The organism is Nonomuraea sp. NPDC059023, from assembly GCF_042740095.1.
Classification (GTDB): domain Bacteria; phylum Actinomycetota; class Actinomycetes; order Streptosporangiales; family Streptosporangiaceae; genus Nonomuraea.
The window spans coordinates 1-82,151 of sequence record NZ_JBHYIO010000046.1 but is presented as its reverse complement, the minus strand read 5'-3'; the positions used below and the strand labels follow the sequence as shown (position 1 = coordinate 82,151).

Sequence of the window (82,151 nt, the reverse complement as noted above, 5' to 3'; positions counted from 1 at the left end):
GCGTGCTGCCGGGCCGTACCCCCGAGGAACGGCCCGGCCAGGCGGCCGGGCCGTACCCCAGAAGAGCGGCCCGGCACCAGGGCGGGCCGCGTCTGTGAGGAGGGCGGCCCGGCGTCAGGCCGGGTCGCCCTCCACGATCAGGCCTCGTCGGTGCGACGGCGGACGAACAGGGCCGAGCCCGCGCCGCCCGCGATCAGCATGCCGCCGAGCGCCACCCCGCCGAAGTTGGCGTTGCCCTCGGGCAGGCCACCGCCGGTGTCCGCGCCGCCCTTGGGGGTCAGCGTGAAGCCGCTGGCCCGGTAGCGGGGCTTGACGGTGAGCTTGGCCCAGTCGGTGGCGCCGTTGGCCAGCTTGGCCTTGAACCAGTAGGTGCCCGCGCGGGTGCTGGAGGGCACGTGGAACTTCTTCGCGCCCACGCCCGACTTGCCGACCTTCACGGTGAACCGCTTGCCGGACGGGTCGGTGATCGTCGCCTTCGTCGTCTTGCCGAACGACGAGGTGGCCACGATGGCGGTGAACTTGCCGCCCGCGTACACCTTGTCCGGGTCGAGGATCAGCGCGAGCTGGGTGTGCGGGTGCCGCTTGACCACGGTGAGGCGCGCCGAGGTGCTCTGGCCGCCGTCCAGCGAGGCCCGGACGGTGTACGCGCCGGGACGCGTGCCCTTGGGCGAGGTCAGCTTGACGTGGGCCTCACCCCAGGAGTCGACGCGCACGACGTGCTTGCGGCCGGCCGGGTCGGTGATGGTGACCGGGGTGCCGGCCTTGACGTTCGTGGTGGTGACGCCGGCGTAGTAGCTCTGGCCCGCCACGATCTTGCTCGGCGACAGGTCCAGCTCCAGCCCCGTCACCGGCACCGGCTTGACCGGGCCCTTCACGGTGATCGTGGTGGAGGCGGTCCCCACGGTACGGCCGGCGGCGTCCTTGAACACCACGTCGACCGGGTAGACGCCGGGCTTGGCGTCCGGGCGGATCGGCACGGTGCCGGTCCTGGTGGTGCCGGGCGTCATGTTCTCGGTGATCTTCGCCCAGAACGCCGGCGACTCGATGTACGCGTCGGCGGCCTTGCCGGTGACGGTGTAGGAGACCTTGTCACCGGGCTCGGCGGCGCTCGGGGTGACGGCGATGCCGTACTTGACGTCGACCGACTTCTCGACGGTCAGGGTCGTCCGGGCGGAGGAGCCGTCGGCGAAGTGCGCGTCGACCGGGTGCTCGCCCAGCTCGCCGGAGACGCGGACCTGGAAGCGGTACTCCTTGTAGCCCGCCGGAACGTTCCAGGAACCGGGGGAGAAGGCGCGCGAGGTGATGGCCTTCACGTCCGGGCCGTCCGACTTGACGCTCACGTTGACGATGTCGCCGGGCTTGGCGCTGGCGCGGTCGACGGTGATGCTCGTCTTGACGGCGGCCTGCTTCTCGACGGTCAGCACCGCGCGGGCGGAGGAGCCGTCGGCGAAGTGGGCGTCGACCGGGTACTCGCCGGGGGTCTCCGACACGCGTACCTGGAAGCGGTACTCCGTGCGCTTGCCCGGCACGTTCCAGGACGGCGGGTTGAAGCCGCGCGAGGTGATGGCCGTGATGGCCTCGCGCGTGGAGGTGACCGAGACCGTGATGATCTCGCCGGGCTTGGCCGTGGTGGAGCTGAGGGTGATGGAGCCCTTCTGCTCCACCTCCTTCTTCTCGGGGGCCTTGGTGGAAGCCGAAGCGGACGGCTTCTGGGACGGCTTGGCCGAAGGCTTCTCTGAGGGCTTCTCGGAAGGCTTCGGGGTTGGCTTGTCAGAGGGCTTGGGCGTCTCGACCGGCGCCTCGGGAGAGCTGGTCTCGACCGGGGCGACGGGGAGGTCCGTGGGGGTGTCCGCGAGAGCCGGGCTCGCGGTGAGTACGGCGAGACCGAGGGCACCGGCAGCCGCCAGGGACTTGTTGAAGCGCATGTTCTCCCAATCGATGAGGCGGCGCGGGGTTCAGGAGACCCCCGTGCTCGGGAACACGCCGCCTCGCGACGAACATCATCTCGCAACAAAAGTGACAGAAGTGACCAAAGTGGACAAAAGCCAAGTTTCTTGACTATTTCATTACGTATAGGCAGGTAAGCGCCCAAATCGGTAACTCTAGCGGAGTCGTGGGACGTGGCGGGACTCGTGTGAAATCAAGCGCTTGCTCGGGGCTTTGTCAGCGCGTTACGCTCGCCTGAAGCTCTACCCCCCGACACGAGGGAGCGCGATGGGCACGCTCGGATTCTGGCGGCTGGCGCAGGCGGATCCCGGCTGGATCGCCGCCGTGGACCCCGACGGCACCGAGCATCGGGCCGGTGACCTCTTAGCCCGTTCCAACCAGCTCGTCCACGGCCTGCGCGAACTCGGGCTCCAGCCCGGCGACGGCATCTGCGGACTGGTGCCCAACGGCGCCGACGGACTCGTCCTCTATCTGGCCGCGCTCCAGGCGGGCTGGTACTACACCCCGGTCAACTGGCATCTCACCGGACCCGAGATCGCCTACATCGTCGAGGACAGCGAGGCCAAGGCCTTCATCGTCGACCCGCGCTACGCGGCGGAGGGCACCAGGGGCGCCCAGGTCATCGAGCCGCACCGCCGCTTCGCCGTACGGCCGATCGAGGGTTTCCGCCCGATCGAGGAGCTGACCGAGGGCCGGCCGGCGACGGCGCCGCAGGACCGCACGGCGGGCGCCACGATGCACTACACCTCCGGCACCACCGGCAAGCCCAAGGGCGTCCGGCGGAAGCTGAGCGGCCTGGACCCCGACGACGGCGCGGAGCTGATGACGTTCCTGCTGACGCTATTCGGGATCACGCCCGGCCGGCCCAACGCGCACCTCGTGACCGCGCCGAACTACCACACCGCCGTCACGCAGTTCGGCGGTACGGCGCTGCACATGGGTCACACGCTCGTCTACATGGACCGATGGGAGGCCGAGGAGACCCTGCGGCTGTGCGAACGCCATGGCGTGACCAACTCCCACATGGTCCCCACCCACTTCAAGCGGCTGCTCGCGCTGCCCGCCGAGACGCGGGAGAAGTACGACCTGTCCTCGCTCAAGTGGATGATCCACGCGGCGGCCCCCTGCCCGGTCCCGGTCAAGCACCAGATGCTCGACTGGTGGGGCGAGGTGGTCTACGAGTACTACGCGGCCACCGAGGGCGGCGGCACGCTGGCCACGCCCCAGGAGTGGAAGGCGCATCCGGGCACGGTCGGCAAGGCCTGGCCGATCAGCGAACTGCTCATCGTGGACGACTCCGGCGAGCCGGTGCCCACGGGCACCCCCGGGACGATCTACATGAAGATGATGGGCGTCTCCTTCGAGTACAAGGGCGATCCCGACAAGACCGCCGCGAACCGCCTCAAGGACCACTTCACCGTCGGCGACATCGGTTACCTGGACGAGGACGGCTTCCTGTTCCTCTGCGACCGCAAGGCCGACATGATCATCTCGGGCGGCGCGAACATCTACCCGGCCGAGATCGAGAACGAGCTCATGATCCACCCCAAGGTCGCCGACGTCGCGGTGTTCGGCATCCCCGACGAGGAGTGGGGCGAGCAGATCAAGGCGGTCATCGAGCCCGCCGAAGGCTGCGAGCCCGGCCCCGAGCTGGCCGAGGAGATCCTCGCCTCGCTGGAGGGACGGCTGGCGCGGATGAAGTGGCCCAAGTCCGTCGACTTCATCGCCGAGATGCCACGCGAACCCAACGGCAAGCTACTCAAACGCAAGCTGCGCGCACCCTACTGGGAGGGACACGGCCGTGCCATCTGAGCCCCTGGTCGCCGACCATGTCCTGGAGTTCCCCGGCGGATACACGCGTACGACGGGGCCGGTCATCGGCAGGTTTCTGACCGAACTGCGTGACGGGCGGATCGTCGGCGTCCGCACGGTGGAAGGGCGGGTGCTGGTGCCGCCGCTGGAGTACGACCCGGACAGCGGCGACCCGGTCACCGGCGAGTACGTGGAGGTCGGCCCGGCCGGCACCGTCACCGCCTGGACCTGGGTGGAGACGCCGCTGGAGCGGCATCCGCTGGACCGGCCCTTCGCCTGGGCGCTGATCCGGCTGGACGGCGCCGACACGGCGCTGGTGCACGCCGTGGACGCGGGCAACGCGAAGGCGCTGGAGGCGGGCACGCGGGTGCGGCCCGTCTGGAGCACCACCCGCAAGGGCCACATCACCGACATCTCCCACTTCGCTCCCGAGGTGACGAAGATCGTCTCGCCGGTGAAGGCCGCCTACAAGATCACCGCGAGCAGGTCGCTGACCCACTTCCTCGAAGGGATCAAGCGCGGCGTCTTCGTCGGCTGCCGGTGCACGAGCTGCCACAAGGTGTACGTCCCCTACCGCCTGTCGTGCCCGGAATGCGGGATCGCGATCACCGACGAGGTGGAACTGCCCGACACCGGCACCATCACCACCTTCGCCATCAACAACCTGCCCGACCCGCGCGCCCCCGAGGTGCCGTTCGTCTCCGCCTACATCCTGCTCGACGGCGCGGACGTCCCCATGATCGCCCTCGTCGGCGGCGTCCCCGCCCACGAGGTCCGCCAGGGCATGCGGGTACGCGCCGCATGGGTGCCCGAGGCCGAACGCACCCTGTCGATGTCCAACATCCGGTGGTTCACCCCCACCGGAGAACCAGACGCGGAGCTCTAATGCGCGATGTGGCCGTCGTCGCCTTCGCCCAGACCCACCACACCGACCACGACACCGGCGTCTCGGAGCCGGAACTGATCCTTCCGGTCATCGACGAGATCCGCGAGAAGACCGGGCTGCGCGCCTTCGGCTTCACCTGCTCGGGGAGCTGCGACTACCTGGCCGGAGCGCCGTTCTCGTTCGTCTCCGCGCTCGACGCGCTCGGCGCCTGGCCGCCGATCTCCGAGAGCCACGTCGAGATGGACGGCGCCTGGGCGCTCTACGAGGCGTGGGTGCGCCTGCAGCACGGCGACGTCGACACCGCGCTCGTCTACGGCTTCGGCAAGTCGTCGCTCGGAGACCTGCGCACGATCATGACGCTCCAGCTCGACCCGTACTACCTCGAACCGCTCGGGCTCGATCAACTGTCCATGGCGGGCCTGCAGGCCTCGGCGCTGGGCGCGCCTCAGGAAGAGCTCGACGAGATCGTACGGCGCAGCCGTACCGACGGACGGGCCAATCCCTACGCGCTGGACCTTCCGCCGGAGGGCGGCGAGCCACCCATCACGGACGGCGCGGCGGCGGTGGTCCTGGCGGCCGGCGACAGGGCCGGGGAGCTGTGCGCGAACCCCGCCTACATCAGGGGCATCGCCCACCGGATCGAACCCCACTACCCGGGCATGCGGGACCTGTCCCGCTCGGTCTCCGCCGCCGACGCCGCCCGCGCGGCCGGGGTCGGCAAGGGCCGGGTCGAGGTCGCCGAGCTGCACGCCCAGTTCGCCCACGAGGAGATCATCCTCAGGCGGGCGCTGGAACTGCCCGCCGAGACCGTGATCAACCCCAGCGGCGGCCCGCTGGCCGCCAACCCGGTCATGGCCACGGGCCTGATCCGCATCGGCGAGGCGGCGAGCCACATCCTCGACGGCCGGGCCGCGCGCACCGTCGGCCACGCCGCAGGCGGCCCCTGCCTGCAGCACAACCTCGTCACCGTTCTGGAGGCATGATGGGTAACTCCTGCGCGGTGATCGGCGTCGGGCAGACGTACTACACGACGAAGCGGCGCGACGTCTCCATCGCCGGGCTGGTGCGCGAGGCCGCGTTGCGCGCGCTGGAGGACGCCGGGCTGACGTTCAAGGACATCGACGCGGTCGTCATCGGCAAGGCGCCCGACCTGTTCGAGGGCGTGATGATGCCGGAGGCCTACCTGGCCGACGCGCTCGGCGCCGCGGGCAAGCCGATGATGCGGGTGCACACGGCCGGATCGGTCGGCGGCTCCACCGCGCTGGTCGGCGCCTCGCTGATCCAGGGCGGCGTGCACGACCGGGTCCTCGTCGTCGCCTTCGAGAAACAGTCGGAGTCGAACGCCACCTGGGCCCTGTCGACGCACCTGCCGTTCAACGCCTCGCTGGTCGTGGGCGCGGGCGGGTACTTCGCGCCGCACATCCGCGAGTACATGCGGCGCTCCGGCGCGCCCGAGCACATCGGCACGCTCGTCGCCGTCAAGGACCGCCAGAACGCGCTGAAGAACCCCTACGCGCACCTGAAGATCCCCGGCATCAACCGCCAGATGGTCGAGTCCACGCCCATGCTCTGGGAGCCCATCCGCTATCTGGAGACCTGCCCGTCCAGCGACGGCGCCTGCGCGATGGTGCTCGCGTCGGAGTCGGCCGTGACCGGCACGCCCGCATGGGTCCACGGTACGGCGATGCGCTCCGAGCCGATCTTCCGGGCCGGTCGCGACACGGTGAACCCGCAGGGCGGCAAGGACTGCGCCGCCGACGTCTACCGGCAGGCCGGGATCGCCGACCCGCGCAGGGACATCGACGTCGCCGAGACCTACGTGCCGTTCTCCTGGTACGAGCCCATGTGGCTGGAGAACCTCGGCTTCGCCGCCGAGGGCGAGGGATGGAAGCTCACCGAGTCGGGGGCGACCGCGCTCGACGGCGACATCCCGTGGAACGCCTCGGGCGGCGTCCTGTCGTCCAACCCGATCGGCGCCTCCGGGCTGATCAGGTTCGCCGAGGCGGCACAACAGGTCCGGGGGATGGCGGGGGAGCACCAGGTGGACGGCGCCCGGCGGGCGCTCGGCCACGCCTATGGCGGGGGAGCCCAGTTCTTCGCGATGTGGGTCGTCGGACGGGAGAAGCCCTGATGGAGTTCAACCACGCGGACCTGTTCGAAGCGCTCGTGGACCGGATCGGCGAGCGCGTCGCGGTCGTCTGCGGCGACCAGCGCCGCACCTACGCCGAGCTGGACGCCGAGGCGAACCGGCTGGCGCACTACCTGGAGAGCCTGGGCGTCGGCCCCGGCCAGCATGTCGGCCTGCACCTGTACAACGGCGTCGAGTACGTGGCCGGGCTGCTGGCCGCGCTCAAGCTGCGCGCGGTGCCGATCAACGTCAACTACCGCTACGTCGAGGCCGAACTGCTCTACCTCTACAACGACTCCGACATCGTGGCGCTGGTCTACGACGTGGAGTTCGCGGGCCGGGTGGCGGCGGTGGCGCCCGAGGCGGCCAAGCTGCGCCACCTGATCTCGGTGGGCGGGGAGGTCGATGGGGCGGTGCCGTACGAGAAGGCGCTGGAAGGTCAGCCGGAGACGCGCGGCTTCCCCGAGCGCAGCGGCGAGGACGTCTACATCATCTACACCGGCGGCACCACAGGCATGCCCAAGGGCGCGATGTGGCACGTCGAGGACCTGTTCATGGCGTTCGGGGGCGGCAATCCGTACGGCGAGCCGCGCGCGACCCCGCAGGAGGTCGTCGACGGGGCCGCCAAGGCGAACCCTATGGTGATGATGGCGGCGCCGCCGCTGATGCACGGGGCGGCGCAGATGGGCACGTTCATCGCCTGGTGGATGGGGGCGACGATCGCGTACGTACGCCGGTTCGAGGCCGAGGACGTGTGGCGGACGGCCGAGCGCGAGCGGGTGTTCACGATGAACATCACCGGCGACGCGATGGCCAGGCCGCTGGCCGAGGCGCTGGCGGGCGGCTCCTACGACCTGTCGTCGTTGTTCGTGATCAGCTCGACCGGCGCGATCCTCAGCGGGACGGTGCGCGACAAGTTACAGGAACTGCTCCCGAACGTGATGATCCTCGACAACTTCGGCTCCACCGAGTCCGGCTACACCGCCTCGGGCGTGGCGGGCTCCACGCCCGAGAAGGGGCTGCGCTACCAGCCGAACGCCACCGCCAACCTGGTCGTGCTGGACGAGAATCTCAAGCCGGTTCCCGAAGGGCAGCTCGGCACCGTGGCCAAGTCGGGCCGGGTCGCCTTCGGCTACTACAACGACCCGGAGAAGACGGCCCGCACGTTCGTCACCGACGCCGACGGCACCCGCTGGCTGCTGACCGGCGACCTGGCCACCGTGGACGCCGACGGCACCGTCAACATGTTCGGCCGCGGCTCCCAGTGCATCAACACCGGCGGCGAGAAGGTCTTCCCCGAAGAGGTGGAGGCGGTGCTCAAGGGGCATCCGGCGGTCTTCGACGCGGTCGTGACCGGCATCCCGGACGAGCGCTGGGGCAGCAGGGTGGCCGCGGTGGTCGAGCCCAGGCCGGGGGCCGAGGTGGCCGCCACCGACCTCGACGCGCACTGCAGGGAGCGGCTGTCGAGCTACAAGGTGCCCCGGACCTACGCTTTCGTGGAGGAGATCATGCGCTCACCCGCCGGAAAGGCCGACTACCGCTGGGCGCGCGAGACGGCCGAACAGGCGTGGCGGTGAGCGCCATCGCGGCAAAGCCTCTATAGAGTTCCATGACCCCCCGAAACAGTCATCTATGTCGGGGGAAGAGTGGACGCGCTGCTGTTCGACTTGTTCGGGGTCATCGCGCCGGGCCAGACCGCGCAGGACCGTGCCGGGATCGAGGCGGCGGCGGGGATCAAGGGATCGGTGTTCTGGAACGCCTACTGGGACGCGCGCGACGGCTACGACCGGGGCGAGCTGACCGGGCGGCAGTACTGGCGGGCGGTGGGCGAGCGGCTGGGAAGATCGTTCGACGACGCGGACGCGCTGATCGCGCTGGACGTGGCAAGCTGGAGCCGGGTGGACACCGAGTTGATCGCCTACATCCGGACCCTGGCCAACCGCGGCATTCGCGTAGGTTTGCTATCCAACATCCCCAGCGACTTGTCCCAATATTTCGCGACTTATCATGCCGAAGTCTTCAAGATCTTCGATGTCCTGGGACTGTCGAGCCGGATCGGCCACGCCAAGCCCTCACCCGAGGCGTACCTCTGGTGCGTCGAGCGGTTCGGCCTGCCCGCCGACCGGATCATGTTCGTGGACGCGCGCCCGGCCAACGTGGCGGGCGCGCTGGCCGAGGGCATGCAGGCGCACCACTACACCTCGCTGCCCACCCTGCGGGCGCACCTGCTGGCGCGCACGTACGGGATGCCTATGCCTTCTCGCCGGTGAGCAGCGCGGCGAGGCCGATGTAGATCACGCCGCTGCCCACGTCGAGGCGCCGCCTGGCCTTGATCGAACGGCGCATCCGCCCGGCCAGCGCCGAGGAGGCCAGCGCGACCACGCCGTCGGAGGCCAGGCCCAGGACCACCCAGATGGCGCCGAGCAGCAGGATCTGCGGCCCGATCGGGCCTGACTCCGGGCTGGTGAAGTTCGGCAGGAAGGCCAGGAAGAAGATGGCCGTCTTCGGGTTGAGCACGTTGACCACGAACCCCTCCCAGAACATCCGCCGGCGCGACTGGACGGGAAACTCGACCGCCTCTTCGTCGGCCGGCTTGGACAGCAGCTTCCTGACACCGAGGAAGAGCAGATACGCGACACCGGCGAACTTCACGATCGTGAACGCCGTGGCGGAGGCGGCCAGCAGCGCGCTGATCCCAAGCGCGGCGGCTGCCACGTGGACCAGCGAGCCCGCGTGCACCCCGAGCACCGACACCATCCCCGCCGCCCGCCCCTGCGCGACGCTCCGGGTCACGATGAACAGCACCGCGGGTCCCGGCACGACCAGGATGGCCAGCGTGGCCACCGCGAACAGGGCAAGAGTCGAGATGTCCGGCATACCCCGAGCGTAGGGTCCCCACCACCACACCCGCCACAGATTTGCCCCACCCCCAACCACCACCCCCCGACCCCCGCCCCCGGCACCACCACCCAGCACCACCCCCGGCTTCGCCTCCAGCCTGGGCCCCCGACCTGACCGCCCGGCGTCACCGCCCGGCTTCGCCCCGGGCGTCACTCCGCCCGGCCTCGCCTCCGGTGTCACCCCGGGCGTCACGGCCCGGCCTTGCCCCCCGGCGTCGCTCCGGGCATCACCGCTTCGGGCGCCAGCCCGGTGTCGCTCCGCCCGCTTCGCCTCCGGCGTCACGGCCCGGCCCTGCCTCCGGCGTCAGCCCGGGCGTCGCCGCCCGGCCTCGCCTCCGGCGTCGCTCCGCCTGGCTTCGCCTCCGGCCTGGGCTCCAGGCCTGGGCCCCGGCCTGACCGCCCGGCGTCACCGCCCGGCTTCGCCCCGGGCGTCACGGCCCGGCCTTGCCTCCGGCGTCACGGCCTGGCCTCGCCTCCGCCCGGAACCTTCGCCCGGCGTCACCGCTTCGGGCGCCAGCCCCGGTGTCGCTCCGCCTGGCTTCGCCTCCGGCGTAATGGCCCGGCCTTGCCTCCGGCGGCGTCCCCCGGGCGTCACCGCTTCGGGCGCCAGCCCCGGTGTCGCTCCGCCTGGCGTCACCGCCCGGCGTGGCCTCCGGCCTCGCCGCCCGGCTTCGCCTTCGGCGTCACCCCCGGCTTCGCCGCCCGCCATCGCCGCCTGGCCTTGCCTCCGGCCTCACCCTGGGGGTCACCGCCTGGCCTCGCCTCCGGCGTCACCGCTTCCGGCGCCACCCCCGGCGTCGCTCCACCCGGCCTTGCCCCCGGCGTCACCCCGGGCCGGACCGCCTGGCGTCACCCGGGGTGTCACCCCCGGCTTTGCCTTTGGGTTCAGCCTGGCCAGGGGTCGGTGAGGGCGGTGAGTAGGGCCTGGGTGGCGGGTGGGTAGGGCGGGTCGCCGTAGGTGGCGGCGAAGACGTGGCGGGTTGAGCCGGGTATCTCGGCCACCTCCACCGCCGCGCTGCGGTGGGCGCTCAGGGCCAGGCCGGGTAGCACCGTCAGGCCCATTCCGGCCGCCACCAGCGCCTGCACGGCCACGATGTCGTCGCTGGTGAAGGAGATGCGCGGCTCGAAGCCCGCCTTGGCGCAGATGTCGAGCAGGTGGCTGCGGCAGCGGTCGCAGCCCGCGATCCACATGGAGTCGGCGTGCTCGGCCAGCGGGCCCGGGGGTTCGGGGGAGGGGGAGACCAAATAGCTCGGGTCGTCCAGCAGGTGCAGCATCCGGAGGCCGGTGTCCTCGGGGGCGGTGTCGTCGTAGCGGAACATGACCGCCACGTCCACCCGTCCGGCGCGGAGCAGGCGCAGGGCCTCGGGCGGCTCGGTTTCGATCAGGCTCAGCTGGAGCCCGGGGTATTCGGCCGACAGGCGGCGGACCGCTCTGGGCACGAAGGTGCCGAGGGCGGAGGGGAAGGCGGCCAGCCGTACGCGGCCGGAGCGCAGGCCCACGTGGGCGGCGAGTTCCTCCGCGGTGGCGTCCAGCCGGGTGATGATCTCGGCGGCGCGTTCGGCGAGCAGGTGCCCGGCCTCGGTGAGGCGGATGCCGCGCCCGACGCGCTGGATGAGCTGGGCACCGGTCTCGGCTTCCAGGCGGGCCAGGTGGTGGCTGACCGAGGGCTGCGAGTAGTGCAGTTCCTTGGCGGCGGCGGTGACGGAGCCCTTGCGGGCCACGGCGACCAGGACCCGTAGCCGGGTGACATCAAGCATGTCTATGAATATCCCCAAATACTTCTGTTGGACCTATGAATCTCATTAGAGCACTGTAGAAGGGGAAGGCGGAATAACACCATTCCCTAGGGGGAAACCATGGAAATCATGCTGGCCAGGCCCGGACTCGATCAGCTCGTGTCCGGAGTCAGGGACATCGTGGCCAAGGACCTTTCGCCGAGAGACACCGCCTTCGCCGTAGCGGACTTCCTGCGGCTGAACCTTCCGGGGCTCGACGTGCTCACCGACGAGGAGCGCGCGGGGGACCGTGAGACCTACCGCTCCTTCCCGCTGCACACGCAGGAGGAGTTCTCCGTCGTGGCCGTCGTGTGGCGGCCCGGCCAGCAGACGCGCGTCCACGACCATGTGTCCTGGTGTACGTTCGGCATCCTCAGTGGCGTGGAGTACGAGACGCTTTATCGGGATATGGGCGACCATCTGGTGGAGATCGGCCGGGCCGCCAACCAGCCGGGCGAGGTCAGCGGCTTCGCGCCGCCCGGCGACATCCACAAGGTCGAGAACACCAGCGACGAGATCGGCGTCTCCCTCCACGTCTACGGGGCCGACGTGGGCAGGCTCGGCTCCAGCGTCCGCCGCTACTACGACCTGCCGATCCGCTAGCGGAAAGACCCGAAGGGCCGCCCAGCACACCCGGGCGGCCCTTCGCCGTTTCAGTAAGCGGCTATTGACATCCTCCGACGTGTGGGACTACTAAATGCATTTAGTTCCCTACGTCCAACCCAGGGGTGCCATGGCCAGCGAGACACCTCCGACGATTGCCGACGTTGCGCGCCTGGCCGGCGTGTCGAAGGGCGCCGTGTCCCTGGCGCTCAACGACAAGCCGGGCGTCAGCGACGAGACCCGCCGCCGCATCAAGCAGGCCGCCCAGGACCTCAACTGGCGTCCCAGCATCCACGCGCGGGCGATGCTGAGCTCACGGGCGTTCGCGGTCGGGCTCGTGCTCGCCCGCGACACCCGGCACCTGGCCGTCGATCCGTTCTTCGCCGGCTTCCTCGGCGGGGTCGAGACCGTGTTGCAGGGCAGCGGGTCGGTGCTGGTGCTGCAGGTCGTGGGCGAGGACGAGGAGGTCGAGGCCGCCGCCTACCGGCGGCTGGTCACCGAGCGCCGCATCGACGGCGCGTTCCTGCTCGACATCCGCGACGGCGACCAGCGCCCCGCGCTCCTCGGCGAGCTCGGGCTGCCCACCGTCGCGGTCGGTCCCGCCGGCGCCGACTACGGGGACATGCCCGCGGTGGGCGTGCGCGACGGCGACGGCATCGCCGCCGCGGTCGGCCATCTCGTACGGCTAGGCCACCGCGACATCGCCTTCGTCGAGGGCGCCCCCGCCTACCGGCACTCCACCTCCCGCCTGCACGCCTGGCGCCGGGCCATGGAGGGTCACGGGCTGCCCGCCGTACTGCGGGATGCCGGGCATTTCACCGGCGACGGCGGGGCGGCGGCGACCAGGCGGCTGCTCGAACACGGACCCACCGCGATCGTCTACGCCAGCGACCTGATGGCCATCGCCGGCATGTCCGTGGTCAGGGAGAAGGGCCTGGACGTGCCCGGCGACATCTCCATCACCGGCTTCGACGACAACCCCGAGGCGGCGCACCTGCACCCGCCGCTGACCACCGTCCGCCAGGACCCGATCGGCATCGGCGCGATCGCCGCCGAACTACTCCTGGCCAGGATCGACGGCCGGCCGGCCGATCCCGACCCCCCTTCGCCCGAGCTGATCGTGCGGGCCTCCACCGCGCCACCGCGGGTCACCCCCTAACACCGAAGGAACCCCATGTCAGAACCCCGTCACCTGTCCCGGCGCGGCTTCCTCGCCGGCGCCCTCGCCACCTCGGCCCTGGCCGCCTGCGGGACCTCCAAGAAGAGCGGCAAAGGTGCCGCCGAGCTGACCCACTGGGACCAGATGGTCAGCCAGGAGCCCTGGATCAAGAAGGAGATCGAGCTCTTCCAGGCCGCCCGCCCCGACATCGTGGTCAAGCGCGCCCAGCAGGCCAGCGGCGACCTGGAGAAGCTGCTCGACCTGGCCTGGCGCGGCGGCAACGCGCCGGACGTCTTCAAGGTGCCCACCGACAGGCTCGACGACTACGTGGAGGAGGGCCGCGTGCTGGCCCTCGACAAGTACGCGACGCTGGAGTGGCAGAAGACCTTCCCCGCCTACTCGTTCGTGGAGGGCGTCAACGCCATCAACGGCAAGGTGTACGGCGCGCCGTTCGACGGCGAGGCCCCCTGGGTGCAGCTCTACGTCAACAACAAGGTGTTCAATGACGCCGGTCTGGTCGAGGCGGACGGCACCGTCAAGATCCCGAAGACGTGGGACGAGGTGACGCTGTTCGCCGAGCAGATCGTCAAGAAGGGCAACGGGAGCGTCCACGGGATCGGGTTCGGCAACAGCGCGTTCGCGATGATCCCGTGGTGGACGGAGCTGTTCACGGCGGGTGCCGGGTACCCGGGTTCGATGCCGCCCGGTTTCCCCGGCGGGCTCGACCCGCGTACCGGGAAGTTCACCCGGAGCACCGACCGGGTGGTCAGCGACTTCCTCACGTTGTTCCTGGAGTGGAAGTCCAAGGGCTTCGTCGTGCCGAACGCGCTCAGCGTGGACGACGAGATCTCCCGCCAGCACTTCGCCCGCGGCAAGTTCGGCATGATCGTCGGCGGCGTCTGGAACCAGCCCGGCTGGACGGAGCTCGGCTTCACCGACTACTCGGTGACCACCCTGATCACGCCGGAGGCACAGCAGAAAAGCTTCTTCTATCACGGACCCGGCAAGTACAGCCTGGCCATCTCCGCCTCCACCAAGAACCCGGACCAGGCGTGGGAGTGGTTCAAGTGGTACCACGGCCTCGACGCCGGCAGCAGGTGGGTTCAGGAGCTCAAGGGCGGGCTGTCCTCGCACCCCGAGGCCAACGACCCCAGCAAGATCGACTTCGCGCCCTTCGCCGCCTACGTCGGCATGGCCAAGCTCATCCTGCCCGGCCCCAGCCCAGCCCTGCGCAACCCGGCCACCGCCAACGTCGTGCCCAAGAAGATCACCCCGGACTTCGACGCCATCACCACGGGCCTCTACACCGGGCAGATCAAGGACCTGGCCGGAGCGCTCGCCAAGCTCGCCGAAGAGCAGGAGCGCGTCTTCACCGAGGCGCTGGACAAGGCCAGGAAGAAGGGCCACAAGGTGAGCCTGGACGACTACGTGTTCGCCGACTGGGATCTCACCAAGCCCTACAAGTGGGACATCCCCGAGTACATCGGCGCCAAGTAGGAATGGCGACGGCACAGCTCACCCGGGTGAGCGCCCCCTCTCCCACCACCCAGCGCCCCGGCCCCGTCCGCCGCCACGGCTGGACCTACGTCTACCTCGCCCCGTTCGCGATCCTGACCGCGGTCTTCGTGATCTACCCGATCTTCGCCTCGCTCGGCTACACCCTGTACGAGTGGGACGGGCTCGGCGATCCCACCGACTTCATCGGGCTGCGGAACTTCGCCGACGTGGCGGCCGACGAGTTCTTCTGGAGCTCCTTCCGGCACGCCGCCCTGTACACGCTGGTGCTCGTACCGGTGCAACTCGTGCTCGCGCTGGCCCTGGCCCTCGTGCTCAACAACCCCAAGCTGCGCGGCTCCACCTTCTACCGGGCCGTCTACTTCCTGCCCGCGGTCACGTCGGTGGCCATCGTCGGCATCGTGCTCAAGCTCATGCTGTCGAACTTCAGCGACGTGCTCAGCCGGCCGCTGATGGCGGTGGGCCTGACCGACCAGCCGCTCGACTTCCTCGGCGACCCCGGCACCGCGCTCTGGGCGGTGATCGTCATCGGCATCTGGAACACGCTCGGCTACAACATGGTCTACTTCCTGGCCGGGCTCCAGACCATCCCCAAGGAGCAGTACGAGGCGGCGCAGATCGACGGGGCGGGGAAGATCGCCCAGTTCGTGCACGTGACCGTGCCCGGCCTGCGCGGCGTCGGCGTGGTCATCGTCTTCCTCGCCATCATCGGCAGCCTCCAGGTGTTCGACCTGGTGATGGTGCTGACCGGCGGCGGGCCGTACTTCGCGACCGAGGTCGTGAACACCTACATCTACCACCAGGCCTTCGGCGGCAGCATCGGCAGCGGCGGCTCGGCGGAACCCAACGTCGGCTACGCCTCGGCGGCCTCGTTCTTCTTCGGGATCATCCTGCTCGTGCTCACGCTGGGACAGATGTGGGCCATCAAGGTCATGCGGGCACGGAAGGCGGCGCGCGCATGAAGGTGACACGGCACATCCTGCTGCTGGGCTTCGGCCTCGCCTACGTCTATCCGTTCCTGTGGGCGCTCGGCAGCTCGCTGAAGACGCCCATGGACTTTCTCGACGGCGGCCTCAGCCTGATCCCGGCGGAGATGCGGTGGGAGAACTACGCCAAGGCCTGGGACCAGGCCAGCTTCGGCACGTACTTCGTCAACACGCTCGTGATCTCGCTCGTCACGGTGGCCTTCACGCTGCTGCTGACCGCGATGGCCGGTTACGCGCTGGCCCGGCACACCTTCCCCGGCCGCAAGACCCTGCTGTTCGTCATCGGCGCGACGTTCCTGCTGCCGCACGGCTACACGATCATCCCGGTCTTCGACATCGTGAAGGCCCTGGGGTTGCTGGACACCATCTGGTCGGTGATCCTCGTGCAGGTCGGCGGCGGGCTGGTGTTCGGCACGTTCATGTTCATGGCGTACTTCCAGGCGATGCCCAAGGAGCTGGAGGAGGCGGCCCGGGTGGACGGCGCCGGCTACAACACGCTGTTCTTCCGGGTGATCCTGCCGCTGTCGCGGCCGATGGCGGCGACGCTGGGGTTGTTCACGTTCATCGGCTCGTGGAACAACTTCTTCCTGCCGCTGGTGTTCACCCTGGGCAAGCCGGAGCTCCGCACGCTCGGGGTGGGCCTGTACGCCTTCACCAGCCAGACCTCCACCAACTGGACCCTGCTCTGCGCCGCCGCCATCATCTCCCTCGCGCCCATCGTCGTGGTGTTCGTCGTCGCCCAGCGCTACGTGGTCGACGCCATCGCGGGCGCGGTGAAGGCGTGACCTCTCCTTCCATCCCGTACGGCAAGCCGCCCCCACGCCACCCGCCGTCGCGGGCGGGCGCCGATCGTGGGGGTCGCTTCTCACGTCGGACGAACGCACCACCGCGACGGCCCACGAAAGGGCGTCAGAAGTTGCTCACCACCGCGGTGAACACCTGGTCGATGCTCCCCGGTTTGCGGGAGTCGTAGGCGGCCGCGTTCGTGGCCTCGGAGATCTGCCTGAGCACCCCGAGGTCGGCGTCCTTGCCGTAGGCGATGGTGAACAGACGGACCGTCTCCGCGCCCTGCTCCGTCTTCAGCTTGGGCAGCAGGTTCTTCAGGGAGATGCTCTTCCTGTCCTCGTTCTGGCCGTCGGTGAGGAAGACGACGGCGTTGATGGTGTCCTGGCTCTGGGTCTCGGACACCTGCCGGTGGGCGGCGAGCGCGGTGTCGTACAGGCCGGTGCCGCCCTCGGGGACCAGGCCCTCGATGCGCCGCTCGATCTCGTCGCGGTGCTCGGGGGTCATGGGCGCGATCTCGGCCAGGCGCAGGTGGTCCTTTTTACCGTCGCGTTTCAGGGAGAACATCCAGAGCCCCACCCGGTCGGCGGGGCCGAACTGGGGAAGCGTCTTCACGGCCGCCTGCTGGGCCAGTTCGAGCTTGCTCTTGCCGGTCTTGGGCGCCGGCGCGCCCATCGAGCCGGAGGTGTCGATGACGAGCAGCACGTTGGCGGGCTTGCGGAGCTCGGCCCAGCTCCGGAGCACCTTGTCGAGCACGTCCGGCGCGGGCGGCTTGAGCTCGGTGGCAGGCTGGCCGGGCAGCAGGCCGTTGGCCTCGGTGATCAGCTTGCCCGGGGCCCCGTCGTGGCCGCGGAAGGCGTACTCGGCGAAGCGGGCCTGTTGTTCGGGCGCCTGTAGATATTTCACGAAGTCGGCGGCGGCCTGGGCTTTCGCCGGGTTGAGCAGGGCGAAGGGGTTGTCGGAGAAGAGCGTGCCCTCCTTCGGGTAAATGGCCACCAGCGGGACCTTCGGCTTGGCGTGCTTGCCCAGCGTCTTCGGGTCGCCGGTCGGGTTGCCCTGGTTGTAGTCCCACACCGACTTCTCCTCGACGGTCAGCGCCGAGATGTAGGTCAGGCCGGCGCCGGCGTCGTCGGCGCGCCGCAGGTTCGACAGGAACGTGAGCGTGGTGTCGCCGTAGTGCACGATCGAACGTTCCATCGCCTGGACGAACCTGCGCGTCCCGGCGTCGGCCACGTTCTTCTCGGTGAGGTCGCCGGACCGGCCGGTCGCGGCGAAGTAGGCGCCCACGGTCGCGTTGAGGCCGGAGGTGGAGAAGTTCGGGTTGGTCTTGCCGAGGCGGAAGCTGCCCCACTCCGGACGGCCGTACTTGGCCCAGCCCTGCCCGGACAGTTCGAGGATGTCGGACCAGCCGAGCGCCTTGGCCGGCCAGCCCAGGACCTCGGCCATGGGCCGCGGCATCGCGATGACCAGCGGTGTCCTGGCGATCGACGGGTTGTCGGCGGCGACCGGCGAGGGCTTGCCGGCGGCGGCCGCGCGCTGGCGCAGCAGCGTCAGCCAGCTGCTGCTCGCCGGTGACCACACGTCGGGGCGGGGGCCGTCGAGGCGCTTGTCCCAGGTGGTGGCCAGCGCGGTGAGCGCGCTGCCGCTGGTCTTGGTGACGACGACCACGTCGGTGCACGAACCGCCGGAGCCGCGCCGGTTGTAGGCGGCGGCCATCCTTTCGAGCAGCTCGGCCTTCTCCGGCGAGGCGAGGACCCTGAGCTTGGCGCCGCCGCCGTCGTCGCAGGCGTACTGCCGGTCCGGTCGCTGGGCGGCGTCCGTCCCGACCCCGACGAAGATCACCCGCAGTGCCACGACGAGCCCACCGGCCAGGACGGCCACGACGACGAAGCGCGCCAACCGGCGCCTGCGCCGCTGAGTCGGTGTGTACACCCCAGCCTCCCCGTGTCGCTACCTGTCCGACGAATGAGAACCCCGCGGAGTTGCAGCGCGCTTTCGTGGGTGTACGCTGAAATTTGTACTGACTGGTCAGTTCAAGAGGTGAGTGTCGTGATTGTCGCCAGCGGGTTGGCGGTGGACGGGGTGTTTCCCGAGGTCACGTTCGAGTCCGGGAAAGGGACTCTGACGGTGGTCGCGGGACCGGCGGGCAGCGGGCGGACGAGCCTGCTGCTCACGCTGGCCGGGCGCATGAAGCCGACGGGGGGCACGCTCAGCGTCGCCGGGCACACCCGGCCGCGCGCCATCCGCAAGGCCGCCGCCCTGGCGCTGGTCGACGGGGTGACCGACCTCGACCGTTCGCTCACCGTCCGGGAGCACCTGCGTGAGCGGCGGCGCAAGCCGTACACCCAAGCCTTGAAGAGGGCGGGCGTGGTCGCGGACGAGCGCGCGCTCACCCGCGAGCTCGACCGCGAGCAGCGTGTACGGCTCGGCCTGGCTCTTGCCCTTCTCGACGAGCCCCACGTGATCGTCGCCGACAACGTGGACCTCGGGCTGCCCGACGACCGGCGGCTCGCGGTCTGGCAGGCCCTGCGGGACCTGGCCGCGGCCGGGCACACCGTGGTGGCCTCGGCGGTCGAAGCCCCCGCCCGCGTCGACACCCTGGTGGAGCTGTCATGAAGGCGATGTTGCGCTCCCGGCTGACCAGGGCGGCGCTGGCGGCCGTGGTGGTGCTGCCGCTGCTGTACGCGGGCCTGTACCTGTGGTCGTTCTGGGACCCGCAGGGCAACCTCGACCGGGTGCCGGTGGCGCTGGTCATGGAGGACCGGCCGGCCACCGTGGACGGCAAGACCGTCGACGCCGGCAAGGAACTGGCCGACGAGCTGGCCGATCGCGAGGTCTTCGACTGGCGCCGCACGACCGCTCAGGAGGCGGCCGACGGCGTCAACGACGGCAGCTTCTACCTGTCGCTGACGATCCCGCGCGACTTCAGCGCCAACCTCGCCTCGCCCTCCGACGACAAGGGCACGCCGTCTCCCGCCCAGCTCGGGCTGCGGGTGGACACCGGGCGCAGCTACATCGTCGGCACCATCTCCGACGCGGTCTTCAACGAGGTGCGCTCGGCCGCCGCGCGCACCGCCGTACGCGACTACTTCGACAAGGTCTTCGTCTCTATCGGCGACATCCACGACAAGACCACCGAGGCCGCCGACGGCGCGGGCGAGCTGCGCGACGGCACGGTCAAGGCCGGTGACGGCGTCTCCCGGCTCAACACCGGCCTCGGCAGCGCCGAGGACGGTGCCAAGCGGCTCTCGGTGGGACTCAACAGCGCCAACACCGCCACCGGCAAGCTCCAGAACGGCTCCGCCAAGGTCACCCAGGGCATCGGCAAGGCCACGGACGCGATGGGCAAGCTCAAGAAGGGCCTGGACGAGCTGGGCGACGGCGCGGGGAAACTGGCCGGCGGCAACCGGCAGGCGTACGAGCGGGTGCACGCGCAACGTGGCACGGTCAACCAGCTCGCCGACAAGTACGTGCCGGTGCTCAACGAGTACGGGCCCAGGGTGGCCGAGTCGGCCAACGCGGTCGCCGACGCCGCCGACCAGCTCGCCGACGGTCTGGAAGGGCTGGCCGGGCGCGCCGGTGGCAACGCCCAGGAGGCCGCTTCCCAGGCGCGGGCCGCCCTCGACCTGCTGGACGGCGAGTCCGACCCGCAGTTGCGCGGCCTGCTCAGGAGCACGGCGAACGCGGCGGAGCGCGCCGCCGAACAGGCGGGCCAGCTCCAGGAACGCCTCGGCGGCACCTCGACCCTGCCCGAACGCGCCCGCGAGCTGGCCGGGAACGCGCGCAAGATCGCCGCCCTGGCTCCCGAACTCGGCCCCAAGCTCGACCAGGTCAGGGAGCAGGTCAACGCGCTCGACGCGGGCCTGGCCAAGCTGGCCGACGGCGCGGCGAAGCTGGACACGGGCGCCGCCAAGGCCGGGCAGGGCGTCACCAAACTGCACGCCGCCGCCACCAAGCTCCAGGACGGATCCCAGCAGGTCACCGACGGGATCGGCAAGCTCGGCGGCGGGCTGGTCAAGCTCGGCGACGGCGCCACCCAGCTGCACTCGGGCGTCGGCAAGCTGCACGACGGCGCGGGCAAGGTCGACGACGGCATGACCAAGCTGACCAAGGGCTCGCAGGACCTCGCCGACGGTCTCGGCGACGGCGCCGAGAAGATCCCCGACTACTCGGAGCAGCAGCGCGAGTCCCGCACCGACGTCATGAGCGACCCGGTACGGCTGGCCAAGACGGTCGACAACGAGGTGCCGAACTACGGCACCGGATTCGCCCCGTTCTTCCTGCCCCTGGCGCTGTGGGTGGGCGCGATGATCGCGTTCATGGTGCTGAAGCCGCTCAACCAGCGGCTGCTGGCCGGCGCCTCGGGGCCGGCGCGGATCGTCCTGGCCGGCTGGCTGCCCGCCCTCGCGCTGGGCGCGGCCCAGGTGGGCGTGCTGCTGGCCGTGCTGAGGTTCGCCCTCGGCCTGGAGGCGGCGCACTGGGCGGGCGTGGCCGGGCTGTTGCTGCTGACCGCGGCGGCGTTCATGGCGATCGTCCAGGCGGTCAACGCGCTGCTCGGCGCGCCCGGCCGGGTGGCGGCGCTGGCGCTGCTCATGCTGCAGCTGACCTCGGCGGCGGGCACGTACCCGATCGAGACCTCGCCCGGGTTCTTCCAGACGATCTCGCCGTGGCTGCCGATGAGCTGGGTGGTCTCGGCGCTGCGCCGGCTCATCAGCGGCGGTGACTTGACCGTGGTGTGGCAGGCTTGCGGGGTGTTGTCAGCCTTCCTCCTGCTCGCGCTCGCGCTGACCGCGCTCGCCGTGGAGCGCAGCCGCGTCTGGTCCGTGAAGCGCCTGCACCCGGAGCTGTCGCTGTGAGTCGCGCCGACACCCGCATGAAGGTGTTCGGCGCGGCCGTCGCGCTGATCGCCGAGCAGGGCTACTCGGCCACGACGGTCGACGCGATCGCCGAGCGCGCCGGGGTGGCCAAGGGCACCGTGTTCTACAACTTCGGCAGCAAGGAAGGGCTGTTCGGCGCCCTGCTGGAGCACTCGATCGGCAAGCTGGCCGAGGCGCTGTCGGAGGCGGCGGTGGGCGCGAGCGCGCTGGAGCGCCTGGACGCGGTGGTGCTCGGGCAACTGCGCTTCTTCGAGCAGTACGGCCCGTTCGCCCGGGTCCTGCTGGCCGAGATGTGGCGTACCGCCTGGCAGGAGGCCGTGGCCCAGCTACGCGCGCGGGCGCTCGGCGTCTACGCCGAGGTGCTGCGCCAGGCGGCCGACGGCGGCGAGGTCCGCGCCGACCTCGACGTGGAGACGGCGGCCACGGCCATCTTCGGCATGGTGCTGACGGTCTCGATCGAACGCCGGGTCATGCACCCGGAACGCCCCCTGGAGGAGACGCACGCGACGCTCGTCGAGCTCCTGCACGGCAGGGTCCGCTAACCGGGACGTGTAATATCCCGGTTATGCGGATCGGTGAAGGGGTGGAGTGGGGGCTGCACTGCTGCCTCACGCTCGCGTGGCTCGGTGAGCAGCCGGTGTCGACGGCCAAGTTCGCGACGTTGTTCGAGCTGCCGCCGGCGTACCTGAAGAAGAGGCTGCAGGCGCTGGTCAGGGCGGGCGTCCTCACCTCCGCGCCGGGAGCCAGGGGCGGCTTCCTGCTGGCCAGGGCGCCCGAGCGGATCACGCTGATGGACGTCGTGACCGCGCTGGAAGGGCCGGACGAGGCGTTCCGCTGCACCGAGATCCGGCAGCGCGGAGTGGAGCCGTCCCCGGAGTTCGCCCGGCCGTGCGGGGTGGCCACCGCCATGCGCAGGGCGGAGCTGGCCTGGCGGCGGGAGCTGGCCGGGCAGACCGTGGCCGACCTCGTGGCCACGGCGCCGCGGGGCGCGGCGGCCCGGATGCGTCAGCGGTTCGCACGTCTGTAGTTCTTTTGTGAGGAGAATGGGGATGTCTACTATCCCGATTAGAAGCTGGGTGCTGGCACTCGGGACGTTCGCGGTCGGGACCGACGCGTTCGTGGTGGCCGGGTTCCTGCCGGAGATGGCCGCCGACCTCGGGGTGTCCGAGGCGGCGGCGGGGCAGTCGGTGACGGTGTTCGCCGTCGCCTACGCGCTGGGCTCGCCGGTGCTGGCCACGCTGACGGCCCGGGTGCCGCGGCGCAGGCTGCTGGTCGCCGCGCTCGTCGTGCTCGGGCTGGCGAACCTGGGGTCGGCGCTGGCGTCCGATCTGGGCGTGCTGATGGTGACGCGGGTGGTGGCCGCGCTGGGCGCCGCCGCGTACACGCCGAACGCGGGCGCCGCGGCGGCCGCCCTGTCCGCGCCGCGACACCGGGCGCGGGCGTTGAGCGTGGTGGTGGGCGGGCTGACGATCGCCACGGCGCTCGGCGTGCCGCTGGGCAGCCTGGCCGCGCAGCAGCTCAGCTGGCGCGGCGCGCTCGCGCTGGTGGCCGTGCTCGCGCTGGCCGCCGCGCCCGCGGTCCGCGCCGTGCTGCCCGAGTTGCCCGGCAACCCGCGCGTGCCGCTGGGCGAACGGCTGGCGGTGCTGCGCCACCCCGCCGTCGTGCGCGTGCTGCCGCTGACCGTGCTGGGGATGGGGGCGGCGTACACGGCCTACGCCTACAGCGTCCCCGCGCTGGCGGGCGTCGGGGTGGGGGCGATCGGGCCGATGCTCTTCCTGTACGGCGCGGGCGCCGTGGCGGGCAACCTGCTGTCCGGCTACGCCACCGACCGGTGGGGTGCCCGCCATGTCCTGGCCGCCGGTTACACGGTCATGGCGCTCACCATGGCCGCCCTGGCCTGGCTGGCCGCCTCGGGCGTGCGGCTGCCGGTGCTGGTGGGCGTCCTGATGGCGGCGTGGGGCGCGAGCAGCTGGTGCCAGACCCCGCCGCAGCAGCACCGCCTCATCACGGCCGCGCCCGCGGAGGCCGCGCTCCTGGTCTCCCTGAACTCCTCCGCGATCTACTCCGGCATCGGGCTCGGCACCGTACTCGGCGGCCTGGCCCTCAGCGCCGGAACCCTCTGGATGTACGGCGCCGCCGCCCTGCTCGCCACCCTCTCCCTGGCCTACACGGCCCGGCACGCCGACAGGGGGACGCCGTGAATCAGCGCGAAGGTCGTCATGTCAGCGCTCCCAACAGCATCTGGACGAAGACCAGGTTCGTCACCACGTGGATGAACACCGGCACCCACAGGTTGCGGTAGCGCGACCACAGGTAGCCGGTCAGCAGCCCGAACACCCCCTGGAAGGCGATGATCGTGGCGATGCCGAGCAGCGGGTTGTCGGGCTTGATCCGGGAGGTGTGCATGAACGCGAACAACAACGAGGAGGCCATGATCGCCGGCCACCTGCCGTACAGCACCTCCAGGCGGGTCTGCAGCCACGCCCGGTAGAAGAACTCCTCCAGCACGCTCGCCGTCAGCAGCGTGAGCAGGGACAGCACCACGAGCGTGACCATGTCCGGCAGCTCGCCGTGCGGCGGCGGCGCCAGCGGCCCGATCTGCGACAGCACGAACCAGGCCACCACGGCGGGCAGCGGCGCCAGCCACGTCACCGGCCTCGGGATCGCCCTGGCCTTGGGCTCGCCGCCCCGGATCAGCCGGAAGGCCACGAGCGGGATGGCCAGCAGGAAGACGACCTTCGCGGCGTGGTAGAGCAGCCCCTGGGCGAACGGCGCGGCGATCGCCATGAGAACGGCGGCGCCCACCAGAACCTGCGTCTCCCTGACCAGCCGGGCACGGGGCAACTCCCGCAGGGGCAGCGGCGGCTCGCTCTTGGGTGACACCAGCATCGCCAGCACGATCGCGGCCAGCGCGGGCACGAAGGCGGACCACAGGGAGATGCCGGGCGCGCCGGAGCCGGACGACGGAACGATCTCGGTGTGGCCGGTCAGCACCAGCCAGCCGTACGCCAGGACGAAAAGGGCACCGCCCGCCACCGCGAAGGCGAGGCGAGAACGTGACGTCTGGGACACCGTGGAGCGCATGGGGACCATCATCGCGGGATTCGGTCAGCCTGACAGTCCCCCAAAAGCAGGATGCCCTAGCCTGCTGGTGATGATCTCCGACTGAAAGGTGTCACGTGAAGAGAGCCCTGCCCGTCGCCGTCGCCGCAGTGAGCCTCGTCGCGCTCCTCGCCCCGCCCGCCGCCGCGGCGGACACCTACAAGAACTACGCCGACCTGGCCGCGCACGAGCGCGAGGGCACGGACTACCGGCGGATCCAGCGTTTCCCGAGCGGGGCCAAGGTGGCGCACATCGCCATCCACGGCGGCGCGATCGAGTCGCCCACCACCCAGCTGGCCGACCACGCCGCCGGTTCCAGGTACGCCTTCTACTCCTTCGTCGGCCTCAAGCCCGACGGCAACAGCAAGCTCCACATCACCTCGACCCGCTTCGACGAGCCGCGCGCGCTCAAGCTGGTCGGCGCGGTCGGCACCACCGTCTCCTGGCACGCCGCGGCGGGCGACAAGGTCACCACGTACGTGGGCGGCCGGGACAAGGCGCTGATCAAGAAGGTCAGCCGGGCGCTGCGGGCGGCCGGGTTCCGCGTGGCGGCCGAGGTGCCCCAGGAGATCGGCGGCGACGACCCCCGCAACATCGCCAACCGCAACCGCCGCGGGATGGGTGTGCAACTGGAGATCAGCAGGGGACAGCGGAAGCTGTTCTTCGAGGACGGGAAGCTGGCCAGGGCCTGGGTCGAGGACCCCGCGCACCGGACCAAGGCCTTCTACTCCTACGTCGCGGCGGTCAACCGCGCGCTGCGCTGAGCCGAAGGGCCCGCCCCCGGCCGGGAGCGGGCCCCTGACGGCTAGACGCCGAGAGCGGAGGGCAGGCTCAGCTCGTGGAGGAACAGGGCCTCCGTCGTGGCGATGCGGCGCAGCTCCTCCAGGTCCACCCGCTCGTTCGGGGCGTGGATGGCCGCGTCCTCGTCCTCCGCGCCGAACAGCAGGATCTCCGCCGCCGGGAACTGCTTGAGCAGCGTGTTGACCAGCGGGATCGAGCCGCCGGCGCCCACGTCGCGGGGCGGGCGGCCGAAGGCGCGGTCCATGGCCCGGTTGAGCGCGGAGCGGGCCTTGCCGCCCGAGTCGGCCTGGAAGCCGGAGCCCACCGTGAAGTCGGTGAAGCCGACCTGCGCGCCCCACGGAGTCGCCTGGCGCAGGAAGTCGACGACCGCGTCCACGGTCGTCTTGGGGTCGGCGGCCGGCGGGATCCGGACCGTGACGCGCGCCCTGGCCGCCGGCTGGACGGCGTTGACCGCGCCCGACACCGACGGGACGTCCAGGCCGGTGACGGTGATCGCGTACGACGACCAGAGGCGGTCGGCCAGGCTGCCGGAGCCGACCAGGCTCACGTGGTCCAGGACGCCGGCGGTCTGGCGGAACTCGTCCTCCGACGGGCCCTGGCCCAGGAACGTGCCACGCGGCAGGCCCGGGACGCGGATGTCGCCGTTGTCGTCGTGCAGGGTGGTCAGCATGCGCATCAGCGCCGACAACGCGTCGGGTGCCGCGCCGCCGAACGAGCCGCTGTGGACGGCCTCCTTCAGCGTGCGCACCTCGATGGTGAAGGCGGCCATGCCGCGCAGCGAGGTGGTCACCGACGGGTCGCCGATCTTCGGGTTGCCGGTGTCGGCCACCACGATGGCATCGGCGCGCAGCAGGTCGGGGTTGCGCTCGACGAAGGCCTCCAGGCGCTCGCCGGCGTACTCCTCCTGGCCCTCGATGATGACCTTGATGCCCACGGGGAACTGGCCCTGGAAGGCACGCAGTGCCAGGACATGGCTGATGATGCCGGACTTGTCGTCCGCGGTGCCCCGGCCGAACAACTGGCCGTTGATGAGCGTCGGCTCGAACGGCGGGGTCCGCCACGCCGCCGGGTCACCAGCGGGCTGCACGTCGTAGTGCGCGTACAGCAGGACGGTGGGGGCGCCGGGAGGCGCGGGGGCCTCGCCGTACACCGCGGGGAAGCTTCCCTCGACCGCGATCTGCTGGACGTGCGGGAGGCCGGCGGAGCGCAGCAGTTCCTCGGTTACGGCAGCCGCGGCGTGAACCGGCTCTGCGGGGTGCCCGGGAAAGGCCACGGAGGGGATGGCAGCGAGGCGCTTGAGTTCCTCGACGGCCTGCGGCATCGCGGCGGCGACGGCGCTCTCGATCTGGTCAGGAGTCACGGGACGGTCCCCCGGGTCGGTCTAACAGTACAACTCATTGGATCACAGAAGGTTCCACAGGGTGGAAACCGACCAAGCTAATCTACCTGCGGATTTCGTTGCCGTTACATATAGGTTCTACGGATCTCGGTTTTCTTGCATATTGGTGCGACGCTTTCACTTGGCAATACCCCAGGTGAAAGGGCAGACTGTTGGGAGCTCAGACACGAGGGAAGATAACCATGACGCAGCCGGAATCCGACATCCTCAAGGCCGCGCAAGACAACCTGTGGCTGCACTTCACCAGGCACAGCGCCTACGAGAAGAACGAGATCCCCACCATCGTGCGCGGTGAGGGCTCGTACATCTACGACATCCACGGCAAGCGCTACCTCGACGGTCTCGCGGGGCTCTTCGTCGTCCAGGCCGGGCACGGGCGCAGCGAACTGGCGGAGGCGGCCGCCAAGCAGGCCCAGGAGCTGGCCTTCTTCCCGCTGTGGTCCTACGCGCACCCCAAGGCGATCGAGCTGGCCGCGCGCCTGGCCGAGCACACGCCGGGCGAGCTCAACCGCGTCTTCTTCACCACCGGCGGCGGCGAGGCGGTCGAGACCGCGTGGAAGCTGGCCAAGCAGTACTACAAGCTCGTCGGCAAGCCGCTCAAGCACAAGGTCATCAGCCGCCAGATCGCCTACCACGGCACCCCGCAGGGCGCACTGTCGATCACCGGCATCCCCGCGTTCAAGCAGATGTTCGAGCCGCTGGTACCCGGCTCCGTCCGGGTGCCCAACACGAACCACTACCGCGCCGAGGAGATCTCCGGCGTCGCCGGGATGACGGCGGAGGAGTACGGCCGCTGGGCCGCCGACCGCGTCGCCCAGGCCATCGAGATGGAGGGCCCGGACACCGTGGCCGCCGTCTTCGCCGAACCGGTGCAGAACGCGGGCGGCTGTTTCCCGCCCCCTCCCGGCTACTTCCAGCGCCTGCGCGAGATCTGCGACGAGTACGACGTGCTCCTCGTCTCCGACGAGGTCATCTGCGCCTTCGGCCGGCTCGGCACGATGTTCGGCGGCCAGAAGTTCGACTACGTGCCCGACATCATCACCTGCGCCAAGGGCATGACCAGCGGCTACTCACCGATCGGCGCCATGATCGCGCACGAGCGGCTGTTCGAGCCGTTCAAGAGCGGCGACACGATGTTCGCCCACGGCTACACCTTCGGCGGCCACCCGGTCAGCGCCGCCGTTGCCCTCGCCAACCTCGACATCTTCGAGCGCGAGGACCTGCTCGGCCACGTGACCCGCAACGAGCCCGTCTTCCGCGGCAAGCTCGAAAGCCTGAAGGACCTGCCGATCGTCGGCGACGTCCGCGGCGCCGGGTACTTCTGGGGCATCGAGCTGGTCAAGGACAAGGACACCAAGGAGACCTTCGACGCGGACGAGTCCGAGCGGCTGATCCGCGGCTACCTGTCCCACGCGCTCTACGACGCCGGCCTCTACTGCCGCGCCGACGACCGCGGCGACCCCGTGATCCAGCTCGCGCCGCCGCTGATCGCGGGTGAGAAGGAGTTCGACGAGATCGAGTCGATCCTGCGCTCCGTCCTCACCGAGGCGTGGAAACGCCTCTGACACCCTCCGTCCGGCACAGCGTGGTGCCGGAGAACGAAAGGAACGACCCATGAAGATCGGCGTGCCTGCCGAGGTCAAGAACCACGAGTATCGCGTCGCCGCCACCCCCGCAGGAGTTCACGAACTCACCCGCGGTGGCCACGAGGTCTTCGTCCAGCGTGGTGCCGGACTCGGCTCGTCCATCACCGACGAGGAGTTCCTCGGCGCGGGCGCGAAGATCCTCGACACGGCCGACGCCGTGTGGGGCGAGGCGGACATGGTGCTCAAGGTCAAGGAGCCCATCGCCCAGGAGTACCACCGCATGCGCGAGGGCCAGGTGCTGTTCACCTACCTCCACCTCGCCGCGGGCAGGGAGTGCGCCCAGGCCCTCCTGGACAACAAGGTCACCGGCATCGCGTACGAGACCGTCCAGGTGGGCAACGCCCTTCCGCTGCTCGCCCCGATGTCGGAGGTGGCCGGTCGGCTGGCTCCGCAGGTCGGCGCGTACAACCTGATGCGGTTCAACGGCGGGCGCGGCGTGCTGCCGGGCGGCGTGCCCGGCGTCTCGCCCGCCAAGATCGTCGTGATCGGCGGCGGCGTGTCCGGCCTCAACGCGGCGCAGATCGCCGTCGGCATGGGCGCCGACGTCACCGTTCTCGACACCAACGTCGACCGCCTGCGCTTCATCGACGCCATCTACCAGGGCCGCCTCAAGACCCTGGTCTCCACGTCCTACGCCATCGAGCGCGAGGTCCTGCAGGCCGACCTGGTGATCGGCGCGGTCCTCATCCCCGGCGCCAAGGCCCCGACGCTCATCTCCAACGAGCTCGTGTCGCGCATGAAGCCGGGCTCGGTGCTCGTCGACATCGCCATCGACCAGGGCGGCTGCTTCGAGGACTCCCGCCCGACCACGCACGCCGAGCCGACGTACATGGTGCACAACTCGGTGTTCTACTGCGTGGCGAACATGCCGGGCTCGGTGGCCAACACCTCCACGTACGCGCTGACCAACGCGACGCTGCCGTATGCGGTCAAACTGGCCAACCGGGGGTGGAAGGCAGCCCTCCAGAGCGACCCGGCCCTCGCCCTCGGCCTCAACACCCACAACGGCGCCCTCACCAACGCTCCCGTGGGGGTCGCGCTCGCCATCCCGTCGGTCCCTCTCTCCGAGGTTCTCGCCGCGTAGTTCTTTCTCCCGCTTTTCTGTTACGGCCGGCCCGGTTGCCCCCACCCCCGCACGGGGCTGGGGGCATTCCAGGGGAACGGCAGGCAGGCCGCGCGTGGCGGGCCACCGTAACGTGCGCCCCGCCGGCCGGGCCCTTCGGCATCCACCCCCGGGGCTCATCCGCCACCAGCCGTCCGCGTGTTCCCGTTGGGGATTGCCGGTAACCGGCGGCGGCGTTTGGTCTGTTGTCAGCCGGGGTCGTCTGTTGGGTGGGTGGGTTCTTCGGGGGTTTGCCGGAGGATGTCGTCCGGGGTGAGTTGTTCCCGGGCCGTGGTCACCGCCCACCGGTGGCCGAACGGGTCCCGGATGACCCCGTACTTCTCCCCCCAGAACGCCTCCTGCACCGGCATCTCCGAGACGGCGCCCGCGTCGAGGGCCCGCCGTTCGACCTCGTCGGGGTCGTCGATCTCCAGCAGGATCAGCACCGGACTGCCGCCCACCGTCGGCGGCGCCAGCGCGCCCAGTTCGGGCGTCTCCTCGCTCACCAGCAGCCGCCCGTCGCCGACCTGCAACTCGACGAAGAGGATCGCCCCGTTCGGCAGCGTGTTCCTGAACACCTCGACCGCCCCGAACGCGGCCTTGTAGAACGTGATCGCGCTCTCGGCGCCGAGCACGAACAGATGCGGGCTCAGCCCCTGCGGCCTCATCGTCGTCACGTGACCAGTCCAGCCTCTCGTGCGGCCGTCACCATGCGGGCCATGAGCTCGGCCTCGGCGCGCGCGGCCGCCTCGCCCGCCCGGGTCAGCCGGTAGTAGCGGCGCCGGGCGTCGTGGGGGGCTGCCGGATCGCCTTCTTCCGTCTCTTCCACCAGTCCGTCGGCCAGCAGTCTGCTGATGGTCCGGTAGAGCGTGCCCGGACCCAGTTTGACCGCTCCGCCACTGACGTGCTCGACGAACCGCATGATCGCGTAGCCGTGGGCGGGTTCGCCGGCCAATGCCAGGAGCACGTGGAACCCGGCGGTGGTGAGCATGCTTGACACCATAACACCACAATGGTTATATCCGATCTGGATATAACCAAGGAGAACATAATGACGATCAACGTCAACAAGGTCACGCTCTACGTCCAGGACCAGGCCGCCGCCCTCGACTTCTGGACCCGGAAAGTCGGCTTCGAGGTCACCACCGACCAGCCCTACGGCCCCGACGCCCGCTGGATCGAGGTCTCCCCGCCCGGCGGCGGCGTCGGCCTCGTCCTGTTCAAGGCCGGCCCCGACTGGCCGGCGCTCAGCCAGGACCAGCCGAACTACGTCCTGTTCGACACCGAGGACATCGTCAAGACCCACGAGAACCTGGCCGCCCGAGGCGTGACGTTCGACGCCCCGCCCAAGCAGGAGCCCTGGGGCTGGTCCGCCGTCTTCCTCGACAACGAAGGCCACCGCTTTCACCTCAGCCAGCGATGACGCCTTGTGTCCATCCGGTTTCGGGCTGACTTTCCGTTACGGCTCCGCCCCACCCACCCGCCCCGCCGACGTGGGCGCGCGGCTGTCGAGCGATGGTCGTGAGGGCTCACGGGGTCCCCGCCGTAACAACTCCGCCCTGGGCCGGCTACGCCGCGAAAGGTGCGCAAGGGTTGGCTACAAGGGGCCGTAGAACAGGCGGAGGCCGGTTCTGGCGTCGAGGACGGGGCGGTCGCCCAGCGGGGTGCGTAGTTTGACCGGGCGCTTCTCGATCGACGCCCATCCGGAGCACGCCGCCCCGTACGGCTGGACGCGCGGCTCGACCACGACCGCGTCCGGTTCCTCGCGGACGTTCATCCCCAGCAGGCGGCCGCACTTCAGGTGGATGAGGTGGATCGTCAGCGTGCCGTCCGGCGCCTCCTCGAAGCTGCCGTCGAACGGGGTCGTCGGCCCGAGACCGGGCGGCATCGGGTCGACCGCCGCGTCGGTCACCGCCACCTGCCGGATCGGTCCCGGCAGCCCGTCCACGTCGAAACGCCAGGCCGGCGCCTCGGCCGGACCCCGGTGCGTGCGCACGGTGACTGTCTCCATGGTCACTCTTGTCACCTTCGCCTGCCGGCAGTTCGCCGGGTCCTTGCCCGTCTCCTCGCTGCGCCGTTCCCGCTCCTCCTCGGTGATCCCGCCCTGGCACACCGGGTTCACCGACGGCCTGCCGGGGATCTCACGGGGGTTGGCCACCTGGTAGGCGGCGAGGTCGGCCGGGATGAGCGGCACCTCCAGCGTGCGGCCGTCGGGCCAGCGGACCGTCCCCGTGGGCGGGCTCGTCACGGTGGGCTTGTCGTAGACCAGACCGAGGTCCGGGTTGCCGAACCTGGCCGCCGCGACCTCGGGTGACATGATCGTCAGGTTCTGCCGGGGGTTGAAGCCGGACTGCCATATCCCTCCCGGGCCCGCTCGCCAGGTCATCAGTGCCCGTTCGGCCCGTCCCTCGAAGGACGCCGACGGCCCCGCCTCGTTCCGTGCGCCCGGCACCACCGCGGCCACGAGCACCAGGATCACGAGATATCTGATCATCAATCCCACCTAAGATCACACGCTCACCCTCCCTAAGACGCGCCACACCCGTCTCCGGGCTCACGGCTGGGGGTGATCGCCTGATGATCTGTGCGCCCGCCCAATGGAGCTGTGCGCGCGCCCAGGCGGCGGGGTCAGCGCAGGCCGAGGCGGGTGCGGAGGTCGCGGGCCGTGGCCAGGACATGCGTGACCTCGCCGGGGCTCGGCCACGGGGCGGAGCCGGGGCGGATCAGGGTGGTGCGGATCGAGGCCAGGTGATCGATGGCGCCCGCGTGCAGGCCGCTGCGTTCGACCAGCCACACCACCACGTCGGCGTGGTCACGCAGCGGACGGGTGACGAGGTCCCAGGTGCCGAGGATCTCCGTCAGCTCGGGCACGCTCAGCGGGACGCCGCCGCGCCGGCCGGTGGCGGCGGCGGCGAGTTCGGCGCGGGCGTGGAGTTCGGGTTCGGCCAGGCGGTCCCAGGTGGGCTGGGGCGGGTCGGCGAGCCACTGCTCGGCCTCGTGGTTGTGGCCCGCCGCCGACAGCAGGCCGCCTAGCTCCATCGCCGCCCTGTGGTGGCCGGACAGCGCGGCCTGGCGGAACCAGTGCTGGCCCCCGGCCAGGTCGCCGAACTCGGCGATCAGCAGCAGGCCGAAGTTGAAGGCCGACTCGGCGTCGCCGCTGGCCGCCGCGCGGCCGAACCAGTGGCTGGCGGCCGGCGAGTCGCTGAGCTCGACGCAGACGAACCCGGCCATCCGCTGGTCCTCCAGCCGCCCGGCGTTGGCGGCGCGCTCGAACCAGGCGCGGGCCGTGCGCAGGTCGCGCCGGGACAGGGCGATGCCGCCGAGCTGGGAGGCGGCGCCGGGGTGCTCGCTCTTGGCGGCCAGCCGGTAGTAGGCCTCGGCGCCCTCGGGGTCGCGGCTGGCCTGCAGGAACAGGCCGAGGTGGTAGGCGGCCTCGGCGTGGCCGCCGCGCGCGGAGAACTCCCACCACTGGACGGTCTCCTCGTCCTCGCCCGCCGAGTACGCGAGGAAGCCGAGGTCGTGGCCGGAGGCGACGTCGCCGTCCACGGCGGCTCTGCGGTGCCAGTCGCGGGCCGCGGCCTGCTCGCCGGCGTCCTCGCAGAGCAGCGCGAGCCGGCGGGCGGCGGTGCGGGAGCCGGCGCGGGCGGCCTTGTCGAACCAGGCCTTGGCGCCGGCCAGGTCACCGCGCTGCTCCAGCAGGAGCGTGGCGAGGTTGAGCGCGGCCTCGGCATCGCCGGTGCCGGCGGCCAGCTCGTACCAGGACACGGCCTCCTCCAGGCTGCCGTGCTTCTCGTGCCAGACGCCCAGGTTGTAGGCGCTGTCGATGTTGCCGGCCGCCGCGGCGCGCTCCCACCAGTGCCGCGCCGCGGAGCGGTCGCCGCGCTGGGCGTAGAGCTTGCCCAGGCGATGGGCCGCCTGCGGGTCGCCTGACTGGGCTTCCGCGATCAGCTCGGGTTCGTCTCCGGTACGGGGCGCCGGAACGGCCGCCTCCGCCACCTCTCCTTGCCACCACGCCATCCACTCAGCGTGACATGTAATCAAGCGACTGCGGAATGTAATCGCGGAGCTGGTGCACTAGGAGAAGCGAATGAAACCGGTGTACATGCCCATGGAGCAGACGTATCGCAGGGTGCCGGGGGGCTGGGGCGGGAGCCGTACCGTGGCGGGGAGGGTGTGGTCGCGGCCGGCGAGCGTCACCGTGCGGGTGCATCCTTGGTCGGCCAGGTGGAAGGTGACCTCCACGGGTACACCCGCGCGGGCCTCGACCATCGCGGGACGGTAGCCGTCGCGCATGGCCCAGATGTCCACCTTCTGCTCGCCGCGCGCGGTCATGGCCAGAGCGGGTGCGGGGGAGGTAGGCAGCCAGCCGCCCAGGCTGACGCCGGAGCCGATCGTCCAGAGGCCGACGGCGATCGCGGCGAACCCGGCGAAGGCGGCCAGGCGGGTCCGGGACAGCCGTCGCAGGATGTAGCCGAGCAGGGCGAACGCCGGTGAGGTGCCCACGACGAACCCGGCCATCACCGCCGCCCCCGACAGCGCCGAGCCGGTGGAGACGGCAACCATCTCGGTGCCGAGCGTGACGCCGCACGGCAGCAGGATCGTCGCGGCGCCCATCACCGGCGCGGCGGCCCGGCGCGGGGTGCGGTGCGCCGCGCAGGCCGCGCGCCGCCGGATCAGCCGGACGGCGAAGGCGATCACGACGATCCCGGCCGCGACGAGCAGTCCCGCGCGTGCCTGCGGCGGCAGTTGAACGGCGGAGCCGAGCCAGCCGAGCAGCGCCCCGGCCAGCACGTACGCCGCCAGCCGTCCGGTCAGGAACTGGGCCACCAGCCAGGGCCGTGCCCTGCCGTGGCCGCACTTCTCGCAGCATCCGCCGCCGGTGAGGCCGACGAGCAGGCCGCCTTGCACCGCCGTACAGGAAGCGGTCCCCGCCACCAGTCCGGCGGCGAGGCCACTGACGAACAGTGCGCCCGGCCCCATGCTCAGGGTGAGGGGGCCGGGGTGTCGGGCCGCATAGACGCAGCGTAACCCGCGCCTGTCAAATGCAGCCAGTGACACTTCTTTCACTCTGTGGAGCGCTTAGGAGCGGAGCACCGACATGCGCTCCATGTACTCGTCGTCGCTCATCTCGCCGCGCGCGTACCGCTCGGCGAGGATCTGCTCGGCCGACGCCGTGGGACTGGCCGCCGCGGTACGGCGCGGCCCCCACCGGCCGGTGCGCTTGGCCCAGATGACCAGCCCGACCACGGCCACCCAGAACAGTCCCCAGAAAACCGGGAAGATCGGAAAAAAGTGTCCATACATGCCGTTCTCCTCCTTCGGTGTCGTACCTCCAGAGTCGATGGGAAACCGGGCGGGCGAATCAGACACCGGTCGCGCTCCCCTGTACATCGCTGGCCGTATCCCTATACTCCCGCCTTGAGGGGAGTGATAGGGAGTGGATTTCACCGTGAGCCAGGTCGCCGACCTGCTGGATCTGCACGTCAAGACCGTGCGCGGTTACGTCCGCGACGGCCGGCTGAAGGCCGTGAAGGTGGGCAAGCAGTACCGGATCTCCAGGGCGGACCTGGAGTCCTTCACCGGCGCGCCCCTCGCCTCCCGCCCCAGCCAGGACCGCTACGTCGAGGTCTCCACGATCGTCCAGGTGGACGCGGTCGCCCGGCACGACCTGGACCGCCTGAACACCGCCGTCATGGCGACCGCCACCGGGCTGCGAGTGGAGATGATCTACAACGAGGAGCGCGCCACGCTCAAGGTGATCATCCTGGGCGATCCCGGCCGCACCGCCGACGTCCTGCGGCTGATCGAGGCGCTGACCTGAGCGTTCTCCTCAGAGCCAGCCCGGCTTGACCAGCCCCGACTCGTAGGCGATCACCACGAGCTGCGCCCGGTCCCTGGCGTGCAGCTTCATCATCGCCCGGCTCACGTGCGTCTTCGCCGTGGCCGGAGACATGAACAGCTTGCTCGCGATCTCGTCGTTGGTCATCCCGGTGCCCACCAGCGCCAGCACCTCGCGTTCCCGGTCGGTGAGCTGGTCCAGGCCCTCGGTCGAGACCGGCGCCTTGGCCCGCGTGGCGTACTCGGCGATCAGCCGCCTGGTCACGCTCGGCGACAGCAGCGCCTCGCCGTCGGCCACCACCCGGACCGCCTGGATCAGCTCGGCCGGCTCCGTGTCCTTCACCAGGAAGCCGCTGGCGCCGCCGCGCAGCGCCTCGAAGACGTACTCGTCCAACTCGAACGTGGTCAAGATGATGATCTTCGGTCCCGGCGGCATCTGGCGGGTGGCGGTCAGGCCGTCGGTGCCGGGCATCCGGATGTCCATCAGCACCACGTCGGGGGTGTGCTGGGCGGCCAGCCGTACCGCCTCGGCGCCGTCGGCGGCCTCGGCCACCACGCTCATGTCGGGCTGGGCGTCCAGCAACGCCTTGAACCCCGCGCGCACCAGCGCCTGGTCGTCGGCGAGCAGCAGCTTGATCATGCGTTCTCCTCAGGTAGGGGCAGCCGGGCCTCGACCTGGAAGCCGTTGCCGACCGGGCCGGCGACCAGCGAACCGCCCAGGGCCGCGGCCCGCTCGCGCATGCCGGGGATGCCGTTGCCGCTGCCGTCCTCCGACAGCGGGGCGGGCGAGGTGGCGCCCGTGTCGGTGACCAGGACGGTCAGCTCGGCCGTGCCGTACTCCAGCCTGACCGTGACCTTCGCGCCGGGGGCGTGGCGCGTGACGTTGGTGAGCGACTCCTGCACGATCCGGTACGCCGCCCGCTCGACCTGCGCGGGAAGGGGCCGCGAGCCCACGCGCTTCAGCGTGACGTCGAGGCCGGAACGCTCGATGAGGTTGTCCAGATGGTCCAGGCCCGAGGTGGGGGAGCGCGGGGCGCCCTCGCGCAGCACGTTCAGGACCGAGCGCATCTCGCCGAGCACCTCCTTGGACGCGGTCTTGATCGTGGCCAGCGCCGTCCTGGCCTGGTCGGGCTGGTCGTCGATGAGGTGGAGCGCGGTCGAGGCCTGGACGTGGATGAGCGAGATGTTGTGCGCGAGCACGTCGTGCAACTCCTGCGCCATGGTCAGGCGTTCCTCGCTGGCCTGCCGCCTGGCCTCCTCCTCTTCCGCCCTGGCCCGCTCGGCCCGCCGTTCGCGCAGGATCCTGACCAGCTCGGCCACGACCATGAGCAGCATCATCGCCGTGGAGATCCACACGGCGTGGAAGAGGCTGCGGTTGCCGATCACCCAGGCATAGGCCTCGAAGAAGCTGAACGTGCCCGCCGCCAGCAGCCACGCGACCAGCCGCCGGCCGTCGATCACCAGCCAGAACAGCATCACGCCCGGCGTGAAGAAGATCGGCCCGTAGGGATAGCCGCCGGCCAGGTACGCGGCGGTCACGAGCAGCGTGATCACGGTCGTGGCGACGGGGTAGCGGCGGCGCACCAGGATCAGCGCCGGACCGATCAGGAGCAAGGAGTAGGCGTACCAGTCGAGCGCCGCCCGATCGAAGCGCTGCCCCCACTCGGCGCCCTGGCCGATCACCACCTGGGCGACGGCCAGTATGAGCGCCAGATAAGGGTCGAGTCGGGACTTCACGGTCCTACGCTATTTCAGCTCCCTGACCAGCGCATCACCTGGATGTGGCAGGGGGCCCTACCACCGGAGGCGTACCTGGGCCATCGTGGAGACCATGCGCCGAGTGATCGTTCCCGCAGCAGCAGTCCTCGTCACGCTCACCACCGCGCCGCCCGCCACGGCTGAGCCCCAGCAGAAGGTCCCGGTCGCCGAGGGGTACGGCGGCGCCGTGTCCACCGTCGACCTCGACGCCAGCAAGGCCGCGGTGGCCGTGCTGAAGAAGGGCGGCAACGCCATGGACGCGGCCGTCGCCGCGGGCGCGGTCCTGGGCGTCACCGAGCCCTACTCCTCCGGGCTGGCCGGAGGCGGCTTCATGGTCTACTACGACGCCTCCCGCCGTAAGGTCTACACGATCGACGGCCGCGAGACCGCGCCGCGCGCCATGACCTCGACCTCGCTCGAAGGCATCCCCTTCGACGAGGGCGTCACCAGCGGCCTGTCGGCGGGCGTGCCGGGCACGGTCGCCCAGTGGGAGACGGCGCTGCGCCGCTTCGGCACCATCAGCCTGAGACAGGCGCTCAAACCCGCCATCGACGTGGCCTCCAAGGGCTTCGTCGTGGACCAGACCTTCCACGACCAGACCGCCGCGAACGCCGCCCGTTTCAAGGACATCGCCTCCACCGCCAAGCTCTACCTCCCGAACGGCGCCCCACCGCCCGTGGGCTCGGTCTTCCGCAACCCCGAACTCGCCGACACCTACCGCGAACTGGGCAGACGCGGCACCGGCTGGCTCTACAACGGCCGCCTCGGCCAGGAGATCGTGGCCACGGTCAAGAAGCCGCCGCTCACCCCCGGCACCACGCGCAACGTGCGGCCCGGCCTCATGGAGATGTCCGACCTGCGCGCCTACCGCGCGCTGATGCGCGAACCCACCCACATCGAGTACAAGGGCCTTCAGGTGTACGGCATGGCGCCCCCGTCCTCCGGCGGCTCCACGGTCAGCGAGGCGCTCAACATCCTGGAGGCGCTGCCCAGCGTCGGCCTGCACGAGTACCTGGAGGCCTCCAGGCTGGCCTTCGCCGACCGGGGCAAGTACGTCGGCGACATCCCCGGTGTCCCCATGCGCGAACTCCTGTCCGACGGCTTCGCCAAGGAACGTTCGTGCCTGATCGGCGAACGCGCCATGGCCCACCCGGCGGCCCCCGGCTCGCCCGACGGCTCCTACTCCGACTGCGAGCGGCCCACCGGCACCGCCCCCGACGTCGCCGACGAGGGCCCGGAGACCACGCACCTCACCGTCGCCGACAGGTGGGGCAACGTCGTCGCCTACAACCTCACGATCGAGTCCACCGGCGGCAACGGCATCGTCGTACCCGGCCGCGGCGTGCTGCTCAACAACGAGCTGACCGACTTCACCTTCGGCCCCGCGCCCGGCGACCCGAACCTGCCCGCCCCCGGCAAGCGCCCCCGCTCCTCGATGGCGCCCACTCTGGTGTTCAAGCACGGCAAGCCGGTGCTGGCCGTCGGCTCGCCCGGCGGGTCCACGATCATCACGACCGTGCTGCAGATCCTCGTCAACCGCTACGACCTGGGCATGAACCTGCCCGACGCGCTGGCCGCACCCCGGGCCACCCAGCGCAACACCGCCGCCACCCAGGCAGAGCCCGCCTTCCTCGCCCAGCACGGGGCCGCCCTTGAATCGCGTGGGCACGTGTTCGCGCCGAACCCGGAGATCGGGGCGGCGACCGGGCTGGAGTTCCTCGGCCGGGGACGGATACAGGCGGTCGCCGAGCCCGCGCGGCGCGGCGGCGGCAGCGCGCTGGTGGTGCATCCGTCACGATGACCGAAGCCGGGAGGGATGCGCCTGGGCCTGAGGCTGGGTCACAGGGTCGGGCGTCGGTGCGGCATGTCGTTGTGCTGATGCTGGAGAACCGGTCGTTCGACCACATGCTCGGCTACCTCGTCCATCCCGATCCCGGGTATGACGGGTTGCGGGGCGGCGGGCCGTACACCAGCCCAGGCTGGGACGGCGGCCCGCCCGTGGCGGCCTCAGCGGACGCGGGGCCGCTCGCCACGATGGACTTCGACCACTCGCACGACGCGGCGATGGAGCAGTTGGGCGGCGGCTGGGTCAGCGCGCACGAACGCAAGGCGCGCGGGCTGGCCGAGCCGCGGTTCGGCGGGTTGCTGGGGCCGCTGATCGGGTGGCTGTATCCGAAGTTCGCGAAGAAGGAGCCGATCTTCGGAGTCGGGCCGGAGGTGATGCGCTGCCAGGACCCCGCCGGGGTGCCGGTGCTGGCGACGCTGGCGCTGGAGTTCGCGGTGTGCACGCGGTGGTACTGCTCGGTGCCGGGGGAGACCTGGCCCAACCGCAACTACCTGCACGCGGCCACCTCCGACGGCATGACCAACATCCAGCCGCGCTTCTACACCGACCCGACCATCTTCGAGACGCTCGAGGCGGCGGGACACGGCTGGCACGTCTACCACGACGACGTGCCGCAGGTGTGGGCGTTCTCCAACCTGTGGAACGGCGCCGACCGGATCGCCCGCTGGTTCGACATCTCGGAGTTCACCGCCCACGCGGCGGCCGGAGAGCTGCCCGCGTACTCCTTCATCGAGCCCAACCACCGGCCCCCGGTCCGCCTGAACGACCGTCCGTCCAACAGCCAGCATCCCGGCAACAACCAGATCAAGGACCAGGTCGGCGCCTCGACCGACTTCGCCCGCGCCGAGTCGCTGATCGCGGCCGTGTACGAGGCGCTGAAGTCCAACCCCGAGGCGTTCGGCCAGACCGTGCTCGTCATCACCTACGACGAGCACGGCGGCCTCTACGACCACGCCCCGCCGCTGACCGGCCTGCCCGACCCCGGATCTTCCCCCGGGCTGCTGGCCCGCATCCTGCGCCTGCTGGCACACAAGAAGAGCGCCGCCTTCGACTTCTCCTCCTCGGGCGTACGGGTCCCCGCCGTGATCGTCTCCCCCCTGATCCCGAGGGGCACGGTGAGCACCACCCCCATGGAACACGCCAGCGTCCCCGCCACGCTACGCGCGCTGTTCGCCCCCGAAAACCCGCCCCTGACCACCAGGGACGCCGCGGCCGGCCGCTTCGACCCGCTCCTGACGCTGCCCACTCCCCGCACCGATCTCCCCGACCTGACCCGCTACGTCCTTCCCCTGGGCGGCGCGTCGCCCGCCGGCAGCGACCCCGCCCACGACACGACCGCCGCCGCCCAGCCCCCTCGGGATCACCTGCCCGACCACTGCCGCGACCTGGCCGTACTGGCCCGCCGCGTCCGCGCCCGCCTCCGCGGGCGTCCTACGGTGTTCGCGGGGCTGAGCTGGCGCGCCCGCGACCACCGAGCCCTGGCCCAGGCCCTCCCCGCCTTCCGCACCGCCGCCACCAAAGCCCGCCAACCCTGACCCCAACCCCCCACACCCCAACCCCCACACCCCAACCCCCACACCCCAACCCCCACACCCCAACCCCCACACCCACGCCCACACCCACACCCACCCACACGCCCGCCCGCACGGCACCGCAGCGTGTCCCGGGCACGCCGTACCCCCAGGACACACCTCGCCCACGGCACGCCAAGCCCTCGCTCCTTAGACGCGCCCAGGTACCGGGTGCTGCGTCCGGGGACCCGCCGCATCCCAGGGCGCGCTGTTGTCCCAAGAGCGCGCCCCACAGACAGTGCTCCGAGCGCCGCCTCCCACGAGGCCGCGCTGTCTGCCGCACCGGGTTCCGGGCCGGGTGCAGGGCCGCGGCCCCGGGGCACGCCCCAGGGCCGGGTCGCAGGGCGGGTCCCGGGTGGGGGGTCGGGGCGCAGGGCGAGCCCGGGGTCGGGTCCGGTTGCAGGGCGGGGGGCCGGGGCGGGGTGTGGGGGTGGGGTGTGGGGGTGGGGTTCCTTTAGGGGTTGGGGGCTGGGGCGGTCAGGTAGGTGTGGAGGCGGCGGGCCTGGCGGACCAGGTCGCTGGTTCGGGTTCGGGTGGCCAGGTCGGTGATGGCCGGGAGTTCGCCGCGTGCTCCCGCCCAGGCGGCCGCGTCGGCGGCGAAGGAGACCAGGCGGGTGTGGGTGGTGGTGGCGCGTTCGGCTCGGAGGTAGGCGGGGAGTAGACCGGTCATCACCTGCCACACCTCCTGATGGGCCCCGAGCTCCGCCAGCTCCCGCAGGGTGCGCAGCGCGTCCGGGAGGTCGCGTCTCAGGTGGGGGAGCAGGGCTGCGAGTTGCCTGCCGACCTCCTCGCCCGGCAGGTCGCCAGAGGCCGCCAGCCACAGGAACGGCCTCTTGGCCACCGCGCCACCGTCCCCGCGCAACAGCGACCAGGCCAGCAGCAGCGCCATGCCCGGTCCGGCCGGCCCGTCGGCGAGTGCCAACCGGCGCAGGTCGTCCGTGTCCGGACGGGCGATCGGCCAGGCGGACAGCAGCCCGTACACCGACCGCGCCGCCGCCACCTCCCGGTATCCGGCCAGCACGGCCAGCATCCGTCCGCACGACTCACCGTGTGTCCGCAACGTCAGCAGGTCGCGGAAAAGGTCGCGATCCTCCGGTGCCGGGATGATGTCGGCGACGACGCGCGGGTCGTCGCCGTGCACCGTCCACCGCAGCGTCACCTGCGGGTCCGCGGGCCGGGCGGTCAGCCGCGCGGCCACCATCCGCCCCGCCTCGCCGGGCAGTCGCCGGGCCCGTGCCACCACCTCCTCGCTCGCCGTCCTTCGCAGCCGCAGTAGTGCCTGCCGCAGGTCGGTGGGGAGTGGGAGCATGCCGTCCGGATATGTCGCCAAGCGCTCCACCAGCACCGCCGCGTCCAGCCCGCCGTCCTCGCGGCTCGGGGTGGCCAGCAGGTACGGCGGAAGCCGTTCGTCCAGCAGAGCTTGATAGACCTCCGCATACCGGGCCAGCGGCAGGTACTTCGAGGCGTCGCACTCCGTGGGGCCGGGGACGCGCTCGGCGATCGTCCGGATGGGAACGCCGGCCAGGTTGGACAGGATCTGCTCGTCCACCGGGCTCCCCGCGGTCGCGGCCAGGCCGGCCCGGGAGGGTGCGGTGCGTTCCGCGCCCGGCTCGGTCAGCTCCCTGGCCATGGCGGCGGCCCAGTCGGCGGTTTCCCACCACGGCGACGACCAGTACTCCAGGTCCTTGCAGCGGGCGGCCAGTCCCGCCAGCCCGGCGGCCGGCGCGGCGCGGTCGCCCGCGGCCAGCCGGACGAACGCGTCGAGCCACGTCTCCTGGCTCGGCCAGTCGAACTCCGTGGGCAGGAACGCCGCCAACTCCTCCGGTGTGGACGGCGAGGCGGCGAACGGTCCCGGCTCCGGGGCCAGAGGCAGCGGCCGGGGCGGCAGCGGCGCGGGAGCCTGGTCCGGGGTGTTGGCCTCGCCGCCGAAGGCGCTCGCGAGAGCGGCGCCCTGGTCGGCGGGCAGGAGTTCGACGACCTGCCTGATCGTCTCGGCGCCGAGCGGGCTGAACCGGGCCGCGTGTTTGACCGCCAGCTTCACCGCGCGATCGCGCACGGCGGCGGACTCACCGGCCAACGCCGTGGCCAGCGCGGAGGCGTAGTCGTCAAGGTCGTGGGCGGGGTCGCGCAGCAGCCGCTCCAGCCAGCTCAGCCCGGCGGCGACCAGCTTGCTCTCCTGCCGGAACAGCAGCCCGAGCACCGCCTCGCTCGCCTCGTGGGCGGGCAGCTCGCCCAGCCTGCGCACCCGCTTGAGCGCCGGCTCCGCCACGTTGCCCGGCGCGGTGGGCAGCAGCCGCAGGTAGTCGCGCCCGTGCTCGGCCACCTCGCCGTCGGTGGGGTCGAGCAGGTCGTGCAACCGTACGAAGAAGCGCAGGTCGGCCGCCTGCCCACCGCGCAGGAACCGGCGCACGCAGCCCGACAGCAGCGCCTTCCTGGACACCCGCGCCGCGCCGGTCAACGATCTCGCGGTCAGCTTGTGCAGCGCCTTCGGCCAGTCCGTCGAGTCGCGCAGCGCCCTGCCCACGCCCTCCGCCTCGAACAACCGCGGCACCATCGCGTCGAGCAGCCCGTCCTTGGCCAGCGTCGCGGACGACGACGGGGTGGCGGCGGCCAGCCACGCCAGCGTCAGCGGGTCGTGCTCGGGTGGTTCCGCTCCGGTACGGCGCAGCATCTCCAGCACGAGGCGCACCTGGTTGTCGGCCTCGGGCCGGGCGCCGCGCAGCCGGAGCGCGAGCCGTACCGCGAGATCGGACTGCCAGGCGGCGGGGCGGGCCGACAGGACCGCGACCAGCTGCGGGACGTCGTCGATCGACCCCCGCCAGCCGCCAAGCGGGCGGCGCAGCTCGCGGCGGTTGAGCCAGGCGGCCACCGCGGCCGCGCCCGGGAGGGTGGCGGCGCCGGCGACGCGCATCGGCTCGATCCAGCGCTCGGAGATCCAGGGCAGCATGAGGTGCTGGGCTTCGGGGAGGCTGTGGGCAGGCACGTTCAGCTCGTCGGCGCGGGCGTGGAGCGCCTCCCACTTCTCGTGGCGGCGGTCGAGGCGGCGCTCGTCGTCCTCCTCGCCGTTCCTGCGCGCCACCGGCAGGTACGCCGTCAGCTCCGCTGCCACCTCGCGGCGCTCGTCGTCGCCGAAACCGGCGGCCAGCAGGGCCACCGCGTGCATGTCATAGGCGTCGACGGCCTTGCGGACCGCCTCCCATGCCCCAGTCGTCATGCGGAAGACTGTAAAGATCGTCACCGACAGTTTTCGGAGATGCGTTCGTATGCCTGGAGTCAGTAGATGAGGTCGTAGGCGGCGGGGTCGACGCGGAGGGTGCGGGCCCAGTACTCGAAGGTGAAGCCGGGCCAGACCGTGCGGTTGACGCCGTGCTCGTCGAGGTACCAGGACTTGCAGCCGCCGGAGTTCCAGACCAGGGGGTCGAGGCGCCGGTGCAGGCGGTCCTGGAAGGTGCGCTGGTGGCCGGGTTTGACGTCGATGGCTCTGGCCTGGGTTCTGGAGAGCAGGCGCAGGCAGTTCATGACATAGCGGACCTGCGACTCGATCATGAAGACGACCGAGTTGTGCCCGAGGCCGGTGTTGGGGCCGAGCAGGAAGAACAGGTTCGGGAAGCCGGCGGTGGTGATGCCGTAGTAGGTCTCGATGCCGTCCTGCCAGGCGTCCTGGATCTTGCGACCGCCTCTGCCGACGATGCGTTGTTCCTGCAGCGAGTCGGTGACCTTGAAGCCGGTGCCGTAGACGATGACGTCGACCTCGTGCTCGGCGCCGGTCGCGTCGACGATTGAACGCTCCCGGATCTCGGTGATGCCGTCCGTGATCAGGGAGACGTTCGGCCTGGTCAGGGTGGGATAGTAGTCGCTGGACAGCAGGATGCGCTTGCAGCCGATGGTGTAGTCGGGGGTGAGCTTGGCGCGCAGTTCCGGGTCGGGGACCTGGCGTTCGAGGTGCCTGCGGGCCATGGTCTCGTGGATCTTCATCAGCCGCGGGTCCACGGCGAAGCCCAGGGCGCGGGTCTCCAGGCCCCAGTAGACGGTGTTGCGCAGCAGGCGGGCGGCGCCGGGCAGGGCGAGGGCTCTGCGCATGGCGCCGGGGATGGCGAAGTCGGGCTTGGCCTGGATCCAGGGCGGGGTGCGCTGGAAGAGGAGGAGTTCCCTGGCCACGGGGGCGATCTGGGGGACGAACTGGATGGCAGAGGCGCCCGTGCCGATGACCGCGACGCGCTTGCCGGCCAGGTCGGCGGAGTGGTCCCAGGCGCTGGAGTGGAAGGACGGCCCGGCGAAGGCCTCACGTCCCTTGATTTCAGGAAATTTCGGGATATGGAGGGCGCCGATGCCCGAAATGACGGCGTTGGCCCGCATCGTGGCGCCGTCCTCGGTGGTGATCTGCCATTCCCTGGCCTCGTCGTCGTATTCGAGGCCGGCGACCTGCTTGCCGTACCGGATATGCGGCCCGATGCGGTACTTGTCGACGCACGCCCGCATGTACTCCCAGATCTCATCCTGCGGGGAGAACATCCGCGACCAGCCGGGATTCAGCTCGAACGAGTAGGAGTACATGTGCGACGGCACGTCGCACGCGCAACCGGGGTAGACGTTGTCGCGCCAGGTACCGCCCAGGTCGGCGGCCTTTTCGAGGATGACGAAGTCGTCGAAGCCGGCCTCCTTGAGCTTGATCGCCATCCCGATGCCGGCGAACCCCGAGCCGATGATCACGATTCCCGGCTTACTCATTGGACCTCCTGTAGGTCTCGGACGTCAGGGAAAGGAACTCGGCATGCGCCGGGGAGATCGCGATGTAGTCGAGCGCCTGCCGTAGATCACCCTCCTGGCTGGGGTGGAAGCCAGGCCGCAGATAGCGCGGTACGGCCAGCGCCAGGCTGCGCAACGTCGGCACGCGCCCCTGGTGCGCCCGGTAGAAGTAATGCGTCCATTTCGCCCGCAGCCGCCCACGCAGGATCGGGTCGTTGGCCATGAGGAACCCGGCGCCCCGCTTCAGCAGCAGGACGATCATCGGCCCGGTGACCATCATCGTCCGCGTGCGCCGCGCGTACGAGCCGTCGAGGTGCATGAACAGGTCGAACGCCACGCTCCTGTGCTCGACCTCCTCGGCGCCGTGCCAGCGCAGCAGGTCCATCATGACCGCGTCGGCTCCGGCGTCGTCCAGGGGCCGGGCGTCCAGGATCCACTGCCCGAGCACCGCGGTGTAGTGCTCGATGGCCGCGATCAGCGCCACGCGCTCCTTCAGCCAGTACGTCCGCGCGATCGGCGGCATCGTGTCGTCGCCGAGCATCCGCTCGAAGATCCACTCGATGTTCTCGACGTACGGCCCGGGGTCGAGCCCCTGCTCCCTCATGTGCTCCAGCACCCGCTGGTGCGCGACCGCGTGCGTGCCCTCCTGCCCCATGAACCCCTTGACCTCGGCTTTCAGCCGCGGATCCTGGATGTACGGCAGAGCCTGCTTGAACACGTGCACGAACCAGCGCTCACCGGCGGGCAGCAGCATGTGCAGCACGTTGATCAGGTGCGTGGTGAACGGGTCGCCGGGCACCCAGTGCAGCGGCGTCTCCTCCCACGAGAACCTGACCCGGCGCGGCTTGATCGAGGTGTCGGTCATCGGGACTCCCAGCGGCGGACGTGGGGAAGGTCGTCATCCAGCCAGTAGGCGTCGTCCTCGGTGACGACCAGCAGTTCCTCGAACTTGGCGCCGACCGTGTCACCCGCGGTGCCCAGATGCGGCTCGACGGCCCACAGCCCGGGGGTCGGCGGATGCTCACTGGCCTTGCCGCCCGCCCAGAGCGGGGAGCGGCCTTCGAGGCGTTCCTTGACGAGTTCGCGCCCGATCGTACGCAGGGTCCTGAACCCAAAGGACTGGAAAACCACGAAACGCGGCCCGCCCAGGCGAATACGGGCGACCTGATGCCCGATCACCCGCCCGGGATAAACCTTGTGCCGGTTTCGATGCCCTTGTTCGGCGATGAGCCGGTCGACTTCCGCGTAGATATCGCGAAAGGTACGGCGGGCCCGTACCAGTTCCAGGATCTTCCCCCGGAACCCGGCCAGATCCCGGTCCAGCCCGTCCCAGTCGGCATTGTCCCCCAGGCGCCCCGAATACCCGATGTCGGCGACGAACCCATCCCTGACCGGCGCACAGTCCAGGACGAAGGGCATGCCCTCTTCGAGCCGTCGCGAAGTAGGCAGGAACTGGGTCGGAACCCGAAATTTCCGGAATGCCGTTCGCTCGCCGAACCACGCGAACGGCACGTGGAACCAGTCGTCCGCGCCGTGCCGTTCCAGCCACTTTCGCAGGGCGGTGGCGGCCATGCGCTCGGTCACCCCGGGTTCGAGCCGCGCGGCGACATGCTCGGCGCCCCGGTAGGCGAGCTGCTGCAACTCGCGGAACCGGTCGAGGTCCGCAGTCTTATTGGACACATTGTCCAATGTAGTCAGCCGAAGTTGCCCGGTCCAGAGTGAGCCGGGTCACATCGCATGCTTGTGGCCACCTGTGCGGGTGGTGGGGCGACGGCGTCGAGGCGCGCTCGTTCGCGGGGACGGCCGGCCGGGCCGGGCGCGGGCCGCTGCGGGCCGCGCTGGGAGGGTGCGCGTCGGGGCCGCCGGGCTTACCTGCGGGCGGGAATGTCCGGGCACACGAAAAGCGCCGAGAGCGTGGCCGTCGGCGCTTGGCTTTGTCGGAGTCGGGTTACTTCAGGATGAGATAGACCGCCACCGCGATGATCGCGAGGACGACCACACCGGCGATGATGGGAAGGGCCGCCGAGCGCTTGCGCGCGCCGTCCTGCTCGCTCTGCTGTGCGAACGCGCGGAACTGCTGCGTGTTGCCGGCCGGGTCGGGATGCTGGTCAGACATGCGCAGCACTCTAGCCGGAACAGGTGAGCCGTTTGCACCTTTTGCCAGGACTGGTGTGGGTGCCCCTGATGACGGACCACGCCGTCCGGCGGATAGTTTTGAAGCATGCTCAGGACCCTGTTCTCCCCACGACTGATCGGGCTGCATCTGCTCACGATCGGGGTCCTGACCGCGTTCATCCTGCTCGGCCGCTGGCAGCTCGGGGTCTTCCAGGACTCCGGCAAGCCGCACGCGGCCACCGACCCCGCCCCGGTCGCCGTGGACGGCCTGGCCAAGGTGGGCGCCGGGTTCGAGAACGCGGCCGTGGGGCGGAAGGTCACCGCGCAGGGCGTCTACGACGGGGAACGGCAGCTTCTCGTCGCCGACCGCAGGCCCAGCGTGGACACGCCGGGCGGCAACGTCGCGCGGGACAAGGGCTTCTGGGTGCTCACGCCGCTCCGGCTCGCCGACGGGACGCTCATGCCCGTGGTGCGCGGGTGGGTGGCCTCGGCCGGTGACGCGGGCGCCGCCGTACCGGCTGGGAACGTGAACGTGTCGGGGCGGCTACGGCCCCCGCAGGGGACCGACAGCGTGCAGCGGCGCGCGGAGGGACTGCCCGCTGGGCAGGTGCAGACCGTTTCCACGGGCGAGCTGATCAACCTGTGGAAGGGCGAGAAGGTGCGCAACGGGTTCGTCGTCGCGCAGCCCGCCTCCGGCGCGCTCGCCCCGGTCTCGGTGGCGCCGCCGGTCGTCGGCGGTACGTTCACGTGGCGCAACGCGGCCTATGCGGCCAACTGGTGGATCTTCGCGGGGTTCGCCGTCTTCATGTGGTTCCACTTCGTACGCGACGCCGTACGGGGTGATCGGGGCCGTGCTCGACAGTCCCCTGAGATGGTTCTGGAAGGTTAGGAAAACTAGTGGAGTCCGCCCTCAAGCCCTTCCGGGTGCTCGCCTACATGGTCGGCGTGATGCTGCTCGTGCTCTGCGTGGGCATGTTCCTCAACTACGTCGTCCGGGTCACGTGGTGGCCTGGGCTGATCATCGCGCAGGTGCACGGGTTCCTGTACATGGTCTACCTGGTCACGGTCATGAACCTGGGCATGAAGGCGCGGTGGAGCTGGCCGTACATGCTGGGCATCATGCTCGGCGGGACGGTGCCGTTCCTGTCGTTCTACGTCGAGCGCCGGGTGACCCAGCGCGTGCAGACCGCCCTGGCGCAGGCCTGAGTACGGCGAGGGCCGCTCTCCGGGCCCTCGCCGTTTTTAGCTGGCTCAGTTGCCGATGCCGCGCCTGCGCACGCGCTTGAGGCGCTCGCGCTGGGACGGGTCGAGCATGAAATAGCCGACCACCGGAGCGGCGACCACGCCGAGGACGACCAGCAGGGTGAGCCAACCCGGCAGGAAGATCAGCGAGAGCAGTACGGCGGCGCCGGCGCCTACCGCGTACTTCTGGATTGGCGACATCCTCAACTTCCTCCGAACGCGGAGCGCGCGCCCCGCCTCTCTCACATTGTGCGTCTTCGGTCCAACGAGTGGGGGACCGGTGGGGTTCCATTCACGATATGTCGCGTGGGTCGAGGCTTTGGGAGATGGTCAGGAACTCCTGGCGTAGGGGTGCCGGGGCCGGTCTGGCCGCCGGATCGCCGGCCAGCAACGCGTACAGTACCGCCGCCAGCGCGCCCGCCCTCGTCAGCGGCGCGCCCGGAGCCGGCGGCAGCCCCTCGACCGCGGCGAACAGCGTCGCACCCAGCGACCACATGTCCGCGGCCGGTCCCGTCGCGCCCTCGGGGGCGGTGTAGGCGGAGATCCCGTTCGGCATCAGCGGCGGGCTGAGAATGGCCTGGCCCGACGGGGACAGCAGGATGTTGCCGGGGCGGATGTCGCCGTGGTGCTCGCCGCGAGCGTGCAGACCCACCAGCTGATCCAGTACGGCCAGCCCGATCGCGGCCACCTGGACCGGAGGAAGCGGGCCGGTGGTGCCGATCACCTGATCCAGCGCCCGATCCACCGGGGTGGCGCCGGGGGCGGCATGGCGTGGTCTGTGCGGGGGCGCGGGGTCGTAGGCGACCGGCCAGGAGGGCGACGGGTACAGCACGTCACTGAGCGGCGCGGGCTCTACAGGTGGCGTCGGGAAGTTCTGGGCGGGTGGCGTGGGGAAGCCGTCGGCCGGCCCCGGGAAGCTGCCGGCGGGCGGTGTGGGGAACGCGGCTACCGGTGGCGTCGGGTAGGAGTCGTCGGCCGGAGGCGCCGGTCCGGGCTCGGGAGGCGGGAAGGGGGCGTCCGGCGGTGGGAAGGGGGCGTCCGGCGGTGTGGGGAAGGCGTCCGGGGACTGCGGCGCGAAGGGACTGTCCACGGGGTGCCCGAAAGGGGCGTCCACGGGGTGGGGGGTGGGCGGGTTCTGCGGTGGCGCGTTCGGGGGCTGCGGGAAGGGGGCGTCCTGGGGTGGGGCGTCGTACGGGAAGGGGGCGTGCGGGTGCTGCGGGAAGGGGGTGTCGTCCTGGGGTGGGGCGTCGTGCGGGAAGGGGGCGTGCGGGTGCTGGATGGGTGTTTCGGGGGTGATGACGGGCGGTGCGGTGAGCGGTGGCTCGGTGGGTGGCGGGTTCTCGGGGGCGGGCGGGGACTGGCGGCGCCGGCCGAACACCTTGCGCAGGCCCAGCAGGCGGGACTTGGCGGGCGGGTTGGGCGCCTCGTCCTGCGGGGCGGGTGCCAGGGCGCTCTGGTCGCCGGGGTGTGCCGGGGCCTCGCCACCGAGGTGCGGGGCGACGGGGGTGCCCAAGGGCGGGGTCTCAGCCAGATGACCAAGCACGGGCGGCGCAGGGTCACCGGGATGGCCGAGTTCCGGGCCCGTGGGTTGGCCGAAGTCCAGGCCCGCCGTGTGGCTGAAGGCCGGATCTGCCGTGTGGCCGAAGTCCGGGCCCGCTGCGTGGCCGAGGGCTGGGTCCGCTGGTTGGTCGAAGGGGGGCGGCGACGGGTGGCCGGGAGGTGTGGCCGGGGTCGGGGGGAAGCTGCCTGTGGTGGGGACCGACAGGGGGTGGGTGGTGGTGATGGGGTGGTTGAGTGCCAGGCGGGTCAAGGTGGAGGTGATGTCGTCCAGGGACGGCGGTCCGGCGGGGTCGAGCATGGCGCGGATCAGGGCGCGCAACGGCTCGGGGTCGGTGGCCGGTGCGGTGCCCGGCGGGCGGCCCTCCACCGCGAAGTGCAGGGTGGCGGCGAGCGACCACAGGTCAGCGGGCGGGCGCAGGCCGGGGTGCGGCAGGCCGAAGCCGGTCAGTACGGCGCGGCCGGTCGCCGTGAGCATGACCTTGCCGGGATTGAGGTTGCCGTGCACGATCCCGGCCCCGTGCGCGGTCGTCAGGGCCTCCAGGAGGCAGAGCCCGGCGCGGGCGGCCTGGAGCTCCGGCAGGGGCCGCTTGGCGTCGACGGTACGCGCCAGCGAGGCCCCGGACACGAACTCCGTGACCAGCCACGGCCCGCCCTCCTCCTCCACGAGGTCGAGGAGTGGGACGATCGATGGATGCCGCAGTCCGAGCGCCCGCCGGGCCTCCCCGGCCGGCTGCGCCCGCATGTCCCTGACGGCGACGTCACGGTGCGCCACCTCGTCGAAGGCCAGCCGTACCGTGCCTTCGCCCAAGGGGTTCAGCAGCCGATAGCGCCCGCCCAGCTTCATGCTTTCTCCCATTTCGAAACGCACGATAGCGGGATATCTCCGGGCATAGCCATGCGCGGGGGGTACACCGATGTGTTTACCCGGAATCGTGCCTGGTGAGGTGGGCTGGTGCCCAGCCTTCCCGGCACCCTCGACAGCATGCGGAAACTCCTTCCCATCGCCCTCATCCTCGCCGCCGGTTGCCAGGCCGCGCCGCCGGCCGTACCTCGGACTCCTGAAACCAGGACGGACACCAGCATCGCGTGGACGGCGTGCGGTCCGCGTGAGTGCGGCAAGCTGGACGTCCCACTCGACCATGCCAGGCCCCGAGGCGAACGCGTCACGCTGGCCCTCACCCGTGTCCCGGCCCGCGACCCCGCCAGGCGGCTCGGCAGCCTCGTGTTCAACCCGGGCGGGCCCGGCGCGACCGGCCTCGACTTCCCGCGGGTCCTGACAAAGGCGCACGACACCCTCGGCGAGCGCTACGACCTGATCGGGTACGACCCGCGCGGCGTCGGCGAGAGCAGCCCCGTCCAGTGCCTCACCAAGGAGGACCTGGCCACCGCGTTCACCGCCGACCCCACCCCGGACACCGACCGGGAGAAGGGCGCCGCCTTCGCCGCCGCCAGGAAGGTGACGGCCGCCTGTGAGAAGGCCGCCGGGCCGCTTCTGCCGTACCTCGGCACCAGGAACCACGCGCGCGACCTCGACCGGATCAGACAGGCGCTCGGCGAGGACAAGCTCACCGCTTTCGGGCTGTCGTGGGGCGGATCGCTCATGGCCACGTACGCGGACCTGTTTCCCGGGAACGTCGGGCGGCTCGTGCTCGACTCGCCGGGCAATCCGACGCTCGGCCAGTTCGAGGTGATCAGGCTCCAGATGGCCGGCACCGAGAAGGGCCTGCGCCGCTTCGCCGACGCCTGCGGGGCACGGGCGGACTGCCCGATCGGCGCGACCGGCGAGGAGGTGCTTGACCGCTTCGACCGCTTCCTGGCCGGGGGCCTGCCGGTCGGCGAACTCACCGAGCCCGCCGCGCGGCTGGCCGTCCTCTACGGGCTCTACCGCCCCGACGGCTGGCCCAAGCTGGAGAACGCGCTGGCCAAGGCCTACAAGGGCGACGGAAGGCCGATGCTGGAGATGTCCGCGTGGCTGGCGGGCGGCAGCCAGGAGAGCGGGTTCAGCAACTTCCAGGACGCCAACATGGCCATCAACTGCGCGGACTACACCGAGAGGTACGGCAGGCGCGACCTCGACCGCCTGGCCGCGAAGATCGCCGCGGACGCGCCCAGGTTCGGCCCGTCCGCGGTCTGGCAGACGCTGCTCAACTGCGCCTATTGGCCCAAGTCCGCCGACCCGCACGCCGGCCGCCTGAGCGGCGCGGGCGCCCCGCCCATCCTGATCGTCGGCAACACCGGCGACCCCGACGGCGTCTACGAGTACGCCGCCGACGTCGCCGGGCAACTCTCCTCCGCCCGGCTCCTCACCTGGGACGGCGACCGCCACGGCGCCTACGGCGGCAAGAACGCCTGCGTCGACGCCGCGGTGGACGCCTACCTGCTCAAGGGCTCTCTGCCTGAACCCGGGAGCCGTTGCCGCTGACCCAGCGCTCCTGGGCCTCCTGGAGCCTGCGCCACAACTTCTCCCGCTCCCGCGCGCTCACGTCGGCCATGGGGAGCCCGAACACGTCGGCCAGCGCGGCGAAATAGTCCGCCTGGGTGGTGATCGTCGTGCGCAGCGAGCGGTCGCCGATCCTGGTCAGCATGAGGCCGCGCATGGTGTCCACGCCGCCGGCGTCGCGGCGCTGCACGACGGCGACCCGGACGAAGCCCGAATCCGGCGAGGTGGTCAGCTCGCGGTGCTTGTCGGCGAAGTCGGACATCTGCGCGGGGGCCGGGCCGAAGTCCATGCCGACGAACGATCCGCGCGGGTCGTGGTCGAAGCGCCAGCCGCCGGGCGCGATCTCCGAGGGGCGCAGGCCGTACTCGAAGGGTCCTTGGCGGTAGGTGCCCGCGACCAGGGGGAGCGGCTCGCGGATGGCGTCGCCGAGCCCGAGGTCGACCAGCCATTCGCCGTCGGGCAGCCGGACCGTGAGCACGAGGTGGTTGCCGGCGAGGTGCGGTCCGGTGGCGGACTCCTGCTGGGCGCCGGCGAGGTGCTTGGTGACCTCGTAGCCGAGCGCCGTGGCCAGGAGGGAGAAGGCGCCGTTGAGGTGGTAGCAGTAGCCGCCCCGGCCGCCGATGATGCGGGCAGCGGACTCCTGCGGGTCGACCGTGGTGGGCCGGCCGAGCCAGATCTGCAACGCCTCGTAGGAGACCCGTTCGATATGGGCGATGTGGAGTTCACGCAGGTTGTCCGCACTGGGCGGGGCGTTGAGGAGGTCGGGGCGGCCGATGCGGGAGAGGTACGCGGCGACGTTCACGAGCACAAGTCTGCACGGGATGTCCACAAATTGCCGAGTGTCGTCTGCACAGTCCCCTTCTAGGCTTCGAGTCGTGAAAAGGGTCCTGGTCGTCGAAGACGACGAGACGATCGCACGCGCGGTACGCGACCGGCTGGCCGCCGAAGGCTTCGACGTCCAGGTGGCCGGCGACGGCGAGAGCGCGATGGCCGCCTACGGCAGAGCCGAGCCCGACCTGGTGATCCTCGATCGCCTGCTGCCCGGTCTCGACGGTCTCGAGGTGTGCCGCCGGATGCAGGCGGCCCGCCCGGTGCCGGTCCTGATGCTGACGGCGCTCGGGGATGAGACCGACGTGCTGGTCGGGCTGGGGGTGGGCGCGGACGACTACATCGCCAAGCCGTTCAGCATGCGCGAACTGGTCGCCAGGATCCACGCGCTGCTGCGCCGGGTCGAACGGGCCGCCCAACTGGCCGCCGAGGACACGGTGATCCGCGTGGGCGAGGTGGAGATCGACACCGCCGCCCGCCGCGTGTTCGTCGGGGGACAGGAGGCCCAGCTCACCCGGACCGAGTTCGACCTGCTGCGCCGCCTGGCCGAGCGGCCCGGCCAGGTCTTCGAGCGCGACCGGCTGCTGTCGGACGTGTGGGGCTTCTCCGAGGCCGCCGCCACCAGGACCGTCGACAGCCACGTACGGGCGCTGCGCCGCAAGCTCGGCCCGGACGTCGTGCGCACCGTGCACGGCGTGGGCTACGCCCTGGTGCGGCGATGAGGCCACTCGACTTCCTCGGCCGCATCAAGGTCAAGCTGGGCCTCGTCATCGTCCTGGCCGTGGGCGTGGCGTTCGTGGTCAACGAGGTCGGCATCAACTCCGGCTACTCGCGCGAGGTACGCATCGCCGTCGCCGCCCTCCTCGCGCTGATCATGGTCCAGTGGCTGGCCAGGGGCATGACCAAGCCGCTGCGCGAGATGGCCTCGGCCGCGCAGACCATCGCCAAGGGCAGCCACGCGCTCCGGGTCCGCGCCACCTCGCGTGACGAGGTGGGGGAGCTGGCCAGGGCGTTCAACGCGATGGCCGCCGACCTGGCCGAGGTCGACAGGCAGCGCCGCGAGCTGATCGCCAACGTCAGTCACGAGCTGCGCACGCCGATCACGGGACTGCGGGCCGTACTCGAGAACGTCGTCGACGGCGTCTCCACGCCCGACCCCGTCACGATGAGCACCGCGCTCGCCCAGACCGAACGGCTCGGCCGCCTCGTCACCCAGCTGCTCGACCTGTCGCGGCTCGACTCCGGCGCCCGCCTGATCGAGCCCGAGGCGATCGAACTCGGCCCGCTGCTCGAACAGGCACTGCGCGAGGCGGGGCTGGCGCGCGAGGACGTGCGGCTGGAAGGGCGGATCCCGCCCGGCCTCGTGGTGCGCGCCGACCCCGACCTGCTGGCCCAGGTCCTGGCCAACCTCCTCGACAACGCGGTACGGCACAGCCCGCCCGGCGCCCTGGTCACCATCACGGGGGCGGGCCAGGGCGCGGGGATCCGCATCACCGTCGCCGACGAGGGGCCGGGCATTCCCGCCGAGGCCAGGGCGCGCGTGTTCGAACGCTTCTCCCGGCTGGACTCCGGCCGGGCGGCCGACTCGGGCGGCTCGGGGCTCGGGCTGGCCATCGTCAAGGAGATCGTCGAGCTGCACGGTGGCTCCATTCACATCGGCGACGGCACCGGATGCCGGATGGTCGTCGACTTACCGGGGAGGACCACGATGGCGGAAACATCGGTCGGGACCGGGGAGGAACGCCCGGCGGAACGGGCGCTCCCCGAGGCGGGCAACCCACGGCAGGAGGCGGTCGCGGCCAAACCGGCCGTCGTGGCGGCAGAGGCGACGGCGGATGCTACGGCGGGAGTGACTGCGGGAGTGACCGCGGGAGTGACGGCAGGTGTCACGGCGGGAGTGACGGCCAAGATGCCGGTAGAGGCAACAGCAGAGGCAGCAGCCGGGGCGACGCAGGAAGACGCGCCCGCAGTACAGGACCAGCGGGCCGTCGCCGCCGGAGGCGCGGAGGCGGTCTCACAGGGCGGCGCGGCAGCGGTCTCACCGGACGGTGTGGCGGCGGTCCTACAGGATGGCGTGGCGGCGGCGCAGGATGGCACGGCGGCGGTCCCACAGGACGGCGTGGCGGCCCAGGCGACGGCCGGGGCTTCGGATGTGACGGCCGAGACGCAGCCCGAAGGCGTGCCCGCGACGGTGAAGGACGGCGTGGCGGTGGCCGCGAGGGCCGAGGGGGCGGTGGCGGCCGAGGCGGCGGCTACCCGCACCGGCCCGATCACCGTGCCGGTCGAGACCGCGGCCACACGACCGACGCCGGTCGGGCCGGGCTCGCCTCCCCGGACGGTGCCGGTCGGGGCGGGCGCGGCGGCACTGCCCGCACCGGACGCGGCGGTGCGGCCCCCTGCGGGAGCGGCGGCGCGGCCCGCACCGGGTGCGGCGGTGCGGACCGCTCCGGGTGCGGGTGGTGGGCAGCGGCAGTCGGGGAGCTGGTTCGGGCGGTTGTTCTGGGGGATCTTCCTGGGGTTGCTGGCCGGGTTCCTTGTCGGGCTGTTCGCCGCCGTCGTCATGGGTGTCGCGTTCGGGGGCGTGGCCGCGCTGGTCACGCTGATCCTGGCCACGGCCGCGGGTGGCGCCGTCGGCTCGGTCGTGGCCGCCGATACGGCGGCGCGGCAGCCGTACAGGCAGCAGAGACCTCCGCAGCCCCTCGCGCCGGGCGCCTACGGACCTCCGCCGCCCCCCTACCAGCCGCCCCCGCTGCTGCCGAAGCCGGAGCTGCCCGAGACGCCGCGCTGGCTGCTTCCGGCGGCGGCGGGTGCGGGGGTGTTCGCCGCCGTGGCGCTGCCGGACGCGCAGAGCGGGCTCGGCCTGGTGCTGGTCGCGCTGGTGCTCGGGGCCGGCGCGCTCCCGGCGGTGCTGCGCAGGGCGACGCCGTGGACGGTGGCGTTCGGGCTGACCGGCTACTGGCTGATCTCGACGGCCGTGATCAGGGACGCCGACTGGCTGGTCCTGATCATGGTGACGGCCGGGGCCGGGCTGATCGCGCTGGCGGTCTCCGGCGCGGGCACCGGCTGGCTGGGCGTGATCAGGGGCGGCATGTCGGTGGTGCTGGCGCTCGGCCCGGTGCCCTGGCTGCTGTCGGGGCCGGTCAAGCGCCTGGTCGCCCGGCGGCGGATCATGCCGACGCTGGCGGGTGTGGGCATCGCGGTGGTGCTGGTCGGGGTGTTCGGGCTGTTGTTCGCCTCGGCCGACCGCGTGTTCGCCAGGTATCTGGAGCGGCTGACGGCCACGCCCGACTGGATGGAGTCGCTCCCGTCGCGCGTCGTGCTGTTCGCGGTGTTCGGGGCGCTCCTGTCGGCGCTGGTCCTGGTCGCGCTCCGGCCGGTCAAGGACCCCATCGGACCCGGCGTCAAGGTCACGATCGCGCGGACGGTCTGGCTGGTGCCGCTGACCGCGCTGAACCTGCTGTTCGGTGCGTTCGTGGCGGTGCAGATCAGGTTCCTGTTCGGCGGCGCGGCGACGGTGCGTAACACCGAGGGCCTGACCTATGCCGAGTACGCCAGGGAGGGCTTCTTCCAGCTCGTCCTGGTCAGCATGATCGTGCTCGGCATCGTGGCCGTGGCCGGGGGCGTGCTGCGCACCGGCCGCCGCGAGCGCTGGGTGCTGGCCGGTCAGCTGGGCGTGCTGTGCGCGCTGACGCTGGTCATCCTGGCCTCCGCGCTGCACCGCATGGACCTCTACACCGAGGTGTACGGGCTGTCGCGGCTGCGGATCTCGGTCCAGGCCACGGTCTGGTGGCTCGGCGTGGTGTTCGCGCTGGTCCTGCTGGCCGGGGCGGCCCGGCTGGCGGGCCGCGGCTCGGGCTGGCTGCCGCGCACGATCGTCCTGGTGACGGCGCTCGGCCTGGGTACCTTCGCCATGGTCAACCCGGACCTGCGCGTGGCCGAGACCCAGGTGGCGGTGCGTGGCGTGGCGCAGATGGACTCCGACTACCTGGGCGACCTGGGCGCGGAGGCCGTGCCCGCGCTCGTCCGGCTGCCGGAGCCCCAGCGCAGCTGCGTGCTGTTCAACGTGGTCAAGGCCAACGGCCTGGACGCGCCGGACCCGTGGAACGGCTGGAACCTGGCCCGTTCACAGGCCAGGGAGCTGCTCGCCAGGCAACCGGTCAACGTCCGGGCCAACTGCGTGTCCGGCACCAGGGGCAGCTAGGGCACCCAGTGGTTGCCGGAGGCGACGATCATCGACTGGAGCTGCACGGTGGCCGCGAAGTAGTCCTTCTTCCCGATCTCCCGCGAGGTCAGGTACGCCCACAGCTTGTCCAGCCAGGCCTGCCCGTCCGGCTGGACGAGCGCGGCCACCGCGAACGGCGCCACGAACGCCGGCTCGGGCCCCTCCTCCAGCGGCTTGCCGTCCAGGGTGTAGCCGCCGGCGATCTTCTCGGGGTCGCCGACCTTGGAGATCCAGGTGCTCATCTTGCGGGCGGCGACAGTGGAGGCGGCGTCGCCGCTGGTCACCGCGTCGGCGCCGATGCGCCACGGGTCGCGCAGGGCGTTCCAGTTGTAGTCGCCGTCGTGCGCGTCCTCCAGCACCTGGCCCTTGACCGGCCTGCCGTTCTTCACGAAGTCGGGCAGCAGGCCGGTCTCGTTCGGGATCTCGGCGATGAGCTTCTGGTGCGCCTGCCGGATCTCCGCCCAGGCCGGGTCGATCTTCTCGAAGGCCCGGAAGTGGTCGATCATCCAGTCGGAGGTGCGCGAGACCTTCGCCAGCGGATCGTCCTGGGTGGCCCAGTCGCCCAGCTTGACCAGCTTGGTGTCCGGGTTCACCTCCGACTCCTTGATCGCGGCGATCCGCTTGACCGCCTTGTCCCGGTAGCCGCCACCCCACTGCCGCTGGGCCATGAGCAGCCCGTAGGCCACGTCGAGGTCGCCGTCGGTTGCCGAGTCGGAGCCGTTGACGCTCTTGCAGTTCTTGTCCTGCTCGGCGGCGAGCAGGTCGGGGTTGTTGACCGACGGGTGCGCCTCGACGTAGCCGAGGATGCCGTCGAAGAGGTCCCTGTCGCCCATCGTGGCCGCGATGACCAGGCCGTAGCCCTGCGCCTCCGCGACGTACGGGTGGTCGGCGTCCGGCGAGAGCACCTGCAGCGAGCCGCACTTCGCGGTGACGAAGGCCGCCTTCCACTTGCCGTAGTAGTCGCGCACCTGCCCGTCCGCGTCGCCCTTCGGGCGCAGCACACCCTGCGCGTACGGCACGCGGTGACTGCCGAACGGCACCGGCTGCTCCAGGGAGGCGGGGCCGGTGGCGGCGGGCTTCGCGTCGGGCCGCGCACCCGCGCATCCGGTGGCGCCGGCTATCAGGACTGCTAGGGAAAGGATGGTCAGGCGGCGCACGGGTGTCCCTTCTGATGAGTCGCCAGACGGTATGAGAACGGCAGCCCGGGTGCCAAATCAGGTTTAATCCTTGAGTGGCTTTCGATGTGATCATCAGCGGTGCCCGGGTGCTCGACGGGACGGGCGCGCCGCCGTACCGGGCCGACGTGGCGCTCAGCGGCGATCGCGTGGCGGCGGTCGGCCGGCTGGACGGCGCGCGGGCGGCGCGGGTCGTGGAGGCGGGCGGGCGGTTCGTCGCGCCCGGGTTCGTCGACTGCCACGCGCACGGCGAGGCCGCCGTCTTCGACCCGGCGGTGCAGCTCGCGGCGCTGCGGCAGGGGGTGACCACGTTCGTGCTGGGGCAGGACGGGCTGTCGTTCGCGCCGGGCTCGGCCGCGACCGTGGCCTATGCCACCAGGTACTTCACCGCCGTCAACGGGCGGCTGCCGCACGAGGGGCCGCTGTCGGTCGGCGAACTGCTGGACGGCTACGACCGGACGGTCGCGCTGAACACCGCCTACCTGCTGCCGCACGGCACGATCCGCTACGACGTGATGGGCCCCTCGCCGAGCGCGGCCGGGCCCGCCGAGATCGCGGCGATGCTGGCCAGGGTGGAGCGCGGGCTGGGCGAGGGGGCCGTCGGGCTGTCGAGCGGGCTGGAGTATCTGCCGGGCCGTTACGCCTCGGCCGAGGAACTGGCCGCGCTCTGTGCTCCGCTGGGCGGCCTGCCGTACGTCACCCATATGCGCGCCTATGGCGCGAAGGCCGCGATCGGCATGGACGAGGTCGGCGAGATCGCGCGGTTGTCGGGGGCGGCGGTGCACGTCTCGCACCTGCACGGGCCGGCGGGTGTGCTGCTGCCGCTGGTGGAACGGGCGCTCGCGCAGGACGTCGACCTAACCTTCGACACCTACCCCTACCTGCGGGGGAGCACGATCCTGGCGATGGTCGTGCTGCCGCCGTCGGTGCCGGGGGCCGAGGTGGACCGGGCGGTCGAGATGCTCGGCTCTCCCGACCTGGACTCCTGGTGGGACTCGCTGAAGGACACCTGGCCGAGGCTGACGATCTCGCACGCGCCGGGCTCCGCATGGGCCGAGGGGCTGACGATGGTGGAGGCGGCGGCCCGCGCCGAGCTGCCGCCCGCGGAGTTCTGCAAGAAGCTGCTCGTCGACACGCGGCTCGAAGCCGGGTGCGTGACGGCGCGGCCCGACGAGGGACCGGAGGGGGAGGAGTCGGTCCGCCGGATCCTGCGCCACCCCGTGCACACCGGCGGCTCCGACGGCATCTACGTCGGCGGCCACCCGCATCCGCGCGGCTGGGGCGCCTTCGCCCGCTTCCTGGGACGGCACGTGCGCGAGCTCGGTGACTGGACCTGGCAGGAGGCGGCCGTGCATCTGGCCTCCCATCCGGCCCGCCGTTTCGGGCTGGACGGGCGCGGGCTGGTGCGCGCCGGGTCGGCCGCCGACCTGATCGTCCTGGACCCGGCCAGGGTCGGTGACGAGGCCACCTACGCCGCGCCGCGCACGCCGGCCACGGGGGTGGACGACGTGTTCGTCTCCGGTGTCCAGGTGCTGGCCGGAGGCGAGCTGACCGGGGCCACCCCAGGCCGGGCGCTGCGCTCGCGTTGATAGGGTCAACGCGGATGAATGGGGGCATCGTGCAGGGAATTCTCGCGGAGTCCGAGCTGCCGCTGATGGTCGTGCACCGCGCCGCGCTGGAGCACAACGTGGCCACGATGGCCGCCTTCGCGCGAGGCCACGGGCTGGAGCTCGCGCCGCACGCCAAGACCCACCTGTCGCCCGAGATCTCCGCGATGCAGCTCGACGCCGGGGCCTGGGGCCTGACCGTGGCCAACACGAGGCAGGCGAGGATCGTTCGCGGCTTCGGCGCGAGCCGGATCATGGTGGCCAACCAGGTCGTGGACCCGGTCGGGCTCGACTGGCTGGCGGCCGAGCTGGAGCGCGACCCCGGGTTCGACTTCCTGTGCTTCGCCGACTCGCCTGAGGGCGTGGACATCCTGCGCGCGCACGCGCCGGCGCGGGGGTTCCGCGTGCTGGTCGAGCTGGGGCACGCGGGCGGCCGCGCGGGCTGCCGGTCGGTGGAGGAGGTCGTGGATCTGGCCGGATATATCCAGACCGCGGATGGTGTGTCGCTGGCCGGCGTGGCCGGGTACGAGGGCGCGCTCACCTCGGCCGGAGAAGTCCGGAAATATCTGGGCCTGCTCCAGGACGCCGTCGAGTACCTGCGGGTCAAGAACCCCATCCTGACCGTCGGCGGCAGCCAGTGGTTCGACGTCATCGGGCGCGAACTGGTCGCCGCCCAGGCCACGGTGGTGCTGCGCAGCGGCGCGTACGTCACCCACGACGACGGCTACTACCGCGAGCGCACCCCCTTCAACCGGATCGACGGCGAGCTGCGCCCGGCCTTCGAGATCTTCGCGCACGTGCTGTCCACCCCCGAGCCCGGCCTGGCGATCGTCGGCATGGGCAAGCGCGACGCGCCCTACGACGAGGGGCTGCCGGTGCCCAGGCGCGAAGGGCTGACCGTCGTCAAGATGCAGGACCAGCACACGGTCGTGCACGGCGACGGCCTGCGCCCCGGCGACGTGCTCTCCTTCGGCATCTCGCACCCGTGCACCGCCTTCGACAAGTGGCGCGCGCTGCCCCTCGTCGACCCTGACTACCGCCAGGTCGGCACCATAACCACGCATTTCTAGGAGATCTCGTGAAGAAGGAAATCAGGACCAACGACGGCGCCGCTCCCGTCGGGGCCTACTCCCAGGGCCTCGTGGTCGGCGACTTCGTCTACACCTCGGGCGCCGGGCCGCTCGACCCGGTGACCGGCGAGGTCGTCGGCGACGACGTGGCCGCCCAGACGCACCAGACGATGAAGAACCTCGGCGCCGTCCTGGCCGCCCACGGGCTCGGCTTCGACGACGTGGTCAAGGCGACCGTGCACCTGCAGCACCTCAAGCGCGACTTCGCGGCCTACAACGAGGTGTACAAGTCGTACTTCAACCAGCCTTTCCCGGTCCGCACCACGGTGGGATCCGACCTGATGGACATCCTGGTGGAGATCGACTTCGTCGCGCACAAGAGCGCGTAAGGTCAACCCGTGGACAGTTCGGTATACGTCTTCGTCGAGGACCTCCGGGGTGAGGGCGTCGACAAGGTGCTCGACCGTGTCGCCGGATACGGCACGGCCGGCATCACCGTGGGCGCCGTGCACCACGGCTCCCGCGACGTCACCCCGCACGGGCTGTCCAGGCTGACCCTGCGCCACGACGGCGCCCACTTCGTCCCGCCGCACGAGCTGTTCTCCGGGCTGCGCCTCACGCCGGTCCCCGGCTACACCGACGCCCTCGACGGCGTCCGCGAGGCCTGCTCGAAGCGGGGCCTGAAGCTCCACGGCTGGACGGTGTTCCTGCGCAACCTCACGCTCGGCACCCGCCATCCCGACGTGACCGTGCGCGACTGCTTCGGCGACCGCGGCTCGCTCACCGACCTGTGTCCAGCCCACCCCGACGTGCGCGAGTACGCCGTGGCGCTGGCCAGGTCGGTGGCGAGGCTCGGCGTCGACAGCGTGGTGGCCGAATCGCTGCACTTCCGGCCGCTGCGCCCCGAGCGCTCGTTCGTCCCGCTCGGCCCCATGGACAACTACCTGTTCGGCCTGTGCTTCTGCGACTACTGCATGCGCCGCGCCACCGACCTGGGCGTCAACGCCGAGGTGGCGCGGGACGAGTGCGCCAGGATCGTCGGCGGCGTCTTCGACGGCGACCCCGCCGCCCAGGGCGAGGTGACCAGGGCCGCGCTGACCGCCTACGCCGGTCCCGACGTCGTGGCCTACGCCCGCGCCCGCTCGGAGACCGTGACCACACTGGTGTCCGAGGTGGCGTCCGCGGTGGCGGAGGAGGGCTCCAAGCTGGTGTTCATCGACTACACCGGCTCGGTCAAGGGTTACCGCGACGGCCTGCCGTCGCCCGGCCTGGCCGCCCACGACGCCTGGCAGCTCGGCGTCGACCTGGTCGCCCTGGGTGACCTGGTGCCCGCCTTCGGCGTGCTCGCCTACGCCCGCGACGCCGCCCGGGTGGCCGACGACGTCGGCGCCTACCTGCGCTCGGTCGGCAAGGACCGGGAGGTACGGGCGGTGCTGCGCCCCGGCTACCCCGACAGCGACTCCACCGACCGGCTCGTGGCCAAGGCGCTCGGGGCCAAGGCGGCGGGCGCGGCGGCGGTCGACTTCTACGCCTATGGGCTGGTGCCGTATCCGGTGCTCGAACGCGTTCCGGCGGCGCTGAACGAGGCTAGCTGACCCCGTCGAGCACGGCCGCGACCGCCTCGGTGGCGAAATCCGGGCCCAGCGGCAGGCCCCTGAACACCGCCCTGGTCCACATCGCGCCTGCCAGCAGGTCCATGACGAGCATCGGGTCGGCCGACTGGGGGAGTTCGCCGCGCCGTACCGCGCGCTCGAAGATCACGCGCTCGCGGGCGAGGCGGTCGGCGAAGAAGCGCCGCGCGTCGATCTCGGGATGGTGTACGGCGGCGCCGAGCGCGGCCACCGCCACGTCCCGCCCCGGCGGTTCGGTGAGCAGCACCCCCAGCGCCTCCACCAGCGCCACCAGGTCGCCGCGCAGCGATCCGGTGTCGGGTACCTCGAACTCCAGCATGTCCGCCTCGACCAGCGCCGCCGCCAGCAGGGCGGCCTTCGAGGGCCACCAGCGGTAGATCGTCGTCTTGTTGACGCCCGACGTCTCGGCCACGCCCTCGACGGTCAGCCCGTCGTAGCCCTTGCCGGCCAGTAGCCGCAGCGTCGCCGCGAAGATCTCCCGCTGCTTCCTCGGTGCCATGCGGCCTATTTTCTCCCGGTGAGCGCGGTGACCACGCCGAGTCCCAGGTAGACCACGCCGGAGAAGTAGCGCAGCGCCCGCGCCTTGGCGGCCAGCCGGTGGCCCAGGGCGCCGGCGGTGAACGCGTAGATCATGTCAGAGAGCAGGCCGAGCACCAGCAGGATGGCGCCGAACACCACGATCTGGAGCGCGGGGGAGCCCGCGGCCGGGTCCACGAACTGCGGCAGGAGCGCCAGGAAGAACAGCGTGACCTTGGGGTTGAGGATGTTGATGACCACGCCTTCGAGGAACACCTTGCGCAACGGCTGCGGCTCGGGCGCCTGGGCGTGCTGCTCGTCCTTGCCGGTGAGCGCGCGGATGCCCAGGTAGACGAGGTACGCGACGCCGGCCCACTTGACGATCGAGAACAACGCGGCCGACTGGGTGATCACGTAGGAGAGACCCGCGGCGGCGGCGAGTATGTGCACGAGCGTGCCGGCCTCCACCCCGAACGCGCTGGCCAGCGCGGCCGAGCGTCCCTGGGCCAGGCCGCGGGCGGCGATGTAGAGGTGATTCGGCCCCGGGATGACGACCAGGGCCAGCGCGGTGGCGGCGAACAGGGCCAGGGTGGGAAGGGCGATCATGTCTCCGACAGTAGAGGAGCCTTGGTCCATGAATGGAGTCCAATGTGGTGGTGCTTCAGTGGACCAATACCTCGCCGCGTACCGCCCAGGCGCGGGTCCGCAGGGTGATCGAGCCGTCCGCCGCCACCGGCATCCGCTCCCTGATCCGCTCCCGCAGCGCCGCCCGGCGCGCCTGCGGCAGCGCGGCCGCGTACGCCGGGGCCGGACCCTGACCGGCGAGGAAGGGCCGCCAGTAGTCGTCGAAGTCCCGGAACACCGCGTCCATGTCGATCGGCGCGACCTCCACCCGGGCCAGCCCGGCGCCGTCCCACAGCGCCCGCAACGGATCAGGACGGCACAGCGGGAACCTGGCGCCCTCGTCCAGCGCCCCGGCGTCGGGATCGAGTTCCACGGCCGCCGACCAGAAGGCCCTGATCACGTCCATCCGGCGGGCGTAGTCCCAGACGTAGGCCGCGACCGTGCCGCCCGGGGCGGTCACCCTGGCCAGCTCCGCGACGGCCGCCGCCGGATCGGGCACGAAGTTCAGCACCAGCCCGCTCACCGCCGCGCCGAACCGCCCGTCCCCGAACGGCAGAGCCCGCGCGTCCGCGACGGCGAACCCGGCCCGCGCGTCGGCGACCAGGTCCCGGGCGTGCCGGACGAACCCGGCCGACGGATCGGCCCCGGCGACCCGGTCCGGCGCGGCGGCGGCCAGTACCGCGGCGGTCAGCGCGCCCGTCCCGCAGCCGGCGTCCAGCCAGCTACGCCCGGCCGGGACGCCCAGCCAGGTCACGAACGCCGCCGCGACCGGCCTGCTCCACCGGCCCATGTAGCCCTCGTAGGCATCCCCGGCCGCCCAGATGTCCGCACCCATGCCCGAACGGTATCCACGCGCTCAGCCCGGATGCACGATCCTGCCGCCGAAGACCGTGAGATCGACCGGCGCGTCGACGAGTTCGTCCGGCGCCGTCGCCGCGCTCACGCAGAGGTCGGCGACCTTGCCGGCGCTGACCGTGCCCTTCCAGCCCTCCGCGTGGTCCTGCCAGGCGGCGCCGCGCGTGTAGGTGCCCAGCGCCTCCTCCAGCGTCAGCCCCTGGCCCCGCCTGGCGACCAGCGCGGCCACTCCGGCCCGCCAGTCGGGGCCGGTCACCGGCGCGTCGGAACTGCACGCGGTGTTCACCCCGGCCGCGAGTGCCGAGCGCGCCGGCCACTCCCGCTCCGCCCAGTCCGCGCCGAACAGGGCATGGGTGGTGTCCGACTCCATGGCCTGGAGCACCGGCTGCAGGTTGATGCCGTAGCCGAGCCCGGCGAGCGTGGCCAGCGCCGCCTCGCTCGCGAACTGCCCATGGATCAGATAGTGCCGCGCCCCGCCCGGCAGCGCCGCCAGCGCCGCCGTCACCGCGTCGACGCCCCGGCTGCCCACCACGTGCACGCCCAGCTGGTGACCGGCGGCGTGCACCAGCCGCATGATCTCCTCCAGTTCGGCCACCCGCTCGGCGTTGCTGTCGCCGCGCGTGCACAGCGAGCCGTGCCCGCCCGACGGGTACGGCTCCCGCATCCACGCCGTCTCAGAAGGCGGGATTCCGTCGGCGAACACCTTGACCCCCAGCAGCCGCAGCACCCGGGGATCGACCCCGTCCAACCGGGGCGGATCGGCCAGCCAAGCCCGGGTGTCGGCCACCGACGCGCCCGACATCGGGCTCGGCAGCCCCAGCACGCTCACCCGAGCGGTCAGCTCGCCCGAGCGCGCCAGCGCGGTGTAGGCGTCCAGCGCGGCGGCGCTCATGCCGCCCGCGAACGCCTCCTCGCCGCCGGGCCCGAGACCGGGTTCGGTGAAGCTGGTGATGCCGAGCCGGTTGAGCTCGGCGACCACGTCGCGCACCACCGTGGCCAGCCCGCCCTCAGGATGCGGTACCGCCCGCATGACCAGGCTCTGCTCGCCGTGGTGCAGGACGCCCCCGGACGACTCGACTCCGGCCAGGCGTAACGCCGCGCTGTTGGCCCAGACCGCGTGGCCGGAGAAGTCCTGCAAGACCACGGGATTGCCGGGGGCCGCGGCGTCCAGGTCGGCCGCGGTCATCGTCCGGCCCGCCGCCACCTCCGCCAGCCGCCCGGGGTGCCAGCCGATGCCCCTGATCCAGGCGCCCGGCTTGGCGTGCCGTACCGCGTGGGCGACCTCGGCCTGGACGGCGGCGACGGAGCCGAGCGCGACGTCCAGGCAGAACGGCGGCCGGTGCAGCCCGTACCCGACGGCATGCAGGTGGGAGTCGTTGACGCCGGGCAGCAGCAGCCGCCCGCGCAGGTCGATCACCTCGGTGCGGGGTCCCGCCCACCGCGCGGCCCGCTCGCCGACGTGGACGATCTCGCCGCCGCGCACCGCCACCGAGCTCGCGTACGGCAGCGCCGGATCCATGGTCAGGACCCGCCCGTTGACCAGCACCAGATCCGCGGTCGTCATGCCCGGTCCTCTCCCAGGTAGGCGCGCCGCAGCGCGGAGTCGTCGGCGCGCAGCGGCCCGGGGTCGCCGCTGTAGGTCAGGGCGCCGCGCGACAGCACGTACGCGGCGTCGGCCAGCGCCAGCGCGGCGTGCGCGAACTGCTCCACCAGCAGCACCGCGCACCCGGCGTCGGCCAGCGCGCGGATGACCGGCAGCAGCCTGCGCACCACCGCCGGGGCCAGGCCCATGGACATCTCATCCAGCAGCAGCGCGGCCGGTTCGCGCAGGATCGCGCGGGCCAGCACCAGCATCTGCTGCTCGCCGCCGGACAGCAGCCCGGCCCGCACCTCCAGGCGGGGCGCGAGCTCTGGGAAGAGCGTCAGCGCCCGGTCCGGGTCGCCTGCCAGCAGGAGGTTCTCGCGGGCGGTGAGCGTGGCGAAGACGGCCCGGCTCTGCTCGACGTGGGCCAGGCCGAGCCGGGCCCTGCGGGTGCGCGGCCGTCCGGTCAGGTCGTGTCCGTCGAGCGTGATCCGGCCGGAACGGCTGGGCAGGATGCCGGAGACCGCCTCAAGCAAGGTGGTCTTGCCCGCGCCGTTCGGCCCGAGCAGCACGCTCACCTGCCCGCGCCCGGCGTGCAGCGTGACCTCGCGCACGACCGGCTGCCCGCCGCGCGCCACGGTCAGCGCGTCCAGGGAGAGCGTCACGCCGTCACCTCCTCGCCCAGGTACGCGCGGAGCACCCGAGGGTCGGCGAAGACCTCGGCCGGCGGGCCCTCGGCGATGACGCGGCCGAAGTCCATCACGCTGACCCGCGCGCAGACCGCCCGCACGAGGTCGAGGTCGTGCTCGATGAGCAGGACGGCGCAGCCGAACCGCTCCGGCGCGGCGCGCAGCCACCGGCCGAGCCGCTCGGTCTCGGCCTGACCGAGCCCGGCGGCCGGCTCGTCCAGCACGGCCAGCTCGGGCCGGGCCAGCAGCGCTCCGGCCACCTCCAGCAGGCGCCGGGTGCCCACGTCCAGGTCGGCGATCGTCCGCCCGGGATCCACGGCGACCAGGTCGCCGAGCGCCTCGGCCAGGTCGCGGGCGGTCAGGGGACGGCGGGCGGCGAAACGCAGGTACTCCCCGGCGGTCAGGCCGGTGGGCACCCGGTCCTGCTGGAACGTCCTGCGCAGGCCCGCCCGCGCCCGCAGGTGGGCGGGCCGGCCGTTCAGGTCGTGCCCGGCCAGCTCCACCGAGCCCGTGCACGGGGTGAAGCCGGTGATGGCGTCGACCAGCGAGGACTTGCCCGCGCCGTTCGGCCCGACCAGGCCGTGCACGCTGTCCGCGAGCACCTCCAGGGAGACGTCCTGGACGGCGGACACCTGCCCGTAGCGCACGTTCAGCCCGGTGATCCGCGACGCCGTCCCGGTGGCGGCCTGGGAAACGGCCTTCTCCACGAGCGGAACGGGCGCCACCGGCCGGTGCCCGTCGCGCCGCCGCAAGGCCGCGCGCAGCGCGTCGCTGATGCCCGCGCCCTGGGTGAAGGCCTGGATGGCGCCGACCGCGAAGACCACGTTCGCCCACTGCTGCGGGATGCCGAACCGCCTCAGCAGCTCCGCGACCAGCACGCCGAGCGCGCCGCCGATGAGCGCGCCCTCCGCGTGGTGCGCCCCCGCCATGACCGCCACCGCGTACGCCGTCAGCGACTGGCCGGGGTCGAAGTTGCGGGCCAGCAGCATGCCCAGTTGCCCCGCCAGCAGCGCCCCGGACAACCCCGCGATGAACGAACTGACCGCGAAGGCGCTCAGCTTGGCCCCCGGCACGCTCGTACCGGCCGCCGCGGTGGCCCGCTCCGACTCGCGCAACGCCCGCCATGTGGCGCCGAACCTGGTCCGCCGCACCACCGCCAGCGCCACCGCGACCAGCGCGAAGACCCCCACGCAGAACAGGAAGTACTGCCGCTCGGAACTCAGCCCCGCCGGGCGGCCCACGCTCAGCCCCAGGTCCACGCCGGGAAAGGAGGCGGCGGCCAGCACGATGTCCACGGTCGCCGCGAAGCCGAGCGTGACGATCGCCAGGTGCACCCCGCGCAGGCGCAGCGCGGGCAGCCCGATGAGCAGCCCGAACGGCACCGCCGCCAGCCCCGCCAGCGGCAGCCACACGTACAGCCCGCCCGGCACCCCCCACAGGTTGAGCTGCGCGGTGCTCCAGGCGCCGATCGCGGCGAAGGCCGCCTGGCACAACGAGACCATCCCGGCCTGCCCGGCGATCACCCCGAGGCTCTGCAGGAGCACGCCGGAGATGACCGCGGACATGGCCAGGAAGACCCAGTAGGCGGGCAGGGCGGCGGCCAGGCCGTACGCGAGGATGGCGAGGGCGAGCGCGGCCAGTCCCCAGCGGACGGCTCGGTCAGCGCGCGGCATCCCACACCTCCCCGCGCCGGCTCCACAGCAGCAACAGCAGGATGGCCGCGAACGGCACCGCGTCGCGGTACTCGCGCACCGCCGCGGAACCGGCCAGCAGACCCTCCAGCAGGCCCAGCGCCAGCCCGCCCAGCAGCGCACCCGGCAGCCGCGTCAGCCCGCCCGCCAGCGCCGCGGCGCAGGCGGGCACGATGAGCATGCTGAGCGAGAGGATGTCGCTCGAGCGCACCGGCGCGACCAGCAGCAGCACCAGCGCGGCCAGCGCGCCGGCGGCTCCCCAGAGCGCGACCGCCGGACCGCGGGTGCCGATGCCGAGGAGCTCGGTGGTGACCGGCCGCTCGGCCATGGCGCGCAGCCGCAGCCCGAGCGAGGTCCGCGCCAGCAGCAGATGAGTGCCGCCGCCGATGAGCACCGCCAGCGCGATCAGCGCGGGCGTGCCCCAGGTGACCACCACCCCGGCCAGCGTGGCCACCGGCGCGCCGGCCGGGTTCTGCAGCACCCGCGGCGTGTCGCCGAACAGGATGTAGGCCAGCGCGATGATCCCGATGAGCTGCGCGATGGAGACCGCCGTGCGCAGCTGGGCGCCGCTGCCGGCGAACCACCGCACCATGACCGCGCCGCACCCCGCCGACGTCACAGCGCCCGCCGCCACCCCGGCGACCGCGGCCATCCCGTACGGCAGGCCCGCTTCGGCCAGCGCGGCCATCATGTAGACCCCGGCCATGCCGGTGGCCGCGACGGCCAGGTTGACCGTGGCGGTCAGCCGGTACATGGCGGTGAGCAGCAGGCCGAGTGCGGCGTAGGTGCCGCCCGCCGCCAGCCCGGAGACGAGGCCCTGGAGCATCAGCCGAGCGTCCCCGGATAGCGCACCCACTCGGGCGTCACGACCTGCCAGGCCCCGCCGCGCAGCTGGACGATCTTCCCGGCCCGGTTGGACCGGTGCTTGGCCGCCGCGCCGAACTCGTACGCCGTGCCCACCAGCGGATTCTCGATGGGCTTAAGCGCCTTGAACGCCTGGGCGACCGACTCGCGGGTGATCGCGCCCTTGATGCCCTTGAGTGTGTCCACGACATAGGTGGCGGCCAGATACCCGCCCTGGCCGAACGAGGTCAGCGGGACCTTCTTGGCCGCCATCAGCTCGCGCCAGTCCTTCAGCGCCGCCGAACTCGCGTCGGTGAAGGGCTCGAACTCGGCGTTGGCGTAGGTGCCCTCGCCGTCGGGGCCGAGCGCCTTGGCGACCGCCTCGGTGTAGGGGGCGGTGGTGAGCAGCCAGTCGATGCCGGTGACGTTCTGCTGCTTGACCACCTTCATCCAGGCGATCGCCATCGGCTCGGTGCCGTTGTAGAGGACCGCCTGGCAGCCGGCCGAGCGGGCGCGCAGGACGAACGGGGTCGGGTCGGAGTCGGGCTTCACCGTGCGGTCGTCGAGCGTGAGCTTCTTGCCGGTCAGCTTCGACCAGCTCTGTACGGCGCCGCCGTAGGCGTCGTTGGTGTTGCCGAGGATCGCCAGGAACATGCAGACCTTGTCCCGCTTGAGCACCTCGGAGGCGTAGTACATGTTGATCGCCATGTTGAGGTACGGCCCCGTGTTGACCGGCGAGATGGCCGACGACTCGAAGCAGGTCGGGTCCACGCCGGTGCCCTGGACCGCGACGATCGCCGACTGGACGTAGAAGGGCGCGTTGACCGCGCAGTCCAGCAGGCTGGCCGAACCGGCCAGCAGCACCACGCCCTGGTTGGTGACCAGGTCGCGGGCGGCCTGCGCGGCGGCCGCGGGGTCGCCCTTGTCGTCGGCGACCAGGTACTCGATCTTCTGGCCGTTGATGCCGCCCTGCTCGTTGACCCGGTCGAAGACGGCCTTCGCGGCGGCGGAGGAGTCGGGGAAGGTGACGGGACCGCTGAGCGAGCTGACCGCGCCCACCCGGATGACGCCCGTGCCCGGAGTGTCCCGGCCGGTCGTGGGGGTGTCGGCGAGCCCGCAGCCCGCCAGGGCGGCCAGCAGTAAGACGGACAACGTCCTGGAAGCGATCATGACGATGGGACCTCTCGTGCGTGAAGTGCCCTACGCGCTCAGGGCCTCGGCCACCAGCGCGGTGTCGGTGAACTGCTCGAAGCTGACGGCCACCCCGTCCCGCAGCTTCCAGACGTGGGTGAAGCGGACCCGCATCGCCTTGCCGGTGGCCCGGTAGACGCCGCTGTAGAAGCCGATCACCACGATGGTGTCGCCGCCGTCCACGTACTCCTCGGGGTCGGCCCGGTAGTCCGCCCATTCGCCGCCCAGGCGGGAGAAGACGCCTTTCAGCACCTCCTCGCGGCCCACGTACGTGCCCGCGTACGGGAATCCGGCCATCTCGGTCCAGCGGGCGTCCGGCGCGAGGAGGGCCAGGATGCCTTCGATATCGCCGCGGGCCGAGGCGGCGTAGGACTCACGGACGGCGTCCAGGTTCTTGCCGGTCATGGCAATCCTTCCTCCATGAAGTCGTCTATGAAATCATATAGCTTTCCTCATCGTCCGAAAAGGAGCTGTCCCGATGGAGAGCGCTGACGTGGTCGTCATCGGAGCCGGGTCGGCCGGGGCGGCGGTCGCCGGGCGGCTGGCCGAGGTGGAAGGGCTGTCCGTGCTGCTGCTTGAGGCGGGCGGTCCAGACGGCAATCCCGACATCCACGACCCGGGCGGGGTCTTCCGGCTGTGGGGCGGCGCCGAGGACTACGACTACCTCACCACGCCACAGGCCGGGCTCGGCGGGCGGCGGCTGCACTGGCCGCGCGGGCGGGTGCTGGGCGGCTCCTCCTCGCTCAACGGCATGATCTTCGTTCGCGGCAACCCGGCCGACTACGACTGGGGGCCGGGGTGGACCTGGCCGGAGGTGCTGCCGGTCTTCAAACGGCTGGAGGACTTCGACCGGGGCGCCTGCGAGCATCACGGCGTGGGCGGACCGGTCCGGGTGATGTCCGACTACCGTCCGCATCCGGTCAACGCCTCCGTGGTCGAGGCGGCTGTGGGGCTCGGCCTGCCGTACAACGAGGACTGCAACGGCGCGGCGCAGGACGGCGCGGGCTTCTGCCAGCTCACCGTCAAGGACGGGCGGCGGCACAGCACGGCGGCGGCCTATCTGCGCGGCGGCCGGGTGCGGATCAGGACGGGAGCGGTCGCGACCAGGCTGCTGTTCGAGGGGTCGCGGTGCGTCGGGGTCGAGGTCGGGCGGGGCGAGCGCGTGTACGCCGGGCAGGTCGTGCTGAGCGCGGGCGCCCTGGAGTCGCCCCGGCTCCTCATGCTCAGCGGCATCGGACCGGCCGACGAGCTACGCCGGATCGGCGTGCCGGTGCGGGCGGACCTGCCGGTCGGCGCGAACCTGCACGACCACGCGCTGGTCCCGGTGATCGTGGCGGCCCGCGGGCCGGTGCCGCCGCCGGTGCCGGGGCTGCCCGTGATGCACAGCCAGCTGTTCTGGCGCAGCCGCGGCGGCCTGCCCGCGCCGGACGTGCAGCCGCTCTTCTTCCACGTGCCGTTGTACGACGAGACGATGAGCGGGCCGCCGGACGCGTTCACGCTGATGGCCGGGATCATCCGGCCGGAGAGCCGGGGCACGCTCCGCCTCACCTCCGCCGACCCGGGCGCGCCGCTGCTGGCCGACCCCGCCTACCTGCGCGAGGAGGCCGACCGGCGGTGCATGCGGGCGGCAGTGGAGCTGTGCAGGGAGATCGGGGCCGAGCTGGGCCGCGAGCTCTACCCCGGCGATGCCGATATTTCGGCCTATATCGAGCGCACGCTCGTCACCTACCACCACCAGGCGGGCACCTGCCGGATGGGCACGGTCGTGGACCACCGCCTACGCGTGCTCGGCGTCGACGGGCTGCGCGTCGCCGACGCCTCGGTGATGCCCGCGGTCACCTCGGGAAACACCAACGCTCCCGCGATCATGATCGGGGAGCGTTGTGCCGACCTCGTGCTGTCAGAGCAGTGACTCGATGGTGATCGGGAACGAACGCACCCGCCTGCCCGTGGCGTTGTGCACGGCATTGGCGATCGCGCCCGCCATCCCGACCATGCCGATCTCCCCGATGCCCTTGACCCCCAGCGGGTTGACGAACGGATCGTCCACCTCCACCGTCTCCACCATCACCTCAGGCACGTCGGCGTTGACCGGCACCAGGTAGTCGCCCAGGCTCGGGTTGGCCCAGCGGCCGAAGCGCGGATCCATGTGCGTGGCCTCAAGCAACGCCTGGGACAGACCCCAGATCATGCCGCCCATGAGCTGGCTGCGCGCCGTCTTCTGGTTCAGCACGCGGCCGGGCGCGAACACCCCGGCCATCTTGCGCACCCGCACCACCCCCAGAGCGGCGTCCACGGCCACCTCGGCGAACTGGGCGCCGAAGTTCAGCAGCGCGTGCTCCTCGTCGACGTGGTGCTGGTAGGTGCCCAGGTACTCGGTCTCCGGGACGAAGTTGCGGCTGAGCATCTCGCCGTAACTCTCCGACCCGGACGGTCCGACCATGACGCCGTCCACGACGTCGACCAGCTCCGGGTCCGCGCCGTGCAGGGGCGAGCCCTCGTCCTGGACCGCCTGGGCGACGAGCTGCTCCCGCAGGCCCGTCGCGGCCAGATGAACGGCGTTGCCGCCCGCCGTCGACCCCGTCGAGCCGACCGACGCCGCCAGGAACGGCAGCGAGGTGTCGCCGTACTCCACCCTGACCATCTCCAGCGGCAGCCCGAGCCCCTCGGCGGCGATCTGGGTGAGCACCGTGGCCGCGCCGGTGCCGATGTCGGAAGCGGCGGTCTGGATGACCGCGGTGCCGTCCGCATACAGCCGGGCCCGCGCACGCTGCGGATTCATCAGCGGATAGACGGGATAGATCGCCGTGGCCATCCCCATGCCGAGCAGCCAGTCGCCCTCGCGCCGCATGCCGGGACGCGGGTCGCGATCGGCCCACCCGATCAGCTCGGCGCCCCGCGCGTAACACTCCTTGAGCCCCTTGCTCGACCACGGCCGCCCGCTCACCGGATCGACGTCGGCATGGTTGCGCAGCCGCAGCTCGATCGGATCCAGCCCGGCCCGCTCCGCCAGCTCGTCCATCGCGCATTCCAGTACGGCCAGCCCCGCCGTCTCACCCGGTCCGCGCATGAACGTGGGCGTCATCGTGTTGCCCTTGATGAGGTGGTAGACGGCCGCGAAGTTGTCGCAGGCGTAGAGCTCGCCGGAACCGCTCAGCGCGGGCTCGGCCCAGTCGTCGTAGGCCGAGGTGATCGACAGCTTCTCGTGGCGGATCGCGGTCAGCCGTCCGTCGGCGCCGGCGCCGAGCGTGATCGTCTGCTCGTTGTCCTCCCGCAGCCCGCACCCCGTGAACATCTGCTCCCTGGTCAGCGCCAGCTTGATCGGCCTGCGCATGATCTGAGCGGTCATGGCGGCCAGCGTCGGATGCGCCCAGATCATGGCCTTGGCGCCGAAACTGCCGCCGACGAACCTGGTGATCACCCGGATGCGCGAGGCCGGGATGCCCAGCAGGTTCGCGACCGTCATCTGGGTGGCGGTCGGACCGTGGGTCGCGTCCCACAGCGTGAGCTGCCCGTCGTCCCAGGAGGCCACCGTGGCCGACATCTCCAGCGGGTTCTGGTGGTTGGCCGTGAACGTGAACGTGGCCTCCACCGTCAGTTCGGCCGCCGCCAGTCCGGCGTCCACATCGCCCCGGCCCATCTGGCCCGGCGCCAGGCCGGCCAGGATTCGCTCGGGCACGTAGGACTGGTCGCGGCCCTCGTCGATCACGGTGATCGACTCCGTGCGCTCGTACGTCACGTCCAGCAGCTCGGCGCCCCGGGTGGCGGCGTCCAGCGTCTCGCCCACGACGATGGCCACGGGCTGGCCCGCGTAGTGGATGACCGGGTCCTGCATCGGGAAGAAGCTCTGGCCGTGGGCGACCGTACCGGCCAGCGAGAGCGTGAGGACCGGCTGCGCGGCCACCTTCGGAAGATCCTCATACGTGAGTACGGCCAGCACGCCCGGCTCGGCCATGGCCCTGGACCTGTCGACGCCGGTGACACGTCCGGCGGGAATCTCGGAACCGGCGATGACCGCGTGGCGCATGCCCGGAAGGGAGACTTCGGCGGTGTACTTGGCGGCGCCGGTGACCTTGGCGCGGCCGTCCACCCGGGTGACGGGCTGACCGATGAGTGTGGTGGTCATGCCGCCGTCACCCTTTCCAGTGCTTTCGCGGTCCTGTTCATGCCGCCGTCACCCTTTCCAGGACCCGCACGATCGTGCGTTTGGCCAGCTCGATCTTGAAGGCGTTCTGCTGGTGGCCCACGGCCGGGGCCAGTTCGGCCGCGGCCGCCGCCTCGAAGGCGTCGCCGATGGCCGGACCGCCGGTCAGCATCTGTTCCGCCGCTCTGGCCCGCCACGGGCGGGTGGCCACGCCGCCGAGCGCCAGGCGTACCTCGCGGATGACACCGTCGGTGACCGTGGCCGCCACGGCCGCCGAGACCAGCGCGAACTCGTACGACTCGCGGTCACGCACCTTCCAGTACAACGACGTGCGGGCCACCGGGGCGGCGGGCACCTCGATCGCGGTGATCAGCTCGCCGTGCTCGATCGGGTGCTCGCGTTCCGGCGTGTCTCCGGGCTGCAGGAAGAAGTCCTCCAGCGGCATCGACCGCTCGCCGTACCGGCTGCGCAGGTGGATCACCGCGTCCAGCGCCACCAACGGCACCGCGACGTCGGACGGATGCGTCGCGAAACAATGCTCGCTGGTCCCGAGTACGGCATGCCCCCGATGGAACCCACCCTCGGCCGCGCAGCCGGAACCCGGCTCCCGCTTGTTGCACGGCATGCCGGCCTCGCGGAAGTAGCCGCAGCGGACCCGCTGCATCATGTTGCCGCCCATCGAGGCCATGTTCCGCAACTGCGCCGACGCGCCCAGCTCCAACGCGTGCGCGATCATCGGGAACCGTTCCCGGACGCCGGGTGTGGCGGCGACGTCGCTCATCCTGGCCAGCGCCCCCAGCCGCAGGCCGCCGCCGGGCAGGTCCTCGATGGTGTTGAGCGGCAGATCATTGATGTCGACCAGCCGCCGCTCCTGGGCCACACCGATGCGGAGCATGTCCACCTCGGTGGTCCCACCGGCCAGAAACCTGCTCCCCGGATCGGCCCCTTCGGCCAGCGCTGAGGCTACGTCGCCGACTCTGGCGTAACTAATGGCGTGCACGGGATACCTGCCTTGATGTGTGAGCATGGGCGCTTGGCTGGTGTGCACCGTTTCTATTGGTGCCCGCCATCGCGCACCTCCCGGATCGCCTGGCGGATGTGCGGGTAGGCGGCGCAACGGCACAGGTTGCCGCTCATCCACTCCGCGATCTCGGCGTCGTCGCCGGCGTGGCCCTCCTCCAGCAGCTTGACCGCCGACATGATCTGTCCCGGCGTGCAGTAACCGCACTGCAGCGCGTCACAGGCCAGAAAGGCGTTCTGCATCGGGTGCTCGACCAGACCCTCGATCGTGGTGACTTCCCTGCCCTCACACGCGACCGCCAACGTCAGGCAGGAGACGACCCGGCGGCCGTCCACCCAGACGGTGCACGCGCCACAGGCGCCCTGGTTGCAGCCCTTCTTGGTGCCGGTGAGATCCAGGCTTTCACGCAGGGTGTCCAGCAGGCTGGCCCGCGGCTCCACCTCGGCCACCAGGGTGGCTCCGTTGACGGACAGGGACAGCTTCGCGGGTTCGGGGCCGCGCTCGGTCTTCTCCAGGGGACCATCCATCGGGGCTCCTCAGCGTTTTCCTGGCCCTTCCTCCAGCAGTGTCCAAGTCGTCGGGTTTGCCACGGGCAAAGCGCGCCCCACTCTGCGGGTATTTGTCCCCCAATCCCACCCTTCCTCCTCGCCCCTCCTCCTCACTCTTCCGCCCGCCTTCCGCCCGCCCTCCGGCCCGTCCCCCGCTTTGCCCTCCGCCTCGCCCCTCTTCGCCCCTTCTCCGCCGCGCCCTTCCAACCGCCCCTCCGCCCCTCCGCTTCGCCTCCCCACCTGCTCCCTCGCCTCCGCCTCCGCTCAGTCAGCGGCTTTCGGACCCCGCCTCCGGCCCACCTGCCTCCGGCCCCGGTACGCCTCCGGCCCCCGCCTGCCTTGCCGGTCGGGGGTAAAGAGGGGACCACTTAGGGGGTGGACACAGGCCGTGACGGTGACCAGCCCCGTCCGACGTGAGAAGCGATCCCCCCGATCGGCGCCGGCGCACGGCGGCGGGTGGCGGGGGTGGGGCTGTGCCGTAAAGAATCATGATTCTGTTACATATAGAGTTACCGAGATGAACAGTCTTCTTATCGGACGCTCAGCTGAGCTGAGGAGACTAGTTCGCGTGCTCGAAACCGCCGGCGACGGCACCGCCGGCGTGGCGCTCGTAGGCGGCGACGCGGGCATCGGCAAGACCCGCCTGACCTGCGAACTCGTGGCCCAGGCCCGCCAGCGCGGCTTCAACGTCATGATCGGCCAGTGCGCCGAACTGGGCGACGCCCTCCCATACCTCCCGCTAGCCGACGCCCTGCGCGGCGCCGACCCCACGCTGCGTGCCGCCATCGCCGAGCGCCCCGTCCTGGAGCAACTGCTGCCGGGCGGCGAGACCGCGCCGTCGTCGGGCCTCACCCAGCAGCGGCTGTTCGGCTCGCTGCTGGGTCTGCTGGCCGCGGTGCAACCGGTCCTGTTCGTGATCGAGGACCTGCATTGGGCCGACCGTTCGACCCGCGACCTGCTTGTGTTCCTGAGCCGCATGCTCCAGAGCGAGCGCGTCTGCCTCGTCGGCACTTACCGCACCGACGACCTGCACCGCCGCCACCCCCTGCGCACCGTCCTGGCCGAGCTCAAGCGCCTGCCCTCGGTGACCGCGGTGGACGTGGGCCCCATGGCCTCAGCCGAAATCTCCGACTATGTCGCCACATTCGGTGACATGGACAGTCGCGAACTCGGCGAGATCGTCAGCCGTGCAGACGGCAACCCCTTCTACGCCGAAGAGCTCTACGCCGCCCTCTCCGAAGGCGAGACCCTCCCCGACGGCCTGGCCAGCCTGCTGATGTCCCGCGTCGAGGTCCTCTCCGAGCCCGGCCAGCGCGTCCTGCGCGCCGCCGCCGTCGCGGGCCGCCGCGTCGAGGACGTGCTCCTGCGCGAGGTCTCCGGCCTCCCTCTCGCCGACTTCGAGGAGGCCGTGCGCGAGATCGTCTCGCGCGGACTGCTCAGAGTCGACGGGTACGGCTACGCCTTCCGCCACGCCCTCCTCCAGGAAGCCGTCTACACCGACCTCCTGCCGGGCGAGCGCACCAGGCTGCACGCCACGTTCGCCACCCTGCTCACCGCACCCGCCGAGCTGGCCCACCACCACCTGGCGGGCCACGACCTGTCCGGCGCCCTGACCGCCTCCGCCGAAGCCGGTCGCCAGGCCGAACGCCTCGGCGCGCCCGCCGAAGCCCACCGCCACTACGACCAGGCGCTCAGCCTCTGGGACCGCGTTGCCGACGCCGAGTCCCTGGCCGGCGAGGGCCGCGCCGACCTGGCCCTGCGCAGCGCCATCATGGCCGCCGACAGCGGTGACAACCACCGCGCCGTCACCCAGCTCCGCGCCCTCCCGCAGACCTCGCAGGTCAACGAACGCCTCGCCTACTACCTGGCCGAACTGGGCCAGGACGAAGCCGCGGTCCAAGCCGGCGAGACCGCAGTGGAAACCGCCCGAACCCCGGCAGAACTCGCCCGCGCCCTGGCCACCAGCGCCCGCGCCCTGGCCTGGACCGACCGCCACGCCGAAGTCGCCCCACGCGCCCGCCGCGCCCTGGAGGTCGCCCGCTCCGCCGGCGTCCCCGACGCGGAAAAAGGCGCCCTGATCAGCCTCGCCCTGCTGTCGGAGCTGGACGGCGACTTCTCCACCGCCGCCGCCCGCTACGAACAGGCCACCTCCCGCACCTCCGGCATCCTCGCCATGGACCTGCGCGCCGAGTTCGCCCGCGCCCGCCTCCTGTACGAGCAGGGCCACCTCGTCGAGGCCGCCTCCGCCACCGACAGCGGCATCCGGCTGGCGGAGGAGAATGGGCTGAACTGGAGTACGTACGGCACCGACCTGCGCTTTCTTCGTTTCCTCATCCATTACGTGGCCGGCGAATGGGACGACGCCGAACGTGTGGCCGCAACCTTCGGCGCCCGCGTCGGAACGGTGCCCGAGGCGATCCTGTCGTCGTTCGCCCTGTTCGTGGAGGTAGGCCGCGGACTACCCGCCGTGGGCCCCCGCATCGACTGGCTGCGCCCCTTCTGGTCCAACGACCTCGTCACCTACATGGCGCGCGGCCTCGCCGCCGAGGACGCCCTGTGGAAGGGCGACCCGACCGCCGCGTGGGAACACGTACGGGCCTGCCTGTCGCAGCTCATCCCCGCCGACCCGGCCAACCTGCGGATCTGCGCCACGGGGTTGTGGGCGTTGGCGGAGCTGGGCCGTACCGACGAAGCCGACGACCTGCGCGAACGCGCCCGCACCGCGGTCGCGGGCCCGGACGGCAAACGCGGACCCATGGGCCTGGAGGGCCGCGCGTGGGCACTGCGCGTAGAAGCCGAGTGGGTACGCGTGCAGGGCCGCCACGACGTAGCCCTATGGAAAAGGGTCGTGGAAGCATTCGACTACGGCTTCGTATACGAAACCGCCCGAGTCCGCTGGCGCCTGGCCGAAGCCCAGCTCGCCACCGGCGACCGTGAATCCGCGCAATCCACCTGGCTGCTCGCCCGGGACGCCGCCGACAACCTGAAGGCCGTCCCGCTGGCATCGGCACTGGAGGAGTTCGCCCGCCGGGCCCGCTTCACCACCGCCTCGACCGACGGCTCCCTGACCGCCCGCGAACTCGAAGTCCTCCGCCTGGTCGCCGACGGCCTCACCAACCGCGAGATAGCCGAGCGCCTCTACATCGCCCAGAAGACGGTGAGCGTCCACGTCTCCAACATCCTGGGCAAACTAGACGCCTCCACCCGCACCCAGGCCGCCGCCACCGCCCGCTCCCGCGGCCTGCTCTCCGACCAACCCGCCTAGCCCGATCCTCAGCTACGAGCCCGAGCAGCCAGATCGCGAACCACCTGAATGAGCTCAGCCGGATCGAACGGCTTGGTCAGATAGGCGTCCACCCCGATCCCCAGCCCCCGGCGCCGATCATCATCCTGCGCCCGAGCCGTGATCAGCACCACCTTGATATGACTCGTAGCCTCATCAGTCCGCAACCGATGCGCCGTAACCCACCCGTCCAGACACGGCATCATCACATCCAGAGTGACCACGTCGGGCATGACATCAAGCACACGATCCAGACAGTCCGCACCATCGGTGGCGGTCTCCACCTCGAACCCCTCCAGGGTCAGGTTGACCGCGATGAGCTGCCTGATGACCTCGTCATCATCGACAACCAGAACTCTGCCCAGTACCTCGCCCACGGCCACGAAGCTAACCCGTGACGGGGTGGTCACGTGCGGTTTTCGATGGATGTGTGCCCGGAGCTTTATCGTGTGCGGAGTGGTGGCAGGATGCTGATAGCCTTAGGGCTCGTTGGAGCCCCCTTAGCTCAGGGGATAGAGCACCGGCCTCCGGAGCCGGGTGCGTAGGTTCGAATCCTACAGGGGGCACCATACAAACGGGCACGGCGACGAGCCCGTTTGGCTTTTCCAGGGCTCCCTCCGAGGTAGCTCTCGCCACGTCGATGGTGTCACCTGTCAGGGTCACTGTACAGGTTGCTATGTGCGTGGCCTTGTCATAGCGGACCCGCAAGCGAAACACATCAAACAGCCTCCGAAGCAGTTCCTCGGGCAAGCCGTCCTGTGGGGCTCAAAAATAGGATTCGAGGTCTGACCTGCGGGTTCTTGATAGTGTCAGCTGGCGATCTGGTACTCGTTGACGAGACCGCCGAGTATGGGCCTGCGGTGGACCCGATGGCTGGCCAGGTCGGCTGGCGACGGCGGTCCGGTTTCAGCTTGGGATGGGCTCAACTGTCCGATGCCGCGGTGGGGCCGGGCCCTGTTGTAGTGCTCCAGGTATCGGGTGAGGGTACGGCGCAGGTGTCGCTCGTTGACGATGAGCGTGCGGTCGAGGAGTTCGCGGCGCAGGGTGCCGATCATTCTCTCGCAGTGCGCGTTGGCTTTCGGAGCTTGTGGCGGGCTCTTGAGGACGCGCAGGCCCGCGTCGGCGAAGACCGTGTCGAAGGCATCGGTGAACTGGCCGGCACGGTCGCGGATCAGGAACTTCATGTTCGTCGTGTCGGTGTCCATGAGGAAGTTGCGGGCGGCCTGGGTGGTCCATTCGCCCGTGGGGTTGGGGGTGACACCGAGCAGGTGAGCGCGGCGGCTGCGATGCTCAAGCAGGACCAGGGCGTAGATGCGTTTGAGGTTGACGGTGTCCACGTGCAGGAAATCCACGGCGACGATGTGCTCGGCCTGGGTGGTCAGGAACTGCTTCCACGTTGGCCCGCTGCGGCGTGGGGCGGGATCGAGCCCGGCCTGGCTCAGGATGTTCCACACGGTAGAAGCAGCGATCTTGTGGCCGAGGCGGGTCAGCTCGCCGTGGATACGCCGGTGGCCCCAGGTGGGATTGTCGGCGGCCATGCGCAGCACCAGGGCCTTGACCGCAGCTGCGGTCGGTGGCCTCCCGGGGCGGCGAGATCGACTGTAGTCCCACTTGTTCGCCACGAGCTTGCGGTGCCACGCCAGCAGAGTAGCCGGAGTGACCGAGAAGATCTGCGCCCAGCGGCGTCGGGGTATCAGATGCGACAGCGCCGCCAGCCACAGCCGGTCGGCTGCCTCGTAGCGCACCCGTGGGACCTGACGGCGCAGAACCGCGTTCTCGTGCCGGAGCACCAGCACTTCCGCCTCCTTGGAGACGTCACTGCGCAACAACAGCGCGGGCAGAGACAGCAGACGTCGGGTGACGGCGTAGATCGTGGACAAGAGCACGACCGATGATCCCAGGAACCCCGGAGCAGCCGCTCAACGAGCGGCGGCAGCACTCGATCCCCCACGGCGAAGAACCCTCACGTAACCCAGGATCGTGTTCTTGAGCCCCACAGGACCGGGTCACCGCCACCACCGAGGGCACCGTGACCAAGGCGCTGGTCGACCAGGGATTCAAGAACGCGGTCGTTGCCTATGGCGCCGACCTGG

General features: G+C 71.3%; 71 protein-coding genes and 1 tRNA gene. 35 read left to right on the top strand and 37 right to left on the bottom strand.

The annotated features are described in order from the left end of the window. Positions 1 to 137: 137 nt before the first annotated feature. Complete coding sequence (locus tag ACFWYW_RS49880; RefSeq protein WP_379628278.1) at positions 138 to 1,925, bottom strand: hypothetical protein; 1,788 nt, start codon at positions 1,923 to 1,925, stop codon at positions 138 to 140. 289 nt (positions 1,926 to 2,214) lie between these two features. On the opposite strand from ACFWYW_RS49880, the gene ACFWYW_RS49875 reads away from it, so the two are divergent. The 6 genes from ACFWYW_RS49875 to ACFWYW_RS49850 all read left to right on the top strand — a co-directional run bounded on the left by ACFWYW_RS49875 (position 2,215) and on the right by ACFWYW_RS49850 (position 9,043). Next, positions 2,215 to 3,759: an acyl-CoA synthetase gene (locus ACFWYW_RS49875; RefSeq protein ID WP_379621954.1), complete on the top strand. Its 1,545-nt coding sequence runs from the start codon at positions 2,215 to 2,217 to the stop codon at positions 3,757 to 3,759. Next, positions 3,749 to 4,645, top strand: a complete 897-nt coding sequence (locus tag ACFWYW_RS49870; RefSeq protein ID WP_379621952.1) for a Zn-ribbon domain-containing OB-fold protein — start codon at positions 3,749 to 3,751, stop codon at positions 4,643 to 4,645. Before ACFWYW_RS49875 ends, ACFWYW_RS49870 begins: the two co-directional genes overlap by 11 nt. Next, positions 4,645 to 5,628, top strand: a complete 984-nt coding sequence (locus ACFWYW_RS49865; RefSeq protein WP_379621950.1) for a lipid-transfer protein — start codon at positions 4,645 to 4,647, stop codon at positions 5,626 to 5,628. Before ACFWYW_RS49870 ends, ACFWYW_RS49865 begins: the two co-directional genes overlap by 1 nt. Continuing rightward, complete coding sequence (locus ACFWYW_RS49860) at positions 5,628 to 6,776, top strand: thiolase domain-containing protein (protein ID WP_379621958.1); 1,149 nt, start codon at positions 5,628 to 5,630, stop codon at positions 6,774 to 6,776. Before ACFWYW_RS49865 ends, ACFWYW_RS49860 begins: the two co-directional genes overlap by 1 nt. Next, positions 6,776 to 8,350 carry an acyl-CoA synthetase gene (locus ACFWYW_RS49855; RefSeq protein WP_379621948.1) on the top strand — a complete coding sequence of 525 codons (1,575 nt, stop codon included), beginning with the start codon at positions 6,776 to 6,778 and terminating at the stop codon, positions 8,348 to 8,350. Before ACFWYW_RS49860 ends, ACFWYW_RS49855 begins: the two co-directional genes overlap by 1 nt. A 69-nt stretch (positions 8,351 to 8,419) precedes the next feature. Then, positions 8,420 to 9,043, top strand: coding sequence for an HAD family hydrolase (locus ACFWYW_RS49850; protein WP_379621946.1), 624 nt, complete (start codon positions 8,420 to 8,422; stop codon positions 9,041 to 9,043). Here the strand turns inward: ACFWYW_RS49850 and ACFWYW_RS49845 are convergent. Beyond that, positions 9,024 to 9,650, bottom strand: a complete 627-nt coding sequence (locus tag ACFWYW_RS49845) for a LysE family translocator (RefSeq protein WP_379621944.1) — start codon at positions 9,648 to 9,650, stop codon at positions 9,024 to 9,026. The genes ACFWYW_RS49850 and ACFWYW_RS49845 overlap by 20 nt on opposite strands. Positions 9,651 to 10,558: 908 nt before the next feature. Then, positions 10,559 to 11,431: a LysR family transcriptional regulator gene (locus ACFWYW_RS49840; protein ID WP_379621942.1), complete on the bottom strand. Its 873-nt coding sequence runs from the start codon at positions 11,429 to 11,431 to the stop codon at positions 10,559 to 10,561. 99 nt (positions 11,432 to 11,530) lie between these two features. On the opposite strand from ACFWYW_RS49840, the gene ACFWYW_RS49835 reads away from it, so the two are divergent. The 5 genes from ACFWYW_RS49835 to ACFWYW_RS49815 all read left to right on the top strand — a co-directional run bounded on the left by ACFWYW_RS49835 (position 11,531) and on the right by ACFWYW_RS49815 (position 16,497). Next, a complete protein-coding gene (locus ACFWYW_RS49835) occupies positions 11,531 to 12,052 on the top strand; it encodes a cysteine dioxygenase (protein WP_379621940.1) in 522 nt (173 codons plus the stop codon). Between the two features lie 130 nt (positions 12,053 to 12,182). Then, positions 12,183 to 13,211 carry a LacI family DNA-binding transcriptional regulator gene (locus ACFWYW_RS49830; RefSeq protein WP_379621938.1) on the top strand — a complete coding sequence of 343 codons (1,029 nt, stop codon included), beginning with the start codon at positions 12,183 to 12,185 and terminating at the stop codon, positions 13,209 to 13,211. A 15-nt stretch (positions 13,212 to 13,226) separates the two neighbouring features. Next, positions 13,227 to 14,708, top strand: a complete 1,482-nt coding sequence (locus ACFWYW_RS49825; RefSeq protein ID WP_379621936.1) for an ABC transporter substrate-binding protein — start codon at positions 13,227 to 13,229, stop codon at positions 14,706 to 14,708. A gap of 2 nt (positions 14,709 to 14,710) precedes the next feature. Further along, a complete protein-coding gene (locus ACFWYW_RS49820; protein WP_379621934.1) occupies positions 14,711 to 15,688 on the top strand; it encodes a carbohydrate ABC transporter permease in 978 nt (325 codons plus the stop codon). Further along, positions 15,685 to 16,497: a carbohydrate ABC transporter permease gene (locus ACFWYW_RS49815; protein ID WP_379621932.1), complete on the top strand. Its 813-nt coding sequence runs from the start codon at positions 15,685 to 15,687 to the stop codon at positions 16,495 to 16,497. Before ACFWYW_RS49820 ends, ACFWYW_RS49815 begins: the two co-directional genes overlap by 4 nt. 124 nt (positions 16,498 to 16,621) lie before the next feature. Here the strand turns inward: ACFWYW_RS49815 and ACFWYW_RS49810 are convergent, their stop codons facing one another. Beyond that, positions 16,622 to 18,427 (bottom strand): substrate-binding domain-containing protein, encoded by a 1,806-nt coding sequence (locus ACFWYW_RS49810; protein WP_379621930.1) that lies wholly within the window; start codon positions 18,425 to 18,427, stop codon positions 16,622 to 16,624. A gap of 117 nt (positions 18,428 to 18,544) precedes the next feature. On the opposite strand from ACFWYW_RS49810, the gene ACFWYW_RS49805 reads away from it, so the two are divergent. Genes ACFWYW_RS49805 through ACFWYW_RS49785 form a run of 5 tightly spaced genes read left to right on the top strand, consistent with a single transcriptional unit; the run spans position 18,545 to position 23,573 of the window. Next, entirely contained in the window at positions 18,545 to 19,111 is a 567-nt protein-coding gene (locus tag ACFWYW_RS49805; RefSeq protein WP_379621928.1) for an ATP-binding cassette domain-containing protein, read from the top strand. Further along, positions 19,108 to 21,351, top strand: coding sequence for a YhgE/Pip family protein (locus ACFWYW_RS49800; RefSeq protein WP_379621926.1), 2,244 nt, complete (start codon positions 19,108 to 19,110; stop codon positions 21,349 to 21,351). Before ACFWYW_RS49805 ends, ACFWYW_RS49800 begins: the two co-directional genes overlap by 4 nt. After that, on the top strand, positions 21,348 to 21,914 hold the full coding sequence (locus ACFWYW_RS49795) for a TetR/AcrR family transcriptional regulator (RefSeq protein ID WP_379621924.1): 567 nt from the start codon (positions 21,348 to 21,350) through the stop codon (positions 21,912 to 21,914). The genes ACFWYW_RS49800 and ACFWYW_RS49795 overlap by 4 nt, the downstream gene beginning before the upstream one ends. Positions 21,915 to 21,937: 23 nt before the next feature. Continuing rightward, complete coding sequence (locus tag ACFWYW_RS49790) at positions 21,938 to 22,399, top strand: RrF2 family transcriptional regulator (protein ID WP_379621922.1); 462 nt, start codon at positions 21,938 to 21,940, stop codon at positions 22,397 to 22,399. A gap of 22 nt (positions 22,400 to 22,421) precedes the next feature. After that, positions 22,422 to 23,573, top strand: coding sequence for an MFS transporter (locus tag ACFWYW_RS49785; RefSeq protein ID WP_379621920.1), 1,152 nt, complete (start codon positions 22,422 to 22,424; stop codon positions 23,571 to 23,573). A 16-nt stretch (positions 23,574 to 23,589) separates the two neighbouring features. Here the strand turns inward: ACFWYW_RS49785 and ACFWYW_RS49780 are convergent, their stop codons facing one another. Further along, positions 23,590 to 24,456 (bottom strand): CPBP family intramembrane glutamic endopeptidase, encoded by an 867-nt coding sequence (locus ACFWYW_RS49780; protein ID WP_379621918.1) that lies wholly within the window; start codon positions 24,454 to 24,456, stop codon positions 23,590 to 23,592. 95 nt (positions 24,457 to 24,551) lie between these two features. On the opposite strand from ACFWYW_RS49780, the gene ACFWYW_RS49775 reads away from it, so the two are divergent. After that, positions 24,552 to 25,238 carry a poly-gamma-glutamate hydrolase family protein gene (locus ACFWYW_RS49775; protein WP_379621916.1) on the top strand — a complete coding sequence of 229 codons (687 nt, stop codon included), beginning with the start codon at positions 24,552 to 24,554 and terminating at the stop codon, positions 25,236 to 25,238. A 41-nt stretch (positions 25,239 to 25,279) separates the two neighbouring features. On the opposite strand, the gene ACFWYW_RS49770 is transcribed toward ACFWYW_RS49775, so the two are convergent. After that, positions 25,280 to 26,635: a dipeptidase gene (locus ACFWYW_RS49770; protein ID WP_379621914.1), complete on the bottom strand. Its 1,356-nt coding sequence runs from the start codon at positions 26,633 to 26,635 to the stop codon at positions 25,280 to 25,282. A gap of 221 nt (positions 26,636 to 26,856) precedes the next feature. On the opposite strand from ACFWYW_RS49770, the gene ACFWYW_RS49765 reads away from it, so the two are divergent. Together ACFWYW_RS49765 and ald are read left to right on the top strand one after the other, a co-directional pair. Further along, positions 26,857 to 28,239 (top strand): aspartate aminotransferase family protein, encoded by a 1,383-nt coding sequence (locus tag ACFWYW_RS49765; protein WP_379621912.1) that lies wholly within the window; start codon positions 26,857 to 26,859, stop codon positions 28,237 to 28,239. 49 nt (positions 28,240 to 28,288) lie between these two features. Beyond that, positions 28,289 to 29,404 (top strand): alanine dehydrogenase, encoded by a 1,116-nt coding sequence (gene ald, locus ACFWYW_RS49760; RefSeq protein WP_379621910.1) that lies wholly within the window; start codon positions 28,289 to 28,291, stop codon positions 29,402 to 29,404. 227 nt (positions 29,405 to 29,631) lie between these two features. Here ald and ACFWYW_RS49755 read toward each other — a convergent pair whose 3' ends face one another. Then, positions 29,632 to 30,090, bottom strand: a complete 459-nt coding sequence (locus ACFWYW_RS49755; protein ID WP_379621956.1) for a VOC family protein — start codon at positions 30,088 to 30,090, stop codon at positions 29,632 to 29,634. A gap of 5 nt (positions 30,091 to 30,095) precedes the next feature. Continuing rightward, positions 30,096 to 30,413 carry a PadR family transcriptional regulator gene (locus ACFWYW_RS49750; protein ID WP_379621908.1) on the bottom strand — a complete coding sequence of 106 codons (318 nt, stop codon included), beginning with the start codon at positions 30,411 to 30,413 and terminating at the stop codon, positions 30,096 to 30,098. A 60-nt stretch (positions 30,414 to 30,473) separates the two neighbouring features. Here ACFWYW_RS49750 and ACFWYW_RS49745 point away from each other — a divergent pair, with 60 nt between their 5' ends. Next, positions 30,474 to 30,845 carry a VOC family protein gene (locus ACFWYW_RS49745; RefSeq protein WP_379621906.1) on the top strand — a complete coding sequence of 124 codons (372 nt, stop codon included), beginning with the start codon at positions 30,474 to 30,476 and terminating at the stop codon, positions 30,843 to 30,845. 174 nt (positions 30,846 to 31,019) lie between these two features. Here ACFWYW_RS49745 and ACFWYW_RS49740 read toward each other — a convergent pair whose 3' ends face one another. The 4 genes from ACFWYW_RS49740 to ACFWYW_RS49725 form a co-directional block, all read right to left on the bottom strand. Further along, complete coding sequence (locus ACFWYW_RS49740; RefSeq protein ID WP_379621904.1) at positions 31,020 to 31,916, bottom strand: hypothetical protein; 897 nt, start codon at positions 31,914 to 31,916, stop codon at positions 31,020 to 31,022. A gap of 134 nt (positions 31,917 to 32,050) precedes the next feature. Beyond that, positions 32,051 to 33,439, bottom strand: coding sequence for a sel1 repeat family protein (locus ACFWYW_RS49735; protein ID WP_379621902.1), 1,389 nt, complete (start codon positions 33,437 to 33,439; stop codon positions 32,051 to 32,053). Positions 33,440 to 33,496: 57 nt separating this feature from the next. Further along, the gene (locus ACFWYW_RS49730) at positions 33,497 to 34,402 is read right to left on the bottom strand and encodes a sulfite exporter TauE/SafE family protein (protein WP_379621900.1); all 906 of its coding nucleotides are present in this window, start codon (positions 34,400 to 34,402) and stop codon (positions 33,497 to 33,499) included. Between the two features lie 99 nt (positions 34,403 to 34,501). Further along, positions 34,502 to 34,726: an SHOCT domain-containing protein gene (locus ACFWYW_RS49725; RefSeq protein WP_379621898.1), complete on the bottom strand. Its 225-nt coding sequence runs from the start codon at positions 34,724 to 34,726 to the stop codon at positions 34,502 to 34,504. Between the two features lie 133 nt (positions 34,727 to 34,859). Between ACFWYW_RS49725 and ACFWYW_RS49720 the strand changes: the two genes are divergently transcribed. Next, positions 34,860 to 35,243 carry a helix-turn-helix domain-containing protein gene (locus ACFWYW_RS49720; RefSeq protein WP_379621896.1) on the top strand — a complete coding sequence of 128 codons (384 nt, stop codon included), beginning with the start codon at positions 34,860 to 34,862 and terminating at the stop codon, positions 35,241 to 35,243. Between the two features lie 9 nt (positions 35,244 to 35,252). Here ACFWYW_RS49720 and ACFWYW_RS49715 read toward each other — a convergent pair whose 3' ends face one another. Both ACFWYW_RS49715 and ACFWYW_RS49710 read right to left on the bottom strand, forming a co-directional pair. Beyond that, the gene (locus ACFWYW_RS49715) at positions 35,253 to 35,900 is read right to left on the bottom strand and encodes a response regulator (protein ID WP_379621894.1); all 648 of its coding nucleotides are present in this window, start codon (positions 35,898 to 35,900) and stop codon (positions 35,253 to 35,255) included. Then, entirely contained in the window at positions 35,897 to 36,997 is a 1,101-nt protein-coding gene (locus ACFWYW_RS49710; RefSeq protein WP_379621892.1) for a sensor histidine kinase, read from the bottom strand. The genes ACFWYW_RS49715 and ACFWYW_RS49710 overlap by 4 nt, the downstream gene beginning before the upstream one ends. 94 nt (positions 36,998 to 37,091) lie before the next feature. On the opposite strand from ACFWYW_RS49710, the gene ggt reads away from it, so the two are divergent. Both ggt and ACFWYW_RS49700 read left to right on the top strand, forming a co-directional pair. Further along, the gene (gene ggt / locus ACFWYW_RS49705) at positions 37,092 to 38,819 is read left to right on the top strand and encodes a gamma-glutamyltransferase (protein WP_379621890.1); all 1,728 of its coding nucleotides are present in this window, start codon (positions 37,092 to 37,094) and stop codon (positions 38,817 to 38,819) included. Between the two features lie 56 nt (positions 38,820 to 38,875). Next, positions 38,876 to 40,399 carry an alkaline phosphatase family protein gene (locus ACFWYW_RS49700; protein WP_379621888.1) on the top strand — a complete coding sequence of 508 codons (1,524 nt, stop codon included), beginning with the start codon at positions 38,876 to 38,878 and terminating at the stop codon, positions 40,397 to 40,399. Between the two features lie 490 nt (positions 40,400 to 40,889). On the opposite strand, the gene ACFWYW_RS49695 is transcribed toward ACFWYW_RS49700, so the two are convergent. The 5 genes from ACFWYW_RS49695 to ACFWYW_RS49675 form a co-directional block, all read right to left on the bottom strand. Further along, positions 40,890 to 43,649 (bottom strand): DUF6493 family protein, encoded by a 2,760-nt coding sequence (locus tag ACFWYW_RS49695; protein WP_379621886.1) that lies wholly within the window; start codon positions 43,647 to 43,649, stop codon positions 40,890 to 40,892. Between the two features lie 59 nt (positions 43,650 to 43,708). Further along, the gene (locus tag ACFWYW_RS49690; protein ID WP_379621884.1) at positions 43,709 to 45,163 is read right to left on the bottom strand and encodes a flavin-containing monooxygenase; all 1,455 of its coding nucleotides are present in this window, start codon (positions 45,161 to 45,163) and stop codon (positions 43,709 to 43,711) included. Then, positions 45,156 to 46,046: a metal-dependent hydrolase gene (locus ACFWYW_RS49685; protein ID WP_379621882.1), complete on the bottom strand. Its 891-nt coding sequence runs from the start codon at positions 46,044 to 46,046 to the stop codon at positions 45,156 to 45,158. The genes ACFWYW_RS49690 and ACFWYW_RS49685 overlap by 8 nt, the downstream gene beginning before the upstream one ends. After that, positions 46,043 to 46,861, bottom strand: coding sequence for a M24 family metallopeptidase (locus ACFWYW_RS49680; protein ID WP_379621880.1), 819 nt, complete (start codon positions 46,859 to 46,861; stop codon positions 46,043 to 46,045). The genes ACFWYW_RS49685 and ACFWYW_RS49680 overlap by 4 nt, the downstream gene beginning before the upstream one ends. A gap of 268 nt (positions 46,862 to 47,129) precedes the next feature. Further along, a complete protein-coding gene (locus tag ACFWYW_RS49675; RefSeq protein WP_379621878.1) occupies positions 47,130 to 47,297 on the bottom strand; it encodes a hypothetical protein in 168 nt (55 codons plus the stop codon). A 105-nt stretch (positions 47,298 to 47,402) separates the two neighbouring features. Between ACFWYW_RS49675 and ACFWYW_RS49670 the strand changes: the two genes are divergently transcribed. Together ACFWYW_RS49670 and ACFWYW_RS49665 are read left to right on the top strand one after the other, a co-directional pair. Then, complete coding sequence (locus ACFWYW_RS49670) at positions 47,403 to 48,185, top strand: SURF1 family protein (RefSeq protein ID WP_379621876.1); 783 nt, start codon at positions 47,403 to 47,405, stop codon at positions 48,183 to 48,185. An 8-nt stretch (positions 48,186 to 48,193) separates the two neighbouring features. Beyond that, complete coding sequence (locus ACFWYW_RS49665) at positions 48,194 to 48,502, top strand: DUF3817 domain-containing protein (RefSeq protein ID WP_379621874.1); 309 nt, start codon at positions 48,194 to 48,196, stop codon at positions 48,500 to 48,502. Positions 48,503 to 48,547: 45 nt separating this feature from the next. Here ACFWYW_RS49665 and ACFWYW_RS49660 read toward each other — a convergent pair whose 3' ends face one another. Together ACFWYW_RS49660 and ACFWYW_RS49655 are read right to left on the bottom strand one after the other, a co-directional pair. Then, the gene (locus ACFWYW_RS49660; RefSeq protein ID WP_379621872.1) at positions 48,548 to 48,739 is read right to left on the bottom strand and encodes a hypothetical protein; all 192 of its coding nucleotides are present in this window, start codon (positions 48,737 to 48,739) and stop codon (positions 48,548 to 48,550) included. 91 nt (positions 48,740 to 48,830) lie between these two features. Continuing rightward, positions 48,831 to 50,942, bottom strand: coding sequence for a hypothetical protein (locus ACFWYW_RS49655; RefSeq protein WP_379621870.1), 2,112 nt, complete (start codon positions 50,940 to 50,942; stop codon positions 48,831 to 48,833). 108 nt (positions 50,943 to 51,050) lie between these two features. On the opposite strand from ACFWYW_RS49655, the gene ACFWYW_RS49650 reads away from it, so the two are divergent. Further along, positions 51,051 to 52,520 (top strand): alpha/beta hydrolase, encoded by a 1,470-nt coding sequence (locus tag ACFWYW_RS49650; protein ID WP_379621868.1) that lies wholly within the window; start codon positions 51,051 to 51,053, stop codon positions 52,518 to 52,520. Here ACFWYW_RS49650 and ACFWYW_RS49645 read toward each other — a convergent pair. Continuing rightward, complete coding sequence (locus ACFWYW_RS49645) at positions 52,480 to 53,340, bottom strand: arylamine N-acetyltransferase (protein ID WP_379621866.1); 861 nt, start codon at positions 53,338 to 53,340, stop codon at positions 52,480 to 52,482. The genes ACFWYW_RS49650 and ACFWYW_RS49645 overlap by 41 nt on opposite strands. Before the next feature lie 73 nt (positions 53,341 to 53,413). On the opposite strand from ACFWYW_RS49645, the gene ACFWYW_RS49640 reads away from it, so the two are divergent. Together ACFWYW_RS49640 and ACFWYW_RS49635 are read left to right on the top strand one after the other, a co-directional pair. Continuing rightward, positions 53,414 to 54,088 (top strand): response regulator, encoded by a 675-nt coding sequence (locus tag ACFWYW_RS49640; protein ID WP_379621864.1) that lies wholly within the window; start codon positions 53,414 to 53,416, stop codon positions 54,086 to 54,088. After that, entirely contained in the window at positions 54,085 to 57,567 is a 3,483-nt protein-coding gene (locus ACFWYW_RS49635) for a DUF4153 domain-containing protein (protein ID WP_379621862.1), read from the top strand. Before ACFWYW_RS49640 ends, ACFWYW_RS49635 begins: the two co-directional genes overlap by 4 nt. On the opposite strand, the gene ACFWYW_RS49630 is transcribed toward ACFWYW_RS49635, so the two are convergent. After that, positions 57,564 to 58,745, bottom strand: a complete 1,182-nt coding sequence (locus ACFWYW_RS49630) for a glycosyl hydrolase family 8 (RefSeq protein WP_379621860.1) — start codon at positions 58,743 to 58,745, stop codon at positions 57,564 to 57,566. The genes ACFWYW_RS49635 and ACFWYW_RS49630 overlap by 4 nt on opposite strands. Positions 58,746 to 58,819: 74 nt before the next feature. Between ACFWYW_RS49630 and ACFWYW_RS49625 the strand changes: the two genes are divergently transcribed. Genes ACFWYW_RS49625 through ACFWYW_RS49610 form a run of 4 tightly spaced genes read left to right on the top strand, consistent with a single transcriptional unit; the run spans position 58,820 to position 63,035 of the window. Further along, positions 58,820 to 60,352: an amidohydrolase family protein gene (locus ACFWYW_RS49625; protein WP_379621858.1), complete on the top strand. Its 1,533-nt coding sequence runs from the start codon at positions 58,820 to 58,822 to the stop codon at positions 60,350 to 60,352. A 29-nt stretch (positions 60,353 to 60,381) separates the two neighbouring features. Next, positions 60,382 to 61,440 carry an alanine racemase gene (locus tag ACFWYW_RS49620; RefSeq protein WP_379621856.1) on the top strand — a complete coding sequence of 353 codons (1,059 nt, stop codon included), beginning with the start codon at positions 60,382 to 60,384 and terminating at the stop codon, positions 61,438 to 61,440. A gap of 8 nt (positions 61,441 to 61,448) precedes the next feature. Next, positions 61,449 to 61,829 (top strand): RidA family protein, encoded by a 381-nt coding sequence (locus tag ACFWYW_RS49615; protein WP_379621854.1) that lies wholly within the window; start codon positions 61,449 to 61,451, stop codon positions 61,827 to 61,829. 9 nt (positions 61,830 to 61,838) lie between these two features. Next, positions 61,839 to 63,035, top strand: coding sequence for a hypothetical protein (locus ACFWYW_RS49610; protein WP_379621852.1), 1,197 nt, complete (start codon positions 61,839 to 61,841; stop codon positions 63,033 to 63,035). On the opposite strand, the gene ACFWYW_RS49605 is transcribed toward ACFWYW_RS49610, so the two are convergent. The 9 genes from ACFWYW_RS49605 to ACFWYW_RS49565 are packed head-to-tail and all read right to left on the bottom strand — an operon-like array spanning position 63,028 to position 71,467. Continuing rightward, the gene (locus ACFWYW_RS49605) at positions 63,028 to 63,570 is read right to left on the bottom strand and encodes a TetR/AcrR family transcriptional regulator (RefSeq protein WP_379621850.1); all 543 of its coding nucleotides are present in this window, start codon (positions 63,568 to 63,570) and stop codon (positions 63,028 to 63,030) included. The genes ACFWYW_RS49610 and ACFWYW_RS49605 overlap by 8 nt on opposite strands. Before the next feature lie 5 nt (positions 63,571 to 63,575). Continuing rightward, positions 63,576 to 64,193 carry a LysE family translocator gene (locus tag ACFWYW_RS49600; RefSeq protein WP_379621848.1) on the bottom strand — a complete coding sequence of 206 codons (618 nt, stop codon included), beginning with the start codon at positions 64,191 to 64,193 and terminating at the stop codon, positions 63,576 to 63,578. Between the two features lie 55 nt (positions 64,194 to 64,248). Further along, positions 64,249 to 65,046, bottom strand: a complete 798-nt coding sequence (locus tag ACFWYW_RS49595; protein ID WP_379621846.1) for a class I SAM-dependent methyltransferase — start codon at positions 65,044 to 65,046, stop codon at positions 64,249 to 64,251. A gap of 21 nt (positions 65,047 to 65,067) precedes the next feature. Next, the gene (locus tag ACFWYW_RS49590) at positions 65,068 to 66,630 is read right to left on the bottom strand and encodes an amidohydrolase (RefSeq protein ID WP_379621844.1); all 1,563 of its coding nucleotides are present in this window, start codon (positions 66,628 to 66,630) and stop codon (positions 65,068 to 65,070) included. Further along, on the bottom strand, positions 66,627 to 67,313 hold the full coding sequence (locus ACFWYW_RS49585) for an ABC transporter ATP-binding protein (protein ID WP_379621842.1): 687 nt from the start codon (positions 67,311 to 67,313) through the stop codon (positions 66,627 to 66,629). Before ACFWYW_RS49585 ends, ACFWYW_RS49590 begins: the two co-directional genes overlap by 4 nt. Further along, complete coding sequence (locus ACFWYW_RS49580) at positions 67,310 to 69,010, bottom strand: ATP-binding cassette domain-containing protein (protein WP_379621840.1); 1,701 nt, start codon at positions 69,008 to 69,010, stop codon at positions 67,310 to 67,312. Before ACFWYW_RS49580 ends, ACFWYW_RS49585 begins: the two co-directional genes overlap by 4 nt. Continuing rightward, positions 68,997 to 69,854, bottom strand: a complete 858-nt coding sequence (locus ACFWYW_RS49575) for a branched-chain amino acid ABC transporter permease (RefSeq protein ID WP_379621838.1) — start codon at positions 69,852 to 69,854, stop codon at positions 68,997 to 68,999. The genes ACFWYW_RS49580 and ACFWYW_RS49575 overlap by 14 nt, the downstream gene beginning before the upstream one ends. After that, positions 69,854 to 71,041: an ABC transporter substrate-binding protein gene (locus ACFWYW_RS49570; protein ID WP_379621836.1), complete on the bottom strand. Its 1,188-nt coding sequence runs from the start codon at positions 71,039 to 71,041 to the stop codon at positions 69,854 to 69,856. The genes ACFWYW_RS49575 and ACFWYW_RS49570 overlap by 1 nt, the downstream gene beginning before the upstream one ends. A 30-nt stretch (positions 71,042 to 71,071) precedes the next feature. Then, on the bottom strand, positions 71,072 to 71,467 hold the full coding sequence (locus ACFWYW_RS49565) for a nuclear transport factor 2 family protein (protein WP_379621834.1): 396 nt from the start codon (positions 71,465 to 71,467) through the stop codon (positions 71,072 to 71,074). A 73-nt stretch (positions 71,468 to 71,540) separates the two neighbouring features. Between ACFWYW_RS49565 and ACFWYW_RS49560 the strand changes: the two genes are divergently transcribed. After that, on the top strand, positions 71,541 to 72,974 hold the full coding sequence (locus ACFWYW_RS49560) for a GMC family oxidoreductase (protein ID WP_379621832.1): 1,434 nt from the start codon (positions 71,541 to 71,543) through the stop codon (positions 72,972 to 72,974). Here the strand turns inward: ACFWYW_RS49560 and ACFWYW_RS49555 are convergent. From ACFWYW_RS49555 to ACFWYW_RS49545, 3 genes are read right to left on the bottom strand one after another with little or no spacing between them, the layout of a single operon-like run. After that, positions 72,963 to 75,188 (bottom strand): xanthine dehydrogenase family protein molybdopterin-binding subunit, encoded by a 2,226-nt coding sequence (locus tag ACFWYW_RS49555; protein ID WP_379621830.1) that lies wholly within the window; start codon positions 75,186 to 75,188, stop codon positions 72,963 to 72,965. The two genes, ACFWYW_RS49560 and ACFWYW_RS49555, sit on opposite strands and share 12 nt — an antisense overlap. A gap of 37 nt (positions 75,189 to 75,225) precedes the next feature. Then, the gene (locus ACFWYW_RS49550; protein WP_379641321.1) at positions 75,226 to 76,233 is read right to left on the bottom strand and encodes an FAD binding domain-containing protein; all 1,008 of its coding nucleotides are present in this window, start codon (positions 76,231 to 76,233) and stop codon (positions 75,226 to 75,228) included. Between the two features lie 26 nt (positions 76,234 to 76,259). Next, positions 76,260 to 76,754: a (2Fe-2S)-binding protein gene (locus ACFWYW_RS49545; protein ID WP_379621826.1), complete on the bottom strand. Its 495-nt coding sequence runs from the start codon at positions 76,752 to 76,754 to the stop codon at positions 76,260 to 76,262. A 538-nt stretch (positions 76,755 to 77,292) separates the two neighbouring features. Here ACFWYW_RS49545 and ACFWYW_RS49540 point away from each other — a divergent pair. Continuing rightward, positions 77,293 to 80,040: an AAA family ATPase gene (locus tag ACFWYW_RS49540; protein ID WP_379621824.1), complete on the top strand. Its 2,748-nt coding sequence runs from the start codon at positions 77,293 to 77,295 to the stop codon at positions 80,038 to 80,040. An 8-nt stretch (positions 80,041 to 80,048) separates the two neighbouring features. Here ACFWYW_RS49540 and ACFWYW_RS49535 read toward each other — a convergent pair whose 3' ends face one another. Beyond that, positions 80,049 to 80,435 (bottom strand): response regulator transcription factor, encoded by a 387-nt coding sequence (locus ACFWYW_RS49535; protein ID WP_379621822.1) that lies wholly within the window; start codon positions 80,433 to 80,435, stop codon positions 80,049 to 80,051. A gap of 117 nt (positions 80,436 to 80,552) precedes the next feature. Here ACFWYW_RS49535 and ACFWYW_RS49530 point away from each other — a divergent pair. Further along, a tRNA-Arg gene (locus ACFWYW_RS49530) sits at positions 80,553 to 80,627 on the top strand. A gap of 240 nt (positions 80,628 to 80,867) precedes the next feature. On the opposite strand, the gene ACFWYW_RS49525 is transcribed toward ACFWYW_RS49530, so the two are convergent. Continuing rightward, positions 80,868 to 81,944 carry a transposase gene (locus tag ACFWYW_RS49525; RefSeq protein WP_379621820.1) on the bottom strand — a complete coding sequence of 359 codons (1,077 nt, stop codon included), beginning with the start codon at positions 81,942 to 81,944 and terminating at the stop codon, positions 80,868 to 80,870. Between the last annotated feature and the right edge of the window lie 207 nt (positions 81,945 to 82,151).

Excerpts from the sequence above, each read along its gene's own strand:
- ACFWYW_RS49880 (WP_379628278.1), bottom strand. The coding sequence starts at position 1,925 with ATGCGCTTCAACAAGTCCCTGGCGGCTGCCGGTGCCCTCGGTCTCGCC.
- ACFWYW_RS49875 (WP_379621954.1), top strand. The coding sequence starts at position 2,215 with ATGGGCACGCTCGGATTCTGGCGGCTGGCGCAGGCGGATCCCGGCTGG.
- ACFWYW_RS49865 (WP_379621950.1), top strand. The coding sequence starts at position 4,645 with ATGCGCGATGTGGCCGTCGTCGCCTTCGCCCAGACCCACCACACCGAC.
- ACFWYW_RS49860 (WP_379621958.1), top strand. The coding sequence starts at position 5,628 with ATGGGTAACTCCTGCGCGGTGATCGGCGTCGGGCAGACGTACTACACG.
- ACFWYW_RS49855 (WP_379621948.1), top strand. The coding sequence starts at position 6,776 with ATGGAGTTCAACCACGCGGACCTGTTCGAAGCGCTCGTGGACCGGATC.
- ACFWYW_RS49845 (WP_379621944.1), bottom strand. The coding sequence starts at position 9,650 with ATGCCGGACATCTCGACTCTTGCCCTGTTCGCGGTGGCCACGCTGGCC.
- ACFWYW_RS49840 (WP_379621942.1), bottom strand. The coding sequence starts at position 11,431 with ATGCTTGATGTCACCCGGCTACGGGTCCTGGTCGCCGTGGCCCGCAAG.
- ACFWYW_RS49835 (WP_379621940.1), top strand. The coding sequence starts at position 11,531 with ATGGAAATCATGCTGGCCAGGCCCGGACTCGATCAGCTCGTGTCCGGA.
- ACFWYW_RS49830 (WP_379621938.1), top strand. The coding sequence starts at position 12,183 with ATGGCCAGCGAGACACCTCCGACGATTGCCGACGTTGCGCGCCTGGCC.
- ACFWYW_RS49825 (WP_379621936.1), top strand. The coding sequence starts at position 13,227 with ATGTCAGAACCCCGTCACCTGTCCCGGCGCGGCTTCCTCGCCGGCGCC.
- ACFWYW_RS49820 (WP_379621934.1), top strand. The coding sequence starts at position 14,711 with ATGGCGACGGCACAGCTCACCCGGGTGAGCGCCCCCTCTCCCACCACC.
- ACFWYW_RS49815 (WP_379621932.1), top strand. The coding sequence starts at position 15,685 with ATGAAGGTGACACGGCACATCCTGCTGCTGGGCTTCGGCCTCGCCTAC.
- ACFWYW_RS49800 (WP_379621926.1), top strand. The coding sequence starts at position 19,108 with ATGAAGGCGATGTTGCGCTCCCGGCTGACCAGGGCGGCGCTGGCGGCC.
- ACFWYW_RS49790 (WP_379621922.1), top strand. The coding sequence starts at position 21,938 with ATGCGGATCGGTGAAGGGGTGGAGTGGGGGCTGCACTGCTGCCTCACG.
- ACFWYW_RS49785 (WP_379621920.1), top strand. The coding sequence starts at position 22,422 with ATGTCTACTATCCCGATTAGAAGCTGGGTGCTGGCACTCGGGACGTTC.
- ACFWYW_RS49780 (WP_379621918.1), bottom strand. The coding sequence starts at position 24,456 with ATGCGCTCCACGGTGTCCCAGACGTCACGTTCTCGCCTCGCCTTCGCG.
- ACFWYW_RS49765 (WP_379621912.1), top strand. The coding sequence starts at position 26,857 with ATGACGCAGCCGGAATCCGACATCCTCAAGGCCGCGCAAGACAACCTG.
- ald (WP_379621910.1), top strand. The coding sequence starts at position 28,289 with ATGAAGATCGGCGTGCCTGCCGAGGTCAAGAACCACGAGTATCGCGTC.
- ACFWYW_RS49755 (WP_379621956.1), bottom strand. The coding sequence starts at position 30,090 with ATGAGGCCGCAGGGGCTGAGCCCGCATCTGTTCGTGCTCGGCGCCGAG.
- ACFWYW_RS49750 (WP_379621908.1), bottom strand. The coding sequence starts at position 30,413 with ATGCTCACCACCGCCGGGTTCCACGTGCTCCTGGCATTGGCCGGCGAA.
- ACFWYW_RS49745 (WP_379621906.1), top strand. The coding sequence starts at position 30,474 with ATGACGATCAACGTCAACAAGGTCACGCTCTACGTCCAGGACCAGGCC.
- ACFWYW_RS49740 (WP_379621904.1), bottom strand. The coding sequence starts at position 31,916 with ATGATCAGATATCTCGTGATCCTGGTGCTCGTGGCCGCGGTGGTGCCG.
- ACFWYW_RS49735 (WP_379621902.1), bottom strand. The coding sequence starts at position 33,439 with ATGGCGTGGTGGCAAGGAGAGGTGGCGGAGGCGGCCGTTCCGGCGCCC.
- ACFWYW_RS49730 (WP_379621900.1), bottom strand. The coding sequence starts at position 34,402 with ATGGGGCCGGGCGCACTGTTCGTCAGTGGCCTCGCCGCCGGACTGGTG.
- ACFWYW_RS49725 (WP_379621898.1), bottom strand. The coding sequence starts at position 34,726 with ATGTATGGACACTTTTTTCCGATCTTCCCGGTTTTCTGGGGACTGTTC.
- ACFWYW_RS49715 (WP_379621894.1), bottom strand. The coding sequence starts at position 35,900 with ATGATCAAGCTGCTGCTCGCCGACGACCAGGCGCTGGTGCGCGCGGGG.
- ggt (WP_379621890.1), top strand. The coding sequence starts at position 37,092 with ATGCGCCGAGTGATCGTTCCCGCAGCAGCAGTCCTCGTCACGCTCACC.
- ACFWYW_RS49695 (WP_379621886.1), bottom strand. The coding sequence starts at position 43,649 with ATGACGACTGGGGCATGGGAGGCGGTCCGCAAGGCCGTCGACGCCTAT.
- ACFWYW_RS49690 (WP_379621884.1), bottom strand. The coding sequence starts at position 45,163 with ATGAGTAAGCCGGGAATCGTGATCATCGGCTCGGGGTTCGCCGGCATC.
- ACFWYW_RS49685 (WP_379621882.1), bottom strand. The coding sequence starts at position 46,046 with ATGACCGACACCTCGATCAAGCCGCGCCGGGTCAGGTTCTCGTGGGAG.
- ACFWYW_RS49675 (WP_379621878.1), bottom strand. The coding sequence starts at position 47,297 with ATGTCTGACCAGCATCCCGACCCGGCCGGCAACACGCAGCAGTTCCGC.
- ACFWYW_RS49670 (WP_379621876.1), top strand. The coding sequence starts at position 47,403 with ATGCTCAGGACCCTGTTCTCCCCACGACTGATCGGGCTGCATCTGCTC.
- ACFWYW_RS49660 (WP_379621872.1), bottom strand. The coding sequence starts at position 48,739 with ATGTCGCCAATCCAGAAGTACGCGGTAGGCGCCGGCGCCGCCGTACTG.
- ACFWYW_RS49655 (WP_379621870.1), bottom strand. The coding sequence starts at position 50,942 with ATGAAGCTGGGCGGGCGCTATCGGCTGCTGAACCCCTTGGGCGAAGGC.
- ACFWYW_RS49635 (WP_379621862.1), top strand. The coding sequence starts at position 54,085 with ATGAGGCCACTCGACTTCCTCGGCCGCATCAAGGTCAAGCTGGGCCTC.
- ACFWYW_RS49605 (WP_379621850.1), bottom strand. The coding sequence starts at position 63,570 with ATGGCACCGAGGAAGCAGCGGGAGATCTTCGCGGCGACGCTGCGGCTA.
- ACFWYW_RS49600 (WP_379621848.1), bottom strand. The coding sequence starts at position 64,193 with ATGATCGCCCTTCCCACCCTGGCCCTGTTCGCCGCCACCGCGCTGGCC.
- ACFWYW_RS49595 (WP_379621846.1), bottom strand. The coding sequence starts at position 65,046 with ATGGGTGCGGACATCTGGGCGGCCGGGGATGCCTACGAGGGCTACATG.
- ACFWYW_RS49590 (WP_379621844.1), bottom strand. The coding sequence starts at position 66,630 with ATGACGACCGCGGATCTGGTGCTGGTCAACGGGCGGGTCCTGACCATG.
- ACFWYW_RS49580 (WP_379621840.1), bottom strand. The coding sequence starts at position 69,010 with ATGCCGCGCGCTGACCGAGCCGTCCGCTGGGGACTGGCCGCGCTCGCC.
- ACFWYW_RS49575 (WP_379621838.1), bottom strand. The coding sequence starts at position 69,854 with ATGCTCCAGGGCCTCGTCTCCGGGCTGGCGGCGGGCGGCACCTACGCC.
- ACFWYW_RS49570 (WP_379621836.1), bottom strand. The coding sequence starts at position 71,041 with ATGATCGCTTCCAGGACGTTGTCCGTCTTACTGCTGGCCGCCCTGGCG.
- ACFWYW_RS49565 (WP_379621834.1), bottom strand. The coding sequence starts at position 71,467 with ATGACCGGCAAGAACCTGGACGCCGTCCGTGAGTCCTACGCCGCCTCG.
- ACFWYW_RS49560 (WP_379621832.1), top strand. The coding sequence starts at position 71,541 with ATGGAGAGCGCTGACGTGGTCGTCATCGGAGCCGGGTCGGCCGGGGCG.
- ACFWYW_RS49555 (WP_379621830.1), bottom strand. The coding sequence starts at position 75,188 with ATGACCACCACACTCATCGGTCAGCCCGTCACCCGGGTGGACGGCCGC.
- ACFWYW_RS49550 (WP_379641321.1), bottom strand. The coding sequence starts at position 76,233 with ATGCTCACACATCAAGGCAGGTATCCCGTGCACGCCATTAGTTACGCC.
- ACFWYW_RS49545 (WP_379621826.1), bottom strand. The coding sequence starts at position 76,754 with ATGGATGGTCCCCTGGAGAAGACCGAGCGCGGCCCCGAACCCGCGAAG.
- ACFWYW_RS49540 (WP_379621824.1), top strand. The coding sequence starts at position 77,293 with ATGAACAGTCTTCTTATCGGACGCTCAGCTGAGCTGAGGAGACTAGTT.